Annotated in this window: 88 protein-coding genes, 2 tRNA genes and 1 rRNA gene (1 of these 91 running past the window's edge); 82 read left to right on the top strand and 9 right to left on the bottom strand. The window is 28.8% G+C overall.

The annotated features are described in order from the left end of the window. Nucleotides 1–147: 147 nt before the first annotated feature. Together rrf and AAT22_RS17135 are read left to right on the top strand one after the other, a co-directional pair. Nucleotides 148–264: ribosomal RNA gene (gene rrf / locus AAT22_RS17140) — 5S ribosomal RNA — on the top strand. Between the two features lie 5 nt (nt 265–269). Next, a tRNA-Phe gene (locus AAT22_RS17135) sits at nt 270–345 on the top strand. 30 nt (nt 346–375) lie between these two features. Here the strand turns inward: AAT22_RS17135 and bcp are convergent. After that, a complete protein-coding gene (bcp, locus tag AAT22_RS17130; protein WP_016207526.1) occupies nt 376–828 on the bottom strand; it encodes a thioredoxin-dependent thiol peroxidase in 453 nt (150 codons plus the stop codon). A gap of 289 nt (nt 829–1,117) precedes the next feature. Between bcp and AAT22_RS17125 the strand changes: the two genes are divergently transcribed. Further along, nucleotides 1,118–1,864, top strand: a complete 747-nt coding sequence (locus AAT22_RS17125) for a peptidylprolyl isomerase (RefSeq protein ID WP_047002136.1) — start codon at nt 1,118–1,120, stop codon at nt 1,862–1,864. Between the two features lie 198 nt (nt 1,865–2,062). Here AAT22_RS17125 and AAT22_RS17120 read toward each other — a convergent pair whose 3' ends face one another. Next, on the bottom strand, nt 2,063–2,704 hold the full coding sequence (locus AAT22_RS17120) for an HAD family phosphatase (protein WP_016207524.1): 642 nt from the start codon (nt 2,702–2,704) through the stop codon (nt 2,063–2,065). 478 nt (nt 2,705–3,182) lie between these two features. Here AAT22_RS17120 and AAT22_RS17115 point away from each other — a divergent pair, with 478 nt between their 5' ends. Then, complete coding sequence (locus AAT22_RS17115) at nt 3,183–5,903, top strand: glycoside hydrolase family 3 N-terminal domain-containing protein (RefSeq protein WP_047002135.1); 2,721 nt, start codon at nt 3,183–3,185, stop codon at nt 5,901–5,903. Nucleotides 5,904–6,225: 322 nt separating this feature from the next. Here the strand turns inward: AAT22_RS17115 and AAT22_RS17110 are convergent. Beyond that, nucleotides 6,226–6,301 (bottom strand) — tRNA-Pro (locus AAT22_RS17110). Between the two features lie 179 nt (nt 6,302–6,480). Between AAT22_RS17110 and AAT22_RS17105 the strand changes: the two genes are divergently transcribed. From AAT22_RS17105 to rsmI, 4 genes are all read left to right on the top strand, one after another. Further along, the gene (locus AAT22_RS17105) at nt 6,481–6,786 is read left to right on the top strand and encodes a hypothetical protein (protein ID WP_016207522.1); all 306 of its coding nucleotides are present in this window, start codon (nt 6,481–6,483) and stop codon (nt 6,784–6,786) included. A gap of 246 nt (nt 6,787–7,032) precedes the next feature. Beyond that, nucleotides 7,033–8,253: a C40 family peptidase gene (locus AAT22_RS17100; protein WP_016207521.1), complete on the top strand. Its 1,221-nt coding sequence runs from the start codon at nt 7,033–7,035 to the stop codon at nt 8,251–8,253. A gap of 260 nt (nt 8,254–8,513) precedes the next feature. Further along, the gene (locus AAT22_RS17095) at nt 8,514–9,263 is read left to right on the top strand and encodes a tRNA1(Val) (adenine(37)-N6)-methyltransferase (RefSeq protein ID WP_047002134.1); all 750 of its coding nucleotides are present in this window, start codon (nt 8,514–8,516) and stop codon (nt 9,261–9,263) included. 4 nt (nt 9,264–9,267) lie between these two features. Continuing rightward, nucleotides 9,268–10,113, top strand: a complete 846-nt coding sequence (gene rsmI, locus AAT22_RS17090; protein WP_047002133.1) for a 16S rRNA (cytidine(1402)-2'-O)-methyltransferase — start codon at nt 9,268–9,270, stop codon at nt 10,111–10,113. 74 nt (nt 10,114–10,187) lie between these two features. Here the strand turns inward: rsmI and AAT22_RS17085 are convergent, their stop codons facing one another. Further along, nucleotides 10,188–10,427, bottom strand: a complete 240-nt coding sequence (locus AAT22_RS17085; RefSeq protein ID WP_016207519.1) for an AbrB/MazE/SpoVT family DNA-binding domain-containing protein — start codon at nt 10,425–10,427, stop codon at nt 10,188–10,190. A gap of 484 nt (nt 10,428–10,911) precedes the next feature. On the opposite strand from AAT22_RS17085, the gene AAT22_RS17080 reads away from it, so the two are divergent. From AAT22_RS17080 to AAT22_RS17070, 4 genes are all read left to right on the top strand, one after another. Then, nucleotides 10,912–11,499 carry a DUF1836 domain-containing protein gene (locus tag AAT22_RS17080; protein ID WP_047002132.1) on the top strand — a complete coding sequence of 196 codons (588 nt, stop codon included), beginning with the start codon at nt 10,912–10,914 and terminating at the stop codon, nt 11,497–11,499. A 53-nt stretch (nt 11,500–11,552) separates the two neighbouring features. Further along, complete coding sequence (locus AAT22_RS18900) at nt 11,553–11,696, top strand: YvrJ family protein (protein ID WP_084820798.1); 144 nt, start codon at nt 11,553–11,555, stop codon at nt 11,694–11,696. 312 nt (nt 11,697–12,008) lie between these two features. Then, the gene (locus AAT22_RS17075; RefSeq protein WP_047002131.1) at nt 12,009–14,297 is read left to right on the top strand and encodes a helicase C-terminal domain-containing protein; all 2,289 of its coding nucleotides are present in this window, start codon (nt 12,009–12,011) and stop codon (nt 14,295–14,297) included. 20 nt (nt 14,298–14,317) lie between these two features. Next, complete coding sequence (locus AAT22_RS17070; protein WP_016207515.1) at nt 14,318–14,950, top strand: cyclase family protein; 633 nt, start codon at nt 14,318–14,320, stop codon at nt 14,948–14,950. Nucleotides 14,951–15,206: 256 nt separating this feature from the next. Here the strand turns inward: AAT22_RS17070 and AAT22_RS17065 are convergent, their stop codons facing one another. Continuing rightward, nucleotides 15,207–16,085, bottom strand: a complete 879-nt coding sequence (locus tag AAT22_RS17065) for an aldose 1-epimerase family protein (protein WP_016207514.1) — start codon at nt 16,083–16,085, stop codon at nt 15,207–15,209. Nucleotides 16,086–16,424: 339 nt separating this feature from the next. On the opposite strand from AAT22_RS17065, the gene AAT22_RS17060 reads away from it, so the two are divergent. Together AAT22_RS17060 and AAT22_RS17055 are read left to right on the top strand one after the other, a co-directional pair. Beyond that, entirely contained in the window at nt 16,425–17,276 is an 852-nt protein-coding gene (locus tag AAT22_RS17060) for a YihY/virulence factor BrkB family protein (RefSeq protein ID WP_016207513.1), read from the top strand. Nucleotides 17,277–17,469: 193 nt separating this feature from the next. Continuing rightward, complete coding sequence (locus tag AAT22_RS17055; RefSeq protein WP_016207512.1) at nt 17,470–17,832, top strand: single-stranded DNA-binding protein; 363 nt, start codon at nt 17,470–17,472, stop codon at nt 17,830–17,832. Nucleotides 17,833–17,922: 90 nt separating this feature from the next. Here the strand turns inward: AAT22_RS17055 and AAT22_RS17050 are convergent, their stop codons facing one another. After that, entirely contained in the window at nt 17,923–20,553 is a 2,631-nt protein-coding gene (locus AAT22_RS17050; RefSeq protein ID WP_047002130.1) for an FAD-dependent oxidoreductase, read from the bottom strand. 546 nt (nt 20,554–21,099) lie between these two features. On the opposite strand from AAT22_RS17050, the gene AAT22_RS17045 reads away from it, so the two are divergent. The 35 genes from AAT22_RS17045 (at nt 21,100) to pyk (ending at nt 65,014) form a co-directional block, all read left to right on the top strand. Beyond that, nucleotides 21,100–21,405: a DUF6514 family protein gene (locus AAT22_RS17045; RefSeq protein ID WP_047002129.1), complete on the top strand. Its 306-nt coding sequence runs from the start codon at nt 21,100–21,102 to the stop codon at nt 21,403–21,405. Between the two features lie 65 nt (nt 21,406–21,470). Beyond that, nucleotides 21,471–21,839, top strand: a complete 369-nt coding sequence (gene acpS, locus AAT22_RS17040; RefSeq protein WP_047002128.1) for a holo-ACP synthase — start codon at nt 21,471–21,473, stop codon at nt 21,837–21,839. Next, nucleotides 21,839–23,335, top strand: coding sequence for a bifunctional ADP-dependent NAD(P)H-hydrate dehydratase/NAD(P)H-hydrate epimerase (locus AAT22_RS17035; protein ID WP_047002127.1), 1,497 nt, complete (start codon nt 21,839–21,841; stop codon nt 23,333–23,335). The genes acpS and AAT22_RS17035 overlap by 1 nt, the downstream gene beginning before the upstream one ends. 73 nt (nt 23,336–23,408) lie before the next feature. Further along, the gene (locus AAT22_RS17030) at nt 23,409–24,020 is read left to right on the top strand and encodes a germination lipoprotein GerS-related protein (RefSeq protein WP_016207508.1); all 612 of its coding nucleotides are present in this window, start codon (nt 23,409–23,411) and stop codon (nt 24,018–24,020) included. A gap of 272 nt (nt 24,021–24,292) precedes the next feature. Beyond that, on the top strand, nt 24,293–24,535 hold the full coding sequence (locus tag AAT22_RS17025) for a hypothetical protein (RefSeq protein ID WP_047002126.1): 243 nt from the start codon (nt 24,293–24,295) through the stop codon (nt 24,533–24,535). Nucleotides 24,536–24,543: 8 nt separating this feature from the next. Then, nucleotides 24,544–24,897: a type II toxin-antitoxin system PemK/MazF family toxin gene (locus AAT22_RS17020; RefSeq protein WP_040436753.1), complete on the top strand. Its 354-nt coding sequence runs from the start codon at nt 24,544–24,546 to the stop codon at nt 24,895–24,897. 258 nt (nt 24,898–25,155) lie between these two features. Continuing rightward, nucleotides 25,156–25,977: a transketolase gene (locus AAT22_RS17015; protein WP_047002125.1), complete on the top strand. Its 822-nt coding sequence runs from the start codon at nt 25,156–25,158 to the stop codon at nt 25,975–25,977. Between the two features lie 2 nt (nt 25,978–25,979). Continuing rightward, nucleotides 25,980–26,924 carry a transketolase family protein gene (locus AAT22_RS17010; RefSeq protein WP_047002124.1) on the top strand — a complete coding sequence of 315 codons (945 nt, stop codon included), beginning with the start codon at nt 25,980–25,982 and terminating at the stop codon, nt 26,922–26,924. A gap of 366 nt (nt 26,925–27,290) precedes the next feature. Then, entirely contained in the window at nt 27,291–28,136 is an 846-nt protein-coding gene (locus AAT22_RS17005; protein ID WP_016207503.1) for a YitT family protein, read from the top strand. A gap of 46 nt (nt 28,137–28,182) precedes the next feature. Further along, the gene (locus AAT22_RS17000; protein ID WP_040436754.1) at nt 28,183–29,022 is read left to right on the top strand and encodes a YitT family protein; all 840 of its coding nucleotides are present in this window, start codon (nt 28,183–28,185) and stop codon (nt 29,020–29,022) included. Between the two features lie 153 nt (nt 29,023–29,175). Beyond that, nucleotides 29,176–29,862: a cell division ATP-binding protein FtsE gene (ftsE, locus tag AAT22_RS16995; RefSeq protein ID WP_016207501.1), complete on the top strand. Its 687-nt coding sequence runs from the start codon at nt 29,176–29,178 to the stop codon at nt 29,860–29,862. Then, nucleotides 29,852–30,742: a permease-like cell division protein FtsX gene (gene ftsX / locus AAT22_RS16990; protein WP_047002123.1), complete on the top strand. Its 891-nt coding sequence runs from the start codon at nt 29,852–29,854 to the stop codon at nt 30,740–30,742. The genes ftsE and ftsX overlap by 11 nt, the downstream gene beginning before the upstream one ends. 141 nt (nt 30,743–30,883) lie before the next feature. Next, the gene (locus AAT22_RS16985; protein ID WP_016207499.1) at nt 30,884–32,146 is read left to right on the top strand and encodes a S41 family peptidase; all 1,263 of its coding nucleotides are present in this window, start codon (nt 30,884–30,886) and stop codon (nt 32,144–32,146) included. 11 nt (nt 32,147–32,157) lie between these two features. Next, the gene (locus tag AAT22_RS16980) at nt 32,158–33,426 is read left to right on the top strand and encodes a PDZ domain-containing protein (RefSeq protein WP_047002122.1); all 1,269 of its coding nucleotides are present in this window, start codon (nt 32,158–32,160) and stop codon (nt 33,424–33,426) included. Nucleotides 33,427–33,531: 105 nt separating this feature from the next. After that, nucleotides 33,532–35,505 carry an excinuclease ABC subunit UvrB gene (gene uvrB / locus AAT22_RS16975; RefSeq protein ID WP_047002121.1) on the top strand — a complete coding sequence of 658 codons (1,974 nt, stop codon included), beginning with the start codon at nt 33,532–33,534 and terminating at the stop codon, nt 35,503–35,505. 55 nt (nt 35,506–35,560) lie between these two features. Further along, the gene (locus AAT22_RS16970) at nt 35,561–36,460 is read left to right on the top strand and encodes a radical SAM protein (RefSeq protein ID WP_047002120.1); all 900 of its coding nucleotides are present in this window, start codon (nt 35,561–35,563) and stop codon (nt 36,458–36,460) included. A gap of 50 nt (nt 36,461–36,510) precedes the next feature. Next, nucleotides 36,511–38,067, top strand: a complete 1,557-nt coding sequence (locus AAT22_RS16965) for a DNA mismatch repair protein MutS (protein WP_047002119.1) — start codon at nt 36,511–36,513, stop codon at nt 38,065–38,067. Between the two features lie 265 nt (nt 38,068–38,332). Continuing rightward, nucleotides 38,333–41,158: an excinuclease ABC subunit UvrA gene (gene uvrA / locus AAT22_RS16960; protein WP_047002118.1), complete on the top strand. Its 2,826-nt coding sequence runs from the start codon at nt 38,333–38,335 to the stop codon at nt 41,156–41,158. A 76-nt stretch (nt 41,159–41,234) separates the two neighbouring features. Then, a complete protein-coding gene (locus AAT22_RS16955; protein WP_047002117.1) occupies nt 41,235–41,687 on the top strand; it encodes an FHA domain-containing protein in 453 nt (150 codons plus the stop codon). Between the two features lie 10 nt (nt 41,688–41,697). After that, nucleotides 41,698–42,933, top strand: coding sequence for an FtsW/RodA/SpoVE family cell cycle protein (locus tag AAT22_RS16950; protein WP_047002116.1), 1,236 nt, complete (start codon nt 41,698–41,700; stop codon nt 42,931–42,933). A gap of 127 nt (nt 42,934–43,060) precedes the next feature. Next, entirely contained in the window at nt 43,061–45,055 is a 1,995-nt protein-coding gene (locus tag AAT22_RS16945) for a methyl-accepting chemotaxis protein (protein WP_047002115.1), read from the top strand. Between the two features lie 121 nt (nt 45,056–45,176). Continuing rightward, complete coding sequence (locus AAT22_RS16940) at nt 45,177–46,640, top strand: penicillin-binding protein 2 (protein WP_047002114.1); 1,464 nt, start codon at nt 45,177–45,179, stop codon at nt 46,638–46,640. A gap of 151 nt (nt 46,641–46,791) precedes the next feature. After that, nucleotides 46,792–47,340, top strand: coding sequence for a dTDP-4-dehydrorhamnose 3,5-epimerase (gene rfbC / locus AAT22_RS16935; RefSeq protein WP_052954003.1), 549 nt, complete (start codon nt 46,792–46,794; stop codon nt 47,338–47,340). Between the two features lie 259 nt (nt 47,341–47,599). Next, nucleotides 47,600–49,468 carry an excinuclease ABC subunit UvrC gene (uvrC, locus tag AAT22_RS16930; RefSeq protein ID WP_047002113.1) on the top strand — a complete coding sequence of 623 codons (1,869 nt, stop codon included), beginning with the start codon at nt 47,600–47,602 and terminating at the stop codon, nt 49,466–49,468. A gap of 116 nt (nt 49,469–49,584) precedes the next feature. Continuing rightward, nucleotides 49,585–50,499 carry a UDP-N-acetylmuramate dehydrogenase gene (murB, locus tag AAT22_RS16925; RefSeq protein WP_047002112.1) on the top strand — a complete coding sequence of 305 codons (915 nt, stop codon included), beginning with the start codon at nt 49,585–49,587 and terminating at the stop codon, nt 50,497–50,499. Nucleotides 50,500–50,925: 426 nt separating this feature from the next. Next, on the top strand, nt 50,926–51,447 hold the full coding sequence (locus tag AAT22_RS16920; protein WP_347457213.1) for an LURP-one-related family protein: 522 nt from the start codon (nt 50,926–50,928) through the stop codon (nt 51,445–51,447). A gap of 124 nt (nt 51,448–51,571) precedes the next feature. Then, a complete protein-coding gene (locus AAT22_RS16915; RefSeq protein WP_016207481.1) occupies nt 51,572–52,360 on the top strand; it encodes a TIGR00266 family protein in 789 nt (262 codons plus the stop codon). A 76-nt stretch (nt 52,361–52,436) separates the two neighbouring features. Next, entirely contained in the window at nt 52,437–53,540 is a 1,104-nt protein-coding gene (gene hisC / locus AAT22_RS16910; protein WP_047002110.1) for a histidinol-phosphate transaminase, read from the top strand. 149 nt (nt 53,541–53,689) lie between these two features. Continuing rightward, a complete protein-coding gene (gene rapZ, locus AAT22_RS16905) occupies nt 53,690–54,574 on the top strand; it encodes an RNase adapter RapZ (RefSeq protein WP_047002109.1) in 885 nt (294 codons plus the stop codon). Then, complete coding sequence (locus AAT22_RS16900) at nt 54,571–55,926, top strand: gluconeogenesis factor YvcK family protein (protein ID WP_047002108.1); 1,356 nt, start codon at nt 54,571–54,573, stop codon at nt 55,924–55,926. The genes rapZ and AAT22_RS16900 overlap by 4 nt, the downstream gene beginning before the upstream one ends. A 155-nt stretch (nt 55,927–56,081) precedes the next feature. Next, nucleotides 56,082–57,329, top strand: a complete 1,248-nt coding sequence (locus AAT22_RS16895; RefSeq protein ID WP_047002107.1) for a GHKL domain-containing protein — start codon at nt 56,082–56,084, stop codon at nt 57,327–57,329. A 261-nt stretch (nt 57,330–57,590) separates the two neighbouring features. Next, nucleotides 57,591–58,541, top strand: coding sequence for a DNA-binding protein WhiA (gene whiA / locus AAT22_RS16890; protein WP_016207476.1), 951 nt, complete (start codon nt 57,591–57,593; stop codon nt 58,539–58,541). 50 nt (nt 58,542–58,591) lie between these two features. Then, on the top strand, nt 58,592–62,146 hold the full coding sequence (locus tag AAT22_RS16885; protein WP_047002106.1) for a DNA polymerase III subunit alpha: 3,555 nt from the start codon (nt 58,592–58,594) through the stop codon (nt 62,144–62,146). Between the two features lie 399 nt (nt 62,147–62,545). Beyond that, entirely contained in the window at nt 62,546–63,505 is a 960-nt protein-coding gene (pfkA, locus tag AAT22_RS16880) for a 6-phosphofructokinase (protein WP_047002105.1), read from the top strand. Between the two features lie 90 nt (nt 63,506–63,595). Further along, nucleotides 63,596–65,014 carry a pyruvate kinase gene (gene pyk / locus AAT22_RS16875; protein ID WP_016207471.1) on the top strand — a complete coding sequence of 473 codons (1,419 nt, stop codon included), beginning with the start codon at nt 63,596–63,598 and terminating at the stop codon, nt 65,012–65,014. 89 nt (nt 65,015–65,103) lie between these two features. Here the strand turns inward: pyk and AAT22_RS16870 are convergent, their stop codons facing one another. After that, nucleotides 65,104–65,898, bottom strand: a complete 795-nt coding sequence (locus AAT22_RS16870; RefSeq protein WP_047002104.1) for an IclR family transcriptional regulator — start codon at nt 65,896–65,898, stop codon at nt 65,104–65,106. 177 nt (nt 65,899–66,075) lie between these two features. Here AAT22_RS16870 and AAT22_RS16865 point away from each other — a divergent pair, with 177 nt between their 5' ends. From AAT22_RS16865 to AAT22_RS16835, 7 genes are all read left to right on the top strand, one after another. Then, complete coding sequence (locus AAT22_RS16865) at nt 66,076–67,065, top strand: 2-keto-3-deoxygluconate permease (RefSeq protein WP_047002103.1); 990 nt, start codon at nt 66,076–66,078, stop codon at nt 67,063–67,065. Nucleotides 67,066–67,098: 33 nt separating this feature from the next. Further along, entirely contained in the window at nt 67,099–67,377 is a 279-nt protein-coding gene (locus AAT22_RS16860) for a UxaA family hydrolase (protein WP_047002102.1), read from the top strand. 18 nt (nt 67,378–67,395) lie between these two features. Next, entirely contained in the window at nt 67,396–68,556 is a 1,161-nt protein-coding gene (locus tag AAT22_RS16855; protein WP_047002101.1) for a UxaA family hydrolase, read from the top strand. Nucleotides 68,557–68,569: 13 nt separating this feature from the next. Beyond that, nucleotides 68,570–69,466 (top strand): fumarylacetoacetate hydrolase family protein, encoded by an 897-nt coding sequence (locus AAT22_RS16850; protein ID WP_047002100.1) that lies wholly within the window; start codon nt 68,570–68,572, stop codon nt 69,464–69,466. Nucleotides 69,467–69,489: 23 nt separating this feature from the next. After that, on the top strand, nt 69,490–70,386 hold the full coding sequence (locus tag AAT22_RS16845) for a dihydrodipicolinate synthase family protein (RefSeq protein ID WP_047002099.1): 897 nt from the start codon (nt 69,490–69,492) through the stop codon (nt 70,384–70,386). Between the two features lie 614 nt (nt 70,387–71,000). Continuing rightward, nucleotides 71,001–72,374, top strand: a complete 1,374-nt coding sequence (rlmD, locus tag AAT22_RS16840) for a 23S rRNA (uracil(1939)-C(5))-methyltransferase RlmD (protein ID WP_047002098.1) — start codon at nt 71,001–71,003, stop codon at nt 72,372–72,374. A gap of 358 nt (nt 72,375–72,732) precedes the next feature. After that, nucleotides 72,733–73,293, top strand: coding sequence for a hypothetical protein (locus tag AAT22_RS16835; RefSeq protein WP_016207448.1), 561 nt, complete (start codon nt 72,733–72,735; stop codon nt 73,291–73,293). Here AAT22_RS16835 and AAT22_RS16830 read toward each other — a convergent pair. Further along, a complete protein-coding gene (locus AAT22_RS16830) occupies nt 73,286–74,242 on the bottom strand; it encodes a Kiwa anti-phage protein KwaB-like domain-containing protein (protein WP_156174353.1) in 957 nt (318 codons plus the stop codon). The two genes, AAT22_RS16835 and AAT22_RS16830, sit on opposite strands and share 8 nt — an antisense overlap. A 215-nt stretch (nt 74,243–74,457) precedes the next feature. Between AAT22_RS16830 and AAT22_RS18670 the strand changes: the two genes are divergently transcribed. Further along, nucleotides 74,458–75,360 (top strand): hypothetical protein, encoded by a 903-nt coding sequence (locus tag AAT22_RS18670; protein ID WP_016207446.1) that lies wholly within the window; start codon nt 74,458–74,460, stop codon nt 75,358–75,360. A gap of 21 nt (nt 75,361–75,381) precedes the next feature. On the opposite strand, the gene AAT22_RS16815 is transcribed toward AAT22_RS18670, so the two are convergent. Then, a complete protein-coding gene (locus AAT22_RS16815) occupies nt 75,382–75,597 on the bottom strand; it encodes a helix-turn-helix transcriptional regulator (RefSeq protein ID WP_047002097.1) in 216 nt (71 codons plus the stop codon). A gap of 172 nt (nt 75,598–75,769) precedes the next feature. Here AAT22_RS16815 and AAT22_RS16810 point away from each other — a divergent pair, with 172 nt between their 5' ends. From AAT22_RS16810 to AAT22_RS16695, 25 genes are all read left to right on the top strand, one after another. Further along, the gene (locus AAT22_RS16810; protein WP_047002096.1) at nt 75,770–76,555 is read left to right on the top strand and encodes an AAA family ATPase; all 786 of its coding nucleotides are present in this window, start codon (nt 75,770–75,772) and stop codon (nt 76,553–76,555) included. After that, entirely contained in the window at nt 76,552–77,541 is a 990-nt protein-coding gene (locus AAT22_RS16805) for a ParB N-terminal domain-containing protein (protein WP_047002095.1), read from the top strand. The genes AAT22_RS16810 and AAT22_RS16805 overlap by 4 nt, the downstream gene beginning before the upstream one ends. Beyond that, nucleotides 77,534–83,773 carry a helicase-related protein gene (locus AAT22_RS16800; protein WP_047002094.1) on the top strand — a complete coding sequence of 2,080 codons (6,240 nt, stop codon included), beginning with the start codon at nt 77,534–77,536 and terminating at the stop codon, nt 83,771–83,773. The genes AAT22_RS16805 and AAT22_RS16800 overlap by 8 nt, the downstream gene beginning before the upstream one ends. A gap of 24 nt (nt 83,774–83,797) precedes the next feature. Further along, complete coding sequence (locus AAT22_RS16795; RefSeq protein WP_047002093.1) at nt 83,798–84,049, top strand: hypothetical protein; 252 nt, start codon at nt 83,798–83,800, stop codon at nt 84,047–84,049. Next, entirely contained in the window at nt 84,049–84,765 is a 717-nt protein-coding gene (locus tag AAT22_RS16790) for a JAB domain-containing protein (RefSeq protein WP_047002092.1), read from the top strand. The genes AAT22_RS16795 and AAT22_RS16790 overlap by 1 nt, the downstream gene beginning before the upstream one ends. A 21-nt stretch (nt 84,766–84,786) precedes the next feature. Continuing rightward, nucleotides 84,787–85,770, top strand: a complete 984-nt coding sequence (locus tag AAT22_RS16785; RefSeq protein WP_047002091.1) for a DUF3991 and toprim domain-containing protein — start codon at nt 84,787–84,789, stop codon at nt 85,768–85,770. Between the two features lie 21 nt (nt 85,771–85,791). Further along, complete coding sequence (locus tag AAT22_RS16780) at nt 85,792–86,208, top strand: DUF6075 family protein (protein WP_047002090.1); 417 nt, start codon at nt 85,792–85,794, stop codon at nt 86,206–86,208. A gap of 143 nt (nt 86,209–86,351) precedes the next feature. After that, nucleotides 86,352–86,654, top strand: a complete 303-nt coding sequence (gene mobC / locus AAT22_RS16775) for a plasmid mobilization relaxosome protein MobC (protein ID WP_047002089.1) — start codon at nt 86,352–86,354, stop codon at nt 86,652–86,654. An 85-nt stretch (nt 86,655–86,739) separates the two neighbouring features. After that, on the top strand, nt 86,740–87,540 hold the full coding sequence (locus AAT22_RS16770; RefSeq protein WP_047002088.1) for an endonuclease/exonuclease/phosphatase family protein: 801 nt from the start codon (nt 86,740–86,742) through the stop codon (nt 87,538–87,540). Nucleotides 87,541–87,678: 138 nt separating this feature from the next. Further along, nucleotides 87,679–88,491 (top strand): relaxase/mobilization nuclease domain-containing protein, encoded by an 813-nt coding sequence (locus AAT22_RS16765; protein WP_242849841.1) that lies wholly within the window; start codon nt 87,679–87,681, stop codon nt 88,489–88,491. Beyond that, a complete protein-coding gene (locus AAT22_RS19585) occupies nt 88,492–88,623 on the top strand; it encodes a hypothetical protein (RefSeq protein ID WP_278279891.1) in 132 nt (43 codons plus the stop codon). A 115-nt stretch (nt 88,624–88,738) separates the two neighbouring features. Then, a complete protein-coding gene (locus AAT22_RS16760; RefSeq protein ID WP_052954002.1) occupies nt 88,739–89,647 on the top strand; it encodes a DUF1837 domain-containing protein in 909 nt (302 codons plus the stop codon). Beyond that, nucleotides 89,644–92,190, top strand: coding sequence for a DEAD/DEAH box helicase (locus tag AAT22_RS16755; protein WP_047002087.1), 2,547 nt, complete (start codon nt 89,644–89,646; stop codon nt 92,188–92,190). The genes AAT22_RS16760 and AAT22_RS16755 overlap by 4 nt, the downstream gene beginning before the upstream one ends. A gap of 247 nt (nt 92,191–92,437) precedes the next feature. Continuing rightward, nucleotides 92,438–94,423: a type IV secretory system conjugative DNA transfer family protein gene (locus AAT22_RS16750; RefSeq protein ID WP_347457211.1), complete on the top strand. Its 1,986-nt coding sequence runs from the start codon at nt 92,438–92,440 to the stop codon at nt 94,421–94,423. Then, nucleotides 94,410–94,760 carry an Mbov_0395 family pilin-like conjugal transfer protein gene (locus AAT22_RS16745; protein WP_047002085.1) on the top strand — a complete coding sequence of 117 codons (351 nt, stop codon included), beginning with the start codon at nt 94,410–94,412 and terminating at the stop codon, nt 94,758–94,760. Before AAT22_RS16750 ends, AAT22_RS16745 begins: the two co-directional genes overlap by 14 nt. A 19-nt stretch (nt 94,761–94,779) precedes the next feature. After that, on the top strand, nt 94,780–95,010 hold the full coding sequence (locus AAT22_RS16740; protein WP_047002084.1) for a DUF6133 family protein: 231 nt from the start codon (nt 94,780–94,782) through the stop codon (nt 95,008–95,010). Between the two features lie 30 nt (nt 95,011–95,040). Further along, nucleotides 95,041–95,289 carry a DUF6133 family protein gene (locus tag AAT22_RS16735; RefSeq protein WP_047002083.1) on the top strand — a complete coding sequence of 83 codons (249 nt, stop codon included), beginning with the start codon at nt 95,041–95,043 and terminating at the stop codon, nt 95,287–95,289. A gap of 66 nt (nt 95,290–95,355) precedes the next feature. Beyond that, a complete protein-coding gene (locus AAT22_RS16730; protein WP_016207429.1) occupies nt 95,356–96,189 on the top strand; it encodes a conjugal transfer protein TrbL family protein in 834 nt (277 codons plus the stop codon). Beyond that, entirely contained in the window at nt 96,189–96,398 is a 210-nt protein-coding gene (locus AAT22_RS16725; RefSeq protein ID WP_016207428.1) for a hypothetical protein, read from the top strand. The genes AAT22_RS16730 and AAT22_RS16725 overlap by 1 nt, the downstream gene beginning before the upstream one ends. Nucleotides 96,399–96,417: 19 nt before the next feature. Then, nucleotides 96,418–96,753 (top strand): hypothetical protein, encoded by a 336-nt coding sequence (locus AAT22_RS16720; RefSeq protein ID WP_047002082.1) that lies wholly within the window; start codon nt 96,418–96,420, stop codon nt 96,751–96,753. Beyond that, nucleotides 96,750–97,193 carry a prepilin peptidase gene (locus AAT22_RS16715; RefSeq protein WP_016207426.1) on the top strand — a complete coding sequence of 148 codons (444 nt, stop codon included), beginning with the start codon at nt 96,750–96,752 and terminating at the stop codon, nt 97,191–97,193. The genes AAT22_RS16720 and AAT22_RS16715 overlap by 4 nt, the downstream gene beginning before the upstream one ends. 14 nt (nt 97,194–97,207) lie before the next feature. Further along, nucleotides 97,208–98,023, top strand: a complete 816-nt coding sequence (locus tag AAT22_RS16710) for an RcpC/CpaB family pilus assembly protein (RefSeq protein ID WP_047002081.1) — start codon at nt 97,208–97,210, stop codon at nt 98,021–98,023. Next, a complete protein-coding gene (locus AAT22_RS16705; RefSeq protein WP_047002080.1) occupies nt 98,013–98,870 on the top strand; it encodes an ATPase involved in chromosome partitioning in 858 nt (285 codons plus the stop codon). Before AAT22_RS16710 ends, AAT22_RS16705 begins: the two co-directional genes overlap by 11 nt. Further along, the gene (locus AAT22_RS16700; RefSeq protein WP_016207423.1) at nt 98,870–100,234 is read left to right on the top strand and encodes a CpaF/VirB11 family protein; all 1,365 of its coding nucleotides are present in this window, start codon (nt 98,870–98,872) and stop codon (nt 100,232–100,234) included. The genes AAT22_RS16705 and AAT22_RS16700 overlap by 1 nt, the downstream gene beginning before the upstream one ends. After that, nucleotides 100,231–100,777, top strand: partial view of a hypothetical protein gene (locus AAT22_RS16695; protein WP_016207422.1) — the 5' portion only. Its footprint extends 383 nt past the window's final position; 547 of the gene's 930 nt are visible here — the first part of the coding sequence; its start codon is at nt 100,231–100,233; its stop codon lies off the right edge, out of view. The genes AAT22_RS16700 and AAT22_RS16695 overlap by 4 nt, the downstream gene beginning before the upstream one ends.

The raw sequence follows: 100,777 nt of genomic DNA, 5'->3' as shown, positions 1-100,777 counted from the left end.
ATTTTCAGAGAACACTCTGAAAAAGGAATACAAATTATTAGCGTAATTTGCATAAGTTCCGGGAACCAAATCGAAGATCTTGATAAGGAAACTCAACTGCGTTGAGTGCGTTCGATATCTAAATCAGAGATTTAGGATCTCACAGCATCTGGTGATGATGGCGTAGAGGAAACACTCCTTTCCATTCCGAACAGGAAAGTTAAGCTCTACAGCGTCGATGGTACTGCATGGGAGACTGTGTGGGAGAGTAGAACGTTGCCAGGTTATATGGCTCGATAGCTCAGTCGGTAGAGCAGAGGACTGAAAATCCTCGTGTCCCTGGTTCGATTCCTGGTCGAGCCACCAAAAAAACACTAACAAATGTTAGTGTTTTTTTTATTTTATCGCATCTAGTACTTCTTTTATATGATCTTTAACTTTAACTTTTCTAAACTCTTTTACCAAAATACCATTTTCATCTACTATAAAAGTGCTTCTTTCTATACCTAGAACCTTCTTGCCATACATGTTTTTTTCTTTTATAACATCATATAATTCACAAACAATTTTTTCTTCATCACTTAAAAGAATAAAAGGTAAATTAAGTTTTTCAATAAATTTACTATGTGAATTTAAGCTATCTTTACTTATGCCAATTACAACAGTATTTAAATCATTTATTGTTTTTATGTTATCCCTAAAGTCACAAGCTTCAGTAGTGCAACCTGGAGTATTATCTTTCGGATAAAAATATAATATAACTTTTTTTCCTCGATAATCGCTTAATTTATGGTCTCTTCCATCAGACCCAATAAGATTAAAGTCTGGTGCTAAACTTCCTAATTTCATAATAATGATCCTCCTTTTTGACTTTATTTTATTATAGTACGAATAATTATTATTATCAATAAGTAATTGATTATTAGTACTAAATATTATTCCAAACAAATATCTATAGGATTGATACTAATAATATATTAAATAATCAATATATTTCTTTAAATGAAATAAAAAAATAAATATACTGATAATACAATATTAACCATATTTAAGGAATTTAATAAATTCTATATATTTTATTATAAACTCTGTTATAATTAATGATGTTAATAAATTTATTGATTAAAGGAGAATTTTAATGGAAGATAAGATTTTGGCTACCGTAGCAGGAAGAGAAATAAAGGAATCGGATTTACAAACTGTAGTAGAGAGATATCCAGCAGAGAGAAGAGGATATTTTGAAACTGTGGAAGCAAAAAAACAATTATTAGAACAAATGGTTTCTTTTGAGCTTATAAATATTTTAGGAAAAGAGTTAAATATAGATTCTACAGAGGAATATAAAGAAAATGTAAGACAGGCGGAAAAGGATATTTTAACTCAATTAACAATAAATAAAGTATTACTAGAAGTTACTGTTACAGATGAAGATGCATTAAATTATTATAATACAAATAAAGATGCGTTTATACAACAACCTACCATATCAGCAAAACATATATTAGTAGATTCAAAAGAGCTTTGTGATAAGATTAAAAATGAAATAACTTTAAATGAAATAACATTTGAAGATGCAGCTATTAAATATTCAACTTGCCCTTCAAAGGAGCAAGGGGGTAATTTAGGTTCATTTGGTAGAGGAATGATGGTTCCTGAATTTGAAGACGCAGCATTTAAATTGGAAATTAATGTTGTAAGTGATCCAGTTCAAACTCAATTTGGATATCATTTAATAAAAGTTGAGGATAAAAATGAAGGAAAAGAAATGTTATTTGAGGAAGTTAAAGAGCAAATAGTTAATACATTATTACAAGAAATGCAACAAAGAAAATATTTAGATGTTGTAAAAGAATTAGAAAAGAAATACGGAGTTACTAGAGCATAGAATATAAATTGCGAAGCAATTTCTTTTAGTTCACAGTGCACAATTCACAGTTTAGGATGAAACTACTTCGTAGTTTCTGAATTTTAAGTTATATCAACGATCAAATAGTTGATATAATGCTTTCTTAATTCAGCAGAGCTGAATTATCTCCATAACTGTGTCTTGTGAACTACGAACTGAAAAATGCTTCTCAAAATATTACAGTAGTTCATTGAAAGTCAATATGTATTTATCAGATAATCTTATTAGTTCTTCTTTTTGGCTTTTAGATGATTCATCATATACAGAATACACTTTCATACCAGCAAGTTTAGCTCCATTAACAGCTTGTACTATATCTTCAAAAACTAAGCATCTTTCAGGAGATACATTAAGTTTTTTGGCTGATAACAAGTATATATCGGGATTATCTTTAGATTTTTTTACTTCTTCTGTTGTTGTTATTGCATCAAAGTAATCATATATTCCATTATTTTTTAGAGTGGCTTCTAGTAGAGGAACAGAGTTACTAGTTGCTAAAGCAATTTTTATATTCATATCTTTTAATGACTTCAAATAAGGAATCACTCCATCTTTTAATTTAATAGTGTTAGAGTAGTGATAAAAAGCCATATCATGCCATGTTGATATTATATCTTCTATCGTATTTTCAATATTAAAATTTTCTTTAAAGTAAAGAGCTGTTTCTGTAAGAGTAAGATGAGTTATTTCCTCTTGAAGTTTTTCAGGGACAGTAAGTCCAAAATTGCCTAAATACTCCTCATCTATTTTAGCCCATATATTCATTGAATCGATTAACGTTCCATCCAAATCAAATATAACAGCTTCAATATTATTCATATGTTAGTTACCCCCTTGTATAATATGTTAAATATAGTAATATAATATATTATTAATGAATAAAGAATTATAATATATATTATAAAATGAAGATAAAGTAATATTATAATAAAAAATAATCCTTAAGTAAACAGTAAATATTATATTGATTATAATACATAAACGATGTATTAATAAAGTTCTTTATAAAAAGGTTTACAAAAATAAAAATATTATATATAATAACATTAAAGGGAATATATAGTATATTTGTATTGCGTGCAACCATTTGGGCATTAGCTTTCTTACTTTTTAGTGAGGGAGCTTTTTTGTTGCTATTTTACAATAAAATAATAGATTTAAATTTTTTTACATAAGTTTATTTATTGTTTTCTTTGCTAACTAAATATTATCTAAAATTTTATGAGAAGGAGGTTTCATATTTAATGGCAAGGATACAATTGTTAATTAATATTTATTATTTATAGGGGGATTTTTTATGAACAAGAAAAAAATTTCATTACTCTTAGCAGCAACTATGATTACTACTTCATTATTTACTTTACCATCTAATAGAACATATGCTATGGACTCAAAAACTCAAGCAAAGGAAATCGTATCCAAAATGACTTTAGACGAAAAAATTGGACAAATGATTATGCCTGATTTTAGACAATGGAAAGCTCAAGGAGAATCTGCAGTACAAGATGTGACAGTTATGAACTCTGAAATAGCAGAAATTGTAGACAAGTATGATTTAGGTGGAGTTATATTATTTGCTAACAACGTAAAGGACACAGAGCAAACAGTTAGATTAGTTAATGATTATCAACAGGTAGCAATAAATGATAAAGACGGAAATTTACCATTATTACTTACTATAGACCAAGAGGGAGGAGTAGTTACTAGATTAGGTACAGGTACAAATCTACCAGGAAATATGGCTATAGGAGCAACAAGAAGTGAAGATGATGCTTATGATTCAGGATATGTAATCGGTAGGGAATTAAAATCATTAGGAATTAATGTTGATTTTGCACCAACTGTAGATGTAAATAATAATCCTAATAATCCAGTTATACATCTTAGGTCCATATCAAGCAATCCAGATTTAGTGGGTAGGTTGGGAAGTAAGATTATTGAAGGTATTCAAGGTCAAGGAGTATCAGCAGCAGCTAAGCATTTTCCAGGTCACGGAGATACAGCCACAGATTCTCATTATGGATTGCCAGTAGTAAATAAATCTATAGAAGAATTAAGAAATATGGAATTAAAGCCTTTTAAAGCAGCAATAGATAAAGGCGTAGATATGATAATGACAGCTCATATACAATTTCCACAAGTAGAAAAGGATACTTATGTATCCAAAAAAGATGGCCAACAAATTGCATTTCCAGCTACATTATCTGATGATATAGTAACAGGTATTTTAAGAAAAGAACTTTCTTATGATGGTGTCGTAGTAACTGATGCACTTAACATGCAAGCTATTAGTGATAACTTTGGAGAATCAGAAGCTGTTAAATTAACATTCAAAGCAGGGGTAGATATTGCTTTAATGCCTACAATCTTAAGAAGTAAAGCAGATGTAGTTAAATTAGAGAACATAATAAATGAAGTTAAAGCAGCAGTAGGTACAGGCGAGATACCACTAGAGAGAATAGATCAATCAGCAGAAAGAGTTGTTAAATTAAAAATAGATAGAGGAATAATGGAAGTTAAAAATGATACTAGAACTTTAGAAGAAAAGATTAACAATGCTAAAACTGTAGTAGGATCAAAAGAAAATAGAGATATTGAAAGAAGAGTTGCAGCTAATGCTATAACTGTAGTTAAAAATGAGAACAATATCTTACCTTTAAATCCTAAGGAAGGCGATAATATACTATTATTAGCTCCATATGACAATGAATTACCAGGTATGAAATTTGGTATAACTAGATTAATAAGTGAAGGTAAGATAAACGATGTAAATTATGACTTAGTTTCATATAATAAGAAAACAATATTAGATGATGCAACAAAAGCAAAAATTGATTTAGCTGATGAAATCGTTATATTATCAGAAATATCAAGCTCTGCACACTTAGCTGCAACTCACTGGTTAACTAAATATCCAACAGAAGTTTTTGAATATGCTAAAATAAAGGGAAAATCTGTGATTTTAGGAAGTCTTGGACATCCGTATGATGTTACAGGTCGTGATGGAGCAGCGGCTAAAGTTATAGCATATGGATATAAAGGTATGGATCCTACAGAAGCAGATGGAGGATTGTCACCTATAAAGGCTTTTGGTCCAAATATTCCAGCTATTATGGATGTTATTTTTGGAGCTCATGAGGCAACAGGAATTCTCCCAGTAGATGTTCCGAATCTTGCAGCAGATGGCAAATATGATCTAACTAGTAATAAATATAACTTTGGATATGGAATAACAAATTTAACATCATTAGGAACTACTAGCGTTGAGATGCCAACTAGTATTAAAGAAGGTAAAGATTTTATAGCAAAAGTTAAATTAAATGATGTACCAGAACATTTACAAAGTAAGACTTATTCTGCAACAATTAATTTTAATACAAATGCATTAGAGGTTTTGGAAGTTAAATCTAATAGTGAAAATGTGAAAATATTAAATAATAAGATTGAAAATGGAAAATTAATAATTGATGTAGAAGCTTTAAATGATAAAGTAATAAGCAATGAAAGCTTCGAAATAAAGTTTAAAGCTAAAACTGAAAGTATTTCTGAAGTTATTAAGGTAGAGAATCTATCAGTAAAAGATAATAAGGATAGAATATTTATAGCTTCATTATCAGAAGCTGCAATTCAACTTATAGAGGATAAAGCTCCAAGTATAATAGCAGAAGATAAAACTTTGACTGTAGGAGATAAATTTGATCCAATGAAAGATGTGAAAGCTTCCGATGAAGAAGATGGAGATATATCTTCAAATATAAAGGTTAAGGAAAATAATGTTGATACAACAAAAGCTGGAGAGTATAAAGTTGTATATTCAGTTGAAGATAGTAATAAAAACATTACAGAAAAAATAGTTAGGATAACGGTAAAGGCTAAGTCTGATAATACAGACAATAATAATGGTAAAGGTAATAATGATAATCTTCCAGAGACAGGGGGAGCATCACCAGTAGGAACAGTTATTTTAGGCAGTATTATGGCTATTGCAGGGATTGCCTTAAGAAAGTTTAAAAAATAATATAATTAAAAAGGAGAGAAAACAATAATTTCTTTCCTTTTTTATAAAAAATAAAAAATGCATAACACATTTGAAACCTTTTTCATATAATTATCATAAATAGAAATATGAAAAGGGGATAAGATTTATGTTGATATTAATATTGTGTGCTTATATATCAATAATACCAATAGTATTAATTTCTTGTAAATCTATTGGATTTGATGATGAACTTAAAGAGGTTAATGATTATATAGATTGTAATTAGCTATGTAATTTAAGAAAAAAATATTAATTGTACTTAAAATGTAAAAAACCTCTCTAATTAAAGAGAGGTTTTTATTGGTCGGGGTGACAGGGATTGAACCTGCGACCTCATGGTCCCAAACCACGCGCGCTCCCATCTGCGCCACACCCCGAAGTACATTATAATTATAGTAATTATAGTTAATGATGTCAACTATTTTTAAAAGAAAATATTGAAATTGTTATTGTATTGCTTTAAGATATATATTTAAGTGAAGATAATAATTAGAAATTTTAATAAAAGGATAAAAACATTTCAATCAACAAATATATTAAGTTAGGAGTACAAAAAGTGAGAGGAAGCACAATAATAATAATTTTAGGAAGTTTAGGGTTTATAATAATGGGACTAATATCTATTAGCAGTAATAGAATAAAAACCATGTTGAAAAATAGTGGAGCATATAATGATATAGATAAATTTATGAAACTCAACGGAACATTTAATATGGCAATAGGTATACTAGGCATAATTATAGGAGTAATAGATTATTTTTTAATTGAACAATCTAAGTATGTAGTGATATCATTCATAGTATTAATAGCTATATTATCATTAACTCAAAATATAACATTAAAAAAGTACAAAAATATATAAAGTTTTAACACAGAAATATTTGTAAATATATTATAAAAATGATATTATATAGCATATAATTAAAGAGATATTTAGGTTAAAACAGTTATGTTAACATAACTAAGTTAATTCCAAATATGTACAGTATACATTTACACCCACTAAATATCTCATTTTTAAAAAAATTACCATTGTCCGAGCTTTCCATAAGTGTTATAATGGTAATATCACGTAGGGAGAGGGGGATGGTCTAAGGACCAAATACTTATGAAAAAGAAGATTTTATCAATTGTTATAGTTGGTGCTTTAACAATGACCTCAGTAACACCAGTTTTTGCTACTCCTAATGAGGAAGTAATTAATCAGGAAGTAAAAGAAAATCAAGCAAAGTATGACGAAATGAATAAGCAAGTTGAAGATATTCAAGGGAAGATATATAATTTAAATGAACAAATATCACCATTAGCAGAAAAGGTGCAAGAAAATCAAAAACAAATAGATACCATTAAGGATGAAGTACAAAATACAAAGAAAGAAATTGAAACATCAAAGGTGGATATTTCAGAGAAAGAAGAAGTATTAGGAAAAAGACTAAGAGAATTATACAAAACAGGTGGACAAGGAAGTTATCTAACACTTCTATTTAGTGCGGATAGTTTTAGTGACCTTATATCTAAATTAGATTCTGCTAGTAGACTTGTAAGCATCGATAAAAAGATCGTGAAAGAATTGGTAGATAATAAGGAAAAGTTAGATGAAAAAGTTAATTCTTTAGAAGAGAAAGCAAATGAAGTAGCTAAAATAAATGAAGAAACTAATAAAGTTTTATCAGAATTAGAAGTAAAGAAACAAGAACAAGAAACACTTATTGCAACAGCAAAAGCTGAACAAGCTAAATTTGATGCAGAGTTCTTATCTGTTTCAGAAAGAAGCCTAGTTAGTGCGCAATTGGATATATTAATTAATTCTGATGATGTTAATGCTCTAAGGAGCGCATTAGGACAATTAACAAATATTAGAGATGGGCAGCTTAAGAGTGATATCGTAATTGCAGAAGTTAATGAAGCATTGTATAATGCTGAAGATAAGATTTCAAATTTAGAAATAGCACAGGCAAATAGAGGCTCAGGCTCAGGATTATCATCAAGTACAGGTAATTCTATAGTAGACTTTGCATATAAATATATCGGAACACCATATATTTATGGTGCAACAGGTCCATCATCATTTGACTGTTCAGGTTTTACTAGTTTTGTGTACAGGAATGCAGCAGGAACTGAGATAACAAGAACTACTTATTCACAACTTGGAGTTGGAACGCCAGTTTCATATAGTGAATTACAACCAGGAGACTTAGTATTTACTTATGGTTCAGACCATGTTGGAATTTACGTAGGTGGAGGACAATATATACATGCGCCTTATGAAGGAGAAAATGTTAAAGTTTCACCTATTACAGGATTCTATGCGGCAAGAAGAGTACTTTAATTAGAAGTTAATATTTAATATTATATAAACTCCGTCTTTTTATAGATGGAGTTTATTTTTACATAAAAAATAGAAGATAAATTAATATTTATAACATAATTTTAAGATAACTTCAAACAATTTAAGTTTAATAAAACGGTAAGTTATATGATATAATTTATAATGGTTTTAAAATAATGATACAAAAGGTAGAGATATTATTAATTTATTATTATGGTGATACTAATAATATGTAATAATGATAATTAGAGGTAGTTAATATGAATAAAGATGTAAGGTTATTAGAAGACGAATCAATTGATGATTTACAATTAAAAAATTTATTTTTAATACAAAAAAAATCAGGTTTTAGATTTGGTGTAGATGCGGTTTTACTATCTAATTTTGCAAACATAAAAAATAAACATAGAGTCATTGATTTATGTTCAGGAACTGGAATAGTCCCTTTTTTACTATATGGAAAATATAATCCTAAAGAAGTTATAGGAATAGAAATTCAAGATGATATGGTAGAGATGGCCAAGAGAAGTAGTAAGTATAATGAATTAGAAAAAATCGTGAAATTTGAAAGAGGAGATTTAAAAGATATAAGCTTTTTAAATAAGTTAGGAAAATTTGATGCTTTAACTGTAAATCCTCCGTATAAATTAAATAACTCAGGAATAATAAATCCTGATGATAAATTAGCCATAGCTAGACATGAAATTTTATGTACATTAGAGGATGTAATAAAAGCTTCCAGAAAGCTTTTAAAGGATAATGGAAGGATGTATATAGTACATAGGCCGGAGAGATTAATAGATATATTTGAACTTATGAGAAAATATAAAATTGAGCCTAAGAGAGTACAAATGATTCAACCTAATATAAAAAAAGCTCCTAATATAGTTTTAATAGAAGGGCAGCGAGATGGAGGGGCTTATTTAAAATGGGAAGCTCCATTATATATTTATAATGAAGACGGTAGCTATACAAAGGAATTAAATAAAATATATGGCAGGGAGGTTTAGTTATATGGAAAATGGGAAACTATATTTAGTACCAACTCCAATAGGAAACTTAAAGGATATAACATTGAGAGCTTTAGAAATATTAGAATATGTAGATATAATAGCTGCTGAAGATACAAGACAAAGTTTAAAATTGTTAAATCATTTTAATATAAAAAAAAGTCTATTTAGTTATCATAAGCATAATGAGCAAGGAAAAAGTGAAGATATAATAAACAAGTTAAAAGATGGAATTAATATAGCTTTAATTACAGATGCAGGTACTCCTGGTATATCAGATCCAGGTAGTGTCATAGTTGAGAGGTGTATAGAACAAGGAATAGAATTCGAAGTTTTACCAGGGGCAACAGCTATAACAACAGCCCTTGTGTACTCAGGCTTAGATACTACTAAATTTATCTTTAGAGGATTTTTACCAAGAGAAAATAAGGAGAGGAGTCCTGTAATTGAAGAAATAAAAGATTCTAGAGATACAATAATATTATATGAAGCACCACATAGAATAATAGATACTTTAGAATATTTACTAAATAATCTAGGGGATAGAAATATAGCAGTATGCAGAGAGCTTACTAAGCTTCATGAAGAAATATGTAGAGGAACTATATCATCAGTACTAAAACATTTTACAGATAATAGGCCAAGAGGCGAATTTGTTTTAGTAATTGAAGGTAAATCGGAAAAGGAAATACAAGCTGAAAAAGAGGCAGTATGGATTGACTTAACAATAGAAGAGCATTTAATTAAATTAATAGAAAGTGGAATAGATAAAAAGGATGCTATAAAATTAGTTGCTAAAGAAAGAAATTTACCTAAAAAAGAAGTATATAAATACTCAACAGAATTATAATTAAATCCCCTATGAATTTATAAGTTCATAGGGGATTTAATTATAAGCAACTATTTAAATATAAGTATTAAAAATTATTTTTTTAATTCATTTAAGCAGTTTTTACAGATGTTTTTACCTTTGTAATTAACAACATCTCTAGCATCTCCACAGAAGATACAAGCTGGTTCATATTTCTTTAGGATTATTTGTTCACCATCTACATAGATTTCTAAAGCATCCTTTTCAGCTATATCTAATGTTCTTCTTAATTCTATAGGAATAACTATTCTTCCTAATTCATCTACTCTTCTTACTACACCAGTTGATTTCATTATATATTCCTCCTTAAAACAAGTTTCGACATCTTGCAAAGTTAATATTACTAAAAATGTAATTAAAAGTCAATATAAAAGAAAAATATTTTCAAAAATTACAAATTTCGTATATATATCAAAGTTATAAATACAATATACTACCATAAATTAGAAAAGTCAATACTATTTATCAATTTTTAAGTAAAATAGAAAAAAATGTAGAATGGCTTGTACACTAGGTTATATAGCTTAAAAAAATATTATTATATATATAATTTAAAAAAAGATAATAAAATAAGAAAAAAATGTAAAATTAAATATGTAGATATAAGTTGTATTATAAATTTTATATAATTTATAAAAAAATTTCAAAATAATAGATAATTTTTATAAAATTTTAAAGGAATAATAATAAAATTAAAATAAACAGACAAAAATAACTTGTAATAAGTTTATATATACTATATAATTATATTAAGAATAGGAATTAGAGGTGGATATTATGGTGAAAAAAATAGATACTAATTATATAATAGAATTGGCAGAAGAGATGTCTAACAATTCGATGATTGGTTATGAAGATTTACCGAAATATGATCTTTTTTTATCCCAAGTTATAGATTTTTTAAATGATAAATTTATAGAAGATAAGTACACTAATAATATAGTACAGAATTATATAAAGAGTGAAGTTATTAGTAAGCCTGAGGACGGTAAAAAAAGAGGATATACTAAAATACATCTTATACAGTTAGTGCTATTAAGTTATATGAGACCGGTATTAACAACAGAAGAAATTAAAAAGGTTTTCAGATTGGCATTTAATGAGATAAATGATAGATCTGATGATATTATATCTTGGGAAAAGGCTTATAAAATATTTTCAGAAACTCAAAGTGAAAGTTTTAAAGATTTTTTAAGTGAACCTGTTATAGATGAGAAAAAGTTAGATAGTATAATTTCAGAATTAAATTTAAACAATAAAGATGAAAATAGTATAAGAACATTTGTTATAGTTATGTCGCTTATAGCGCAAGCAAGTGCTACAAAAAAATTAGTGCAAAAAATAGTAAATGAGTACCATTTATAATAAAAAATTTAAAAATCTAAGTTATTTGCATATGTAAATAACGGGGTGATTTTATGGATGAATTAGTGAGCTTAATAGCTAATTTAGGATTCCCTATAGCTATTTCTCTATATCTATTAATTAGAATAGAAGGAAAGTTAGAGAGTCTTACAACTAGCATAAATAATCTAGCACAAACTATAAATTCAATTAAATAATTAATTAGTATAATAAGGTGTTGTTATTAAGTTTAAGACAATACCTTATTAAGCTTATATTTGTTTTAGAGTGCAAAGTTGATTTTTATTTTTTATTTAACAGGTATTATATAACATAAGTTAAGTGTACACTATAATTAAAAACTAGGTAGCATTTGCTTCGTATTAAATTTAGTTGTAAATACATTAAAACTTTATTAAGTAATGGATGTCTGATACTAAAAATCTATAATTTAATTTGCATAATGGAGCTTTTATTAAAGAAATGTGAGCTATGAATTGTGTACTGTGAATAAAGGTAGGAATAACTTAATGAGCAATAAGGTAATTATTAAGGAGTCTGTAAGGGGAATAATAGAATATGTTTTAAAAACTGGAAGTCTAGATGATAGATACATGGGAAAAAGTAGAGCTTTGGAAGGAACATTGGCTCATCAAAAGCTTCAAAGTAGCAATGAAAAAATATATGCCCAATATCAAAAGGAGGTAAGATTAGAACAATCTTTTGATATTGAAGATGTTGTTTTGTTATTGGAAGGCAGAGCAGATGGAATAATTATAGATGATGGTAGTGTATATATAGAAGAAATAAAATCAACTATGAAGTCGTTAGTTTTAATAGATGAAGACTATAATGATTTACATTGGGCGCAAGCAAAGTTTTATGCCTACATGTACTCCTTTCAAAATCAATTAGAAGAAATAAATATAAAGTTAAGTTATTTTAATATAGAAACAGATGAAGTAAAAAGTTTTAATAAAAATTTTAAGTTTGAAGAACTAAAAGAATTTATTCTCTATATAATAAATGAATATAAAAAATGGATATTATTAAAATCTAATTTGAATTCAATTAGAAATAAATCTATAAAAAATTTAATATTCCCTTTTAATACTTATAGAAAAGGACAAAGAGAACTTGCAATATCATGTTTTAACACAATAAAGGAGCAAGCTGTATTATTTGCACAAGCACCAACAGGTATAGGAAAAACAATATCTACAATATTTCCAGCAGTAAAATCCTTAGGCGAAAACAGAGGAGAAAGAATAGTATATTTAACTGCTAAAACAATAACTAGGACTGTAGCAGAAGAAGCAGTAAATAAGTTAAAAGACAATGGACTTATTTGTAGAAGTATCACATTAACATCAAAGGAAAAGATTTGTTTTAAGGATAAAACTAAATGTAATCCTGATTATTGTGAATATGCAATAGATTATTATGATAAAGTTAATGATGTTATATTTGATATTCTTAATGATGATACTGATTTTACAAGAGTGAAAATAGAAGAATATGCAAAGGAAAATAAAGTTTGTCCTTTTGAATTATCATTAGACTTGAGTCTATGGTGCGATGTAATTATATGTGATTATAATTATGCATTTGATCCAAGAGCAAAATTAAAACGATTTTTTGAGGATGATGTGGATAAGAATATATTACTTGTGGATGAAGGTCACAATCTTGTGGATAGAGCTAGAAGTATGTTTAGTGCAGAAATTTATAAGAGTAAAATAATGCAAGCATCAAAATTAATAAAGGGAAAAGTACCTAAGTTATATAAAGCTTTAACTTCTATTAATAAGGAATTAATAGAAGTAAGAAGGGAAGTTCAAGAATTAGAAGTTAATAGTATGTATAAAAAGGATCAATATAAGGATCTATATAAGTTACTTAGAATATTCTTAAAAGAATGTGATGAATATCTTGTGAAATCTGTAAATACAGAAGGTTATGATGAAATAAGAGATTTATATTTTGAAATACGGTCTTTCATATCTATTTCTGAGCTTTTTAGTGATAAGTACGTTACTTTAGTAGAAATAAATAGAAATGATGCAAAAGTTAAATTGTTTTGCGTTAATCCAGCTGAAAATTTAGCAAAGGTAGTACAAGAAGCTTATTCAACTATAATATTTTCTGCAACATTAACGCCTATAAATTATTATATAGATCTACTGGGAGGCAATGAAAAAAGCTATAGAATGAAGTTGCCATCACCTTTTAGAAAAGAGAACTTAAAAGTTTATGGACATTCTCTTAATATGAGATTTAGGCAAAGGGAAAATAATATAGATAATTTATGTAAATTAATTAATAAGTTTAAAGAAGAACAACTAGGAAACTATATGATTTTTCTTCCATCTTATCAATATTTAAAACAGATATATGAAAGATATATAGAAATTTATAGTGATAAAGATACTATTTGTCAACAGGAGGTTTTAACTGAAAGGGAAAAGGAAGAATTTATAAATAATTTTCAAGATGGAGCAAATATCCTAGCATTTTGTGTTATAGGAGGAATATTTTCAGAGGGAATAGATCTTCCCGGTAATAAGCTTATTGGTTGCATTATAGTTGGTGTAGGTTTTCCCAAAATATCTAATGAAGGAGATATAATAAAAGATTATTATGAGGAAAAAGGTTTTGACTATGCATACATATATCCAGGAATAAATAAGATTATGCAGGCAGCAGGAAGAGTAATTAGAACAGAAGAGGATAAGGGAAGAATATTACTTATAGATGATAGATATTTTACAATTAAATATAGAAGTCTATTACCGAAGGAATGGGATATAAATAGGTAAAATAATAGGGAGGGAGTTAAATGAGAGTTATAGATCTAAGTCATATAATAAAAACAAATATGACAACATACACAAAAGATGAGAAACCGGAAATATACAATATAGCTACTATAGAGAAAGATGGATTTAATGAGAAATGCTTAAATATTTATACTCATACAGGAACTCATATTGATGCACCGAGTCACATGATTAATAAGGGAAAAACTATTGATGAATTTAATATAAATGAATTTATAGGAATAGCCATTATAATAGATATTTCAAGCACAAAAGAAGTTACTTTAAAAGAAATAATGAAATATGAAGACAAAATAATAAATTGTGATTTTCTAATATTAAAAACAGGATATGAGAAATACTGGGGAACCAAGGAGTATTTTAATAATTATCCAAGTTTAACGGAAGAGGCAGCAAAGTGGATTTGTGATTTTAATTTAAAAGGAATAGGAATAGATGCAATATCTATTGATAAATTTGATAGTATAGATTTTGAAATTCATAATATTATTTTATCTAGAGGTAAGCTTATAATAGAGAATTTAACTAATCTAGATATTATAAATAGAGAAGAATTTACATTAGTAGCAACTCCACTAAAAATAGAAGATGGAGATGGCTCACCAGTTAGAGCAGTTGCAATAACAGATTAAAAGTATAAAGTACGGTATTAGTTAGCAGCTCACAATTTATATCTCACAGTTATCTTTTATTTTATAAGAAATATGGGGTAAGTAACGGAGATTGGATTTTATGAATATAAAATCCTGTGAAATAAAGTAAGTTGTTTTAAAAATATAATATATTGAAAAAAGGTAATTTAAATAAAGCTATAGAAAATCATAAGTGCTATGAGTTTCTATAGCTTTTCCCACTTAATAAATGAAATTGTATTATTATAACTATAGTTTATTCTATAAATAAACTATAGTATGCAGTAAAGGTTTTGCCTACTTCTAATTTTTCAATTCCTGACTTATCTTTAAGTTCGCCATTAAAGTCATGATAATCTGCATGGCCATACCAAGGTTCAATACAAATAAATGGTGCGCCAGTTGCTTTAGTCCATAAAGCTAGATAAGGAAATCCTGAGAAGTCCATCGATAAACTTTTATTGTGATTTTTTGATTTTAAACTTATTAAGTTAGATTCTAAATCACTAAATACTAAAGCATCATCTTTAAATAAATCTAAAGATAGATTTACAATACTTTCATTATGAAAATATTGATCAGTAATTCCTGAAAAATAACCAGTATTTGAATTTAATTTCATAATATTAGCATTTTCAATCTTATTAAATTCAAAATAATAGTCTTCAAAATTTTCTTCATTCATTAGAGGGCACATAAATGCTGGATGACCTCCTATTGAAAAATATATTTCTTTATTATCAAGATTTATAACCTTATATCCAACTTTAACACCGTTTTCTAAAAGCTTATAAGAAAGCCTTAAAGAAAATTTAAAAGGATATATCTTAAGTGTATCTTCAGACCATAAAAGTTCAAATTCTATATAATCATCTGTTTTTTCAATCATATTAAATTCGCGAGTTCTAGCGAGGCCATGCTGAGGCAATTCATAAGTATTTCCATCCACTAAATATTTTCCATCTTTAACTTTTCCAACTATAGGAAACAGAATTGGGGAGTGGTATTTCCAATAATCAGAGTTTCCATTCCATAGGAATTCTAATGAATCTTCTTTGCTAAATATACTAGTAAGTTCTCCGCCATTAGTATTAGTTGACAGTTTTATATTTTCATTTTCTAATATGTAGTTCATAATAAACACCCTTTCTATAGCTATTGCCAAAACAGCTAATTGATTAATTTATTTTTTACAACTTATATAGAAGTTTTTATAAGTTTTAGGTTTTAATTTCTAATTGTAATATAATAATAAATAGTTATAGATTAATTTAAGTAAGATAGTAGAATTTAGCTCATATATGTAAATTATACTATAGTATATGAGTTTTAGAAAGAAATAGATGGCTTTGATTATATAATTGGAAATAATATAGTATTATATATAAAGTATAATAAAATAATGTTGAGGAGTATAATTTATTTATTTGATATATAATATAAAAGATTAAATAATAAATGATGTGGTGATTTAATGGGTAATAGTAATGAAAATAAAAGATCAATAATAGATAAAATAGTATATTTCATAGTAAAAATTAACAATGATGACATATTTGCATTAGGAGCTCAGCTTGCATATTATTTGATATTAGCATTTTTTCCATTTTTAATATTTTTAATGACTTTAATAGGTTTTAGCAGCTTGAATGCTACAGACGTTTTAGAAGGATTAGGAACTATATTGCCAAATAATGTTTTTACATTAGTAGATACCACTGTAGTTGAAATAGTAAATACGCAAAATGCAGGATTATTAGGAGTTTCAGTTGTACTTTCAATGTGGTCGGCATCATCAGGATTCAGAGCGGTTATAAAAGGTGTAAATAAAGCTTATGATATAAAGGAACATAGATCCTTTATAAAGAGAGCGTTTGTAGCAATATTTTTTACTATTGTTTTAGCTTTATTAATAATGTTAGCACTAGCTATGTTAGTTTTTGGAGAATTAATAGGTAAGTATCTGTTAACTATATTTCCATTTCAAAACGTTATAAATAAGATATGGAATATAAGTAGATATCTAATAATTATATCTATGATGATTTGGATATTTGCTGGAATATATAGGTATACACCGGCAAAGAAAATAAGTTGGCGAGAAGTTTTTCCAGGGGCCATTGCAAGCACTTTAGGATGGATAATAGTATCAATGGCCTTTTCATATTATATAAATAATATAGCTAATTATTCTAGGCTTTATGGAAGTGTAGGAGCTGTCTTTGTATTAATGACTTGGTTATATATAACATCTATGATGTTAATTTTGGGAGCAGAAATAAATTCTATTTTAGCACTTAGAAAAAGAAATGCTAATAATAATTAAAAACAACTAAGAATTCCTTAATTCAGAACAGTTAAACTAGTTCTATAATTAAGAACTACGCATTATAAGTTGTGAACTGATAATAAATGGCTTGAGCTAATATTGATTGCTTTATAATTTATTTTATTTATTTATGTATAGAAAAAAACTAAATGGGTATAATCAAAGAAGAAATATTCAGGAGGTGCAAAAAATGAATAAAATAGTATTATTAGGAAAATTAATAAAGGACCCTGAACTTAGATCATTAGAGGGTAGTGATAAAGTATTCACTAGGTTCATAATTGCAGTGGATAGAAATTTTAAAGCTCAGGATGGAACTAGAAAAGCGGATTTAATACCAGTTACTATTTGGGGAAGAAAGGCTGAGGTAGTATGTCAATATATGAGAAAAGGAAGCTACATAAGCTTGAGTGGAAGATTAAGAACTGGAAGCTATGAAGATAAAGATGGAAATAAAAAATATATTGCAGAAGTTGTAGCAGAAGACTTTAAATTTGTAGGAGATAGAAAAGTAGAAAGAGACTTAGAACAAGTAGAAGATTTTGTAAATTAAGTTTAAAATATAATTTTAAATAAATAGTATAAAAGGGTAAGCTAATTATTTTATAGCTTACCCTTTTATAGTAAAAATAAATTTTTATATTTAAATTGTACCTTTACTTAAAACTGTTAATTTATCTTCTTCGTTTTGAATTCCATTTATTATTTTTACTGAAGATGAAATATCACCAATTAAAATTCCGCCTACAAGTTTATTATTATAGAAAAATAACTTCGAATACTTATTATTTAAAGTATCTATAGAACCAATTTTCTCTAATGAAGGATCATCAAAATTTATAGTTCCAGCAGAAAATACTTGAGTATTCATTGCAGCAAATACTGTAGAGGAAACAAATTTTTCAAATTTAATCTTATCACCTGTAGCGTTAGCACCTGCAACTTTCCCCATTTCTATTGCTGCTGGCCAATTTCCATAATATATTCCATCTAATTCAGCTACATCCCCACAAGCATATATATCTTCTACATTAGTTTGCATATATGGATTTACTATAACACCTTTATTACAATGAATACCTAAAGGTTGTGCTAAGAAAATATTTGCTCTAACTCCAACTGAATAAATAATAATATCGGCATCTATTTGTTTGCCACTTTTCAATTGCAGAGATTGAACTCCATCCTTGTTAGCAGTTATAAAATCAACAGCTTCTCCCAAAAGAACTTTAACAGGTGTTTTGCTAACTAAGTCTTCAAACAAGTTGGAACCATCTGTATCTAATTGACGTGGAAGCATTCTTTCTGCTAATTCTACAACAGTAACATTCATATTACGTTTTTGAACCTCCCAAGCAGCTTCAAGGCCCAATAAGCCACCACCAATAATCACTATGTTTTTAGATGCTGGCAGTTGCTCTTTAAGAGATTCAACATCCGAAAGTTTCTTTATTGCATGAATTCCTTTGACTGTATTATAGGTCCATGAATTTACTTCAATTTCATGATCTTCAAATTTCACTTTAGTTGGAGGAACAAAGTTATAACTACCATTAGCCAAAATTAACTTATCATAATGAATTCCTTGTTTATTATCTAATTTTATAGTCTTTGTATCTTTATCTATACTATTTACGTTAGCACCTAGGATTTCAACTATATTATTTTCTTTATACCAATTAGCTTTTTCAAGATAAAAAGAATCATCAATTTTTTCAGTTATTAAATCTGAAAGTTGAGTTCTCACATATGAATGCTCTAGCTCATTTGAAATTAGTTTAATTATTGCACTTTCATTTCTTTCCTTAATAGCTTTGGCTGCATAGAACCCAGCTGCTCCATTACCTATAATTACATAGGTTTCTTCTTTATCTATAGAATAAGTGGTCTTTTTCCTCTCGATTTCTATAAACTGATCACTTCCAGCACCACAAACAGGACAAACTTCTGGTACAGTTTCTGATTCAAATATTTCACCACAAATTATGCACTTCCAAAGCTTTAAGCCTCCATTAGTAGGAATTTCTTCAATAGTTGTTTTAGATTTTGATTCAGGAGCAAGATTCTTTTTACCATTTAAGATTTCTCCAAATCCTAAGCCAAATTCATAAGCTTCTTCTAATTCATTATCAGAAGGTTTAAAGTTAATCTTTAAACTTCCATAAAACTTCATATTTAGTTCTCTTAGTCTTGTTTCTATTCTAGGAATTGCTTCGCCACTCCAACCATAAGATCCAAAAGCAGCAGACAATTTATTACCATGGACAACAGGATTTAATTTTGAAAGCACATCCCGAATTGGCTCTAATAATTCGGAAACTATAGTTGGAGAACCGCATAGTAACCCATCAGATTCTGTAATGCTATTTACTATATCACTAATTTCATGATGAATAACATTAAATAATCTAACTTCAATGTTACCTGAAGCTTCTATACCCTTAGCAATTTCCTTAGCTAAAGATTCTGTATATCCATAAGCTGATACATAAGGAATAGTAACAACTTTTTTACCATCTAAAGCTGGGCTTTCAGGAGTACTCCACTTTCTATAAAGTTCAACTATTTTCATTGGTTCTTCAATTAAGACTGGGCCATGACCAGGTAAAATCATATCTATATTTAGATTTTCAATTTTCTTAATTGCCTTCAATACAAAAGGTTTATATGGACCAAAAATGCAATCAAAATAGTATTTTAAAGCATCCATATAATGTTCTTCATTTTCTACTCTACTATTTACTATTGCTTCAGATGAATAGTGGGACCCGAAGGAGTCACAAGTAATTAAAAGCTTATCTTCGGCAATATATGTGTAAATAGAATCTGGCCAATGTAAAAATGGAGCAGATATAAAGTTTAATGTTTTATTACCTAAACTTATTGTATCTCCATCACCTACAGTTATTGAGTCAATATCTTTATTAGCGATTTTTTTCATAAATTTAATAGCAGCAGCAGAACCTACTACTTTAGCATTAGGTGAAATTTCTAACAACCTAGCAACTGAACCAGCATGATCAGGTTCGGTATGATCAAGGACTATATAATCGATGTTAGTTATATCTATATCTAAGTCTTTTAATCTTTCTATATACTGATCAAAAAATTCAACTTTAACTGTTTCAAATACAGCTGTTTTCTCGCTTCCTTTAACAACATATGAATTATAGCTAGTTCCGTAAGGTGTGTACATAATAATATCGAAAATTCTTAAATCTGGATCGAGAGCTCCAACCCAATATATATCCTTTTTTACTTCTAAAGACTTCATAAATCTACACCTTCCTCAAAATAAATATTAAATAATAATTGTTATTATAAAATTATTATATGTCTAAATATTAACAATATCAATAACTATTTAAAATATTTATTATAAATAATATCATTAATACTATTGATATATTATGGTATAACATAAAATTTTATTATATAAGTTATAGTAAATATTATATTTTTGAATAAAATATTAATAAATATAACTTAAAAGAATAATTGATTTTTAATTTATATAAACATAGTCTAACAATAATGTCTTAATATTATTACTAAATCATCAATATAACTATAAATTTGCAAAGGAACTTGAGAAAAGTATTATAAAATCGACATAGTAAAATAATAATTTATTATTAGATATTTTATTTGATTTAAAAAAGTACATTTAACAAAAAATTTAAAATAAAAAAATGTAAAAATATAAGGAAATATTTTATTAATCTAATAAACAATGTTTGACATTGTTTTAATAATTTCTATGATATGTTTTTAATGTGGTAGTTAATTAGTATATAGTAATTTACAAAGGAGAGGTAAAATGAATATTGTTGATAATCTATATAATGTTGTAAAAAAAGAGGATAGGGAAAGTAAGTATATTTATAGAATGATAAGTGAAAGTTTTTATGATGGACAAGCATTTGGAATTGAAGTTGAAAGACAAGATATAGTAGATGGTAGTGTGGTGAAAATAGAAAGGGATAAAATTAGAAATATATCAAACATTAAGGAGAAGGTTAATGAATTATTAAATTTACTACATGTTAATGAAGTATCTCCAATACATCTTGTTGACATATTAGGAGAATATGTTGATGAATATGTAGCTGACTTCAATTTATAAAATAAAGGATATTAAAAATCATATAAAATCTAATATTTATAGTAAAATATATTAGAGGTGGTTTTATGATAATAGGAATAGGAACAGATATAATTGAAATAGATAGAATAAAAAAGGCTATTGATAGAACAAATGGGTTTATAGAAAAAATATTTACAGATAAAGAAATAACGTTATTTAAATCTAAAAATATGAGATCAGAAGTTATAGCAGGAAACTTTGCAGCAAAAGAAGCAATAAGTAAGTCTTTAGGTACTGGAATAAGAGGATTTTCTTTAAAAGAAATAGAAGTATTAAGAGATGATTTAGGCAAACCGATAGTGTTTTTAAGTGATAATATAGAAAAGTTGATAGGAAAAGGGTATAAGTTAAACTTATCTATATCACACAATAATACATCTGCTATAGCATTTGCTATTTTGGAGGAATCATAATGTATATAATGTCAACAAGAAAGTGCAAAGATATTGATAAATATACTATAGATAAAATCGGAATACCAAGTATTATTCTTATGGAGAATGCTTCAAATGAAGTTATAAGTAATATTTTGGAGTTGAAAGGAAATTTTATTGTTTTTTGTGGAATAGGAAATAATGGTGGGGATGGATTAGCTATTGCAAGAAAATTAATTTTACAAAATAGAGATGTTCATATAGTAGTAATAGGAGGTTTAGAAAAATGCTCTAATGAATTTTCTGTTAACCTAAATATACTAAATAATCTTACTTCAAATATTTCATTCATAAATAATGAAAATAATTTAGACGAATTTTTTACAAATCTAAAGGATTATGAAATTGCAATAGATTGTATATTTGGAATAGGATTAAATAGAAAATTAAATGACTTTTATATAAAATTAATAAATACTATAAATAAAAAATTTAAAGTTAAAATAAGTATTGATGTTCCATCAGGATTAAATGCAGATAATGGAGAACCTATGGGAGCTGCTATAGAGGCAGATATAAGCTATACTTTTGAAGTTATAAAAAGAGGATTTATAGAATATAATGCATTAAAATACCTAGGTGAATTAAATGTATTAAATATAGGAATTCCTGAAATCGTTAAGAAAAAGAATTCAGAAAATATATTTATTTTGGAGAAAGAGCAGTATAGTAATTTATTAAATAGAAGAAGTTTGTATGGTCATAAGGGAACTTATGGGAAAATTTCTATCTTGGCTGGTAGCAAGGGGTATACTGGAGCGGCTTATATAGCTACAGAGGCATGTGTAAAATCTGGTGCTGGATTAACTACTTTGATATCTTCAAGATATGTACAAGATAAATTAAGTTGTAAGCTTATTGAAGCTATGACGTTAGATATAGAGGAGCGTGATAAGGTAAAAGAAACTCTTAATAATTCAGATGTAATTGCAATTGGTCCTGGAACAACAGGAGATACGTTATATAAAGATATATTGGATTACATAGAAGACTATAAAGGAAAATTTTTTGTTGTTGATGCAGGAGCACTTCAATTATTAACAAAGGATAAATCAATAATGAAAAAAATTAAAGGAAAAGCAATTTTTACCCCTCATCCGGGTGAAATGGCAAAAATTATAGGTGAATCTATAGAATTTGTTGAGGATAATAGGATAGAAGTTGCTAAGAAATATGCAAAAGAAAATAATATAGTTGTGGTATTAAAAGGATATAATACAGTAATAACAAATGGTGATGATGTGTACATAAATAATACTGGGAATAGTAAAATGGCTTCAGGGGGAATGGGGGACTGCTTAACAGGAATAATATCAGCCCTTCTTGGTCAAAATCATTCTATAATGAATTCAGCATTACTTGGCACATATATACATGGATTATCAGGAGAGATGGCATCTTCTGAAAAGTATAGTACAGTGGCGTCTGAAGTTATAGAGAATATATCAAAAGTTATGGATTATATAGCTAGATAAATATTAAAGTATGAATAAAATCCGATTAAAGCTAATATTAGTAATAATGAACAGATAGGCTTTAGGAGGATTTATGAAAAAGAAGTTATTATTAATACTTATGGTATGTATACCAATTATATCAATTATTTTAGTAATATTATTTAGAGTTACAGCAGAGCCAACTAATGAAGATATAATTAAGTCGTTAAAAGAAATAAAATGTTACAGTACAAAAGTGGAGTATATAATAAAAAACAGTAGATACGAAGAAAGAGAAGATACTACTCAATATTATTTAAAAGATATTGGTGGAAGAATTGATTTTGGAGAAGAAAGAACAAAAATTTATAAGGATAATAAGATTATAGTTAAAGATAATATATCAAATAAGGAATATACAATGGAACAGGAAATGGATATAGTTCATTCTTTAGCATTTTTGAATAAGTTATTATCATATCCTATTGATGAAAATGGCATAAAAGAGGGACAAGAAGAATGGGGAGATACTGAATATATAGAATTTACCTGTGAGATGTTTTTAGATAACGATCATTTGGATAAGATTAGGATTTTTATAGATAAACAAGAAAAAACTCCAATAGGAGCAATTATATATGATAAGGATGGAAAAGACAGAATAAGAATTGTATACAATGATTTTGAAAAATTAAAGCAATTAGATAATGGATTGCTAGAATAAATAAAATAAAAATAACCAGTTCAATATCTTAAATTAACATTAGTACACTGAAAGAAGTAAAAAAAATGGAGTACATAAGTATATATAATAGTTTTAACTATAAGAAGAAAATTAAGGTATTATAAAAAAATAATTATTATCAGTTAATTGTTAATAGGTAATATTATATAATTAGAAAATTAAATAAAAAGTGTAACATAAGTTTTGACAAAGTGACATAATTTGCAATATAATTTATTTATACATAGATTTTTACTACCTGGAGGCAAATTATGTCTAAAAAAGTTAAAAACATACACTTTATAAAAAATGTAGTTAAAATTAAAAAAAAGAGTCAATTTATTGACCCTAATTTAATAGAATATAATGAAAATCAATTTAATATGGAATTTATAGAATTAATGAAAGCTGGTTACAAAGAGATGTCTAAAATTAATTTGGAGCTTTCACAACTTCCTTTCGAGTGCGAAATTGCAGATATTAATGAATATGAGAACTGGCTTTGCGGAGTGTGATATTTCTAATGACGACTATGGTAGTAAAAAGAGGGGATATTTTTTATGCAGATTTAAGTCCTGTTATAGGTTCAGAACAAGGTGGAATTAGACCAGTTATAATAATTCAAAATGATATAGGTAATAAATATAGTCCAACAGTTATAGTAGCAGCAATAACATCTCAAATAAATAAGGCTAAATTACCAACTCATGTAGAGATTTCTTCAGAAGAATATGGATTAAATAGAGATTCTGTTGTTTTATTAGAACAGGTAAGAACACTAGATAAAAAGAGATTAAAAGAGAAAATAGGACATATGACAGATTCGGATATGAAAAAAGTTAATAAGGCTTTACTAATTAGCTTAAATCTTGTATAAAGTTTTATTTGATAAAAGAGTATATTAAATACTTAAGAAACCCGATTAGGGTTTCTTTTCTTTTATAATAAGTTTATAGAAAAGAAGTAAAGTTATACACTGCAGACCATTAGTATATACAATATTGGTACAATACACATATTAGAATAACAAAAAATCTTCAATAGTATATACAAAATAAAAATATTATGATAAAATAATTTTAGTAAATAAAGCACAATATATTTACAGGCAAATAAAATCTTAGGAGGATAAAAAATGATAAAAAATGTTGAAGAATTAAAATCAGTAGCAAAAACTGTACGTGGAGATATAGTTTCAATGTTGACAGAATCACGTTCAGGACATCCTGGAGGTTCATTATCAGCAGCAGACATATTAACTACATTATTTTTTAATGAAATGAATATAAATCCAGAGGATCCTAAAGATGAAAATAGAGATAGATTTGTATTGTCAAAAGGACATGCAGCCCCTGTTTTATATAGTGTGCTAGCGAGAAGAGGTTATTTTCCTGTTGAAGAATTAAATACTTTAAGAAAAATTGGTTCAAGATTACAAGGGCATCCAAGTATGAGGTACTTACCTGGAATAGATATGTCAACAGGATCTTTAGGTCAAGGGATTTCAGCTTCTGTAGGAATGGCATTAGCAGGAAAAATTGATAATAAGAATTATAGAGTCTATACTCTTCTAGGTGATGGAGAGCTTGAAGAAGGTCAAGTGTGGGAAGCAACAATGTCAGCAAGTCATTATAAGTTAGATAATTTAACTGCATTCATTGACTTTAATGGATTACAAATTGATGGTGATATAACAAAAGTTATGAATCCATCTCCGATAGATGAAAAATTTAAGGCTTTCGGATGGAATGTCTTAGTTATAGATGGTCATAATATAGAGCAAATATTAGATTCAATAGAGAAAGCAAAAGCTTGCAAAGGAAAGCCAACTGTTGTTGTATGTAATACAATAAAAGGAAAAGGAGTTTCTTTTATGGAAAATCAAGCTGCATGGCATGGAACGGCGCCAAGTAAAGAACAATGCGAGCAAGCTTTAGCAGAAATTGGAGGTAACTAGTAATGAGTAAAAAGATTGCAACAAGAGAAGCTTATGGTAAGGCATTAGCATCATTAGCTAATATAAACAATAACATAGTAGTTTTAGATGCAGATCTCTCAAAATCTACAAAGACTGCAGATTTTAAAGCTGTTTGTGAAGAAAGATTCTTTAATATGGGAATTGCTGAATGTAATATGATGGGGGTTGCAGCAGGCTTATCTACTTGTGGTAAAATACCATTTGTTAGTACTTTCGCAATGTTTGCAGCAGGAAGAGCTTTTGAGCAAATAAGAAACTCTATATGCTATCCCAAATTAAATGTTAAAGTATGTGCAACACATGCGGGGCTAACAGTAGGAGAAGATGGAGCATCTCATCAAGCAATAGAAGATTTAGCATTAATGAGAAGTATTCCTAATATGACAGTGATATGTCCTTCTGATGCAGTAGAAACTGAAGCAGCAATTAAAGCTATAGCAAAATATGATGGACCTTGTTATGTTAGACTTGGAAGATCAGCAGTTAATGTTATAAATGATGAAAATACTTATGAATTTAAAATAGGAAAAGGTGTAACATTAGCAGAAGGAAAAGATGTAACAATAATTGCTACTGGAATAATGGTAGATGTTGCATTGGAAGCAAAAGAACAATTAAAAAACCAAGGGATTATTGCAAGAGTAATAAATATTCATACATTGAAACCAATAGATAAAGAAATACTAGTTAAAGCAGCAAGAGAGACAGGAGCAATAGTTACGGTTGAAGAACATAATATAATTGGCGGACTAGGGTCAGCTGTTGCAGAAGTATTAAGTGAAGAGATTCCAGTACCTGTTTTAAGGGTTGGTGTAAATGATGTATTTGGAGAAAGTGGATTGCCAGATCAATTATTAGAGGCTTATGGATTAACTGCTAATAATGTAATAGAAAAGGCTAAAAAGGCAATTTCATTAAAGAAATAAATAAGTTTACTATAATAATTTAAATATATATAAAATAGCTATATTTACCACTAAGCTGTAGAAGTTTTCTACAGCTTTTTACTTTAATTGAAATTATAAATTATATAAAGTAGGTATGAGCATAAGGATAATAATGTAATTTTAATTGAATAACATTATTATCCTTATAAGAAAATAATATTTATATTATTAATTAAAACATATATGTAATACTAGTTTTAATTATATAGATTATTAATTAAAACATATATATAATATTAGATGAGATTCTTTAATTGTTTAGTTAAAATATTATAATTTACTTCGGATAAAAACGCATAATATGAGAGAAAATAATAGAGATTCTCTAAGGAAGGGGGATATAAAATGAAAGAAAAAATAAAGGAATATTGTTTAATTATTGTTGGAGTATTTTTAGTAGCACTATCATTAGAATATTTTTTCATACCTAATAATATAGCGGCAGGGGGATTAACTGGTTTAGCTATAGTAATAAATCACTATATACCTTCAATATCAACAGGTCCCTTAGTGTTCATAATGGATTTAGTTTTATTTATAGTTGGATTTATTTTTCTTGGGAAAAGTTTTGGGGTAAAAACAATAGTTTCTAGTTTTAGTTTAGCTGGAATGATGACTATAATAGAAAAATTTTTTAATCCTCAAGCACTAACAGAAGATTTAATGCTAGCATCTATTTTTGGAACCTTTATAACAGCTATAGGCATGGCAATTGTATTTAATGCAAATGCATCAACAGGTGGTACAGATACTATTGCCAAAATATTAAATAAATTCTTTCATATAGATATAGGTAAGTCTTTATTAGCAGTAGATTTTATAATAACCTTATTAGGAGCTATTACTTTTGGAATAAATATAGGATTATATGGATTAATCTCAGTCATAATAAATGGTATAGCAATTGATAAAGTTATAGAAGGATTCCATGTATGTAAGGAAGTAACTATAATAAGTAGTAAAAATGATGAAATAGGTAAATTCATAATGAATGATTTAGAAAGAGGATGTACTTATTTAAAGGGTGTTGGAGGATTCACAGGAAAAGATACCTATGTGTTGTATGCAGTACTAGGAAGAAGTGAATTTATAAAACTAAAACAACATATAAGCAAGATAGATCCTAGAGCTTTTATTACTGTTGGAGAAGTTCATGAAGTTATGGGAGAAGGATTTAGAAATATACAATAATAGTACTAACAAGGGGGACATTTTAATTAGGAGGGAAACAAACCATATGAAGAATAAATTAAAAGAATATCTTTTATCAACAGTAGGTGTAACAATAGTAGCTTTAGGATTAGAATACTTTTTCTTTCCAAATGGAATAGCAGCAGGTGGTGTATCTGGATTAGCGTTAGCAATAACAAAAATGGTAAATATAAATCCAAGTATTTTAGTTTTTATATTTAATGTTATTTTATTTATATTAGCATTTTTCTTAATAGGAGGATCATTTGGAGCAAAAAGTATTTATGCAAGTGTAATGATGTCAATTATTATGTGGATTTGCGAAACCTTTTTACAGCCTAAAGCTATAACTGAGAATTTAATTCTATCATGTATATTTGGATCAGCAGTATTGGCAATAGGAACAACGATAGTATTTCATCAAGATGCATCTACTGGTGGAACAAGCATATTAGCAAAGATTATAAATAAGTACTTTAATTTACCGATAGGTCAAGGTTTATTAATTGCAGATTGTACAGTAACATTACTAGCAATATATTCATTTGGAGTTGAAAAGGGATTATTTGGTCTTTTAAGTGCAATATTAATAGGAAATTTAGTTGATAGATTTAGTGCTGGTATAAATCCTGTAAAACAAGTATTTATAATAACTAATAAAGAAAAATTAGTAGTAGATTTTATAAATAATGAAATAGATAGGGGATGTACAATTTTAACTGGAAAAGGTGGATATACCAAAGAAAATACAACAGTTATATATACAGTATTAAATTCAAGTCAATTTATAACTTTAAAACAATTTATAAAGCATAATAATCCAGAAGCTTTTTTAACTGTAAGTGAATCAACAGAAGCGTTAGGTAAAGGATTTACAGATTATTAAGAAATAATGAAAATTTAAAAGAATTTTGAAAAAATATAGATTTTATTAGTGATAAAGGAATAAAAAAAGTTTTTCCTTGCTCTTTGTTATGCTATAATAACGCTATAGGTTTAACAACTTTTAAAATAATACGCTTATGCGAGGTGTTGTGAAATGATAGAATTTAAAAATGTATCTAAGCTATATGATAATAATGTAAAGGCTTTATCAGATGTGAATATAAATATAGAATCAGGTGAGTTTGTATTTTTAGTTGGACCTTCAGGATCAGGAAAGTCAACTTTTATTAAAATGTTAATTAAGGAAATAGAACCAACAGTTGGAGATATAGCAGTTGCAGGTAAAAAGCTTTCAACCATATCAAGAAGACAAATACCTTATTACAGAAGAAAAATAGGAATGGTTTTCCAAGACTTTAGACTTATTCCGACATTGAATGTATATGAAAATGTCGCTTTTGCTATGAGGGTTGTAGAGGCATCTCCTAAGGAAATAAGGAAGAGAGTACCTATGGTATTATCATTAGTGGGGCTTTCTCATAAATATAAGATGTTCCCAACTGAGCTATCTGGTGGTGAGCAACAAAGGGTTGCATTAGCAAGAGCTATAGTTAATAATCCTTCAGTTTTAATATGTGATGAGCCAACAGGAAATCTAGATCCAGAAACAGCTAAAGAAATTATGGATTTATTAGAGGATATTAATAGGGCAGGAACAACTATACTAATGGCTACTCATGCTAAAGAGATAGTTGATAGCATGAAAAAAAGAGTTATTGCCATAGAGAAGGGAAATATAGCAAGAGATACAAAGAGGGGGATGTACGAAAATGAAAATTAATACACTGAAATACTTTTTTGTAGACGCAATGAAAAGTCTTAGAAGAAATAGAACACTAAGTATAGCAGCAATGATCACTGTACTAATAACATTTTTTATATTTGGTACATTTACCTTATTAGGATTAAATTTTAATAAAGCAATAGAAGATGTTGCATCCAAGGTAGAGATTAAAGTCTTTTTAAAAGATGATATAAAGTTATTAGATCAAAGAGAGATAGAGTTAAAGCTAAATGAACAAAAGGGAGCAAAGGAAGTAATATATGAATCAAGGGAAGAAGCATTTTTAAACTTTAAAGAAAGCTTAAAAGATAACCCTGGTTTATTACAAGGGTATGATTTACAAAATAATCCTCTTCCAAGTTCTTTTATAGTAAAATTAGAAAATCCAGAAGATGCAAATGAAATTACAAAAGCCGTAGAGGATATGACTGGTGTAGAAAATATATCTAATCAACAAGAAATGATAAATGCAATAAGTTCATTTGTTAGTGGAGTTAGAATAGCTGGATTAATATTATTTGTAGTATTTATAGGAGTTTCTATATTCTTAATAACTAACACAACTAAGATAACAGTATATTCAAGAAGAAAAGAAGTTGGAATAATGAAATTTGTAGGTGCTACTGATTGGTTTATAAGGTGGCCATTTATAATAGAAGGTATGATAATAGGTATGGTAGGTTCTTTATTGTCAAGCGTATTATTATTTACACTTTATAAATGGGCTTATGGATACATAGTTTCAAATATGTTCTTAGTGACACTAGTTACACCAAGCTTTGTGCTTGGAACATTAACATGGCTATTCTTAGTAGGTGGAATATTAGTTGGTGCAGCAGGAAGTATAGTAGCATTAAGAAAATTCTTAGATGTATAAAATATAGAACAAAAAGAAAAAATAATTAATATAAATTAAGTGGGGTTTATCTCCACTTAAAACATATTTAAAGCAATCTTAGAGTATAGATAATATGTGTATAGCCCACTGAGAGAGTTTTATGAAAGGAAGTATTAATATATGGAGGAAAATAACAGTAAAAATATAAAAAAAAATAATAAATATAAAAAGTCCTTAATAATAATTGGAATAGTTATAGTATTTATATTTTCTAATATAATGTTTTTCTACATTGGTAATGTATTTGCATTTAATGGCTTATCATTAAAAAGTGTAAGTAAAGATGTAGCGAAGGATTTAGGTGATATAAAGGATGTTAAAAAATATGATTTATTATTCCAAGTAAGGGATGCACTGTTAGCTAAATATGATGGAGAAATAGATGATGACACCTTATTAGAAGCAGCTATAAAAGGCATGACTCAATCATTAAATGATCCATATACAATATTTATGAATTCCGATGAATATAAATCATTTGTAGAGCAAAGTGAGGGACACTTTGTTGGAATAGGAGCTCAGTTAGGAATAAAGGATGACAAGGTTACTGTTGTAGCACCAATAGAAGGTTCACCAGCTGAAGAAGCGGGCCTAAAAAGTGGCGATGTTATATTAAAAGTAGATGGAAAAGACATAACAGAGCCAAATGTAGAAAAAACAATATCTATGATAAAGGGAGAACAAGGTAAGCCAGTAACATTAACAGTTGCAAGAGCAAGTTCTCAGTCTCTTGATATAACAATAATTAGAGATGTAATTAAGATGATTTCAGTAAAGGGAGAAGTCTTAGACGGAGATATAGGATATATACAAATATCTTCTTTCGATGAAGATGTGGCTAAGAATTTTAAGGAAAAGATAATTGAACTAAAAAATCAAGGTATGAAGGGTATGATCTTAGACTTGAGAGGAAACCCAGGAGGTTTTTTAGGAGAAGCAGTTAACGTTGCTTCACAATTCATACCAAAGGGAAAAGTAGTAACATATACTATAGATAAGTATGACAACAAGCAAGAATCAAACTCTGTTGGCGGAGAAGCTGAGGGAATGCCTTTAGTTATATTAATAGACGGAGGAAGTGCATCTGCTTCAGAGGTAGTTACTGGAGCCTTAAGAGATTATGGCGCAGGCACTACAATAGGTACAACAAGTTTTGGGAAAGGTGTTGTTCAACAATTAATAGAATTTAAAGATGGAAATGGTGGATTAAAGGTAACAACTTCAAAATACTATACTCCAAATGGAGAAAATATACACAAGGTTGGAATTAAGCCAGATATAGAAGTTACTATTCCAGAAGAAATATTATCAAAAGAATATGATAGGAGTATAGATCCACAGTTTAATAAGGCTTTAGAATCAATAAAAGATAAATTAAAATAGGAGGCTCAGAAATGGAGTTAATACTATATACACTAAGAACGGTAGCATATGCCATAGTTGAGCCAATGCACATATTTATGCTGATAGTTTTAGGAGTAATGTTTTATTTAAAAAATAAAAAAGTGACAATAATGCAAAAAATGACTATTGGGGAGAGTATTAACTCTCCTCTAGAACTTACTTTGTCACAACTTTCATTAGGAATAATAGCTGGAGCTATTATAAGTTTAGTACTAAGTAGCTTAGGAATTATATTTAATGAGAACTCTGGAATAGAAATAATGTTTATAATATCTATTTTTTTACTTTTTGTAAAGAAGAGATTTATATGCTTTGCTTACTCAGGAGCGGTATTAGGAGCTATAAGCATAATATCAGAATTCTTAGCTAATGCCACTAAAACACAATCGTATATAAATGTTAACATATTAGCACTTATGACATTTGTTGGGATTATGCATGTTGTAGAAGGTTTTCTAGTTATGTTTGATGGTGGTAGAGGAGCAATACCTGTATTTTCAAATAAGGAAAATAAGATAGTAGGTGGATTTGCTTATAATAGATATTGGGCACTGCCTGTAGCTATATTCATAGCTTTATCTGGAGATATATCTAGTGTTGCAACATCTGCAATTGAAACACCTAATTGGTGGCCTTTAATAAATAAATCAGAAACTTTATTGATATTAAGCACAGCAATAATAACGGCAATGCCTCTATATGGAGTGGTAGGATATAACTCAGTATCATTTACCAATGATAAAATTAAAAAACCATTATATTCAGGTATTGGAATACTTATTTATGGAGTGATACTAACTTTAGTAGCACAAGTAGCTCAATTTGGAATAATTGGACAAATTGTTACTATAATATTTGCACCATTGGGGCATGAAATAATGATTAAAGTTCAAAATAAGTTAGAGGAATCTGGAGATTATAAATATGTCACTGATGATAGTGGAGTATCTGTATTAGAAGTAGCTCCTATGTCGCCTGCACATGAAGCAGGTATAAGAAGAGGAGATAAAATAATACAAGTAAATGATATAAAAGCTATTTCAGAAGTTGAAATTTTTAAGATTGTTAAAGATAACATTCATGAAATTTCTCTTAAAATAAGGAAAATTTCCGGGGAAATAGTCGATTTAAAAGTAATTCCAAAGAATAAAAGGCTTGGATTGCTACTCGTGCCTAAAATGGTGAATGTAGAAAATGCTTTAAGTGTAGATAATGATAATTTTAAAAAGGTATTAGAAGAAATGAAAAGAAAGCGCTAAGCTTTCTTTTTATTTTAATAATTAATAGTTAATTGTTATACGTTGTATAAGATGAACATAAAGGATAAAATATAAATATGTAAAATAATATATGGGGGTGATAATATGCCTGAATTAAAAATTGTATCAAAATTTAAACCAACTGGAGATCAACCTAAAGCTATTGATAGCTTAGTTAATTCAATAAAAAGAGGAGATAAAGGGCAAACTTTATTAGGTGTAACAGGATCAGGTAAAACATATACCATGGCTAATATAATAGAGAGATTACAAAAACCAACGATTATTTTAGCTCATAATAAAACTTTAGCAGCACAATTATGTTCAGAATTTAAGGAGTTTTTTCCAGATAATATAGTAGAATATTTTGTTTCATATTATGATTACTATCAACCAGAAGCATATGTACCACAAACAGATACATTTATAGAGAAAGATGCTTCAATAAATGATGAAATTGATAAGCTTAGACACTCGGCTACTTCAGCTTTATTAGAAAGAAGAGATGTAATAATAGTTGCATCAATATCTTGTATATATGGACTTGGTAATCCGGATGAATACAAAAAACTTACAATATCTTTAAGACCAGGAATGATAAAAGATAGGGATGAAATAATAAAAAAACTTATTGAAATACAATACGAAAGAAATGACATAGATTTTGCAAGAGGAAGCTTTAGAGTAAGAGGAGATTCATTAGACATTATTCCTTCTTATTCTTCTAGTAAAGGAATAAGAATTGAATTCTTTGGAGATGAAATAGAAAGAATTAGAGAATTCGATGTTTTAACAGGAAATATAATAGGAGAAAGAAATCATGTATCCATTTCACCGGCATCTCACTTTGCGACATCTAGGGATGTTTTGGAAAAGGCTATAAGAACTATAGAAGATGAATTAGAAGATAGAATTAAAGAATTAAATAGTCAAGAGAAATTGTTAGAAGCACAAAGACTAAGACAAAGAACTAATTATGATATAGAAATGATTAGAGAAATGGGTTATTGTAGTGGAATAGAAAATTATTCAAGAGTATTAGATGGTAGAGCACCAGGAACGCCTCCTAAAACTTTATTAGATTATTTTCCAGAAGATTTTTTAATGTTTATAGATGAAAGTCATGTTACCTTACCACAAGCTAGAGCTATGTATGCAGGAGATAGATCAAGAAAAAATACATTAGTAGAGTATGGATTTAGGCTACCATGTGCATATGATAATAGACCATTAAAGTTTGAAGAATTTGAAAAAAAAATAAATCAAGTAGTATTTGTAAGTGCAACCCCTGCTCAATATGAGATAGATCATTCAACAAATATTGCAGAACAAGTAATAAGACCTACTGGACTTTTAGATCCGATAATAGAAATAAGGCCAGTTAAAGGACAAATAGATGACTTATATGCAGAAATAAAGAAAACTACAGAAAAAGGTTTTAGAACTCTTATTACCACATTAACAAAAAGAATGGCAGAAGATTTAACGAAATACTTAACAGATTTAGGAATAAAAACTACTTATATGCATTCAGATATAAAGACAATAGAAAGAATGGAAATTATAAGAGATTTAAGACTTGGAGAATATGATGTTTTAGTAGGAATTAACTTATTAAGAGAAGGGCTAGATATTCCAGAAGTTGCATTAGTAGCTATCTTAGATGCTGATAAAGAAGGGTTCTTACGTTCTGAAACATCATTAATTCAAACAGTAGGAAGAGCTGCAAGAAACTCCGAAAGTAGAGTAATAATGTATGCAGATAATATTACTAAATCAATGGATAAAGCAATAAAGGAAACCGAAAGAAGAAGAGAAATTCAAATTAAATATAATGAAGAACATGGAATTACGCCTCAAACAATAATAAAAGAAGTAAGAGATGTGATAGAGGCAACTAAGGTTGCTGAAGAGGCAGAAAAATATGAAGTGGAAAATGAAAATACAAAAGATCTTTCAGTTAAGGATAAGAAAAAGTTAATTAAGAAGTACACAGATGAGATGATGGATGCAGCTAAGAATTTACAATTCGAAAGAGCAGCAGAGCTACGTGATATAATAAATAAGCTAAAAGGCTAAAAATTTAATAATTAACTATTAAGTGTTAATTGCTAATTACTGTCGGGGTGATGGAATGCTTGAATTATTAGAAAGTTGTAATTTATGCCCAAGAAATTGTGGTGTAAATAGGTTGAATGGGAATAGAGGGTTTTGTGGAGCTTCTGATAAAATAAGGGTAGCAAGAGCTGCCCTTCATTATTGGGAAGAACCATGTATATCAGGTGAAGATGGATCAGGAACAGTATTCTTCTCTCATTGTACATTGAAATGTGTTTTTTGCCAAAATTATGATATAAGTCAATGTGAATATGGAAAGGAAATAACTACAGAAAGATTAGCAGAAATATTTATAGAACTTCAAGAGAAGGGCGCATTAAATATAAATTTAGTTACTCCAACTCATTATGTGGTGCAAATTATTGAAGCTATAAAACAGTCAAGAAAACATGGTTTGAATTTACCTATAATTTATAATAGCAGTGGGTATGAAAAGGTAGAAACTATAAAATTATTAAAAGGATATATAGATGTATATCTTCCGGATTTAAAATACTTCAATAATAAATATTCCACTAAATATTCAAAAGCTATAAATTATTTTCAATTTGCAAAAGAAGCAATTGATGAAATGGTAGATCAAGTTGGGGAAGTTAAATTTGACGAAAATGGAATAGTTCAAAAGGGTGTAATAATAAGGCATCTTATGTTACCAGGACTTCTATTTGATTCAAAAAAGATAATAGATTACATTTATAATAAATATGGCAATAAAGTTTATATTAGTATTATGAATCAATATACTCCACTAGAGAATGTTAAAGATTATCCTGAGATAAATAAAAGGTTAAATTCAAAACATTATGATGCAATGATAGATTATGCTGTAAGCATAGGAGTAGAAAATGGATTCATACAAGAAGAAGGCACTGATAAGGAAAGTTTTATTCCATTGTTTAATTATGAAGGAGTTTAGTTCAGCGGAGAGTTGGAAAATTATATATAAAATTAGGGGGATAGAAATATATGAGAGCTAGTGATTTAAAAAATGATTATAAATATGAGAAGATTAAAAGAAGAGATTTTTCATTAATAAGATCATTATATGATATGAAAGAAGAGGAAGAATATTCTTTAGATGATCAAAGTTATAATGATTTAGATATGAGTAGCGTGTACGAGAAAATTGATAGGACATATAGTAGCGTTGGGGAAGCTGCATTATATTGTATGCTTAGGAATATTCATATTAATAATGATGTATTAAAAAAGAGAAGTAAGTTAATAGATTTATTTAGGGATGATATAGATTTAAGAGCAAAGGTTCATGTTCATTACTTTAACTTAGGATATGATAATAAAAATTCACTTTTAGATATGATAAAGGATTATTTAGTCATAAATAAAAAGAAGTATTACATATATACTTTCTTGGGAACAATATTACCATTGATATTAGGTATTTTAACCATAGTAATGGCTAATCCTAAATTTTTAATTGCTTTATTTGGCGTAGTTTTAATGAATAGCTATATAAATAATAAAGAAGCCAAAGAAATTAAAGATGTTGGGTTAGTATATTTAAGAAGAATTATAGTTGCCGCAAAAAAAGTAAGTAAAATTAATTTAGAGGAGCTTAACGAATATAAAGTAAAGATAGAAAGTATTTTAAATCAAATAAAAGTTATAGATAAAGGTACTAGAGTAATTGGATTTGGAAAGGCATTTGCAGGAATTTTTGAAGGAATATCAGTGATGTTCTTACTAGAAGAGGCTGCTTATTATAGAATAAGTAGTGAAATAGAAGAAAAGAGATCTTTAATATTAGAGCTTTATTGTATACTGGGAGAAATAGAAGCATTAATATCTGTGGCTTGCTATCAAGGCAGTTTAGATGGAAACTTCTCTAAGCCGGAATTTATAAAAGAAGTTCAATTAGAAATAGAAGAAGGAATTCATCCATTAGTTGAAGACGCAGTTTCAAATTCTATTAATATCAATACAAAAGGTATAGTTTTAACAGGGACAAATATGTCTGGAAAATCTACATTTTTAAGAATGCTTGGTATAAATATAGTATTTGCACAATGCTTTAATTTTGTTTTAGCCAAAAAGTATAAAAGCTGTATTTTTAATATAGTATCTTCAATTAGTCCTAGTGATGATGTAAATGAAGGAAAAAGTTATTATTTAGCAGAGGCAGAATCTATATTAAGAATAATAAATGCAACTGAAAAAGAAATTCCAGTATTTTGTCCAATAGATGAAATCTTTAGAGGAACAAATCCTACTGAAAGAATAGCAGCTTCTGCAGAAATTTTAAAATATATAAATACTAAAAAGACAATATCAATAGTTGCAACTCATGATAGGGAATTAGCTGATATTTTAAAAGAAAATTATGAATTCTTTTATTTTAGCGAAAGTGTTGATAACAAAGAAGGGCTTAGCTTTGATTATAAAATTAAATCTGGAGTTTCAAAAACAAAAAATGCCATAAGATTATTAGAATATATAGGCTATCCAAAGAGTATCGTGAAGAATGCTTATAAGAGATCTGAGGATTTAGAGAAATTTATTTAATTATGAGTAATATGATTACATAATAGAAGATAAGAAATTTAATATTTTATAAGAGCTGTTATAACACTATTTTATAACAGCTCTTAATTTAATACGAAAAAATATGAAATTTAAAAGATTAAGAAAATAATTATTAAATAATAAGTTATTATGTAATTGACAATAATTATAATAAAATTTAGAATATAATAAAGAACATTTGTTCGAGATTAAATTTTAGAGTAAATGAAAAACTAATGTTATAAAATAAGAAGGGGCATTTGATATGAAAGATAAAATTATTATAAGAGGTGCGAAAGTACATAATTTAAAAAATGTATCACTAGAGATTCCTAGAGAAAAATTAGTAGTATTTACAGGGCTGTCAGGATCAGGAAAGTCATCTTTAGCATTTGACACTTTATATGCAGAAGGGCAAAGAAGATATGTAGAATCTCTTTCATCTTATGCAAGACAATTTTTAGGACAAATGGATAAGCCTGATGTTGAATATATAGAAGGATTATCTCCAGCTATATCTATAGCTCAAAAAACTACTAGTAAAAATCCAAGATCTACTGTTGGGACTATAACGGAAATATATGATTATTTAAGGCTTCTATATGCAAGGGTCGGAAAGCCATATTGTCCTAAATGTAAAATTCCAATAGAACAACAAACTGTAGACCAAATTGTAGATAGTGTAATGGCTTTTGAAGATAAAACTAAAATTCAAATTTTAGCACCTGTAATTAGAGGGAAAAAGGGATTACATGAAAAAGTTTTAGAGAAATTGAAGAAAAGTGGATATGTGAGAGCAAGAATTGATGGTTCAATTTATGAGTTAACTGAAGAAGAAATAACTTTAGATAAAAATAAAAAGCATACTATTGAAGCTGTTATTGATAGAATAATAATTAAAGAAGGCGTAGAAGGAAGATTAACAGATTCAATTGAAGCAGCGTTAAAGCTTGCGGAAGGCATAGTAACTATAAATATAATAGATGGAGAAGATATATTATTTAGCGAAAAGTTTTCATGCCCACAATGTGGTATGAGCATAGATGAAATAGAACCAAGGTTATTTTCTTTTAATGCACCCTATGGAAAGTGTGATTATTGTGATGGACTTGGTACATTAATGGAATTAGATGAGGATTTAATAATACCCAATAAAGATTTAAGTATAATGGAAGGTGCAATTGCAACCTGGGGAGAAGGAAGACTTAAGGAAGAATCATGGACTTATGCAATCTTACAAGCTATAAGTCATGAATATGATTTAGACTTAAGTAGACCGGTGAAAGAGTTAAGCAGAGAAGCTTTAGATTTAATTCTTTATGGAACTAATGGTAAGAAATTAAAGGTTACATATACTAAAGATGGGGTTAAATCTCAATATAACTATTCTTATGATGGTGAGATAAATTCATTAAAAAGAAGATATATGGAAACTAATTCAAATGATATAAAAACATCTATAGAACAATATATGGGTAATAATGCTTGCCCAAAATGTAAGGGCGCAAGATTAAATAAGGAAGCTTTATCTGTATTAGTAGGAGATAGAAATATTTATGAATTTACAACTTATTCAATTAAAGAGGAACTTGATTATATTAATTCTGTAGAGTTTTCCGAAAAAGATAAAAAAATTAGTGAACAAATAGTGAGAGAAATTAAAAATAGACTTACATTCTTAGTAGATGTGGGATTAGATTATTTAAATCTAGCTAGAAGTGCAGGAACTTTATCAGGTGGAGAAGCACAAAGAATAAGACTTGCAACACAAATAGGTTCAGCGCTTATGGGGGTTTTATATATTTTAGATGAACCAAGTATAGGACTTCACCAAAGAGATAATGATAAACTTATAGCTACTTTAAAAAATTTAAGAGATGTTGGGAATACAGTAATAGTAGTTGAGCATGATGAAGATACAATGAAAGAAGCAGATTATATAGTAGATATAGGCCCTAGAGCTGGAGAGCATGGCGGAGAAATAATAGCAGCAGGAACTATTGAAGAGATAAAAAAATGCAAGAACTCCATAACAGGACAATACTTGACAGGAGAAAAGAAAATTGAGATTCCAACTGAAAGACGAACAGGAAATGGTAACTTTATAACTGTTAAAGGAGCAAAGGAAAACAATTTAAAGAATGTTAATATAAAAGTACCACTAGGTACAATAACTGCAGTAACAGGTGTATCAGGTTCAGGTAAAAGTACTTTAATAAATGAAATATTATATAAGGGACTTAATAGATTGGTAAATAGAAGTAAGAACCCTGTGGGAGATCATAAGGAAATAGCAGGATACGAGAATATTGATAAAATAATAGATATAGATCAAAGTCCTATAGGAAGAACACCAAGATCAAATCCAGCGACATATACAGGAGTTTTTGATATAATAAGAGAATTATTTTCTACAACTCCAGAAGCTAAAATGAGAGGTTATAAGCCAGGAAGATTTAGCTTTAATGTAAAAGGTGGAAGATGTGAAGCTTGCTCAGGAGATGGAATAGTAAAAATTGAAATGCAGTTTTTATCTGATGTTTATGTTCCGTGTGATATATGTAAAGGTAAAAGATATAATAGGGAAACCTTAGAAGTAAAATATAAAGGAAAATCAATAGATGATGTATTAAATATGACTGTAGAAGAAGCTATGAAATTCTTTGAAAATATTCCAAGAATAAAAAATAAAATGGAAACATTAAATGATGTAGGACTTGGATATATAAGGCTTGGTCAACCATCAACTCAATTATCAGGAGGAGAAGCACAAAGAATAAAATTAGCTTTTGAACTTTCAAAAAGAAGTACTGGGAAAACTCTTTATATATTAGATGAGCCAACAACGGGACTTCACGTAGATGATGTAAGCAGGCTAGTTGAAATACTTCAAAGGCTTGTTGAATCAGGAAATACAGTAGTGGTTATAGAACATAATTTAGATATGATTAAGTGTGCAGATTATATAATAGACTTAGGTCCAGAGGGTGGAGACAAAGGTGGAACAATAATTGCAACAGGTACTCCAGAGCAAATAAGTGAGATAAATGACTCATATACAGGTAAATATCTTAAAAAGATGTTAAGATAAGTTAAGTATACTTGTTATTTTTAACTAGAAGTTTTAATATATAATGGTAATAGAATACTAATTTTGAGGTGAAAAGATGGGTTTTTCAAAGCTAATGACATTAGTTTTTGGTATAGCATTTATTATAATATTATATTTTATAATTTATTATGCACTAAAAATAATGTACAAGGATGTAAAAGGTGGGGGAAGAAAGAGACAATCTTCTACTAAAAAGAATTATGGCATAGAAGTACTGAGTACAGGTGAAAACTCAAATTTAGAAGAGGGGTCTATTTTATTGTTAAGAGGGTCCATAACAATAGGAAGAAGAGAAGGAAATACAATAAAATTAGATGATCAATATGCTTCAGGAAATCATGCTAAGATTATAGTTAAAAATAATGAAATAGTTATAGAAGATTTAAATAGTACCAATGGTATTTTCATTAATGATGAAAGAATAAATGAATTTGCTAAAATCAGAGCTAACGATAAAATAAGAATAGGAAGTGCTATATTTAAGGTGATAAGAGCAGAGAAGAATTAGAGGTGAGATTATGAATAGTGCATTAAAATTAGAGAAAAGAGTCTTAAAATTAATTTATCTTCTGTGTTTACTCCTATTTACAAGCTTAGCTTTACTGAAAAAGCCATTTGATACTAAGGCATTAATTATGGGAGTTATACTATGCATTATAGTAGGATTTTCTCATTATTTAATAAGACGATTTTATCCAGATGGTGATAAGTTTATGCTTATATTTTCAAGTATATTAGCAGTAGTTGGAATAGCTGTTCTTTATAGAATAGCCCCCGATTTTGCTATTAAGCAATTGATTTGGTCAATACTTGGAATAGTATCATATATTGCTATAGTAGTAGCTATGCCAGATTTGAAGAGTTTTGCTAAATATAAAAAAATATATATGATAGCTACTTTATTATTTATGCCAATGGCATTGATATATGGACTTGTGTTCAAGGTAGAAACGTATGGAGCTATGAACTGGGTATTTATAGGGCCATTTGGGTTTCAACCATCTGAATTTGGTAAGATAGCGTTAGTTTTGTATTTAGCAGCATCACTTATGACATATGAAAATAAAAATGTTATTAAGGACGATTTTAAACAATTAATTGAACCGGCAATAATAGTTATGTTCTCTTTAATTTGCATGGTGCTACAAACAGATTTAGGTTCAACATTAATATTTTTTGGTATTTCAGTTACTATGCTATACATAGCAACATCTAAGAAGAAATATGTTTTTACATGTTTAGGATTATCAGCAGTAGGTGCTGTTGGAGCTTATGGAGTTTTCGGGCACGTTCAGAGAAGAGTCATGATATGGCTTGATCCATGGAAATATGCTAGTGATGAAGGATATCAGATAGTTCAAGGATTATATGCAATAGCTTCAGGTGGTTTATTTGGAGTGGGGCTTGGAAATGGTTATCCAGATTTAATATTTGCAAGAGAAAGTGATTTCATATTTGCTGTTATTTGTGAAGAATTTGGAATGATATTTGCAGTTGGAGTGATGATAATATACTTTCTACTATTTTACAGGGGAATAAGAATAGCATTTTTAACTAATGATAGATTTAGTCAATTAGCAGCTGTAGGGTTTAGTACAATGATAGCTTGTCAGACTTTAGTTATAGTGGGAGGAATATTTACAGTTATACCTCTTACAGGAATAACATTACCTCTTATAAGTTATGGAGGTAGTTCTATGTTAACAATGTTTTTTGCTTTGGGCATTTTACAAAAAATATCAGAGGAATATTAAATTATAAAACAATGTAAAGTTATATTTAAGTATAGTATAATATTAGAAGAGAGTAATGATAAGTTTCATTACTCTTTCTTTTAGGGTAAAGGGATGAGTTTATTAAATTTTCGGGGGAGGGGTTATTTTGTCTAATAATATAGATAAAAAAAATCAGGACAAGATTAGAAAGAAGAATAAATCTAAACAACTTAGAGCTCCAAAAAGTAATAGGAAAAAAAGAATTACAATTGCTCAAAAAATAATACTTTTTCTTGTAACTATTATTTTATTAACCAGCTTTTCTTTGGCAACGTATTCATCAGTTATAATTTATAAAAATGAAAACAATAGAGTAAATGATGCTTTAAAGCAAACCAATAGTTTTGGGGAAAATATAATTAACAAAAGTATTGTTCAACTAGAGGATTTAATATATTCAATTGAAAATGGAGTAAGATATAAGGATAGAGCAAATAGCTTTGTAGATTCTTTTATGAAGAGTAATCCATATGTTATTTCTATAGCAGTTAAGGAAGATAATGGGAGCTTTATAGCTTACTCGGGTGGATTAAGTAAAGCATATATAGATGCATTAACATTTGTTGAAGGCGGAGTAAGAGGAGTATCTTGGTCAAATATAGTAGTATCAGGTGATAAGGGATTTATAGTAATAAAAGCAAAGTTTGATAATAGAGAGTATTATGTTCAAACTTCAATATCTATATTTCAAGACCAAGTTAATACTATAAATATAGAAGGAATAGAAGTTAATTTAACAGATAGCTTTGGAACTATAATAGCGAGTACTAATAAGGAGCAAATCAATACAAAAATAAATGCTGAATTAAATGGATTAATAGAGCAAAATAAAGAAAGCAATGAGATAAAAATAGGTAAGGATAGTAAAATAGTATTTTATCATAAATTTAGCAATAACTTTAAAGTTACAAGTATTTACGATAAAGGAATGTTAAATAAAAGTATATTAGAAAGTATAGCAATTACTATAATAATTACAGCAATAGTTGCATTAGTAATAACTTTAATTGCATCAGTAATTATTAAGAAGTATTTAAATGCCATCATTGATATAAATAATATGAGTAAAGCAATGGGAAAAAAAGATTTCACTCAAAGATCAAGCATAAAATTAGATGATGAAATAGGAGATGCTATAAAGGAACTAAATAATTCTTTTGATATACTTAAAGGTGTAATGAAAGAAAATCTTTCATTATCACAAATATTATCAGAAAATAGTACAGACATAGATGATTCATCTAATAGTATGTATGAGATATCAAAACAAGTATCAGCTTCAATCCAAAATATTTCAATAGTTGCACAACAACAAGCAGGTAGCATGGTTGATATATCTAATAATATTAATACATTAGGAGATTCTATAAATGATGTGTCAAAGACTATTGATGTTTTAAACAATCTATATTCAGTATTAAGTAAAAATGTAGAAAATAACAATCAAGGAATGCAAAAACTCTTAATAGATAATTCAGCTCTACAAAGTTCGATAGAAGATTTATCTATAGATATAATAGATATTTCAAGAAGTACAAAAAAAATAGATGACTTTATAAAAATAATAGATGATATAGCAAATAGTATAAACTTAATATCAATAAATGCTTCAATTGAGGCTGCCCACGCAGGTGAAGTAGGTAAGGGGTTTGCTGTAGTAGCAAAAGAAATTAATAAACTTGCAGAAAATTCTAAAGAGGCTACAGACATAATAAAAGTTACGACTTTAGATATCAATAAAAAGATAAGCAAGGCAGTAGATGTATTAGGAGAGACAAAAGTTGTTTCTATAAATGAAAGCACTAGTGTTAAGGAAACAGTATCATCTTTGAAAAATATAAGTGATGAGATTAGAGTCATGAAGAGTGCGATAAAATCAATTATCGATTCTAATAATGTTGTTACTTCTAAAAAAGAGGAAATTTTAAAAATAGTAGAAACTAGTGCAGCTTCAATGGAAGAAGTAGCAGCAGCGACAGAAGAAATAACAGCATCAACAGAAGAACAGTTTAGTTCAATGGAGGAAATACGAAGTCTAGCTAGTGATCTTAAGGTATTAGCTATGGAAATGAAAGAAAGTATTGCAGAATTTAAGGTATAATAAAAAAATTTGATGTATAATATAAAGGAGCTGTTTAAAACAGTTCCTTTAATTTTATAGTTTAAATATATAACTTTATAGTTATAATTGTATTAATATGTTTAAAAACAAGGAGGACTTTATGAGTGATTTAGCAAAAAGCGTAAGAAACATTATGGTGATATTTCTTTTTTGCTTTATAGCATTAATATCATATATAGCCTATTTTCAAGTCTTTAAGGGACCTGATATAGCAAATGATTCAGGAAATAAAAGGCTTTGGGCAAAGAGAAATGAAGTTTTAAGAGGAACAATATATGATAAAGATGGAAATCCAATGACTAAAAGTACTAGAGAAGATAAATTTAATCAAAATAGAGAGTATATCTATGGTGATTTATATGTTCATGCTTTAGGATATATAGATGAAAGATTTGGAATTACAGGCTTAGAAGAAGAATATGATAGTGAGTTATCAAAATATAGTAGTTTCTCTAATAGTATTAGAAGCTTATTAAAAGATTTTGATTTAAAAAAAGCTTTTGAAAATAGAAATGAAGAAAAGGTTGGTAATGGAATAGTAACCACCTTAGATTATAATCTTCAAAAAGTTGCCTATGATGCAATGGGAGATTTAAAGGGAGCTGTAGTTGCAATAAACCCTAAAACAGGAGAAATATTAGCAATGATATCAAAGCCAACATATAATCCTACTGATCTTGAAAAAGTTATAGAAGATGCAAATACTGGAGTAGATTTAGATAGTAAATTATTAAATAGAACAATAGATGGGTTATATCCACCTGGATCTGTATTTAAAACAGTAACTTTAGCTGCTGCTTTAGAAAATGATCCAAGTATAGTTAATAGAACATTTGGTGATACGGGAAAAATAACATTTCCAGATGGAACAGAGCTTAATAATTACATGAAACAAGCACATGGAAATATAGATTTACAAATGGCATATAGAGTTTCTAGTAATGTAGTTTTTGGAACTCTTGCAATGGAGATGGGAAACGAGAAGTTAAAAGAAGTAGCAGAAAGATTTGGATTTAATTATAGAATGGATGGAATAGGACTTTCTATAGTACAAAGTAGGTTTCCAGCCTTGAAGGAATATGAAGTAGGCAATATAGCTCAAAGTGGTATAGGTCAAGCAAGTGTTCTATCAAGTCCAATGCAAATGGCTATAGTTGCAGCTACTGTTGCTAATGATGGAGTTCTTATGGAACCTAAATTGGTAAATAAAATAGTAGATAAGGATGGAAATACAATTAAAGAGATACCAAATAAAACATTAAAGACTGATGTTATTTCAAAGGATATAGCGGAAACAATAAAAAGTTATATGGGATTTCTAGTATCTAATAATATATATAGATGGCCAGCATTTGAAGGTACTAATGCTGGGGGCAAAACAGGTACAGCAGATTATATAGAAAATGGTGCTGAAGGAATACCTCATGGATGGTTTATATCAGCAGCACCTTTAGATGATCCTAAGATTGCAGTTGCTGTAATAGTGGAAAAAGGTGAAAATGGAGCGGGTTCAGCAGCAAATATAGCTTCACAAATTATAAGAGAAGCCGTTTTAGAAAATTAGAAGTACAGCTTTCTACAAAATTTTATCTTTTAACTTTAAAATTCTCACTATTTAACTTTTGTCTCATATATTAAAATAGGGACTTAATTTCTAGGCTTTATTTTTTATATAAAGTTAAAGAATTTTAGAGACTAAAAGGAGATATTATACTATGTTTAGAGTTAAACAATTAGAAGTTGAAGGCTGCTGCTTAATAACACCAACTGTCTTCATGGAAAGTACATGTGATTTGATTAAAGTTTTTAATGATACTCAATTCAATATATATGGATTAAGCACAGAATTCAAAGAAGAATACTATGCTATAGCAAAGCCCGGAGTAGTAAGAGGGATGCATTTTCAATTGCCTCCAGAAGGGCATGATAAGCTGATAACTTGCATATCAGGAGAAATACAGGATGTAGTGATAGATTTAAGAAAAGAATCTAAAACTTACGGTAGATACACATCAGTTAATTTAAATGAAGATAATAGAAATTTAATATATATACCAAGCGGATGTGCACATGGATATTATATAAAGGGAAGTAAAGATGCGTTAGTTTATTATAAGGTTACAAAGCCATTTGTAAGAGAATTAAGAAGTGGAGTACACTGGGATTCGTTAGATATTCCTTGGGAATTTGACAAGGAAGAAGTTGAAGTTGAAAGGGAAGATAAAGCCTGGCCAAAGTTTGAAGAGTTTGAAACACCGTTTTAATAAATTGCAAAGCAATTTTTTAGTGAAGAGTGAAAAGTGAAGAGTGAAAAGTTTAGGATGTTTTGATATACAAAACTTAAAATATATTGGTGAAAAGCACCTTTTATTCAAAAATCCTGTAAGGATTTTCTCCTTCACTATTCATTTTTCACTATTTTGCTTTACAAAACAATATATTTGTAATTAACTTCCTTTTGTCTCATTATCTATATAGTGATAAAATTTATATTACAAAGAACCTAATTGAAGGAGGACTTTAATGTTTGATTTTGAGTATCACCTAAAGAATTTGCCAGAAAAGCCTGGTGTTTATATAATGAAAAATTCTCTTGGCGAAATTATTTATGTAGGAAAAGCTAAAATACTAAAAAATAGGGTTAGGAGTTATTTTCAAAATTCTAAAAACCACTCTGAAAAAGTAAAAGTAATGGTGAAAAATATTTCAGAGTTTGAGTATATAGTTACGGATTCTGAAATGGAAGCCTTAATTTTAGAGTGTAACTTAATAAAAAAGCATAGTCCAAGATATAACATAGCTTTAAAGGATGATAAGTTTTATCCGTTTATAAAGATAACAACAAATGATGACTATCCAAGAGTGTTTGTAACTAGAAAATATGCCAAGGATGGAGCAAAGTATTTTGGACCATATACAAATGGAACAGCAGTTTATGAAACAATAACATTAATTAATAAAATTTTTCCAATAAGAACTTGTAAATTAATAATAAATGAAGATGGACAGAAAGTAAGACCTTGTTTAAATTACCATATTAAAAAATGTGTAGCTCCTTGTGCAGGATATATAACAAAAGAAAGATATGGTGAAATGATTAATGAGATTATGGATATACTTAATGGTAAAGATAAAACAATAAAAAATTCTTTAAAGAAGAGTATGGAAGAAGCTTCTATGAATCTTGAATTTGAAAAAGCTGCTAGATATAGAGATAAGCTTTTAGCAATTGATGCAATAGTAGAAAAACAAAAGATATTTAAGACTATGGAGGGAGATGAAGATTTTATAAATATATATCAAGATGAAAAGGATAGTTGTATTCAAATATTCTTTTCACGTGATGGAAAAGTGACAGGACGTGAACATTTTATTTTTGAAAATACAGCAGATGACAAGGTTGGTGAAGTCTTAGAAGACTTTATAACGTCTTTTTATGGTGGAACAGCAAAAATTCCGAAAACAATATATCTGCCAGATATAGAGGATTCAGAACTTATAGAGGAATTTTTAACAATAAAAAGAGGAGCTAAGTCATGGGTTAAAGTACCTCAAAAGGGTCAAAAAAAGGATATGCTTGAGATGGTGAAAAATAATGCGAAAATAACATTAGAGCAATTTAAAGATAAATTCCTTAAAGAAAAAGAAATTAATAGGATAACATTAGAAGAATTAAGAGATTTATTAGACTTAGATGAAGCTCCATTTAGAATTGAATCATATGATATTTCAAATATACAAGGAGTAGATTCAGTTGGAACAATGGTTGTTTTTGAAGAAGGAAGATCAAAAAATAGTGATTATAGAAGATTTAAAATTAAATCAGTAAAAGGTGCTAATGACTATGATAGTATGAGAGAAATATTAGAAAGAAGATTTTCTCATGGACTTGATGAAATAAAGAGAATTCAAGAAAGAAATTTAAATTTTTCAAGCGGTAAATTTTCTAATTTCCCAGACTTAATAATGATGGATGGAGGTAAGGGCCAAGTTAACATAGCATTAGAGGTGTTAGATAAATTAAATATAAGTATTCCAGTTTGTGGATTAGTAAAAGATGATAAACACCAAACTAGGGGAATTATATATAATAATAAGGAGCTTATAATAAATAGAAGTTCAAATCTAATGCAGATGATTAGAAGAATACAAGATGAGGTTCATAGATTTGCTATTACATATCATAGAACATTAAGAGATAAACGAACTTTACACTCTATATTAGAAGATATACCTAATATAGGAGAGAAAAGAAGGAGAAATCTTTTAATGAAGTTTGGAAGTGTTGAAAATATTAAAAATGCAATGCTAGATGAATTACTAGAAACACCTAGTATTGATAAAAAAGCAGCTCAAAGTATAAGGGATTACTTTAGCATAAAGGAAAAGTAGTAACAAAATGGTTACAAATTAAGTAATATATATAAATATGCTTCTGATGGGTTGTTTATTCAAGATTTTTAATTTATACTATGTAAAGATATTACTACGTATATAAGGAGTTAGGTATGAATCAATATAAAGAGTTTAAGAACTTATTCGAAGAATTTTACAAAAGCGAAAATATTATTCTTGATGCAGAAATGAAAGACTATGTTCATTTTAGAGTAGGTGGGCCAGCAGACATCCTTTTGATTCCAGAAGATAAAGATCAAGTGCTAAGAACAATAAAAATTTGTAAAGAAAAGAACATACCTTTCTACGTAGTTGGAAATGGATCTAACTTATTAGTAAAAGATGGCGGAGTAAGAGGCGTTGTTATTAAGTTAAAGAATGTAAATGGCATAAAGGTTTATGAAGATATAGTAGAAGCAGAATGTGGAGCTATGTTAAAAGATGTATCTAATGCAGCCTTAAAAAATTCCTTAACTGGATTTGAGTTTGCATGCGGTATTCCTGGAACTGTAGGGGGAGCCGTGTTTATGAATGCAGGTGCGTATAATGGTGAAATTTCTAATGTAATAGATAGTGCGGAAGTTATTGATAGCGATGGGCAACTAATAAGACTATCAAAAGATGATTTAGAGTTAGGATATAGATCATCGATTGTTATGAAGAAAAATTATATTGTTTTATCATCAAAATTTAAGTTACAAGTTGGGGATGTAAATAAAATTAAGGATACAGTTGATGATTTAACTTGTAAAAGAGAGTCAAAACAACCTTTAGAATATCCTTCAGCAGGAAGTACATTTAAAAGACCAGAAGGGTATTTCGCAGGAAAATTAATACAAGATGCAGGTTTAAAAGGATATAGCCTAGGTGGAGCGGCAGTTTCTGAAAAGCATTCAGGATTTGTTATAAATAAAAATAATGCTACAGCTAAAGATATTTTAGATTTAATAGAATATATTCAAAGTGAAGTTAAAAGACAATTTAATGTTGATTTACATCCAGAAGTTAGAATAATAGGTGAAGATTAAATCAATTGATAATTAACAATTTATGAGGAAATTCAGTCATAGCTGAATTTCCTTTTTTTATTTTAAATTGCGAAGCAATTTATTCAGTTCACAGTGCACAATTCGCAGTTCACAGCTTTGGGGAGGGAACAGATATTAGATTTTTTAAGAGAAATAATGAATAAATATATAAGTAAAAGCTTAATGTGCTTCTAAATAAAGTTTACTCTATGTCAATTGAACTTAGTACAAAAGCCTATCTACTGAAGTTTACCTAAAGTAAATATTTCTTAATTTTCAATACTTGTTACCTGTTACCTACAAAATGAAAACAACTGTGAACTGTGCCTTGTGAACTGTGCACTAGAAAATTGCTTTGCAAAATAAATAATTGTTGAAATAAAGTTATAAAGTCTTATTGACAATTATTAAGTGGTATAATATACTATATTTAGAGTTAAAAAATATTTTATAAAGGAGAAGTTTATGAGAAGGTTTTATATTAAAGAAAGATTATTGGCTATTGGAGCTAAATTTGATGTGCTAGATGAAAATGACAATGTAGTATTTATAGCAGAAGCGGATAAGTTTGATATAGGGAAAAATATTAGTATTTATGATTCTAATAGAAATAAAGTACTATATATGAGACAACAAATAAGATTAGGTGCACATAAGTATATAGCTTATGATTATAACATGAGGGAAATTGCAACAATTAAGAAAGAATTTATGATTCCAGAATATAATATAACTGGGGCTTTAGGAATAATGAGTATGGAATCAAATAGCATGCTTGGAAGACATTATGTAATAAAGAAAGATGGTATAGAGATAGGAAAGATAGATAAGGAATTAACTTTTGGCCGTGATAGATACTCCTTAGAAGTTTTAGATGAAAGTTATACAAATTTTTTTATAGGATTACTTGTAATGATAGATATGGTAAGATTTCACAATAATAATTAATTACTAATATAAAGGCTTAATAGCTAATTCTCATTATGCTATAATAATTATATAAATATAATTCTAATAAAAGGAAATAATTAATAATATATTTTATAAGTTTATAAAAAGGAAGGTAGAAATAATGGTTCACGAAATAGATTATGAAATCTTAGGAAAAGAAATGCAATATGTAGAAATTGAATTAGATCCAAGAGAAACTGTAGTTGCTGAAGCTGGAGCAATGATGATGATGGATAACAGTATAACGATGGAGACTATTTTCGGAGATGGAAGTGAAAAATCACAAGGAGGATTTTTAGGTAAACTTGGAGGAGCAGCAAAAAGAGTTATTACAGGTGAAAGTTTATTTATGACAGCTTTTACTAATTCGGGAGTTATGAAACAAAAGGTAGCTTTTGCAGCACCTTATCCAGGAAAAATAATACCTATAGATTTAAGAAACTTAGGTGGAAGATTAATTTGTCAGAAGGATTCTTTTTTATGTTGTGCAAAGGGAATAAGTGTAGGTATAGCATTTACTAAAAAGCTTGGAGCAGGATTTTTTGGTGGAGAAGGTTTTATATTACAGAAGTTAGAAGGTGACGGTTTAGCTTTTATTCATGCAGGAGGAACTATTATAAAAAGAACATTGATGCCAGGGGAAACAATAAAGCTTGATACAGGATGTTTAGTTGCAATGACTCAAAATGTAAATTATGACATACAGTTTGTAGGTGGATTTAAAAATGCTGTATTTGGTGGCGAAGGGTTATTTTTTGCTACATTAACAGGCCCAGGAGATGTTTGGATTCAAAGCTTACCATTTAGTAAACTAGCATCTAGGGTTTACTCAGCAGCCCCACAAAATATGGGAAAGCAAGTTGATCAAGGAAGTGTTCTTGGAACTATAGGAAATTTATTTGAAAGATAAACTTTAAAGTATAGAATCCTTGTTATAAAAAATATATAATTATATCAATAAATAACAAGGGGGCATTAGAAACAACATGGAATGTAAAGTGAGAGAAGAAGTTAAAAAGTTAGAAAAGTATGTAGCAGGAAAACCGATAGATGAGGTTAAGAGGGAATTTGAAATAGATAAGGTTGTTAAACTTGCATCTAATGAAAATCCACTAGGGACTTCAAATAAAGTTAAAAAATTAATGTTTGAGTTGGTAAATGAAATGAATATGTACCCAGATTCAGCTTCATATGATTTTAAAAAAGCTTTAAGTGATAAACTTAAAATAAATAGAGATATGATATTTTGTGGTGCTGGATCAGATTCATTAATAAATGTAATATGTGAAGTATTTCTAGATAAGGATGACGAAAGTATTATGCCAGAAATTACTTTCCCAAGGTATGATAGTAATACTGTACTTATGGGGGCAAAACCAATAAGAATTTCATTAAAAAATAACCGACTAGATTTAGAAATGATGATAAACGCAATAACAGATAAAACAAAAATAATATGGTTTTGTAACCCTAATAACCCTACAGGAGATATATTTACGGCAGATGAACTAAATAAAGTATTATGTAAAATACCTAAAAATATAGTTATAGTAATGGATGAAGCTTATTATGAATATGTTACTTCAGAAGATTATCCAAACTCATTAGAATTATTAAAATCATATCCAAATATGATAATACTAAGAACATTCTCAAAGGCTTATGGCCTAGCTGCGTTAAGATTTGGATATGGTATTGCTAGTGAAGAAATAGTAGATTATATGAATAGAGTTATAAATGCTTTTGATGTTAATTTATTTGCTCAAAAAGCAGCTGTTGCTGCATTAGAGGATGAAGATTTTATAAATAAGGTTAAATTGTTTAATAAAAAACAAAGAGAATACCTAGAAAAACAATTTAGTGAAATGGAATTAAATTATATAAAGTCTCAAGCAAATTTCATAATGGTTAATGTTAAAGGTGACGATAAACCAATACATGAATATTTACTAAGACATGGATATATAATAAGACCAGGATATCTATTAGGTATGCCTAGTTGGATAAGAGTAACTATAGGCACACAAGAACAAAATATTGAGTTTTGCAAATTGTTAAATAATGCTATAGAAGAACGAGATAAAAAATAGTTAGAAATAGAGAAGAGTATAAGCTTTTCTCTATTTTTACTTTGTACCCCAAATATAAATGATAGTGAAAGATTTATTAAAGTTATAAAAATGGCTTTAATATGATATAATTTAATTAAATAATCTTCGAATTAGAGGGAGGCAGAATCATGAGATTTATAATAGTTACAGGACTATCAGGAGCAGGGAAAACAGAAGCAACAAGAAGCCTTGAAGATATGGGATATTTTTGTGTAGATAACCTTCCACCAAAATTAATACCAAAATTTGCAGAAGCATGTGTTCAAAGTCAAGGCAAAATAGATAAAGTTGCATTAGTAATAGATATAAGAGGAGGAATTTTCTTTGATGATTTATTTGAAAGCTTAAACTACTTGAAAAAGCAAGATTTTAAGTATGAAATATTGTTTTTAGATGCATCAGATGAAATTTTAGTTAAGAGATTTAAAGAATCAAGAAGAAGTCATCCATTAGCTCCAGGAAGCAGAGTTATTACTGGAATTAATGAAGAAAGAAATAGATTAAGAGAAGTTAAAGATAGAGCAGATATAATAATAGATACATCAAAATATGCAATCAGAGATCTAAGAGAAGAAATGAATAAAAATTATGGTGATATGAAGCAACCAGAAAAACAATTATCTATAACAGTTTTAAGTTTTGGATTTAAATATGGAATTCCAGTTGATTCAGATTTAGTGTTTGATGTTAGATTTATTCCAAATCCATTCTATATACCAGAGCTTAAGCCATTTTCAGGAAGTGATGAGCCTGTTAGGAAATATGTACTTGATCAAGAAGAAACTAAAGGTTTCGTAAAAAGAGCAGATGATATGTTAGATTTTCTTATACCTAACTATAAAAAAGAAGGGAAAAGACAACTTATAATATCAGTAGGATGTACTGGAGGAAGACATAGATCAGTAGCAATAGCTAATGAAATATATAAAAAGTTATTAGAAAGAAACTATAATGCTTCTGTTGAACATAGAGATATTGTAGAGGATGTACATCAAGGAGCTAAAAAACTATGAGTATTAAAGATTGGCTAAAACCAGGTGTTAGAATTAAAAGATGGCTTTTCTTTGGAATTTTTGGAATCTTATTAATTGCTTTTGGATTCACTGAACTTGCAGTGCGAAGAGTATATGATTTTTATTACAAAATATTTTATATATTTTTAAATATTACAGGAATATTTGTAATTTATATATCTATTGTAGAGGGCATGAAATCAATAATAGCATTGACAAACAAGGGATATATACATTTATCTTTAGATAGTAGAAAGATGGAAAATCTTATATATGAAAAAAGATTATTGGTAAAAGGACCGAAAATAGTAGTAGTAGGTGGAGGAACAGGATTATCTACCATGTTAAGAGGACTAAAATATTACACATCTAATATAACAGCAATTGTTACAGTTGCTGATGATGGAGGAGGCTCTGGGGCTTTAAGAGAGGATTTAGGAATGCTTCCACCTGGGGATATACGAAACTGCATATTAGCTCTTGCAGATACTGAACCATTGATGGAGGAACTACTTCAATACAGGTTTCCAGATGGAAGACTTAAGAATCAAAACTTTGGTAATTTATTTTTAGCAGCTATGGATGGAGTAAGTGATAATTTTGAAGATGCAGTTCAAAAAATGAGTTCAGTTTTAGCAGTAACAGGTAAAGTACTACCAGTTACATTGGAGGATATGAAACTTATTGCTGAACTTGAAAATGGAAATAAGGTAGAAGGTGAATCTCAAATTCCCGAAGAAGTATTGAAACAAAATTCAAGAGTTAAAAAACTTATGATAGAGCCTAAAGATGCTAAACCTTTAGAAGATGCCATAAAGGCAATAGAAGAAGCTGATGCTATAGTATTAGGACCAGGAAGTCTTTATACAAGTATAGTTCCTAATTTACTAGTAAAAGACATTGCAGAAAGTATAAGGAAAAGTGATGCAATAAAGATATATATATCTAATATTATGACCCAACCTGGAGAAACTCATGGATTTAAAGTTTCTGACCATATAAAAATATTAAAAAAATATGGTGGTAGAGGCATTGTGGATTATGTAGTTGCAAATAGAGGAGATATTCCTGAGGATATTAAAGAAAAATATTCATTGGATGGTTCTGAATTAGTAGAATTAGATATAAAAGAAGTAAGGGGATTAGGTGTAGATGTTGTTGAAGCGTCTCTTGCAAAGATCCAAAAGGGATATGTTAAACATGATTCAGAATATTTAGCAGAAGTTTTAGTAGATACTATAATGGAGAAAAAGCTATTATATGATAGAAAGAAAATCATAGAATATATGTATGTATCACAAAGGATAAAAGAAAGAGATAAAAAGAATAAAATTAATAGTAAAAAGAACTAAGATGATTAAAAAATCCTCTTAGTTCTTTTTATAATGTTATAAAAAATGCAATATAATTGAGTTATATGGAAAAATATATAATTATTTGCTAAAATATTCTATATAATTAGAAGTAGTAATTTATAAAAATAAAATAGTATAGAGGATTGTGTGGTATGGATATATTAATGATATTTATTGAAATGATGCTAGTAGTACTTTTGTATAATACCTTATTTAATAAAAGTAATAATAAAAACTTATTTAGATACTCAGCTGTAATAGCTATATGTAGTATATTATTTTATAACTTTAAAAGTATAAATGGAATATTGATTTATTTAATACTATTGTTATTTGAAATTTTTGCAATAGCATTTATAGATAAGAAGGATAATAATCTTGTATTAATAGAAATAGTAATTTGTGTTGTAGTAACCTTTATACTTCAAAATATATCAGTTACAATTGTATATTTAATAACTAGAAAAACAAAAGAATTAGTTTTTTTACATATGGGATTGTTTGTTGTTAGTATAGTCTCAATTATGATTTTTTCAAAAAGTTATATTAAGAAAAAAAGCTTGGATTTTGAGGATGATATAAGGGACAACCTATTAATATCAAATATATTTTTAAATATATTTATGTTTTTCATGATATTAAAGGTTATTTATGATAGCGGTAAATTTTCGAATTTAATAGTTATAGAAATAATTTTACTTATATTTATTAATATATTTTTAAATGTTAGTTTTTATAGAACCTTACATAAAAATATATTAAAGGATAAGAGTATAGAAGTTAAAAACGCTTACAATCCATTATTAGACGATATAATAGAAAATATAAGAGCAAATGAGCATGAATATAAAAATCATATGAATATGCTGTATTCAATAATATTTGTAGCAAAGGATATTCCAGAACTTAAAGAAAGAGCAAGCAAATATCTTGGTGAATTAGATCATAAAAATATATTGAATTCTATATTAGAAATAGAAAGTACAATAGTAAAATCTATTTTATATAGTAAGCTAGTTGAATGTGAGCAGTTTGGAATAAAACTTAATTATTCTATAAATAGCAATATAGAGGACTCTTGTTTAGATGATTCTGAAATAACTATAATATTAAGTAATTTATTAAATAATGCAATTGAAGCTACTAAAAATTCGGATAAGAAAGAAATTAATATAAAAATTTATAAATATGAAAGAATTTTAATAGAGGTTTCAAATAATATTGAACCAGAGAAAATAAGTAATTTTGATGTAGAAGATTTCTTTAAAAAAGGTTTTTCAAGTAAAGGAAAAGGAAGAGGTTATGGTTTATATAATGTTAGAAAAATAGTTAAAAAATATAAAGGTGATATAAGAATAAAAGTAGAAGGAGAAAATTTAGCTATAGTATTGTCTATATAAAACATAAATTAATATTTTTTATAATATATATTTAAATTAAATAAGTTAAGAATATATAGTGAATGTATTATATATATGTTTCAATTAAAACTATATATAATTATGATGTTATAATATTAAAAGTTAATAGTTTTATTTTAGTGTAGAATATTTATTAAAACTTATATAACAAATTAAACGACTATAATTTACATATAAATTTTTGTTATATTTATGATATAATTACATGATAAGAATAGATAATAAGGAGAAATAGGCCATATGTCATTTTCATCAAAGGTAAAAGGAGAAATTTGCAGATATTCTGAATTAACGAAAGAAGATGCATTAGCTGAAATATCAGCAATAATGAAAGTAAGTGGGACAATATCCTTTAGTGGATTAGGGTTAGCATTTAGGATTACCACTGAAAATCCAGCATCTGCAAGGCATATATTTAGTTTGCTTAAAGAGCACTTTAACATACATTCAAAGTTAATGGTTAAAAAAAGTAACTCATTAAAGAAAAACAATATATATATGGTACTTATAGAAGAGTCTATGGGGGTAAGAGATCTTTTAAGAGAAACTGGTATACTTACAGAAATAGAAGGGGTATTAACTTTAGATTATAGAATAGATGAGAATATGGTTAAAACAGAAGAGTTAAAAAGAGCATATATAAGAGGAGCTTTTATAGGTGGTGGTAGCATAAGTAATCCAGAAAAAACTTATCATCTAGAATTTGTTACTCATAGCGAAGATTATGCTAAAGACTTATCAGTTTTAATAAATACTTTTGGACTAAATTCAAAAGTAATACAAAGAAAAAATAGCCATATTATTTATTTAAAAGAAGGTGAACAGATTTCAAATCTTTTAGGAATAATAGGAGCGCATACCTCATTACTGGAGTTAGAAAATATAAGAATAATGAAGGAAATGAGAAATAATGTAAATAGGCTTGTAAATTGCGAAACAGCTAATTTAAGTAAAACAGTTAATGCAGCAGTAAGGCAAGTTGAAAGCATAAAATTAATACAAAGAGAAATAGGTCTTCAAAGGTTACCTAAAAATTTAAGAGAAATAGCAGAACTTCGACTAAGCTATCCAGACGAATCATTAAAGGAGCTAGGAGAAATGCTAGATCCTCCAGTAGGAAAATCTGGTGTCAATCATAGATTAAGAAAAATTGAAAAAATAGCAGAGGAAGTTAGATCAGGAACCTATTAGTACAGTTAACAGTTCATAGTTAATTGTCAATTGAAAGGAGGATGTTTTATATGAGTAAAAAATTTACACATCTACATCTCCACACAGAATATAGTTTACTTGATGGTTCAGGAAAAGTTAGTAAAATAATTAATAAAGCTAAAGAGCTAGGTATGGACAGTATTGCTATTACAGATCATGGAGTTATGTATGGGTGCGTTGCCTTTTATAAAGAGGCAGTTGAGCAAGGAATTAAGCCAATACTTGGTTGTGAAATATATGTAGCAGCAAAGTCAATGGACATTAAAATAAATGATAAGGAAAATAGTACTCATCACTTAGTTTTATTAGTAAAAAATGAAGAAGGATATAAAAATCTTATGGAAATTGTCTCACAAGCATCCATAAGAGGCTTTTATTATAAACCAAGAGTTGATCATGATTTCTTAAGAGCCCACAGTAATGGACTTATTGCATTAAGTGCTTGCTTAGGTGGAGAGGTGCAAGCTTGGCATCTTAAAGATAATTATGAAAAAGCTAAAGAAATAGCACTTCTATATAAGGATATTTTTAAAGATGGTTTTTACTTAGAGATACAAAATCATGGTATGGATGAACAAAGAAAGGTTACAGAAGCAAATATTAAATTATCAAAAGAAACAGCAATTCCTTTAGTAGCAACTAATGATGTTCATTATATAAATCAAAGTGATTCAGAGTCACACGATGTACTTATGTGTATTCAAACTGCCAAAACTATCGATGATCCAAATAGACGAAGATATCCTTCAGATCAATTTTATTTGAAATCCTCAGATGAAATGTGGGATATGTTTTCATATATTCCAGAGGCTTTAGAAAATACAACTAAAATCGCAGAAGAATGTAATTTTGATTATGAATTCCATGTATCAAAGCTTCCTAAGTTTCCAGTTCCAGAAGGCTTTGAGCCATATGAATATTTAAAGAATATTTGTTATTCTGGTTTAATTGAAAGATATGAAGTTTTTAAAGAAGTTGTTGGTAAATCACTAAATGTGAAAGAAGTTGTGGATTATTACAAGGAAAATGAAGAAGCCTGTGAATATATTGAGAGATTAGAGTATGAACTATCAGTAATAAAACAAATGGGATATGTAGATTATTTCCTAATTACCTGGGATTTTATAAGGTTTTCTAATGAAAGAGGAATCCCAACAGGGCCTGGACGTGGATCGGCAGCAGGTTCAATAGTAGCATATACGTTAGGAATAACCAAAATAGATCCAATAAAATATAATTTAATTTTTGAAAGATTTTTGAATCCTGAAAGAGTAAGCATGCCAGATATAGATTCAGACTTTTGTTACGAAAGAAGACAAGAAGTTATTGATTACGTTGTTGAGAAGTATGGAATAGACAATGTTTCACAAATAATAACCTTTGGAACTATGGCACCAAGGGCATGTATAAGGGATGTTGGAAGAGCTATGAATTATTCTTATGCAGAGGTAGATAGAATTGCTAAAATGATTCCTACTATGCTTGGAATAACCATAGATAAAGCTCTAGATATAAACCCAGAGCTTAAAGCAGCATATAATAATGAAGAAAGAGTAAAAGCTTTAATAGATGTAAGTAAGAGTTTAGAAGGATTACCTAGACATTCATCAACTCATGCAGCTGGAGTAGTTATATCATCTAAGCCTTTAGTTGAATATGTTCCACTTCAAAAAAACGAAGATTCTATAGTAGCACAATTTGATATGACCACTTTAGAAGAATTAGGTCTTTTAAAAATGGATTTTTTAGGTCTAAGGACCTTAACAGTAATAAACGATGCAGTTAAAATGATAAAAAAAAATAGGGATATAGAGTTAGACTTAAATAAGATAAACTTTGAGGATAAGGAAGTTTATAAAATGTTTGGAGATGGAAAGACAGCGGGTATTTTCCAATTTGAATCTCCGGGTATGACATCATTTATGAAGGAACTAAAGCCAGACTCATTAGAAGATATTATAGCAGGTAATTCTTTATATAGACCAGGTCCGATGGCTGAAATTCCTAAATATATAGAAGGAAAGCAAAATCCAGATAAAGTGAAATATATTACCCCAGAGCTTGAAGATATATTAGACGTTACTTATGGTGTTATAGTATATCAAGAACAAGTTATGCAAATAGTTATGAAACTAGCTGGATACTCATTAGGAAGAAGTGACCTTGTTAGAAGAGCTATGTCTAAGAAAAAGCATAAAGTTATGGAAGAGGAAAGAAGGAATTTTATTTACGGTATTGTAAATGAAGATGGAACTATAGAGGTTCCAGGTTGTTTAAGAAATGGCATTTCTGAAGAAGCTGCAAATAAAATTTTTGATCAGATGATGGAATTTGCCTCCTATGCTTTTAATAAGTCCCATGCAGCAGCATATGCTGTAATAAGTTATCAAACGGCATATTTAATGAAATATTATCCTGTAGAAACCATAGCAGCAATGCTTAATTCTGTTATGGGAATAAGTGAAAAAGTAGCATATTACATAAATTTTGCAGAGGGTTTAGGAATACAAGTATTATCACCAGATATAAATAAAAGTTATTCTAAATTTACTGTTGAAGGTGATAAAATTATATTTGGATTGGCAGCAATAAAAAATGTTGGTTATAATGTTGTAGAAAATATTGTAGCAGCCAGAAATAAAAAAGGTGATTTTGAATCATTAATGGATTTTATAAACAAAATAGATTTGTCATCTATAAATAAAAGAGCAATAGAAAGCCTAATAAAATCAGGAGCACTTGATTGCTTTGAAGTTTTTAGATCTAAGCTCTTAGCTGTATATGAAAAATTAATGGATGGAGTCAGCAATGAAAAGAAGAGAAATATAGATGGACAAATGAGTTTATTTGGATTAGAGGAAGAAATTGAAGTGCCTGAGATTAATTATCCAAATATTAAGGAATTTGCAAAGAAAAATCTTTTAGCAATGGAAAAGGAAATGACAGGATTATATCTTTCAGGTCATCCTTTAGATGAATATGCAGATAGCTTGAAAGCTCAAACTAGTACTGATATAGAAAAAATTTATAAGTCATATGAATTAATAAAAGAAAATTATAATGCAAGTGATCTACCAGAGGATATGATAACAGATGAAGAAAGAGTAATACTTGGAGGTATAATAGCAGAAGCTAATCAAAAAATAACAAGGAATAATACTATGATGGCATTTTTAAAAATGGAAGATTTAACAGGAGTTATAGAAGTTATAGTATTTCCTAAGACTTTAGATAAAGTTAGAGAATTTATTAAAGAAGATAGTTTAGTTGTTATAAAGGGAAGAGTAAATATAAAGGAAGATGAACAGCCAAAGCTTATATGCGAAAGTATAGAACCTTTGGAGAAAATAAACACAGCCAAAGTTTATATTAGAGTAAATAATCTTGATGAAGGTAGAGAATTAATGAAAGAATTAAAAAGAATGCCTCCAGAATATAAAGGTGACACTACTGTATTTATTTTTACTGTTAATGACAGAAAAAATTATAGAGCGCCAAAGGATATATGGATAAACTTGGAGTCTGAAGCAATAATTTATTTTAAGGAAATTGTTGGTGAAGAAAATGTTAAAATTATAGAGTAAACTATTGAAAAGGAAGCTTGAATAAAATCATCTTCCTTTTTCAAATTATTTTTCTAAATTTTACTAAAGCACAATATTCCTTATATCTTTAATAAATTTGAAAAACAAAGAAATTATAATTAAAAAATAAGAAAAAATTATTATATAGTCTATAAATTATATTTATTTAGGTTATAATATAAATAAGAAAGTATAAAAAAGTCGATAAAAATCAAAATATTGCATTTATTTTAGTTGCATAAACTTTAAGTAGCAAGTAAAATAAATAAGGTAGTAAAAAGTAGTAAAGAAATTAGATTAATTTGTGCAATAATTAAAATTATTATAGTAATAAAAAAATGGATAATTCCACAGAGAGTGGGACAACCTTTGTCCCGGTGGTGTTAAGGAGGAAACAGCATGAAAAAAATAGCTATTTTAACTAGTGGTGGAGATGCTCCAGGAATGAATGCAGCAATAAGAGCTGTTGTAAGAACTGCTTTATATCATGGAATAGAAGTAATGGGAGTTCAAAGAGGATATAGTGGTTTAATCAATGGAGAATTATTTACTATGGATAGATCTTCAGTATCAGATATTATCCATAGAGGAGGAACTATCTTAAGAACTGCTAGATGTAAAGAATTTAAAAAAGAAGAAGTAAGAATTAAAGCTACTAAAATACTAAAAGCATATGGAGTAGACGCTTTAGTAGTAATTGGTGGAGATGGGTCATTTACAGGAGCTAAGCTTTTATCAAAATTAGGTGTTAAGACTGTAGGTTTACCAGGAACAATAGATAATGATTTATCTTATACTGATTTCACAATAGGATTTGATACTGCATTAAATACAGTAATAGATGCTATAGATAAAATTAGAGATACATCAACTTCTCATGAAAGAGTATCAATAGTTGAAGTTATGGGAAGAGATTGTGGAGATATAGCTTTATATGCAGGTATTGCAGGTGGAGCAGAATATATAATAACTCCAGAAAAGGGATTCTCAAAAGAAGAACTTTGTAAAGTTATATTAGAAGGAAAACAAAAAGGAAAAATACACAATTTAGTTTTATTAGCTGAAGGTGTAGGTGGAGCTCAAGAATTAGCTAAGTATGTTGAAGAAGTTACAGGAATTGAAACAAGAGCAACAGTACTTGGACATATTCAAAGAGGTGGTAGTCCAACAGTAACTGATAGAGTGTTAGCATCTAAAATGGGAGCTAAGGCTGTTGAAGTTCTTTTAGAAGGAAAAACTTCAAGAGTTATAGGAATAAAAAATAATGAGATAATCGATCAAGATATAGATGAAGCATTAGCAATAGATAGAACATTTGATGAAAAATTATATAAAATAGCAAACGAAATTTCATCTTAGGACATAAATTTTTGATTTATTACTCAATAAAATAAATATTTTTAAAGCCAACAATAAAATTATATACGTAAATTAAAGGAGTGTTGTTACATGAGAAAAACTAAGATGATTTGTACTATAGGACCAGCTAGTGAAAATCCAGAAATATTATCAAAAATAATAGAAGCAGGAATGAATGCATCAAGACACAACTTTTCACATGGAGATCATGCAGAACATGCTGAAAGAATAAATTTAGTTAAAGACTTAGCTAAAAAATACAATAAAGAAATAGCTATAATGCTAGATACTAAGGGACCAGAAATAAGAACTGGAAAATTTGAGCCTAAAAAAGTTGAACTAAAATCAGGTGAGGATTTTGTAATATATGCAGGTGGAGATGTAATTGGAGATACAACTAAGTGTACAGTTACATATGAAGGATTAGCTAATGATGTTAAACCAGGAAATATTATATTAATAGATGATGGTTTAGTTGGACTAAAAGTTGAATCAATTGAAGGAAACAAGATTAACTGTAAAGTTATGAATACAGGATTTGTAGGAACACATAAGGGAGTTAACGTTCCAGGAGTTTCAATTAAGTTACCAGCATTAACAGAAAAAGACATAGCTGATTTAAAATTTGGTTGTGAAATTGGAGTTAATTTAGTTGCAGCTTCATTTATAAGAAAAGCATCTGATGTTGAAGCCATAAGAAAAATATTAGTTGAAAATGGTGGAGAGCATATTCAAATATTCTCAAAAATAGAAAACCAAGAAGGTGTAGACAATATAGATGCTATATTAGAAGCATCTGATGGAATAATGGTAGCTAGAGGAGATCTAGGAGTAGAAATTCCAATGGAAAAACTACCAGCAGTTCAAAAAATGATAATTGAAAAGTGTAATATAATCGGAAAACCAGTTATAACAGCTACACAAATGTTAGATTCTATGATAAGAAATCCAAGACCAACAAGAGCAGAAGTATCTGATGTTGCTAATGCTATTTATGATGGAACTGATGCTATAATGTTATCAGGAGAATCAGCAAATGGAGATTGGCCAGTAGAAGCTGTAGAAACTATGGCAAAAATAGCTATAGAAGCAGAAAGCCAATTACACTACGAAATAGCTACATCAAAAGCTAAGAAACATATACCAGCTATAGCAGGAGTTATTTCAAGAGCAGCTGCAAATGCTGCAAATGAATTAAAAGCTTCAGCAATAATTTCATCAACACAAAGTGGAGCAACTGCAAGAAGATTATCTCAATGTAGACCAGATTGTCCAATAGTTGCTGTAACTCCAGATGAAAAAGTGGCTAAAAAGTTAGCATTATGCTTTGGAGTTTATCCAGTTGTTTCAAGACAAATGGAATCAACTGACCAAATGATGGAAGAATCAGTTAGAGTTGCAGAAGCTAATGGATTTGTTAAGTCAGGAGATACAGTTGTGATAGCAGCTGGAGTTCCAATAGCTGAAATAGGAACTACTAACTTATTAAAGATAAGCGTGGTTGAATAAAAGATAAGCATTTAGTTAAATAGAGTAATATAGATATAGGATAGTTAGTGTAATAACTAATAAATCCTATATCTTTTTTTTACTCTTAATTAATCTATACTATTGAAAGCAAAAATATCAGGATCAATATCATTACTTTTAAAGAAGGTTTCTATTTTAAGACGAACTTCTAAAAGTAAATTTTTTATGATTTCGAATTTTTCTTCATTAAATCTAAAACTAGGAATACTTACACTAATAGCAGCTAGAATTTGAGAATCTTTAAATAATGGGACACTAATACAAGAAGTGTAATCATTAATTTCCATATTTTCAGTACTATATCCATCATATCTTACTTTAAGTAATTGATTATAAAGAACTTCAATATCAGTTATAGTATTTTCAGTATAAGCTTTTAATCCATATGGATACATAAGTTTTAATTCGTCTAAATTCTTATTGAAAATAAGAGATTTTCCTAAAGAAGTACAATATGCAGGAAGTCTTTTCCCAACAGAAGAAATAAGCCTAATAGGCTCTTCAGAATCTACTTTAGCTATATATAAAACTTGATTTCCATCAAGAACACCTAGTTGGCAAATCTCGCCTGAATTATCAACTATATATTTCATTTCAGTTTTTATAAATTCAAGTATATTTACATTGTTTGTATAAGATGAACCAATACAATAAGAAGAAATTCCTATTGTGTACTTATAAGTGTTTTTATTCATAAATATAAATTTCCTAGCAGCCATAGTATGGATTACAGGATATAAGCTACTTTTAGGTGCATCTATTAAATTTGAGATTTCTGTTAATGTAAGTCCTTCAGGATTAGAAGACAATAATTCTAGAATATCTAAAACCCTTTCTGTAGGTCTATGCTCATTTTTTTTCATTAAATATTCCCTCCCCTTTATTAAGTGAATTATAGCAAATAATTTTCATCAAAACAATGATAAAAAAATTTTTATAAAACGTTTACTTATAAAGAAAAAGGTGGTAATATAAAAACAAGAAGTTCGTAAATATATAATAGGTTTGTATAAACGAACTAAATGAGGGGGATGTAATTTATGATCATGAAATTTTTAAAAAAGGTACCAGCAGGTATGATGATTGTTCCATTATTAATTGGATCATTCTTAAACACATTTTTTCCTGAAGCACTTAAAATAGGGTCCTTTACTACTGCTGTATTTTCAAATGCAGGAGCAGCAACAGCAATGGGTATTCAGTTATTTTGTTTAGGAACTACATTACAACTTAAAGATATGCCAAAAGTGGTTAAACGTGGTGGGATATTACTACTTGCTAAGTTTGCTATTGGAGCTGCAATAGGTATAACAGTTGGAAAAGTCTTTGGTTTTAATGGAATTCTAGGATTATCTGCATTAGCAATAATTAGTGCAGTTACAAATAGTAATGGAAGTATCTATCTAGCATTAATGAAAACTTATGGAGATACAACTGATTGTGCGGCAATGGCCTTACTAGCTTTAAATGATGGTCCATTCTTTACATTAATTGCATTAGGAGCATCTGGACTAGCTAATATACCGGGAAAAGCCTTAATAGCAACGGTAATTCCAATAATAGTTGGTATGATTCTTGGAAACTTGGACAAGAGCTTAAGAGATTTCTTAGCACCAGCAGGAGATATTTTAATTCCTTTTGTTGGTTTAACATTAGGAGCTGGAATTAATTTAACTAATGTTGCAAAGGGTGGTCCACAAGGGATATTATTAGGACTAATAACATTGGGAATTGGTGGTACATTCATTGTATTTTGTGATAAGGTGATAGGTAGACGTCCAGGTTATGCAGGTTGGGCAGTTGCAACTACTGCTGGGAATGCTATTGCTGTTCCTGCAGCTGTGGCATTAATAGATCCAACTTGGACACCATTTGTAGACGTAGCAACTTCTCAAGTAGCTGCAGCTACTGTTGTTACAGCAATATTAGTTCCTTTAGTAACTGACTGGTGGGCGAAGAAATATGGATGTCCACAAATTCCTTTAAATAAAAATATGGTGACAGAAGAAGGTTTGCCAGCAAGTAAATAAAAAAAGATATAAAGTATTTGGGAGGTATTTAAAATGATAAATTCATTAATTATTGATGTAAAGGACAACGTGGCTGTTGTAATTAAAGAGATAGAAAAGGGAGAGGAAATTAATTATAAATTTGATAATGAAGAAAAAACTTTAATAGCAAAAGATAATATTAAAATTTATCATAAATTTGCTACTAAAGACATCAAGAAAGGTGATCCTATTATTAAATATGGACAACATATAGGATTAGCAGGAATTGATATTGAGTCTGGAGAACATGTTCATGTTCATAATGTAGAAAATCATAGAGAAGAGTTATAGAGTGTAGGAGGAATATATATGAAATTTTTAGGATATAAGAGACCAGATGGTAGAATTGGAATAAGGAATCATGTGTTTATTTTGCCAGCAAGCGTATGTGCATCAGATACAACAAGGATTATAGCATCTCAAGTAGAAGGAGCTGTAACTTTTAATAATCAAAATGGATGCTCACAAGTTGCAGGAGATCAACAATTAACTATGGATGTTATGGCAGGGATGGCTGCTAATCCAAATGTATATGGAATAGTAGTTGTGTCATTAGGTTGTGAGAACTGCCAAATGGATTTAGTAGTTGATGCTATTAGAGAAAGAACAAATAAGCCACTTGAGCAGTTTATAATTCAGGAAAATGGAGGAACTCTTACAACTATTGAAAGAGCTGTACGTGCAGCAAAAAAAATGGTGCAAGAGGCATCTATGTTACAAAGACAAGAGTTTCCAATGTCAGAATTGATTATAGGAACAGAATGTGGTGGATCAGATCCAACAAGTGGATTAGCATCAAATCCGTTAATTGGGGAACTAAGTGATCTTATGGTGGAAGAAGGCGGAACATCTATCCTTTCAGAAACTACTGAATTTATAGGAGCAGAGCATATTTTAGCAGAAAGAGCTAAGACACCTGAAATTAAGGAACAAATATATCATATAGTACATCGTTATGAAAAGGCCTTACAATTGGTAGGAGAAGAGGTTAGAGAAGGAAATCCATCTCCAGGAAATAAGGCAGGTGGGCTTACTACTCTTGAAGAAAAATCATTAGGTTGCATTCATAAGGGTGGGCATACATCAGTAAATGCAGTTTACGATTATGGAAAGCAAGTATCAGAAAAAGGGCTTGTTATAATGGATACTCCAGGAAATGATCCATCTTCTGTAGCAGGTATGGTAGCTGGAGGAGCTCAAATAGTAGTATTCTCAACCGGTAGAGGAACACCAACAGGAAATCCAATTGTACCAGTTATAAAAATTACGGCTAATAGGCAAACATATAACAATATGGTAGATAACATTGATATAGATGCTAGTCCTATTATATATGGAGAAAAAACATTGGAAGAAATGGGACAAGAATTATTAAAAGAAGTTTCTGAAGTTGCATCAGGTAAAATTACTAAAGCAGAATCCCTTGGTTATACAGAAACAGCAATTGCAAGACTTTGTAATTATGTATAAAGGAGAATGAATAATGAAATTTATAAATTTCATATATGAAGGAAGTAAAAATATAGGAATACTTTCTAAAAATGAAGCTTATATAATTGAGATAAATTCTATCTTAGAAGGAAGAAGTTTTAAATCTATAGTAGATTTAATTAAGAATATAAGTAATGAAGAAATATTGAAATTAAAAGAAGTAGTTACAAGCTTTGATAATAATTATAAAATTTATGAGTTAGAGAAAGTAAAATTATGTGCACCTATAGAAAATCCGATACATGATGTAATATGTGTAGGCGTAAATTACAGAGATCATTTAGAAGAAACTAAAAGAGGTTTTGATAAAAGTAATTTTGTTGAAGTAGAAAAAACAGTATATTTCTCAAAGAGAGCTAAAAATATTATTGGAAGTGGAGAAGTTATAGAAGGACGGTTTGACTTAGATGAAAAAATTGATTATGAAGTTGAACTAGCTATAATCATAGGTAAAGAAGGAAAGAACATATCAAAGGATAAAGCAGAAGAGTATATTTTTGGTTATTCAATTTTTAATGATATATCATCTAGAGATTTACAACAGTTACACGGTCAATGGTATATAGGAAAAAGCTTAGACACATATTCGGTTATGGGACCATGTATCTTATATAAAGATAGTGTTAAATTTCCAATAGAAATGGATATATCTAGTTCACTAAATGGAGAAATAAGACAAAAATCTAATACAAAAATGCTTATAAAGGATATTCCAAGTATAATAGAAGAACTTTCTAAGGGTATGACCTTAGAACCAGGAGATATTATTGCAACAGGAACACCAGCAGGTGTAGGGATGGGCTTTGATCCACCTAAATTTATGAAGAAAGGTGATACTATATCCTGTGAGATATCCGAAATCGGTAGGTTAATAAATAAAGTAGAATAATTTGTGGCAGAAAAGGAGAAAATATGAATAAAGCAATGTTTTTAACACCAGTTGTAACGGCTTTTGATTCTAATGGTAACATAGATATAGAAGCAAATAAAAATATATGGGATCATTTAATAAAAGGTGGAATTGATGGGTTAGTCATAATGGGAAGTACAGGAGAATTCTTTTCAATGACAACAAATCAAAAGAAGCAAATTATTGATGAAGTTGTATCATATGTGAATAAAAGAGTTAAAGTTTATGTTGGTACAAGTTGTATGAGGGAAGATAATACAATTGAATTATCAAATTATGCTCTTAATGCAGGGGCAGATGCAGTTATGATTATAGGACCATATTATTTTTCTTTATCAAATGAAAGTATTGAAGAATACTATGATAAGTTAGCTAAGGAAATAAATGGAGATATATTATTATATAATTTTCCTGATAGAAATGGATATGATGTGACTCCAGAAATAACATTAAATCTAGTTAAAAAACATAAGAATATAGTAGGATATAAAGATACAGTAACAGAAATGGGACATACAAGAAAATTAGTAACTACTTTATCTAAGGAGTTTCCAGAGTTTATGATCTTTTCTGGATATGATGAGAACTTCGCACATAATATAATTTCAGGAGGGGCAGGATGTATTGGAGGACTTTCTAATCTTTATCCTGAAGTATTCTCTAAATGGGTAAAAGCAATAAATAGTAAAGACTTAGAAGAAGTTATAAAAATACAAGGTATAGTAGATAAAATGATGAATTTATATGATATAGGAAAGCCATTTATTCCTATAATAAAAAGAGCTATGATCCTTAGAGGAATAAAAATGGAGGATTATTGTACTCCACCATTTTTAATGGCTAATGAATTACAAGAGGAAAAAATAAAGACAATAATAAAAGAATTGAATCTTATATAAATTTATTAAACTATATTTATTATTAAAATTTAACAAAGCATTTATTAAAGGCTATAAAATTTTGAAGTCTATATTTTATTAAATATATTCAAAACTTTTATAGTCTTTTTAGTTATAGTATATTAACAAAAGAATTTATTATAATAGATATGAAGACTATGAAATATACTATAGGTACAAAATGATAATCATTATCATTAATAACTAAAAATATATTAAATTTGTTAATAAATTGTGTAATTATAGATATAAAAGTAGTTATATTTAGATAATTAACAAAATGTTAATAATTATATTGATAATATTTCAGTTATAATGTATATTATGAAAAGAATATTGTAATAATATTAAATGGAATTAAATGGCAACTAATTCTGAATTTGGGCATCTTAGGATGCCATTTTTTTTTACCCTAAAATAAGTATGCTATATATCAATTAATAATTTGTAGTTAACAGTCTGACATAGATTTAAGTAATATAAATTTTTGATAAGTGTATAAACTTAAGAAGAAAAGTATATCCCCTTGTGGCTATAGTGAGTTCATGATATTATAAGATGAAACTTTAGAGAATAGTTAAAATTTTTATATAAGATTTTAAGAGGTGATTATTTTGGTTGAAAAGAATAATGAATATATATTAGATATAGTTGGTGTAGGCTATGAAGGCGAAGGTATTGCTAAAATAGATGGATATCCAATATTTGTAGAAGGTGCTATATACGGTGAAAAGGTAAGAGTATTAATAGTTAAGGTTAAGAAGAACTTTGCCTATGGAAAGCTATTAGAGATAGTAGAGGCCTCAGAAGATAGAGTAGAACCTAAATGCATAAATTACAAAAGATGTGGAGGCTGTTCACTTCAACATATAAGTTATGAAAAACAGTTAGATTATAAATATGAAAGAGTTAAGGATTGTGTTTCAAAAATTGGTGGATTATCAAAAGAACTTGTAACATATCCATTAGGAATGGATGTTCCAGAACGATACAGGAACAAAGTTCAGCTACCAGTTGGAATGGTAAAAGGAAAATTATCAATCGGCTTTTATGCACCAAGAAGTCATGACATAATAGATTTAGATACTTGTTTAATTCAAGATAAGATAGCAGATAAGGTTACTGAAATAACTAGAACTTGGATAGAAAAGTACAAAATAATACCTGCAACAATAGATGGAAAATTTAATCCTAAAGGATTAATAAGACATATAATGATTCGTAGAGGGTTTAAAACTAATGAGGTTATGGTTGTATTAGTAACAACTAAAAAAGATATTCCATATATAAGTGAATTTGTAGAAATGATAAAAAATAATACTGATGGAATAAAAAGTGTTATTCAAAACATAAATGAAAAAGATACTAATGTAATACTAGGTGAAAAGTGTATAACATTATGGGGAGACGATATAATAACGGATTATATAGGAAACTTTAAATTTAAAATATCACCTCTTTCATTTTTTCAAGTTAATCCAAACCAAACAGAAGTATTGTATTCTAAAGCATTAGAATATGCTGCCCTTACAGGTAAAGAAACAGTTTTTGATGCATATTGCGGTACAGGAACAATAACATTATTCCTTTCACAAAAAGCAAAAAAAGTTTATGGAGTAGAAATAATAAAAGAAGCTATCCACAATGCAAAAGAAAATGCTAACATAAATTCTGTGGATAATGCAGAGTTCTTTGTGGGTAAATCTGAAGAAATAATACCTGATTTAATAGAAAAGGGAATAAATCCAGATGTTATAGTAGTAGATCCTCCAAGAAAGGGATGCGATATAAAATTACTAGAAGCTATAGGAAAAGCAAAATCAAAAAGAGTAGTATATGTTTCCTGTGATCCTAGTACTTTAGCAAGAGACTTAAGAATCCTAGAAGAACTAGGATACAAGATAGAAGCAGTTCAGCCTGTAGATATGTTTCCGCATACTGCGCATGTGGAGTGTGTAGTAGGAATACGTCGCAAGGATTTGTTATAATCATTGAATTTACTCACTTTGCAAGCTTTCATAACTTTAACACAAATGGTGATGATTTTAGAAATAAAGAATTTATTCAGGGCGTTAAGGTTAGAGTGGGGATTTGATATGGTGAAAGTAGATATGTAAAACAATAAAATAATCTTTAATAAAATTATTACTAAAAAGTTCAAATTGAAAAATTTGAACTTTTTGTTTTAGAATACGAATTATTTATTAAGTGCAAAAAATATACTAATTATGAATGACTAATGGGAGGAGAGATGATTTTAAGAAAAGTGTATATGTTTAAATGGGAATTTTAGTGTTACTAGAAGCATAGATTATGATATAATGAGGAAAAAAGAGGAGAAGTAAGATGAATAAACTTTTTAAAAGTGCAATGTTTTTTACATCTTTTTTACCACTTTGGATAACAGTACTGTTTATAGATATAAAGAGTCTAATCAGTAATAAAGTATATATCTATACTGAATATATTGTGGTATGCTGCATTTTAATAGGAATATTATGTTCAATAATTATAATTTGGTTTTCTATGAAAAATATAAAAAATTCTGATTATAGAAAGTATAAAGTAGTTGAGGCAACTCAAGAAAAAGGAATTACTTCAGAATTTTTACTTTCATACATACTACCTTTATTTGTTTTTGATTTTACTAAGTGGGATAGTGTTATACAATTTATAATATACTTTGGAATACTTGCATTCCTGTGCATTCGAAATAATAATGTATATGCCAATTTGTTATTTGAATTAAAAAATTATAAATTTTATACATGTGAACTTGTATGGGTACCAGAACCAGGAACAAAGTCTATACAAGTATTAGCTATAAGTTGTAAAAATCTATGTGCAAATAAAGGTAATACCATTGAAATAGCCCCATTAAATAAGCCTTTTTATTTAGTTAAATAATTAATGGTGTTGAGCTAGGTACTTCACAAATACCATCATCAAACATATTTAATTTTGTTTTACCGCAAATTGCTAAAGTAAATTTTCGTGCATTTGCTTCTTCGTGCAAATCAAATTTTTTTGTTGTAGAATCAAGTGGGATTTTCAAGTCCTTAGCTAACTTGTTTTTCCATTTTGTTTGCGTCAGTTTTTCAACAATGGAAGCATCATAGGTTATAAATTTTTTTGGATTTTGTCCTGAAGAGGCAAAAGAATCATAATTCTCAAAATTAGCAATAATATTAGCGGCTTCTAGTTCTGATAAGTGCTTTTTACATAGGATTTTATGAGTGTATTCCATGTTAAATATGCTTTCACAATTGTTATTAATCATATACATAGTGTTTTTGTAAACAATGGCATCAAATGATTTACTAAATTGAACTAGTGGTTCATCTGCTTTAGCAATGGTGTTGTTTTGAGATGTAAAGATCGGAGTACGTCCTTTTTTATATGTAAGGAGTGGATTTTTTCTTGTTATTAGATATATATTTTCAGAAGTACCATCACTTAAGGTATATGAACCAATAAAAACATATGCATTGGCTTTTATATGTTTGAAGTTAGTTGTATCATCGCTATTATTTATATGTTCAATTAAAAAATTCCAGCAGGTTGAAATTACAGTATTGTTAGTTGAAAGCTTGTCTACTACATTTTTAGGATTTTCTCCAGTATAATCTATAACTTTTTTATCATATTTTTTTACAATAGATAAGAAAGCATCGCACATACCTGTAATTGTTGTAGACAATAAATCAACAGATGAAAAATTCATATCGTAGCAAATATATTCATTAGGGTGTTTAGAATGATTATATTCAACTAAAACAGAACTCCAAGTTGGAATCTCTTTTGCTTTAGCTATTCCTTCTTCAATTATTGTATAAGACATAATATCCTCCCTCAATTAGAATTAATATCAATATTATACCATAAGATACATTTTTGATAAATGCTAATACTTTTCTTGATTTCACCGCTTTAAGGGGTGATTTTTTATTTTATATAAAAAATATATATTGCATTTTTTAATTTGCAAATATGATAATTTGCAATTACATATTTACAAATTAGTGTTTGATATGTATAATTGAATCAAAGAGAAAAAGGGAGTATGTATATATGGATAAGAGTACATTCAGTTGCTTAATTAACGCTGAAATTTTAGAAAAATTTAATTTCGCAGTAACATTAAACAAAGAAAATAAAGAGGAAATTATAGAAAAACTACTTTCTAATTACATTAGTGATAGTTTCTTAAAAGCCGCTAAAGAGTTATCTTCTAACACTGTAAAAACAACAACTCCTGCAATTAAAACAGTTGAAGATAACAATTATGCTAAAGCAAACAGAAAGATTCCAGTATGGGCAAATCGAGAAAAACAAAATAACCATAAATTAATTAAGGCATTTTTAAAAATTGAAGAGGAACAAGGGGTAGTAAGTTATGAGGAATTAATGGAAAGATGTTCGAATTCTACAAAATATCCTGACACTTATGTAAGTGATTTTAGAGGTAATTTCGCACAGATGAAAACAGATGCTAGTAATTCTCATGGGAAGGTATTTATAGTGGAAGGAGATAAGGTAGAAATATGGAGTGAGGTTCTTGATACATTGAGGAAATATAGAGATTCTTTTCTAAACAGCAATAGTGAGGGGCGTGAAACTATGAAAATAACAAATGAAATGACACATAGAGCATATGAGATAGTTAAAATGGTTTATCATGGGAACTTGACTCGTAATGAAGCAAAATACAAAATTGCAGATGAAACAGGTATGAATGCTGGATCAGCAGGTGATTATGTTACTAATTTTCTTGCAATGATGGAAGGTCAACGTTATACAAGAACAATGAATACATATGCTACTCGCTATTTATTAGAAAAGATCAAATTGGAATTTGGAGAAGAGCAATTTAAAAAGGCTCTTGAAGCAACAAAAGAACATGTAAAGTATTATAATGGTTTAAATAATGGAACATTACATAGTATTCAAAATGTAATAGATGAATTAAGTTAGTTAAAATTTAGGGAGAAAATACTATATTTTCTCCCCATCATCAAAAATAAAAAATCCTTCAAATTTGCAGCCAAGAGCTGTAGCAATTTCAATTAATTCCTGCTCAGAAAAGTTGTCACGATTCAATTTATTAGTTAAATTTTGACGAGAAGTACCAACCATATCGGCTAAGTCTGATATGGTTATTTTTTTTCGCCTTAATATAATTCTAATTTTCTCACCCATAGTTAATGCCATAAATATTCACACCTTTAAATATTATATATACAAATATACACTAAAAAATTTACAATAGCAACTTTGTTGAATTTATAGAAACTATTTAGTTTACAAAAATACAGACATAAGATATAATTGAGTTTATAAAGAAACTTAAAAGTGTACAAAAAATAATGAGGAGGCAAATCTTATGATTAGTAATAAGGTGATTTCAATAGTAAATCAAAAAGGAGGTGTAGCCAAAACCGTAACAACTTTAAATTTAGGATATGCATTAGCAGAAATGGGAAAGAAGGTATTACTTATAGACTTCGATCCGCAGAGCAGTTTAACAGTATGCTTTGGATATGACAATACGGACAGTATAAAAACGACAATATATAACTTGATGTCTCTTGCTATTGAAGAAAAAAGCTTACCTAAAAAGGAAGAATATTTTATTTCGGCAGGAAATATTGATATTATTCCATGCAGCTTAGAGCTATCAGCAATCGAAATAGCCCTTGTTAATGTTATGAGCAGAGAACTTGTTTTAAAATCTATTGTTGACGAAATAAAAAATGATTATGACTATGTAATTATTGATTGTTCTCCATCACTAGGTATGCTTACTATAAATGCACTTGCTGCTTGTGATAGTGTGATTATTCCTGTTACTCCTCAATATCTTTCAGCCAAAGGCTTGGAGTTACTTCTTAGAAATATTATAAGAGTTAAGAAAAGAATAAATCCTAAGATTGAGGTTGATGGAATACTTTTAACCATGTATGCAGAAAGAATGAAGCTTTCAAAAGAAGTTTTATCAATAATTCAGGATGCTTATGGAAGCAGAATAAATATTTTTGAAAATAAGATACCAACTTCAGTTAAGGTTGGCGAGGCTAATATGAAAAGCAAGAGTACCATAGAATATGATTCTAAAAATAAAGTATCTATTGCATATAGAGAATTTGCTAAGGAGGTGGCTGCAATATGAGTGAGAGAAAGTTGATGAGCTTAGATGATATGTTTGGAGACAGTGAAGTTAAAGGTGATACTAATTCTGGCGTTATAGAAGTTGAAATTGATAGACTGATACCTTTTTTAAATCATCCTTTCAAATTATATGAGGGTGAAAGATTTGATAATATGGTCAGAAGCATCAAAGAGTTAGGAATAATTGTGCCTGTTATAGTAAGAAAAAAGGGAGACAGTTATGAGATATTGTCTGGACATAATAGGGTTAATGCTGCAAAGGTTGCAGGACTTAACAAAGTTCCTGTATCTATAAAAGAAAACATAGACGATGAAGAAGCTATTCTTATAGTAACTGAAACCAATCTTATGCAGAGGTCCTTTACTGATATGCTGTTTTCAGAAAGAGCTGCTGCTTTATCAGAACATCATAAAGCACTAACATCTCAAGGCAAAAGAACAGACCTTTTAAAAGAAATTGAAACTATGCTAAAAGCTGATGAAATGAAGGTTGAAGAAACTTCTCGACTATTAGGCGAGAAGTTAACAAGTGCAGATGAAACAGGAAGAAGTTTTAATTTATCAGGAAGAACAGTATCAAGATATTTAAGGATTTGTCACCTTATAAAAGAATTAAAAGATAGACTTGATATAGAAGAAATACCATTCTTTGCAGCTGTTGAACTTTCATATTTAAAAGAAGATGAACAAAATATTATTGAAGCTATACTTATTGAAAATAAATTTAAAATTGATTTGAAGAAATCACAAGTCTTAAGGGATTATTCAGAAAAAAATAAACTTGATGAAGAAACAGCTCATTCAATTCTTTCAGGAGAAATTAATAAAAAGGCAAAGTCAAACAAGCCTGCGACTATCAAATTGAAGCCTAAGCTAATAAGCAAATATTTCAAACCAGAAGTTAAGCAGCCAGAAATTGAAGAGATTATTGATAAAGCTCTAAAGTTATATTTTGATAGTCAGGGGAAGGAGGTATTAGATGAGTAGAATAATAGAGGTTAAAGAAGTATATGAGAAGATTACAAGCATAGTAACATCTAACAAGAAAGAATGGAAAGAATTCTTGGATTTTTCAGCAAGAATTTATAAGTATAACTTCGATAATGCAGTTTTGATTTATGCTCAAAGACCAGATGCTTCAATGGTTGCTACAATGGAGATATGGAACAGAAAAGTCGGAAGATATGTAAATAAAGGAACAAGAAGTATAGCAGTTTTTGATACCTCTATGCCAACACTCAAATTAACATACTTATTTGATATTAAAGATACCAATGGAGAACAACACACTATTCCTAAGTTATGGAAGCTTGATGATGGAATCAGTATAAAGCTTTTAAAAAACATAAATGAAAAGTATAATTTAGATAGTAATTCTATAGAGATACTAATATCAAGTGTTACAGATATTAAAGTTAACGAGGAATTTGATAATATAATTGATGGTTATGAGGCAGATATTAAAGAAACTTGGCTTGAAGATTTGCCGAAAGAAGGATTTATAAATTATTTTACCCAAACCATTATAGAAAGTGTTAATTATTTGGTGGCGAAAAGATGTGGAATAGAAGACTCAAGCTTTAATGATGAAAATACATTTATGGTAATAACTCATTTTAATACGCTACCATTAACTTTTAGACTTGGAAATTCTGTGTGCAGTATATCTCAGCAAATTCTTAGAGAATTTGAAAGTGAAATATATAAAATTATGAGAGAGCAAAGGAGCGAAAAAAATTATGAAAGAGAACTTAAATCTCAATTACAAGGAGATAGACGGAATACTTTATCCAGAGATACAAATATCAAAGAACAAGGAAATGGATCAGACGCCATTAGGAAAATACGGTCAGATGGCGTTGAATTATCTAAAGAACAATCATCAGAACAGATACAGCTTACTTCTAGCACAAGGGGAGCTGATGGAGAAAATGCATCAAGTGAACGAGGAAGCACATCAGAGGCTAGAAATATTAATAGAGCAAATGTTGAAGACAGATCCGATAATGAATCCAGAAAACACCATGGAGAGCTTCAAACACAGGGAGAAAATAAAGGAAACAGCAGAGGAGATAGTTCTTCACGAGATAGTTTACAAAATGAGATAAAGCAAATAGATATTTTTGAGTCACAACAAAGTGGCTCTTTTTTAATGCCTGAAAATAAGGATAAAGAAGCACTAAATGTAGCGGATACCAAAGAGGAAAGAGTTGATATTTCAGATAAAGATAATGAAATTAAATCTGAAAACAAAAATTCTAAATGGGAAGAGTATAAAAACAGGACATTAGAAAATTATGAAGCTAATATTTTAGGCTGGCTAAATAACAATGAAGTTAATAGAAAATCTGAAACTAAAGAAAAAACAAATGCAAAAGAAAAAGCTGAGAAAATAAATTACAACTATAGTCCAGAAGATGAAATTGGAGTTGGAGGACTTAAAACTAAATTTAGAAACAATATAGAAGCCATTAAAACTTTAAAGGTTATTGAAGAAGAAAATAGATTTGCAACAGCAGAAGAACAAAAAATACTTGCTAAATATGTAGGCTGGGGAGGTATGGCTCAAGCTTTTGATATTAATAGTACAGGATGGAATAGCGAATATACAGAGCTAAAAGCACTACTTACTACTGAAGACTATGTATCTGCAAGAGCATCAACGCCTAATGCTCATTATACTTCACCTACAGTTATTGAAGGAATATATAAAGCACTTGAAAGCTTTGGATTTAAAATAGGTAACATTTTAGAACCTTCTATGGGAGTTGGAAATTTCTTTTCTATGCTTCCAGACAGCATGAAAGACTCTAAGTTATATGGAGTAGAACTTGATGATATTTCAGGGAGAATAGCAAAGCAGCTCTATCAAAAGGCAGATATTAAAATACAAGGATTTGAAGAAAATAACTATCCAGATAATTTCTTTGATGTTGCTATAGGTAATGTTCCCTTTGGAGATTATAAGCTGCATGCTCCTAAATATGATAAACATAATTTTTTAATACACGATTACTTTTTTGCTAAGGCTTTAGATAAAGTAAGACCAGGTGGAATCATAGGTTTTATAACTTCAAAAGGAACCATGGATAAAGAAAACAATAGTGTAAGAAAGTACATTGCAGAGCGTGCAGAATTAATTGGAGCAATAAGGCTTCCTAATACTGCCTTTAAATCAAATGCAAATACAGATGTTACTGCGGATATTATATTTCTACAAAAGAGAGAAAGGGTACAGGTTACAGAAGAAAATTGGCTTCATGTAGCAAAAACAGAAGATGGAGTTCCTATAAATGAATACTTCCTTGATAATCCAGAAATGCTTCTTGGGAAAATGGTTTTTGATCAGAGAATGTTTGGTGAAGGTAGTAAATACACAGCCTTAGTTAATGAAGATGAGAATTTTGATTTAAGTGAAGCTTTAGCTAGAGTAGTTGAAAATCTAAATGCTAATATAGTAAGTTTTGAAAGAGAAGAAGCTGCTACAGAAGATTTTATTGCTGCTGATCCTAATGTGAGAAACTACACTTATACTTTTATAGATAATCAGCTTTATTATAGAGAAAATGCTGTAATGAGAAAAATTGAAGCTACAGGAAAGACTTTAGAAAGGATAAAAGGTCTCCATGCTATAAGAGAAATCACTAGAGAAATAATAGATATTCAAACAAATGGCTGCACTCAAGAAGAGCTAAAAGAAAAACAGGAAATATTAAATAAACGTTATGATACCTTTGTTAAAAATCATGGATATATAACAGCAAGAACCAATAATACAGCTTTTAGAGATGACAATGATTATCCTCTCTTATGTTCCATTGAAGTAGTAGATGAAAACAAAAATGTTACTAAAGCTGATATGTTCACTAAACAAACTATACGGCCACTTGAAAAGATAACAGAAGTAGATACAGCCATTGAAGCTCTTACAGTAAGTTTAAATGAAAAAGGAACAGTAGATATATCTCTAATGCTAGAAATTTATGATAGCACAAGAGAAAATATTATAAATGAACTTAAAGGTCTGATATTTTTAAATCCTGAAAAATATAGCAAAGATGATTTACTTCAAGGCTGGGAAACTCAAGATGAATATTTAAGTGGCAATGTGAGACATAAATTAAAATTGGCAAAACTTTATGCTGAAACTAATCCAGAGCTTTTTACACAAAATATAGAAGCCTTAGAAAAAGTTCAGCCAATAAATTTAGAAGCAAGTGAAATTGATATAAGGCTTGGAATAACATGGATTGATGAAGGAGATATAGAAAAATTTATTTATGAAACCTTAGGAACTCCAAAGTATGCACAAAACTCAGGTTCTCGTTATAGCAGCAATGAAATAAAAGTTCATTATAATAATTTTAATGCATCTTGGGTTATTGAAAATAAGGGGGTAGATGGATATTCTGTGGCAGCAACAGAAACTTTTGGAACTAAAAGGCTTAATGCCTACTATATTGTTGAAGAAACTTTAAACCTTAGAACTGTTACTGTAAAAGACAGAATAGAAGAAAGCGATACTGTAAGATACGTCCTTAATCAAAAGGAAACTATGTTGGCAAGAGAAAAGCAAAATCAGATTAAGGAAGAATTTAAGAACTGGATATTCAGAGATCCTGACAGAAGAAAGAAGTATGTTGAATTCTATAATGAAAACTTTAATAACATAAGGCTTAGAGAATATGATGGATCTCATTTAACCTTTCCAGGAATGAATCCAGATATTAAACTTAGACAGCATCAAGTAAATGCTATAGCTAGAATTTTATATGGTGGAAGTACACTTCTTGCTCATTGTGTTGGTGCTGGAAAGAGCTTTGAAATGATAGCAAGCGGTATGGAACTGAAGAGATTAGGTCTTTCTAAGAAAAGCATATTTGTAGTTCCTAATCATTTAACAGAGCAGATGGGAGCAGAGTTTTTAAGATTATATCCTTCAGCTAATATTTTAGTTACTACAAAGAAAGACTTTGAAAAACAAAATAGAAGAAGATTTGTAAGTAGAATTGCTACAGGGGCTTATGATGCAATAATTATAGGGCATACGCAATTTGAAAAAATACCAATTTCAAAGGAAAGACAAGAAAGAATGTTAAATTATCAGATTGAGCAAATGACCTATGCCATAGAAGCTACTAAAAGAGAGCGAGGAGAAAACTGGTCTATAAAGCAGATGGAGAAATTTAAAAAGAGTTTAGAGAGTGAACTTAAAAGACTTCTTGATGAATCAAGAAAGGATGATGTTATAAACTTTGAAGAGCTTGGTATTGACACTATGTTTGTAGATGAAGCACATTATTATAAAAACTGTGCAGTATTTTCTAAAATGAGAAATGTGGCTGGAATATCCAATACGAGAGCTAAAAAAGCCAGTGATATGCTTATGAAATGCCAATATATCCATGAGATAAATGAAGGCAGGGGAGTAATATTTGCTACAGGAACCCCTATTTCAAATTCTATGACAGAAATGTATGTAATGCAAAGGTATCTTCAAAACCATGAACTTGAAAGGAGAGGTATTCAGCATTTTGATGCTTGGGCAGCTAGCTTTGGTGAAGTAGTTTCTTCATTGGAACTTGCTCCAGAAGGTACAGGTTATAGGTTTAGAAGTAGGTTTTCAAAGTTTACAAACCTTCCAGAACTAATGACCTTATTTAAAAATATAGCAGATGTTCAAACCTCAGATATGCTAAAACTGCCAGTGCCAAAACTTAAAGATGATAAATACATTTTAGTATCTTCGGAGCCAAGCGAGTTTATAAAACATGAAATGGAAAACTATGTTGAAAGAGCTGAAAGAATTAGAAATGGAATGGTTGATCCTTCTGTAGATAATATGCTTAAGATAACCAATGAAGCAAGACTTTTAGGTACAGATCCAAGGCTTATTAACAAAGAAGCAATAAATGAGCCCGATTCAAAGGTTAATAGATGTATTGAAAATATTTATGAGGAATATAAAAAATCAGAAAGTGTAAAAGGAACTCAAATAGTATTTTGCGATGTGGGAACGCCTAATTCAGATGGGCGTTTTTCTGTTTATGATTCAATTAAAGCAGAACTAATAAATAAAGGAATTCTTGAAAATGAAATATGCTTTATCCATGATGCGAAAAATGAAATACAACGTGAAGAAATATTTTCTGATATGAGGTCAGGTAATAAGAGAATAATCATAGGAAGTACACCTAAAATGGGAACTGGAACTAATATTCAAGACAGACTAATTGCACTTCATCATTTAGATTGCCCTTACAGACCAAGTGATATAGAGCAGCGAGAAGGAAGAATTTTAAGGCAAGGAAATATAAACCCAGAAGTAAATATTTATAGGTATGTTACCAAAGATACCTTTGATTCATACCTTTGGCAGATTGTAGAGCAGAAGCAAAAGTTCATATCTCAGATAATGACTTCCAAATCTGTTGCAAGAAACTGTGAAGATATAGATGAAACTGTATTATCCTATGCAGAAGTTAAAGCTTTAGCTACAGGAAATCCATTAATTAAAGAAAAAATGGATGTTGATAATGAAGTATCAAGACTTAAAGTTTTAAAAGCTGCTTATGATAGTCAAAAATATACCATGCAGGATAATTTTATTTTTAAGTATCCAAAACTTATTAATGAAGCTGAAAGTAAGCTAGAGTGTATAATCAAGGATATTGATAAAAGAAATATGGAAGATGCTAAGGATTTTTTGATAACAATAAATGGCAAGTTATTTGATGAAAGAGAAAAGGCAGGAACAATGCTTCAAAGTCTTTATGAGAAGATACCAAAAGGTGAGGAGCTTCATGTAGGAAACTATAAAGGTTTTGATTTAAAACTTAGGAAAAATTTATTCTTTGAAAAGCATGAACTCTTAATCCATGGTAATTTAAAATACACTGTAGAGCTTGGAGATAGTGCTCATGGGAATATGCTAAGAATTGAGAATATGTTAAATAATCTCGAAGGAAAGATGGAAAGCATAGAAGAAAAAATCGAGGAATACAAAAGAAACATGCAACAGTCAAAAATAGAATATGAGAAACCTTTTCCTTATGAAGAAGCTTTAAAAGAAAAGTTATCACGACAATTTGAACTTAACTCTCTGCTTGATTTAAATAAAAAAGAAGCTGAAGTTATGTTAGATGAAGATGCTTTAAATAATGAAGTAGATGATATGGAAGTAGTTAAAGATGAAGATTGTGATGAAATGGCAATCTAGAAAAATATGATTGAGGTGAGGTAAGTGAATAAGAAAATTAATAGAGATAATTATAAGTATTTATGTTCTTTAATGGCACAGCTTTTAGAACTAGATGTAGATACAGAGGAAAGAATAAAAGAATACATTGAAAATCATGGAGTGGATAATTTTTTTAAGGATTATGAAAAAATGGAACTTCCTTATGAGGTATATGAAAAACTCGAAGGTTTGCAGTTCGTATTGGAAACTTTAAGTGATAAAACTCTTGAGGAAAGTATTGGAGGTGCACTCTAATGGAAAAGAATAAGCCATATACTTATAGCTTTTTAAAAGGCTTAAATACCTTAACAGGAATTTCTATTAAAAAAATAGAAGAGTATGCAAAAGAAAATAATCCATTCAATATTTTAGAGCATCCAAAGGTTATTGAACCAAATGATAAGCAGCTAGAAAAAATATCAATGCTCAAAGAATTTATAGCTTCTTATAATTTATTGAAAGCTCATGAAAATGAAAATAAAATTAAATTTTCTACACCAAAGGAAGCGGCAGAATATTTTGTACCTTTATTAAGCGGTGTAAAGGATAAAGAAAAGTTTATGGTAGCTTTTTTAGATAATGGAAATAACATAATTCAAACCAAGACTATGTCGGAAGGTAATATATCTCAAGCAGTAGTTTATCCAAGAGAAATTTTAAAAGAAGCTCTAGCTTGTGATTGCAAAGCTATGATTCTAGCTCATAATCACCCTGGAGGCGCTAATTTTCCTTCCAATGAAGACAAGGCTTTAACTCAGAAGCTAGTTAATATTTTTAATCCTTTAGAAATCAAAATACTAGATCATATAATAGTTGCAGGAATTAATAATTGTTCAATGGCTGAGAAGGGCTATATGCCACAAGCAATAGATGAATTAGCAAGTTATGAACCAATAAAAATAGAAGATAAAAATTTATTAGAGGAAAATCAAAGCTTCAATTCTGAACTAGATGAGGAACTGGAGCTTTAATTTTATTAGAGGTAGAAGGTAATGGAAAAGCTAAGATTTAATGATGAGGAAATATCTAAAGCTGATAAAACAAATATAATAAGCTATGCCTTAAGTGCAGGATATCCAATAAAACAAGTTACCTCTCGTTCCTTTAAAATAGATGGTTATGGCGGGTTATATATTCATAGTGATGGTCATAAATGGAATTGGTTCTCTCAGAATAAAGGTGGTGGAGCTATTCAATTTGTAATGGAAATGGAGAATAAATCTTGGGTAGATGCAGTAAAAACTCTAATAGGAAAAACAGATGAAATTATACGATATAAACCTCCAGAAGTTATTGCAGAAGAAATAAAAGGAGAATTTATTCTTCCAGAAAAAAATATTACGTATAAACATATCTTTGCATATCTTATTAATTCAAGGGGCATTGATAGTGAAATTGTAAGAGATTTTGTTAAAGATCATAAGATATATGAAAATACACATGGAAGCTGCGTATTTGTGGGATTTGATAAGCAGAATAATCCCCAATATGGAAGTATAAGAAGTACAAATACTACAGGTAATTCTTTTAGATGTGATGTGAAAAATTCAGATAAAGCTTATCCATTTTGCAAGCCTGGAAAGAATAATACAGTATGTGCATTTGAAGCTCCTATTGATCTTATGAGTTATCTTACCTTAATTAAGAAGCACAATATAGAAAATTTTGAAAATCACTGCATTTCTCTTGGGGGTGTTGCTGATAGAGCTCTTGAATATTACTTAAAAGAAAATCCTAATATAAATAAAATAGTGCTCTGCCTTGATAATGATGAGGCAGGGCATTTTGCTTGTAATCAGATTTTCAATAAATATAAAGATAGATATGAAATTGTAAGGCATAAACCTAAAAGAAAGGATTTTAATGAGGATTTAATAGCATTAATTAAGGAGTCAAAGGTAACAAAAATAAGTGAAAATGATGCTATTTATGGAAGTGGCGACTACTCAAATGAGTTTGATGATATGAGTATTTAGAAAGGCAAAGGGTGATTTGAAATGCAATTTTTAAATAAGGAAAATGCAGTTAATTTTAATGAGCTAATACAGAAAGATAATACACATCCGAGGGATACTGAAAGGTATTCTTTATTTTATATTATTGCAGGTAATGAGGATTTATTTAGAAAGAGAAAATTTTTATATGACTTTGAAAGTAATGGTATTAAAGCTAACTGTCTTGATGATGGTAATGTTGATCTTTCAAGCAGTGCCAAAGCTCTTGTAAGATTAGCTTTTAATTTGTTCAACAGCTATGAAGATAAATATACAACGCCTATTGATATTTTTTATAGTTTGGATGATAAAAATTATAGTCTTGCAATGAATTCAATAGATATAAGGTTTGGAAGGGGTATTGAAAGTGAAAAAATTTGTGACATGGAACAGGAAAATGATGAGGAATTTGAAATTTAGTTCTTTTTTCAATATCCAAGAGGACTGAACGAAAACCATGGGTTTGAGGTGAGGGCAAGCTTCCTATTGGTATAGCCAATAGCTTGTTAAGAATGGGGAAATCCCCAAGCCCCTTTAAAAGTCACTTAGAAAGAAGGGACGGAATGAGAAAAAGAAATGTTCAAACTAATATTAGAATGACAGAAGATGAAATAGAGCAAATAAAAAAGAAAGCTAAAAAAGCTAATATGACCTTTAGCAATTATGTTATAGCTTCTGCACTTAATAAAGATATTGTGGTTATTGATGGAATAAAAGACTTTACTCATCAACTTTCTAAAGTAGGTACAAATATTAATCAATTAACAATGCTTTGCCACCAAGGAAAGATAACTTGTCCAGATGTAAATTCTGTGAATAAGATGTTGAAAGAGATATGGGAAAAGCTTATACAAATTAGAAAATAAGATAAAATCTTTAGAATTATTGAGAATTCAATAGAAGAGGAATATAATTTTGTATAATGAATCATAATTTATGAAGAGGTAGAATATGAAAATAATATCTTTAAATATTAATCAATTTTTAGGAAAAGAAAATTGGAAAGATTTTAATAATGATTTAGAGACTATAACAAATCAATATATGACTAAAGTTATTCAGTTGTTAATAGAAAATGTTTGTGAAAAAAATGATATTGTTGTATTACATGAAGTTCCCTATAAAAATAAACAGCGTAATGAAGTTTTTCAAAATTTTAAAACTCAACTTGAAGAAAAAGAAATGGTATTAATACCACCTAACTATCTATATACATGTAGACCCAATTTTATTTCGTGTGCAATAATTAGAAAAGAATCAAATTGGATTGTAAAAGAAAATAAAGATTATATTTGCTCTAATACTGGTGATGGGTATGTGTTATATAATCGAGCTGTTGAATTATATAATAGTAACAAAAATATCCACTTATTAGGTGTTCATATCCCAATGATAAAAGGAAATAACTATAGTGGAAGTGTCATGTGGGATGATATTATTAATTATTATAAGAAAATGTTTAATCAAAATCTCATCATTATTGGTGATATGAATGTATATGCCGAAAATACAATTCAAAAAAGGAAGTTTGATGAGTTAATTTGTCTAGGTGCTATAGATGCATGGCCTAGTAGAGGAAATTCACCAGAAAAAGCAACGTATACTACCAAAAATCGTGAAGAATCCAGACTTGACTATGCACTAATGACACTTACTGCTTTTTTATTGTTAAAAGAAATAGAAATTGATGACAAGCCTCGTACAGATAATAATTTTTTTACAGATCATTCATCTCTCAATCTATTGTTATAATGTATTCATAACTTATATGAGATCATAATAAATTTCGAATATTATGAGAATATTAAAATTATAAAAACACTTGTTATTTATTAAATAGCAGGTGCTTTCTATTTTTACTGTAATTAAGTGAAAAAGTAAGGTGAAGCTATGGCTGTAATAGAATTTATTAATGGCTCCAATAATACTTATAAAGGCATGAAAAGAGCTATAAATTATATAAAGAATCCTCTAAAGACATCAGAACATTTAACTGGAGGAAAAGATTGTTCACCAGAAACAGCTTATGAAGAGTTTGTTATGATTAAGCAGAATTTTAATAAAGAAAAGGGGAGACAGTTTATACATTTTATTCAATCTTTTTCGCCTAATGATAAAGCTACAGCAGAAATTATAAATGAAATATGTAAAAAACTTTTGGAGCATGAAGTTTTTAATGATTTTCAGGTAATATATGCAACTCATACAGACAAAGAACATCTTCATACTCATTTTATTATAAATTCAGTTAGTTTTTCAAAAGGATGTAAGTGGCAGCTATCTAAGGAACAATTAGAAAGTCTCAAGGAATATTCAGATGAATTGTGCAAAGAATATGGTCTTATTGTTGTTGATGGAGAAAAAGGAAAGCACAAAAACAGGGGAGAATATAGAGCAACGGATAAAAAGCAGAGTTGGAAATATGAGCTGTATCTTGCCGTAAAACATTGTAAATGGTGTAGCAGAAGTAAGGATGAGTTTATAAAAAATATGAATAAGCTTGGCTATAAAGTTGATTGGATAGATGAAAGAAAATATATAACTTTTACGATTCCAGATGGAAAGAAGTGCAGGAATAGCAAATTATATCCCCCAGAACAATTTACAAAAGATGCACTTCTTAAAGCTTTTGAATTAAATAAACAGAAGGCTGATAAAGAGCAGCTTGAGGCAAAAATAGAATTGATACTGACAGCAATTTAAATGATTTGTAAGGATAATAGTAATAATTATAAGTCTCTTTTACCTTTAACAGAACTTGAGGGTCAAGCAAAGAAGGAAAGAGCAATTGAGGAAAGCAAAGGAAGAGGATTAGATTGGCAAAACGACATGTAATAAACTTGTAATTTAAATACAATATGTAAAATATTGTTGAAATGTGGTAAGATAGAAATAAACTATGTTTTGATAAAGATTTATTCAATGGTTAGATTCTTATGGGGGGATATTAGTGGAGCTTAGTTTAACAGGAGTTGATTTTTTAGATTCTTTTGACGAAATATGGACAAAAGGTATTGATAATTATAACAGGAATAAAATTAGTTTATTTCTTCTTAAAATTAATGCTAATGAATTTGATTATGATTTACTTGTGAACAATTTATTAGAGCCAATAGCAGATTATTCTATTTCAAGAAAAGTAAAGGAAGAATATTGTGATAAACCTATGAAATTGTCAAAAAAAGCAAGGGAAAGGTTTGTAAATTATGCTAGAAATAATGGAGAGCTTGGAGAACTATTATTATATTGTTTTTTAGAAACACATTTGAAGGCACCTAAAATATTGACTAAATTGGAATTAAAAACTTCTACTAGCCATTATGTTAATGGTGCTGACGGGATACATTTTTTAAAACTACAAAATGGAAATTATCAGCTGATTTTTGGAGAGTCTAAAACTATAGAAGACCTTACAGCCGCAATTTCAGATGCATTTAAATCAATTTATGAATTTAAAAACGAGATTAATGAAAAAGGAAATAGCAAAAGTGGTATTAATTATGAAAAAGGACTGATTAGCGATAATTTAATTAAGGAAACTTTTTCAGATGATGAAAAGCAATTTTTGGAAAAGCTTATATATCCTAAAAAAGATAGTAATTTTGAAGTTGATGATGCATTTGGAATTTTTGTTGGATTTCAGATACAAGTAACAGATGAAGATAAAAAAATGCCTAATGATATGTTTAGGGATAAAATAAAAAAACAGATTGAATTTGAAGTGAATAAAAGATTAGAACACATAAATAAAAAAATTGATGAATATAAACTATATGGACATAATTTTTATATTTATGTTCTTCCATTTACAGAAATGAGTGAGAAAAGAAAAAAAGTAATGGAGGAATTAACAAAATGAAGTGGATAGAGTCATTAGCTCAAAAAGCAATACAAGATCCTTATTTTAAGGAACTATTAGAAAAAATTGAAACAAAATATGCATATAAATTTTTAAAAGTTTATTTTAATATTAATTTATCTGAAAAAGAGTATAATGATATTTTAAGATTTGCAGATATATTGTGTAGGTCAGAAAGTGCAGAAGCAAAAAATAAATCATATAAGATAGTAAGTTTGTTATATGAGTTTTATAAAGAAGATGTTCAGTATAAACTTTATGCAAGCAAAATATTAACCAAACTTGGCAATTTTCCATCATTGAAATTAGCAATTGGTGAAGAAAATGATTTAGGAACTACTGAAATTATTTTGGAGAAATACACTAAACAGGTATTTCAAGAATCACCTTTTGAAGGTGTAATTTTCACGGATCCACAGTATAGACTTTATGAAGAATTAAAAAAGAATAATCACTATAGTTTTTCTGGACCAACATCTTTTGGTAAATCTTTTATAATGGAGGCGTTCATAAATTATATTATAACTGAAAGGTGCGGAGTTGATAATGTTGTAATTTTGGTTCCAACTAGAGCTTTAATAAATCAAGTATCAAACAAATTAAAAGCACAAATAAAGAATGAAAGGTATAAAGTATTATCACATCCTATAGTGCCTATTATTTACAGAAAAAAAGAGTATAAGTATATATTTGTGTTTACACCAGAAAGATTAATTTCATACTTTGCCAACAGAGATAATCCAATAATAAACTATATGTTTGTTGATGAAGCTCAAAAGATTATTTCGAAAAAAGATTCTCGATCTCCGTTATACTATCATTCAGTATTGCTTGCTGAAAGAAAAAGCGTAAAGTTGTATTTTGCTTCTCCTAATATACCAAATGCAGAAGTTTTTTTACAATTATTTGAGAAAAGTTCAGAAGAAAAAATGGTTATAGAGGAGTCGCCTGTATCACAAAATAGATTTTTTATAGACCTGATAAGAGGAAATGTTTCATTTTTTTCAGAGTATGGAAAAGAGATTGATTTGATAACAGGAGATATTTATAATAGGGCAAGTTTAAATGATATTCTATCTTATTTAGGAAAAGGAAATCAAAATATAATTTATTGCAATACTGTTGAAGATACTATTGATTTTGCATTATCTTTTGCGGAAAGATTGCAGGAATCTAGAGATGAAAGATTGGATGAGATAATTGATCTAATAAAAAGATATGTACATAAGGATTATTATTTAATTGATTGTCTAAAAAAAGGAATCGCATTTCATTTCGGAAGATTGCCACAAAGAATAAGAGAAAGAATTGAAATTTTATTTAAAGATAAAGCAATTGAGTATATATTTTGTACATCAACTCTATTAGAGGGTGTTAATTTACCAGCTAAAAATATTTTTATTCTTAGTAATGCTATAGGACTTACTAAATTTACAGATATAGATTTTTGGAATTTGGCTGGACGAGCTGGTAGATTAAATCAAGAGCTTTGTGGTAATATTATTTGTTTAAGAGCTGTTGATAAATTAAACAGATGGGATAATTTGGATAAAGATTTGGAAGTTGTTAAAACTAAAAAAATACAAAAAGTTATTCCAAGCGTAATTTCAGGTGAAAAGAATTTTTATAAGAATATAGCATTATCTTTACAAAATAATGAGTTTACTAGAAAAAATGCATCACAAACAGAAAAAGATATATGGAATCATTATGCTAATATAACATTTATACATCAAGCTACAAGTAATGAGTCGTTATTAATAAATAAGTTTTTAAAGAAAAATAAAGAAGCAAAACAAATTCTAGAAAAAGTTGAAAAGCAAAACAAAATACCACAATATATTTTAGAGCAATGCTCTACAATAAAACCAATTTATCAAAATAGCATTTGGAATATGGATGACAAAGAAATATTATTTTTAGATGACAATTTGAGTGTTGACTCGTTAAAATTAGCATTAAATAAGTTGTATCAAGTATATAACTGGGGCAAAGAAGAGTCTGGAGGACGCAATCCTTTGGTGAAAGATATATCAAGATTAAATTACTTTGCAGTATTAATGCATAATTGGATGAAAGGTATTCCTTTAAATATGATGATTATAAATTTAATAAAATACTATTCAGAAAAAGGTGCTATTTGGGATCAAGATCAGTATGTTAATTTTAATAGAAATAGTCGTAGACATATAAATATTATAATAAATAACTTGATTTCTGATATTGATAATGTTCTTAGGTATAAACTAAAAAATTATTTTTTAAATTATTATCTTATTATTTCTGAAAAATATAAAGATAAGAAACATATTTCTAATTGGGCCGAATTTTTAGAATATGGTACAACAGACTTATCTATAATTGAATTGCAAAATATTGGACTACCAAGACATCTATCTTTATTTATTTTAGAAAACTATAGCCAATGTTTAACATTTGAAGATGGAAAATTAGTAGAGTTTGATGAGAATCTTTTAAAAACTTTAATTACAGAAGAACATAAGGAAGAATATATAGAATTAAAAGAATATTTAAACTGGTAATAAATATTGATGAAAAATAAGGTTTAGTATAATCTAAGCTTTATTTTTTTATTAATAAGGGAGTGATTTTTTGAAATCCAAAAAGAAAAAACTTATTATAAGCCTGCTCATCTTACTGATTGGGCTTTTTCTAAACATTTATTTTTCAACAATAGTTCATCAGCTGCTTTCAAAGCAAATGACAATACTAAAAATTCCAAACTTAATAACTTGTATCCAGAGTATAGCGTCAAGTAAACAGCACTTGATGCTTTTTTTATGCCTTAATGGATTTAATATTCTATTTTCAATGTTTTATTATTTTGCCAATGATAAGCCGTATCAGAGTGAGTTAAGGGAGATAACTTCTAAAATTTCAACACCAGTGCCAGCAGGTCAAAAGCAATTTGGTTCTGCTGAGTGGCTTACAGAAAAAGAGAAGGATTCAGCTTTTGATAGCTTTATTCTAAATACAAATGACAGCAGGGTAAAGGCATTAATAGAACAAGGATATGATGATTTAAAAGAAATTAATGAAAGGTGTGAAGTAAACAATGAAAATCAAAAAGAACAAGAAAAAGATAAAGAAGCACAAGAAGAACTTGCAGTGGAAGAACAGAAAGGAGATATTAAAAGTAAAGATAAAACCGCAGCAGGTTCAGTACAATCAGACAAAATTCTTTTACCGCAGGGTGGGGTAGTCTTAGGCTATAAAAAGCAGAAAGGAAGTGAAAAAATATATTATATAGGAGATGATGTCCATACATTATGCATTGGAGCTACACGTTCAGGAAAAACAAGAACTATTGTACTACAAAGTATAGGTATTCTTGCACTATCAGGGGAAAGCATGGTTTTAAGTGATCCTAAGGGCGAGCTTTACGAATACACTTATCCTTATTTAGAAAGATTAGGCTATGAGATTATAGCTATTGATTTTAAAAATCCACAGAAAAGTAGCAGATATAATTTTCTTCAACCTGTAATTGATGCTGTAGATAATAATGATATCGCAAGAGCTATTGATGCAACCTGGGACTTAACATCGCAGCTTGTAGGTGAGGCTAAAGGTGAGAGAATATGGACTGATGGAGAAGCTTCAATTATTGCAAGCAGCATAATGAGCGTAGTTTATGACAACAAGGAAGGCAACAACAGAAAATATCAAAATATGACTAATGTTTATTATTTTATAAGTGAGATGTGTAAAATGGTTGGTACAACTATGCCAATTATAGAATATGTTAAAAAGCTAAATGCATCTCATCCTGCAAAAGCACTCCTTGCCATATCTGAGGTAGCTCCAAGTAAAACAAGAGGAAGCTTTTACACAGCAGCGCTTACAACTCTAAGACTTTTTACAAATCCATTAATTAATTCAATGACAAATCTAAGTGAATATAATCCAAAAGAAACTGGAAGTAAAAAAAGAGCTATATTCATAATACTTCCAGATGAGAAAACTACTTATTACTCTTTAGCAAGCCTTTTTGTTTCACAACACTATGCAGAGCTAGTTAAAAGAGCAGATGAAAGAGGTGGTAGATTAAAAAATAGAGTTAACTTCTTACTTGATGAATTTGGAAACTTTGCTAAAATACCTGATTTCTCTAATAAGCTTACCGTTGGTGGTGGAAGAGGGATCAGGTTTAATTTATTTCTACAGAGTTTTGCTCAGCTTGATGAAAAGTATGGAAAGGAGGTGGCTAAAACCATTAAAGGAAACTGTGAAAATTGGATTTACCTACAGGCAGATGATATTGAAACTCTTGAGGAAATATCAAAAAAACTTGGGAATTATACAGTGTCTACTTATTCTTTAAGTTCATCTCATGCAAAATTTTCTACTCCATCTAGTTCACAAAGTATTAATTTAACTCATAGGGCCTTACTTGCAGCAGATGAAATAAGAAAAATTTCAAGACCTTACAGTTTAATTACTTCAAGAAATAATCCTTCAATTATGTATTCACCAGATTTAGCAGCTTGGAATTTCAATAAAATGTTTGGACTTGGAGATAAGGAACATAACAGAAAGGTTAGAGAATTAAGACAGGGTAGAAGAATAGCGAGAAACATCACTATGCTTGATATGGACTTATGGGGTATATGGCTTTATTATGCAGCAAATGAAGAACTGAATTTAATAAAGAATACCCAAAGAGAAATGAAATCACAATTTTCAAAGGTTCAATCAGGATATTTCTATGAGGAAAGTAAGAATTCAGGAGGACTTTATAATGAGGAAAATTAAAAGTAAGATCAAAAATCTTAAAGAAAAGATTTGCTTAATTGCTACATCTATGTATTTTCTGTTTATGAATAGTACAACAGCTTATGCAGAAGGTATAGGAGATAGTAATCTAGCAAAAGGTACAGAAAAACTTATTAATGACGCAACTACTTGGCTGATGATTCTTTCACCAGTTGCGGCAGGAGTTCTAATTATATATTTTTTTATAAGAAGAAGTGCTGCTGATGAAATGGATCAAAAGAAATGGAACAACAGAATTGTTGTTGCTATAGTTTCATGTATTGGAGCGGTTATAGCTTCAGCTACTTTAAATTTGATAATTGGATATTATAAATAAATTAACGGAGGTATCAGGAATGAGAAAATTAGTATTAAGCACACAAATGAATATGGTAAATAAGGTGAATTCAGTAAAGGGAGCTTTAAAAAGTAAAAGTGGAGAAGGTTTTGTTGACACAGCAGTAAAAATACTTATGTCAGTAGTAATAGGAGCATTAGTACTTTCGGGGTTATACCTTTTATTCAAAGATACTGTATTACCAACTTTAGTACAAAGAATAACTGAAATGTTTAATTTTAAAGGCTAATTGTAAAATATAATTTTGGAGGAATGTTCAATGAGAAATTTAATGTTAATATTGCAAATAAGATCAATAAATAAGGTTAATTCATTAAAGGAAGTTTTAAAAAGCAAGAGTGGAGAAGGTTTTGTTGACACAGCAGTAAAGATACTTATGGCGGTAGTAATAGGTGCATTAATTCTTAGTGGATTATATCTACTATTTAAAGATACAGTCTTACCTACTTTAACACAAAGGATAACTGATATGTTTAACTTTGGTGGTGGAAACAATTTACCACAATAATATGAAGATTTTTATTAAGGCTTGCGGTATTTTAATCGCAAGCCTTAAAAATGGAGGTGAGTATTTTTGGAAGCCTTGTTTGTAATGCTTATAGCGGCAATTCTTAGCGGTTGCTTGGTATATGTAAACTCACTTTTAAATGATCTTGTACCAATAGCTCTTCATGCAGAAAGATATATGGATACTTTAATAGGAACTAATGGATTTACAGAGGTATTTAACATTTTCTTAGGATTTGGAATCTCACTTATAGTTCTAAAGTTCTTAAAGAAAGGCTTTGAACAGTATATATTATGGACAGAAGGGGATGCAGATGCTGACCCTTTAGTTTTTCTTACAGGATTTTTTAAAGCTCTTGCAATAGCAGTAAGTTTCCCAACATTATATCTGTGGTTAACTACTGTAGTTGAGGATTTAACCAATAAAGTCATTAATTTGATAAGCAAAGGAATGAAAACAGATTTTTCAGCAGTAATCACAGGTATATCAAGTGCCGGTCTATTTACTGCTATCGTATCTTTGATATTTTTCATATGCTTTTTCTTACTATATCTTCAATTTTTAATGAGAGGTATGGAAATATTAATATTACGTATAGGACTTCCATTAGCTTGTGTTGGAATGTTAGATGCAGATAGAGGTGTTTTTAGAACTTATATACAGAAGTTTTTTCAATCAACCATTGCAGTTATGGTTCAAATAGTACTAGCAAAAGCAGGAGTTGCATTAATGCTAAATACACATGTGTTTTGGGGAATAGCAGCTTTGATACTTGCAATTAAAACACCTAGGTTCCTTCAAGAATTTATTATTATATCTGGTGGTCAAGGTTCAGGAGTTATGGGAACCATATATCAATCCGTAAGATTGGTACAGATAGCGAAAGGAGCTTTTAAATAGTGGATTTAATTAAAGAAATGGCAGATGCTTTCATTATGCTAATAAGAGCTGGTGCGGTACTAAGGATTATTTATTGTTTTATAAAAATGGGAACTTCTGAGGAAGAGTTTTCTATGTATAAGAGAAGAGCTAAGAATACAGTGCTTTTCTACATTCTAGCTGAAAGCATATGGCAGATTAAAGAATTAATATTAGGATATTATTCTTGAATAGAAAGAAGTGAGTTTAATGGAACTAGAAGAAAAAGAAACTTTATATATTCCACTTGGATTAAAAACTAGAACAGAGATTTTTGATGGCTTTGGGAAGGAGGAACTTTTAAAAGCCATAATTGCGTCTTTAGTTTCAGCAATTATAGATGCAGTAATATATTTTATTTCAAAGAGTACAGCATTTTGTGTAGTATTTATTTTATCTTCAATAGCAGGTTCAGTGATGATGCTAACAAAAGATCAAACAAATATTTCAGTTGTAGATCAGATGAAATTTATGGTTAAGTTCTATAAATCTCAGAAGATTTATAGGTACAAATATTTAGATGAATGGGGGATAGGTAAAAGATGAAGGATGCATTTAAAATAGCCTTTTGGAATTTGATTGTTCTGAGAGGCTTTTTTTATGCCTTAATTTTAACTTATGCAAGTATTGTAGATATTAGAAATAAGATAATTCCAGATAAGGTTCATGTACTTATAATACTTCTGAGTTTATGCAGTTTAAATTCTTTTAACTCTATTTTAGGATTTTTAATTGTTCCAATACCATTTTTAATAACTGCATTTATAAAAGGTGATGGAATAGGAGGCGGTGATATTAAATTTATGGCTGCTAATGGACTTTTTTTGGGACTGAAAGGAGGCTTTATCGGAAGTTTTATTGGACTTACACTTGCTGTATTAATTAACATAGCTTATTACAAAATTAAAAATAAGGATAAAGAAATATCATTCCCACTTGCACCGTATCTTTCAATAGGGTGCTTTTTAACTTATTTATTATTTTAAGGAGGCATTTCAAAATGAAAAATTTATTAAAAAATAGAACTATTGTAGGACTTTCATCAATTATACTATCACTTATCATATGCTTTGCTGTTACTCCATTATATAACAACGCCTTACAATCAAAGGTTAAGATTATAAGAATAGCAAAAGATGTTTCAAAGGGAGATATCATAAGTTCAGATAAGCTTGAAACTGTTGAAATAGGTGGATATAATCTGCCGAAGGATGTATTAAGAGATAAAGAAAGTGTTGTAGGAAAATATGCGACAGCAGATTTAAGTAAAGGTGACTATATTTTAAACAGTAAAGTTTCCAGTAGTCCATTAGCAGAAAATAAATATCTTTATAGTCTTGATGGTAATAGCGAAGCTATTTCTATAACAATAAAGAGTTTTGCAGCTGGACTTTCAGGTAAGCTTCAGGCAGGAGATATTATTTCTATAATTGCTTCTGATTATGGTGATTTAAGAGAAACTATAGTACCAAATGAGCTTCAATATGTTAAGGTATTGGCAGTAACTACAAGCAAAGGTTCAGATAATGTTTACTCACAAAATAACAAGAATAACAAGGATAACAGTAATGATACAGAAAATCAACTGCCATCAACAGTTACACTTTTAGTAAATAAAGTTCAAGCTAAACTCCTTGCTAAATTAGAAAATCAAAGTAAAATTCATGTATCCTTAGTCTATAGAGGAACAGAAGAAAATGCCCAAAAGTTTTTAGATGCACAGAATAATATTTTTAATGAAAAAACAGACAATAAGACAAGTGGTAATACTTTAGATAAATCCTTAGGTCAGGGGGCAAATGTGAATGAAAAATAATCAAATTATTGCAGTATGGGGGAATCCATCCAGTGGTAAAACCACTGGAGCTATAAGAATAGCGAAAGAAATATCTTTAAAGAAGAAAAATGTAATAGTGGTATTTTGCGATATATTTTCTCCTATGATTATGACATTGCTGCCAAGTGTAAAAGGTGAAGAAAAATCCCTTGGAAGTATTCTTTCAGCACCAGAGATTAACCAAGAAACCATACTTTCAAAATGCATTACCTTAGATAAAAACAAGTATATAAGCTTATTAGGATATACACAAGGAGAAAACATATTTACTTATGCTGAATACTCAAAGGAAAGAGCAGTAGATTTTTTAATACTTTTAAGGCATTTAGCAGATTATGTTGTTATAGATTGTTCAAGTGTTTTTGCTTACGACATATTATCGGCAGTATCTCTTGAAATGGCAGATAGTGTAGTAAGATTTTGTAGCAGTAATTTAAAAGCAGTTTCTTATTTCAATTCCTATTTGCCACTTCTTGCAGACAGAAAATTTAACTTAGATAAGCATATAAAGGTTTTATCAAATATGAAAGTAAATGAGCCTGTAGAGCAGATAAAAGAGTTATATAAAGGTATAAGCTATGAACTTCCTTTTGTAGAAGAACTAGAAAATAAATTTTTAAGCAGAGAACTATTTAATGATTTGAATTCTAAGGATAGCCAAGAATATAAAGAAGCTATAAGAAGGTTAGCTTCATTTCTTATGGGAGAAACATCTGAAAAAATCAGTAGAGAAAAAGCACCAATAGTTAGAAAAGCAAAAATGAATGAAGAGAAAATCTCATTATTTAAAAAAGTAATTGCGTATGGGAAAGGAGGAGCTAAGTAGTGAACAATGCAGCATTATTTTTTAATACAGGAAAAAATAAAAAAGAGTTTCAAACAATATTACAAGAAGCTCAAGAATATATTTCTAGCAAATATTCTATGCTCATCTCAGATAATCCAGAAGAGCAAAAAGAACAGATAAATTCTTATATATCAAAATACATTTTAGATAATTCTTTAGGAGTTGAAGGATTATCCTTTGATGAATTAATAGAAAAGCTATATTCTGAAATGGTTGAGTTCTCATTCCTTACAAAATATTTATTTAGAAAAGATGTAGAAGAAATAAATATAAACCAATGGCAGGACATAAAAATAACCTATACTAATGGAGATATACTGCCAACAGAAGATAAATTTAATTCTCCTGAACATGCTATAGACGTATTAAGGAGATTGCTTCATAAGTCAGGAATGATTTTAGATAATTCACAACCAATAGTAAGAGGTCATTTATCAAATAAAATAAGAATAACTGTATTTGGAACTGGAGTAATAGATGATGATAAAGGAGTTTCTGCATCTATTCGTATAGTAAATCCACAGAAATTATCAAAAGAGGATTTTGTTAATAATGGCACAGCCACAGGAGAAATGCTTGATTTTTTAAGCATATGTTTAAGATATGGCATAAGTATGTGTGCTACAGGTGCTACATCTTCAGGAAAAACAACTTTAATGAGCTGGTTATTATCAACTATTCCAGATGATAAAAGAATATTTACTATAGAAAATGGCACAAGAGAATTTGATCTTGTAAAGACTGATGAAAGTGGAAATGTTATAAATAATGTTGTTCATACAGTAACAAGATATAGTGAAGATAAAAGTCAAAATATAGATCAGGAAAAACTTTTAGAAAGTGCTTTGACCTTTAACCCTGACTATATATGTGTAGCAGAAATGAAGGGTGAAGAATCTTTTTCAGCTCAGGAAGCAGCAAGAACTGGACATGCTGTAATAACTACTACTCATGCAAATTCCTGTGAAGCTACTTATTTTCGTATGATGACCTTATGTAAAATGAAATATGATATAAATGACGATACATTATATTCTTTGGTTACAGAAGCTTTTCCAATTGTTCTATTTACAAAAAAGCTCGAAGATAATTCAAGAAAAATAATGGAAATAACAGAGTGTGAAATAATGCCTAATGGTAAAAGACAAATTCATACTCTTTTTCGTTATAACATTAAAGAAAATAAAGTGGTAAGTGGAAAGCTAAAAATAATAGGAGATTACGAAAAAGTAGGTAACATATCAAGCAGTTTACAAAAAAGACTTCTTGAAAATGGTATGCCATTAAATGTGCTTGAAAGTATTATTACTAAAACAAAAGTAGAAGAAGGTGAATCAAAATGACATTGCTAAAGATTATAGCTTTTTTAGGAATTATTGCAGGAAGTTTTGTATTATTAGAACTATCGCCATTTGAATTTCTAGAAACAATTGCAGGTAAGTTTAAGGGAAAGAAAAAATCAATGAAGGCAATGATTACGGAAGCAAATAATAAGAAAAAGCCTAAGGGAATAAAACTTCTCATAATGGAAACAAAAGAAATACTAAAGATTACAGGGAAAACAGAAAAGTTTTCAAGTCTTTGTGTTATTTCTTTTTTCTTATTTGTAATGGGAATAATTATAGCAGTTTCTATGAATAACTTTTTCTTAGTTCCAGTACTTGGTATAGGATTCGCATTAATACCTTTCTGGTATATAAAGTTCACAGCAAACTTTTTTAAAAAGCAGCTTAATGCAGAACTTGAAACAGCTCTCTCAGTAATAACTACATCCTATATGCGAAGTGAAAGTATATTAACCGCAGTAGATGAAAATATAACTTATATAAATCCACCAGTTTCAGATGTTTTTAAAAGCTTTTTGACACAAACAAAGCTTATAAACT

Origin of the sequence: Clostridium sp. C8 (genome assembly GCF_001010885.1) — a bacterium.
Lineage (GTDB): Bacteria > Bacillota > Clostridia > Clostridiales > Clostridiaceae > Clostridium > Clostridium sartagoforme.
Note: the sequence above shows the minus strand (reverse complement) of the source record. Positions and strands in the feature narration are given on the sequence as shown.

Excerpts from the sequence above, each read along its gene's own strand:
- AAT22_RS16895 (WP_047002107.1), top strand. The coding sequence starts at position 56,082 with ATGGATATATTAATGATATTTATTGAAATGATGCTAGTAGTACTTTTG.
- mobC (WP_047002089.1), top strand. The coding sequence starts at position 86,352 with ATGAGAAAAAGAAATGTTCAAACTAATATTAGAATGACAGAAGATGAA.
- AAT22_RS16815 (WP_047002097.1), bottom strand. The coding sequence starts at position 75,597 with ATGGCATTAACTATGGGTGAGAAAATTAGAATTATATTAAGGCGAAAA.
- AAT22_RS16885 (WP_047002106.1), top strand. The coding sequence starts at position 58,592 with ATGAGTAAAAAATTTACACATCTACATCTCCACACAGAATATAGTTTA.
- AAT22_RS16965 (WP_047002119.1), top strand. The coding sequence starts at position 36,511 with ATGAGAGCTAGTGATTTAAAAAATGATTATAAATATGAGAAGATTAAA.
- AAT22_RS16785 (WP_047002091.1), top strand. The coding sequence starts at position 84,787 with ATGGAAAAGCTAAGATTTAATGATGAGGAAATATCTAAAGCTGATAAA.
- AAT22_RS16745 (WP_047002085.1), top strand. The coding sequence starts at position 94,410 with ATGAGGAAAATTAAAAGTAAGATCAAAAATCTTAAAGAAAAGATTTGC.
- AAT22_RS17120 (WP_016207524.1), bottom strand. The coding sequence starts at position 2,704 with ATGAATAATATTGAAGCTGTTATATTTGATTTGGATGGAACGTTAATC.
- uvrA (WP_047002118.1), top strand. The coding sequence starts at position 38,333 with ATGAAAGATAAAATTATTATAAGAGGTGCGAAAGTACATAATTTAAAA.
- AAT22_RS16805 (WP_047002095.1), top strand. The coding sequence starts at position 76,552 with ATGAGTGAGAGAAAGTTGATGAGCTTAGATGATATGTTTGGAGACAGT.
- AAT22_RS16970 (WP_047002120.1), top strand. The coding sequence starts at position 35,561 with ATGCTTGAATTATTAGAAAGTTGTAATTTATGCCCAAGAAATTGTGGT.
- AAT22_RS16780 (WP_047002090.1), top strand. The coding sequence starts at position 85,792 with ATGCAATTTTTAAATAAGGAAAATGCAGTTAATTTTAATGAGCTAATA.
- AAT22_RS16865 (WP_047002103.1), top strand. The coding sequence starts at position 66,076 with ATGATCATGAAATTTTTAAAAAAGGTACCAGCAGGTATGATGATTGTT.
- AAT22_RS16985 (WP_016207499.1), top strand. The coding sequence starts at position 30,884 with ATGGAGGAAAATAACAGTAAAAATATAAAAAAAAATAATAAATATAAA.
- AAT22_RS17115 (WP_047002135.1), top strand. The coding sequence starts at position 3,183 with ATGAACAAGAAAAAAATTTCATTACTCTTAGCAGCAACTATGATTACT.
- AAT22_RS17025 (WP_047002126.1), top strand. The coding sequence starts at position 24,293 with ATGTCTAAAAAAGTTAAAAACATACACTTTATAAAAAATGTAGTTAAA.
- AAT22_RS16810 (WP_047002096.1), top strand. The coding sequence starts at position 75,770 with ATGATTAGTAATAAGGTGATTTCAATAGTAAATCAAAAAGGAGGTGTA.
- AAT22_RS16715 (WP_016207426.1), top strand. The coding sequence starts at position 96,750 with ATGAAGGATGCATTTAAAATAGCCTTTTGGAATTTGATTGTTCTGAGA.
- AAT22_RS17065 (WP_016207514.1), bottom strand. The coding sequence starts at position 16,085 with ATGAACTACATATTAGAAAATGAAAATATAAAACTGTCAACTAATACT.
- AAT22_RS16755 (WP_047002087.1), top strand. The coding sequence starts at position 89,644 with ATGAAGTGGATAGAGTCATTAGCTCAAAAAGCAATACAAGATCCTTAT.
- AAT22_RS17000 (WP_040436754.1), top strand. The coding sequence starts at position 28,183 with ATGAAGAATAAATTAAAAGAATATCTTTTATCAACAGTAGGTGTAACA.
- AAT22_RS16940 (WP_047002114.1), top strand. The coding sequence starts at position 45,177 with ATGAGTGATTTAGCAAAAAGCGTAAGAAACATTATGGTGATATTTCTT.
- AAT22_RS18670 (WP_016207446.1), top strand. The coding sequence starts at position 74,458 with ATGGATAAGAGTACATTCAGTTGCTTAATTAACGCTGAAATTTTAGAA.
- rsmI (WP_047002133.1), top strand. The coding sequence starts at position 9,268 with ATGGAAAATGGGAAACTATATTTAGTACCAACTCCAATAGGAAACTTA.
- AAT22_RS16915 (WP_016207481.1), top strand. The coding sequence starts at position 51,572 with ATGGTTCACGAAATAGATTATGAAATCTTAGGAAAAGAAATGCAATAT.
- acpS (WP_047002128.1), top strand. The coding sequence starts at position 21,471 with ATGATAATAGGAATAGGAACAGATATAATTGAAATAGATAGAATAAAA.
- AAT22_RS17085 (WP_016207519.1), bottom strand. The coding sequence starts at position 10,427 with ATGAAATCAACTGGTGTAGTAAGAAGAGTAGATGAATTAGGAAGAATA.
- AAT22_RS17055 (WP_016207512.1), top strand. The coding sequence starts at position 17,470 with ATGAATAAAATAGTATTATTAGGAAAATTAATAAAGGACCCTGAACTT.
- AAT22_RS19585 (WP_278279891.1), top strand. The coding sequence starts at position 88,492 with ATGATTTGTAAGGATAATAGTAATAATTATAAGTCTCTTTTACCTTTA.
- AAT22_RS16870 (WP_047002104.1), bottom strand. The coding sequence starts at position 65,898 with ATGAAAAAAAATGAGCATAGACCTACAGAAAGGGTTTTAGATATTCTA.
- ftsX (WP_047002123.1), top strand. The coding sequence starts at position 29,852 with ATGAAAATTAATACACTGAAATACTTTTTTGTAGACGCAATGAAAAGT.
- AAT22_RS17050 (WP_047002130.1), bottom strand. The coding sequence starts at position 20,553 with ATGAAGTCTTTAGAAGTAAAAAAGGATATATATTGGGTTGGAGCTCTC.
- AAT22_RS17010 (WP_047002124.1), top strand. The coding sequence starts at position 25,980 with ATGAGTAAAAAGATTGCAACAAGAGAAGCTTATGGTAAGGCATTAGCA.
- AAT22_RS17100 (WP_016207521.1), top strand. The coding sequence starts at position 7,033 with ATGAAAAAGAAGATTTTATCAATTGTTATAGTTGGTGCTTTAACAATG.
- AAT22_RS16800 (WP_047002094.1), top strand. The coding sequence starts at position 77,534 with ATGAGTAGAATAATAGAGGTTAAAGAAGTATATGAGAAGATTACAAGC.
- AAT22_RS16955 (WP_047002117.1), top strand. The coding sequence starts at position 41,235 with ATGGGTTTTTCAAAGCTAATGACATTAGTTTTTGGTATAGCATTTATT.
- AAT22_RS17045 (WP_047002129.1), top strand. The coding sequence starts at position 21,100 with ATGAATATTGTTGATAATCTATATAATGTTGTAAAAAAAGAGGATAGG.
- AAT22_RS18900 (WP_084820798.1), top strand. The coding sequence starts at position 11,553 with ATGGATGAATTAGTGAGCTTAATAGCTAATTTAGGATTCCCTATAGCT.
- pfkA (WP_047002105.1), top strand. The coding sequence starts at position 62,546 with ATGAAAAAAATAGCTATTTTAACTAGTGGTGGAGATGCTCCAGGAATG.
- AAT22_RS17070 (WP_016207515.1), top strand. The coding sequence starts at position 14,318 with ATGAGAGTTATAGATCTAAGTCATATAATAAAAACAAATATGACAACA.
- AAT22_RS17020 (WP_040436753.1), top strand. The coding sequence starts at position 24,544 with ATGACGACTATGGTAGTAAAAAGAGGGGATATTTTTTATGCAGATTTA.
- AAT22_RS17015 (WP_047002125.1), top strand. The coding sequence starts at position 25,156 with ATGATAAAAAATGTTGAAGAATTAAAATCAGTAGCAAAAACTGTACGT.
- uvrC (WP_047002113.1), top strand. The coding sequence starts at position 47,600 with ATGTTTGATTTTGAGTATCACCTAAAGAATTTGCCAGAAAAGCCTGGT.
- hisC (WP_047002110.1), top strand. The coding sequence starts at position 52,437 with ATGGAATGTAAAGTGAGAGAAGAAGTTAAAAAGTTAGAAAAGTATGTA.
- rfbC (WP_052954003.1), top strand. The coding sequence starts at position 46,792 with ATGTTTAGAGTTAAACAATTAGAAGTTGAAGGCTGCTGCTTAATAACA.
- AAT22_RS17080 (WP_047002132.1), top strand. The coding sequence starts at position 10,912 with ATGGTGAAAAAAATAGATACTAATTATATAATAGAATTGGCAGAAGAG.
- AAT22_RS16740 (WP_047002084.1), top strand. The coding sequence starts at position 94,780 with ATGAGAAAATTAGTATTAAGCACACAAATGAATATGGTAAATAAGGTG.
- whiA (WP_016207476.1), top strand. The coding sequence starts at position 57,591 with ATGTCATTTTCATCAAAGGTAAAAGGAGAAATTTGCAGATATTCTGAA.
- AAT22_RS16770 (WP_047002088.1), top strand. The coding sequence starts at position 86,740 with ATGAAAATAATATCTTTAAATATTAATCAATTTTTAGGAAAAGAAAAT.
- AAT22_RS17030 (WP_016207508.1), top strand. The coding sequence starts at position 23,409 with ATGAAAAAGAAGTTATTATTAATACTTATGGTATGTATACCAATTATA.
- AAT22_RS17125 (WP_047002136.1), top strand. The coding sequence starts at position 1,118 with ATGGAAGATAAGATTTTGGCTACCGTAGCAGGAAGAGAAATAAAGGAA.
- murB (WP_047002112.1), top strand. The coding sequence starts at position 49,585 with ATGAATCAATATAAAGAGTTTAAGAACTTATTCGAAGAATTTTACAAA.
- AAT22_RS16735 (WP_047002083.1), top strand. The coding sequence starts at position 95,041 with ATGAGAAATTTAATGTTAATATTGCAAATAAGATCAATAAATAAGGTT.
- AAT22_RS17035 (WP_047002127.1), top strand. The coding sequence starts at position 21,839 with ATGTATATAATGTCAACAAGAAAGTGCAAAGATATTGATAAATATACT.
- AAT22_RS16855 (WP_047002101.1), top strand. The coding sequence starts at position 67,396 with ATGAAATTTTTAGGATATAAGAGACCAGATGGTAGAATTGGAATAAGG.
- AAT22_RS16720 (WP_047002082.1), top strand. The coding sequence starts at position 96,418 with ATGGAACTAGAAGAAAAAGAAACTTTATATATTCCACTTGGATTAAAA.
- AAT22_RS16850 (WP_047002100.1), top strand. The coding sequence starts at position 68,570 with ATGAAATTTATAAATTTCATATATGAAGGAAGTAAAAATATAGGAATA.
- AAT22_RS17095 (WP_047002134.1), top strand. The coding sequence starts at position 8,514 with ATGAATAAAGATGTAAGGTTATTAGAAGACGAATCAATTGATGATTTA.
- AAT22_RS16790 (WP_047002092.1), top strand. The coding sequence starts at position 84,049 with ATGGAAAAGAATAAGCCATATACTTATAGCTTTTTAAAAGGCTTAAAT.
- AAT22_RS16845 (WP_047002099.1), top strand. The coding sequence starts at position 69,490 with ATGAATAAAGCAATGTTTTTAACACCAGTTGTAACGGCTTTTGATTCT.
- AAT22_RS16835 (WP_016207448.1), top strand. The coding sequence starts at position 72,733 with ATGAATAAACTTTTTAAAAGTGCAATGTTTTTTACATCTTTTTTACCA.
- AAT22_RS16710 (WP_047002081.1), top strand. The coding sequence starts at position 97,208 with ATGAAAAATTTATTAAAAAATAGAACTATTGTAGGACTTTCATCAATT.
- AAT22_RS16900 (WP_047002108.1), top strand. The coding sequence starts at position 54,571 with ATGAGTATTAAAGATTGGCTAAAACCAGGTGTTAGAATTAAAAGATGG.
- AAT22_RS16750 (WP_347457211.1), top strand. The coding sequence starts at position 92,438 with ATGCTTTTTTTATGCCTTAATGGATTTAATATTCTATTTTCAATGTTT.
- uvrB (WP_047002121.1), top strand. The coding sequence starts at position 33,532 with ATGCCTGAATTAAAAATTGTATCAAAATTTAAACCAACTGGAGATCAA.
- AAT22_RS16980 (WP_047002122.1), top strand. The coding sequence starts at position 32,158 with ATGGAGTTAATACTATATACACTAAGAACGGTAGCATATGCCATAGTT.
- AAT22_RS17005 (WP_016207503.1), top strand. The coding sequence starts at position 27,291 with ATGAAAGAAAAAATAAAGGAATATTGTTTAATTATTGTTGGAGTATTT.
- AAT22_RS16765 (WP_242849841.1), top strand. The coding sequence starts at position 87,679 with ATGGCTGTAATAGAATTTATTAATGGCTCCAATAATACTTATAAAGGC.
- AAT22_RS16860 (WP_047002102.1), top strand. The coding sequence starts at position 67,099 with ATGATAAATTCATTAATTATTGATGTAAAGGACAACGTGGCTGTTGTA.
- AAT22_RS16705 (WP_047002080.1), top strand. The coding sequence starts at position 98,013 with ATGAAAAATAATCAAATTATTGCAGTATGGGGGAATCCATCCAGTGGT.
- ftsE (WP_016207501.1), top strand. The coding sequence starts at position 29,176 with ATGATAGAATTTAAAAATGTATCTAAGCTATATGATAATAATGTAAAG.
- rapZ (WP_047002109.1), top strand. The coding sequence starts at position 53,690 with ATGAGATTTATAATAGTTACAGGACTATCAGGAGCAGGGAAAACAGAA.
- AAT22_RS16950 (WP_047002116.1), top strand. The coding sequence starts at position 41,698 with ATGAATAGTGCATTAAAATTAGAGAAAAGAGTCTTAAAATTAATTTAT.
- bcp (WP_016207526.1), bottom strand. The coding sequence starts at position 828 with ATGAAATTAGGAAGTTTAGCACCAGACTTTAATCTTATTGGGTCTGAT.
- AAT22_RS17060 (WP_016207513.1), top strand. The coding sequence starts at position 16,425 with ATGGGTAATAGTAATGAAAATAAAAGATCAATAATAGATAAAATAGTA.
- AAT22_RS17075 (WP_047002131.1), top strand. The coding sequence starts at position 12,009 with ATGAGCAATAAGGTAATTATTAAGGAGTCTGTAAGGGGAATAATAGAA.
- pyk (WP_016207471.1), top strand. The coding sequence starts at position 63,596 with ATGAGAAAAACTAAGATGATTTGTACTATAGGACCAGCTAGTGAAAAT.